A 114,423-nucleotide genomic window follows, 5' to 3' on the forward strand; every position below is an offset into this window, starting at 1 on the left:
TGTGCTGCTGGACGGCCGTCTGGACACCATGATTTCGTACTTCCAGGGCTTGTCGATCCGCGCGCTGTACCGGCCGAACATGAACCGCGCCAGCCTGGTCGAGGCCTTCCGCGTCGCCATGCGCGCGCTGCTGATGACCTGATTTGTCTCGTATTGTTTCCGCCCGCTGCACGTGGGCGGAGGCTGTTGTACCATGTCCGATCTGCCGTTTCAGCTGATCGGAGCATCATGACATCCTACGTAATTCCCGCCCACGACATCGTCGGCCTGCCGGTCGCCGGCACCGCCGATCTGTTCCCTGTACGCCGCGTCTACTGCGTCGGCCGCAACTACGCTGCGCATGCGCGCGAGATGGGCTTCGACCCCGATCGCGAGCCGCCGTTCTTCTTCTGCAAACCGAATGACGCGCAAGCGGTGATCGCCGTCGCACCTGGCCAGGTGCTGGACCTGCCGTATCCGCCGGCCACCGCCAACCTGCACTACGAGTGCGAGCTGGTGGTCGCCATCGGCAAGGGCGGCAGCAATATCGCGGTGGAAGACGCGCCCCGGCACATCTTCGGCTACGCCGTGGGATTGGACATGACGCGGCGCGACCTGCAGTTCAAGATGCGCGACGCCGGCCGTCCGTGGGAGATCGGCAAGGCCTTCGACTACTCGGCGCCGGTGGGCGTGATCCAGCGCGCGGCCGAAGCGGGCGACATCGGCCACGCGGCGATCCAGCTGGACGTGGATGGCGTGACCAGACAGTCGGCCACCATTGCGCATCTGATCTGGTCTGTCAGCGAGACGATCGCCAACTTGTCCACGCTGTTCGCGCTGGCGCCGGGGGATTTGATTTTCAGCGGCACGCCGGAAGGTGTGGGCGCGGTGGTGCGCGGCCAGACGCTGGTGGGCAAGATTGACGGTCTGCCGGGCATCGCCGTCAAATTGGTATAAACAGTTTAGCTGCAGGGTTGTAGCAGCTCCGCGATCCCGGCCAGGGCGGCGAGGGCGCCCATCGCCAGGCCGACATCGAGCGGGGTGGCGACATTCGGCTCACGCGGATTAATCCGTATCATGCGGCCGTTGTGGTGCATGACCACGCGCTGGCCGAAGTTGCGTACCGACGGTATCACCGAACCGGCGCCCAGTTCGATCACCAGCGGGCGCTCGGCTTTTTGCAGCACGGCTTGCAGGCGTGCTTCCTGCAGTACCGCACGGCGTTCATTCCATCCCCAATCGCCGAACATCAGGATGTTCGGCCGCGCCATGCCGCCGCAGTGCGGGCAGGTTGGCGGCGCGTTCAGCAGGCGGCAGGCTTCGGTGTCGACTTCGGGGATGAACTGGTCGGCGCTCCAGATATCGGGGCCGCAGGGTTGCATGCACTGCAGGTGGTGAATGGAGCCGTGACATTCGTAGATGCGCTGCGGGTCGAAGCCGGCGCGCTGGAAGTGGCCGTCGACGTTGCTGGTGAAGACGCCGTAGCCGGCATCCATCGCGTCGCCCCAGGCTTTGAGCAGGGCGAAGCCTGCGTGCGGCGGCGTGTCGCGGTAGAGCTGCAGGCGGTGGCCGTAGAAGCCCCAGGCCAGCGTGGGATCGGAACGGAAGGTGTAGGGTGTGGCGACGCTGGAAAACTCCATGCCTGCACGGCCGAGGGCGGGGTAGACCTTCCAGAAGCCGTCGTTGCCGCGGAAATCGGGCAGGCCGGAATCGACGCCCATGCCGGCGCCGGCGGCCACGATCAGGGCATCTGCCTGTTGGACGAGGTCGGCGGCTTGTTGGAGTGCGGCGAGGTCGGCGGGGGCGGGCATGCGGGTTTTCGATGGCGGGCGGAAAGGCTCATCTTACTCCTGCGGCGGGCGGGGGGCGGTTGCAACGCGGGTCAAAAGCAAACATGACAAATACTTAAAGCGGCTGCTATAATTCCAAATTCGTCGGGGCGTAGCGCAGCCTGGTAGCGTACTTGCATGGGGTGCAAGGGGTCGGAAGTTCGAATCTTCTCGCCCCGACCAAAGAATGTTTAATGAAATCAAGGGACTAGGAGGCGAAGCTTCTTGGTCCTTTTTTCTTTCCCGGGGTCCGTACACTAGCTGTACACTAGTTTGTGCTGCTGCCCTAAGATAAATTTTCTCCGCTATCTATCGAACCGGCTACACTGATTCACCTCAACCGCCTTCCTCTACCATGGCAACTTCACCATCCCCGACATTCGGTATGTCCAACTGCTTCGACATGTATGAGAAGCTGAAGACCGATCTTGAAACGCTTGAGGCGGTCAGTGGTGAGGATGAGCAAAGCCAGAAGCGACAGGACTACGCTGCTTTCAACTTCATTGTCACCGCTAGGCATCTTGCGCACGATTGGTTGCCCAAGAACAGTGGAAGACCAAAGCAATCGCTGAAGAAGCTAAAGCCTAAGCATCCGGGTATCACCGCTGCGCTCAATGCCGCAAAGGACATAGCGAACGGCAGCAAGCACTTCAAGATAACGATGTACACGCCGACTACCACTGTCGAAGATCGGGGGATTTTTGACTATGAAACTTGGGCCTTCGGTCCTCAGTATGGTGTTAGGGTAGGCAGCTACTACTTCAGCATGTTGGGTTTAGCTCGTATCCTGATGGCGTACTTCGATTGGGTCTTTGACGATACGGCGTCTGTGAATACGTTTTCGACTGTGCTAATGGAGCAGGTGGAATACTCGTGCATAGCACCCAAGAAGCCTGCAAGGGCATGAAAAAAGCCGCAGTCATTGCTGATTGCGGCTTCTAGGTCAGTGACGTACGGCTGACATGGTGTTGATGTAAGCATCTACCTCTGAAAGTTTCCATCGTGTCTGCTTCGCTGAAAGTTTGAACGGCTTCGGGAACTCCGGTGCGTCTTTGGCTTGCGCCCATACGTGGGACTTGCTCATGCACAGGATGCCTGCTACTTGTTCGACTTTGAGTAATTGATTGTGGTGCATTGATTCTCCTTCTGATGCGTGTTGGTCGGCTCCTTGAGAGTGTTAGGGGTGGTGCTGGCAGGCTGTTGCCTGTTCAGCGGGTGTCATCATAGCGGGGCGCTACAGGGCGCACAAGTCCGTTTAGATTTGTTACGGCGCTGGGGTGCAACAACTTCTTCTCGCACTCGATGAAATATTGGCGTGCTTCCCGGCCCTTGTCCGTACGCTCCACCATGGCAAGCTCTTTAGCCATGTCTAGCGAGATGTGGTAGTCGATGCTTGGACGACCTCCGAGGGTATTCGCCTGTTTTGGCGAAAACGTCGTGTAGTCCTTTCCATCTACGAAACCGTACTTGGCAACACGATCTTTGATCCAGTTCGAGAAGTCCTTACCGCTTTGCAGGAAGCTGTGCAGGCTACGTGCGTTTATGGTTTGGATAGTTGCACCGTCAACCACAGCCCCGGACTGGATGCCGATGTCTTGCACGGTGGTCAGGACCGTCACGAACTTGTTACTCAAATACGAGTAATCAATAAATAAAAGTAATTTGGAGTCAACTATACTTCTTGATTTGATGGGGTAGCCAGTGCCAACATGGCGTCATTCCACCACTTGAGGTAATCATGAAAACGTATTCGATGGACGAAGTACATGAGATTGTTGCCAGCCTGAACCATGAGCTTGCAGCCTTCAACGGCTATCAAGAAAAGGTCGCTATCCTTCGGTCAGTAGCCTATGAGCCGGGGCGGGCAGAGAACGAACGGGTTAGAGCGTATGCGGCAGAGGTGTTGACCCGCTACCCGCTGTAGGGGTAGCGTTGACATAGCTCACTTCAGCCAAGCGGCCCGGAATCAAACAGCGACACGCGAGTAACGTCAATGCCGTGAGACTTCAGCAGCGCATCGATTTTCGTCGTGATTGGTACACCGTCCTTTTCCGTAAGCATCGCTTCCAACTGTTCAGGGAAGCGATGCCGAGCATAAGCCAACTTAGCGTGTTCGATAGATGGTTCAGTGTCGGAGTGGTACGGGTAAGGCGGCTGACCGCCTCCCGACTCTGTAAAGTGAATGTTCCAGACTGGCATAATTGCTCCTTTCGATAGACTGGACAGAGTACACCGGATTCCGGCCGTACAGGTAACGCCATTCCAGCGGACGAAACCTAAAAAATAAAAATCAGACTCGCACCGGGTACGGGGCCAGGAATCGAAAGGTTGGAAAACTCCATCCATCCACCATGTTGCTTAATGGGCTGGGACACACCCAACTTTCGCCACAGCCGAAGACAAAATATCTTATGGGCCTCTCTTTCCCTTACCTTAAGGGGTAAGCCTACCCTGATAAACAAAGCGCTCTAAGGGCCGCTAATCGCTTCCTATGCTGCCTTGAGAATAGCGTACAGGGTAGCGCGACTGATGCCGTAATCCTCTGCCAGCTTGGCCTTGTTTGCACCGGCTACTGCTGCCTCCTTGCGCAGCTTCTCTTGCATGTCAGGGCTGAGCTTTGAACTGCGCCCCATGTGCTTGCCTGCTTCTCGTGCCTTGGCCTGTCCCTCTGCCCGACGTTCGTTAATCATCGCCAGTTCAAAGGCAGACACAGCGCCCAGCATGGTCAACAGCATCTTGTTCATCGGGTTCTCTTTGTCGCCTGTGAAGGTGAGTTGTTCCTTGTTGAACTTGATGGTTACGCCCTTGTCGGTCAACTGCTGCACCAGTGACAGCAGATCGGCAGTGTTACGGGCCAGTCGGCTAATCTCATGCACCACAACCGTATCACCCTCGCGGACGTGCGACAGCATCGCTTGCAGGGCAGGACGGTTGGTGTCGCCGCCACTGCACTTGTCCGTGAACACCTTGTCCAGTTCCACGCCGTCCAACTGACGCACGGTGTTCTGACCTACCGTGCTAACCCGTACATAACCTACCGTCTGTCCCTTGCTCATATCCTGCCCCATGTGTGAATGTGTGCGAGAAGTATAAAGGACTTCTTGGAATGTGTAAAGAAAGTGTTTGACACATACTTTCTGGACACGGTGTTATGCGGGTTAGCGGGGTGGTGGTAGTGGTGGCTGGAAAGTATGCCTTGTTGGACAGCCGGGTGTACACACACCGAACGACAGCGCAAGCACTCAGGCCCGTGCCGGTGGTCGGTGCTACGCGGCTGCTAAGGTTCCCCGAAGTGGTCGGTACTACCATTTGGCCCAGTTATCGGCTTGTACCGCGATGCGTTCGGGCCTATTGTCCGTCCGTCAACGCGGAAAACCCACCACAAGAAGCAATCGAACCGAAGCCTGACAATGGGTGCATCAACACTGATAGGGGCAACCGATGAAGCGTAAGCAGATGAAGGAACAAGAGGACCAGTGCAGCAAGTGGAAGCTGTGGGCGGCGAAGCTGGGCGTAGTGTACCAAGGGCTACGGATTGTCTTTCTGTTCTTCTAGCCGGGTCATTGACTTGTTTGCTGGCGCTGGCCTGCTATCGGAGGGTAGAAGCGACAAAGGCCGGGGCCAACCTGTGAAGGTCAGTTCCGGCCTGTGGCAGCATTCTGCGATGTGATCTAGATTCCGCTAAGCGAGAGCCACGGGTTGGAAGCGAGGTTTCGCCATCTCGCGGACAGCGATGACTTGGATGCCCATGGCGGTTTGCGCCGTGTCGTAATAAATCTGTGCGTCAGCCACTTCCTGTTCGGCGTCGTGATAGATGTCTGTCAGTTCGTTCAGCCGTGCCTTCGCTTGTCGCAGTTCTGCACATTCACTTCCAAAAGCACGGTGCAGCAGGAAGCCTGCCAAATCATTGATACGGATAATCTGATGGTGGATGCCGTCGCTATCCTTCACCTCAATGTCGCCAGCGTCGTCGGGAACAGCCACAACCATGTCCAAGTGGCTTGGATCAATGGCCTTGGCCTCAGCGACGGTGCTGCGATAGTGCAGCAGAATGCCAGTACTACTGTGGAAATGGCCCTCCCCGGATGGGTGAAAACCAAACTTCTTAAGTGCGTTGTTGAATTCGTCGGAATATTGTTTCATCGTTGATCTCCTTTTTAAGATTATGAGAAGGCGAAAAGCACTGGCTGGAAGCGTGGGATGGCGAGAGCCTTGAAGCTGTTGAATGCGGCCTCAGCCTCACTACGAGCCTTCTTGTATTTTTTACTTCCAATCGAGTGGGCATACATTGCTTCGGCGTGCTTCGCGGTTGCGGCAATGAGGCACTGTTTTTCCAAGCGTAGGCCGAAGAAGTCTGGACTGAAAGCACGCTGGACAAGAAATTGATCGAGAGCTTCCAATTTAATGACTTCGAGCGGAACATCATGGAAGCGCGCTAAGTTGGCTTCCGGCACATCGTTGTCCACAACCACGACTAATTTCAGCTTGTCGAGGTTAGCCTCGTACATTTCCTCAGTGATGCACGGTGAGTAAATGAACAAAGTATCCGAACCCGCATGGTGATAGCACTCCGCCGACACACCACTCACATCTTCGTAATGATGCGGTGAACAGCCGAGCGCTGAGAGAAATGCGAGAACTTCAGGTTTTGTTTGATTGGTCATGTTTAGTCCTTTCGATTGCGTTAAAAGTGTCCGTACAGGCGTGACAAGTCCCACAGTGGTCTGTGCAAGTTTCAGTTGTGTACGGAACGTGGGATAGGTACGGCGGTGCCGGGGAAGGAATGGCACGAGCAGGCAGGATGAAGCTGGGAGCTACAGGACTGGCAAGCGTCGAATACTGCGGTGTTGCTGCATCGATGAAGTCATTCTAAATGACAAGATTGCAGGCCGTCAAAGGTTTTTCAGAAAAACAGTTGACTCTCTTACTTACTTATGCTAAGTAAGACTCTTACTTAAGGCTATTTAGTGGCTGACTCGCCTAAAATCGCTTCCCCGACCACTAGATGTAGTGGTTTTACTTTAATTGGTGTGCCGGAGAAACGCGGGCCTATGAGACGTGGGTTAGAACGGCGCTCCGTCATCAAAATGCGGCTGGTACGCTTCAGCAGCCTTCTTGTCAGCCTCGACCCCGGCAGTGAAACGGACACGGGCGTTGGCTTCTGCCTGTTCCGGGGTGTCCATGCACGGCTCCGGCGTGATCGTGAAAGAGTAACCACGAGTCTTAAAGACGAATGGCACAATCCAGCCGTGCTGTGCAAGTTCGATGGTGTTCAACAAGTCGTACAGCGTAGCGACCGTACACCAGATCAGTCCGGCACGGTGGTAGCGAATGGCTTCCTTCTTGCTGGGATTCTTCTCGAACACGACCAAGTACCGCTGCCAGCCATGCTGTGCTTGGATCGGGGTCAGCTTGAATAGCGAGTGATTGAACCCGTGGTTGCGTGACGCCTGCTGCGCTAACCGATTCGGATGTCGGAACAGTGCGCCTGAAAGTTCGCTGTGCGACAAGCCGTCAGGGCAGCGACGTACAAAATGGCGGTACTCAGACGCAAGCTCGTCGTAACTACTCTTCAGCGTGTAATGGCCGTTCAGGACGCCTGCCTTCACCTCAATGAATATGTACTGTGTGCCGCGACGGATCAGGAAGTCGGGCTTCCCGGTAAGTTCAGCGCCGCTGTAGTCGTGGTAAGTGCGCGGTAGCAGTGGAGCGAAGTCGTCGCAGCGTTCACCGCCGAGGGTTTTGATGATGGGGGCTGCTGCGCGTTCCGCAGCGGAATCGAAGTGTTGTGTCATGTTGTCCTCTTTAGGAAGGGAGTGCGCATCTATCTAGTAAAGACTTGCATCTCCTGTGTGTTGTTCGTGTTTCCCTATGGCGGGGTCTGTGTTCTTGTGTGTGTTTCGTCTGTGTTTCGTCTGTGTCAGAACGCTGGCTGTTCGGCTTTTTCAGCTTCCGTCGCCGTCATCAAGGCTTCTGCGTCGCGCTTGCTCATGCTCACCGGGAACCACCAGCGGCCGCGTGTCGGTGTCGCCAAGATGTCCTTCTGGTAGCCGCAATGCACCAGCATGTCAGATATGTCGCCGTTACCTTGCTTACCCATCCCGGCCTTGATGAAGGCAACACCCAGTTCTTCCAGTTTGAAGACCTTGAGTGGGTGAAGTTCAAGCCAGTCAGCAGCAAACGCCTGCTCTGGTGTTTCCGACTTCGCCACCATGCGCTCAAAGCTCGCGGTGATCGGCACATCCTTCGGGTCAAAGCCGTCTAGCTGGTAGGTCTTAAAATAGTTGAACACCGCTTCCAGCGCGCCGGGTTCTTGCAGCCATTCGCTTAGTGCCTTGATGCGGCGTTGGCGGTCCTGCTGACCTGCTTTCTCCTTCAGTCCGTCGCAGTAGCCCAGCTTATGCGGAATCCACCAGCGACGGGTCTGGCCGTCTACCGGTGCTGGTACGTCTTCGTTACTCGCCAGCATGAGCCGGGTGAACACGTCGCGCATAGCCCCTTGCTTGCCTTTGTGCTCGATGTAGATGCGTTCCTCTGACATCAGCGACTTCATCTGTGTTTGCGTGCTTTCGCTGCCGGTCTTGCAGTCGTCCATCAATGTGAACATGCTCTGTTCAAAGATCGTCGCGCCAAACTGACCGGTCAGTGCCGAAAATGTCTTTACTGCGACCGTCTGACCGCTGAACAGAGGCGTGAGAATAGCGTTGAACAGAAAGCCTTTGCCCACCCCTTGCTCTGACGGAAGCATGATGTGCCATGAAGGGCGCTCTTCCGGTTGCTGGATCGCGTGAGCGATGTACTGGCAGAAGGTGTGTAGCTCTTCAGGCACAGGGAACAGGCGGCGCAGGAAGTCCAGGAACAGTGGTGACAGTTCGATTGCCGGATGTTCGGGTTCAAATCGCTTGTACGTGTTCATGTAGCAGTGGCGCGAACGGTTTGCACGCAGTAGGTCTGGGCCGTTGGGTACGAACTTGTATCCGGTAACGAGTCGCAGGCTGCTGCCCAAGTATTCAGCAGAGGGCGGGTTATCCTTAGGATAAATCAGACGGTGTTCGCGGCAGTATGCCTTGAAGTCGTCGCAAAGGAAGGCTAGAGGCAGCGGCATCGGGTCATCGCCGGACACGATCCGAGCAAACGGAGTGCTGGAGTCGTACTGTTTGAAGTACCGACCAGCATACAGTGCAGCCTTGTAACTCTGGAGGGATGCTTTCTCGGTGGGGCTGTACTCAGGGGTATCAGGCTTCGATGATTGTTTTGTCATGTGTCTCCTTGTTGTCGCCACGTTTGGCAGGGGTATTAGCGATGGCTACCAGTTCTTCGATAAGTTGGCTGTGAGAGCGGTGAGCCTTGATGCTGAGGCGCTGTAGTGCTGCCCACGATTCAGGCGGCATAAAGACGTAGGCGCGCTCTAGTACGGTGCCGTTGTTGGTGATAAGGCGTTGTCGCTTGCTGTTAGGCATGCGCTGTGGGTTCATGCTGTTTCCTTTCGTTTGCCCTGCGCGTAGGCGTGACGATTCGACCGGGTGAACGGACGACGACGGCAGGTGATGGTTGGTGGCTTGGGCTAGAGCAGCCCGGAGATGCTGGCGGTTTGCCGCTACAGCTATGGTGATGTCAAGTACCCGTGCGGGCGAGGTGCTAAAGCGGCTTAGTTTGCTGCTGCCAGCTTTGCAGTTAAACGCGCAATTTTCGCTTCAATGCGTGCTTTGTCAATGCGGTCAACGACTGCCGTTTGCCCAAGCTGGGCGTAGTAGCGTCGGGCGGAAGTGACGGCAGCGGACGAGGCTTCGTGCGTGATGTAATGGACTAGCTCTGCCTGCGATGCGTAGTAATAGCTGAAGTTGAAACTCATTCTTTCCTTTCATTGGTCTGGTAACAATGAAATTATAGCAAATTTCTTTAGAAAGTCAAGTAAGGCCCTTGACGCGCCGAAAGAAGTATGCTTATAAAGATCGAAGATTGCTGGTTTTGCTATACCGGGGAAAAGCGGGGGTATTTGCTTACTCAACGGCTGTTTTTCTGTCTTGCGGACAGAGAAAGCATCGCATCATGAGGGGTGTAGGAAGCGTACAGGGCCGTATGGCCCCGTAGCTGTATGGCGGGGTCAGGCTGGTACAACGTCGGTCGCTGGCGCTAAGTCGCTGCCGCAGTGACGGCACTTGATAGCAGCCTTGCGGATCGGTTCAGCGCAGTACGGGCAGTCCTTCAGGTCCGAAGCGTCAACCGTTTGAGTCGGTGTGGTTGTCGCCAGCGCTGGTCCGTCCATAGCTGCTTCGGGTGCATCCTCTGCCGCAGACTGCGACGAGAAGGCCCACACCAGCGCCCCAACCCAGCCCAGCAGGGTCCAGCCCAGTAGGACGTTTAGGACGGCGATAGCGGTCGTGTTGACGTGCTTCCTGTTCATGGCGACAATCAGGGGCAGCATGTAGAAAGCGATGAAGAATACGACGAGGAACGGTAACAGTGCGTCCATTTGATTTCCAAGGTTAAGGTTGAGTTGGTGGTGCGGTGAGTTCGGTCAGTAGTGCGCCCAGCTTGGCCCATGCTTTCCGCTGCTCTGCTGCGTAGTCGAATCGCTGGTAGATGCGCTGCATGCGGTTCTGTTCGGCGTGGTTGGCGATTCGTTCGATGACGTGCTGTTCCACGCCAAGGCTTTGCATGAGGGTTGCCCCAGTGCGGCGCAGATCGTGCGGTGTCCACTTCTCGCTGGATAGCACTAAGGAATCGCCGGCCTTGCTGCGGTTCTTGAGTGGCTTAGCGTCCCTGAGCGATGCCTGACGGTCGCCAATCTGCTTCGTCGGTGCCTTCGTGTTCAGGTGGTCGGTCCCGTCCTCGTTCGGGAAGCACCACTTGCTGTCGCCGGTGATGTCCTTGAGGGCCAGGAACTGACGCTTGGTGAAGTCGGACAGGTAGACCGTGTGTTCTGGTGCCTTGCCCTTGGTGTTCTCTGCGGGGATGAACCATTCCCCCTTGTCCAGATCGACGTGCTGCCACTCTGCCTTGACCGTTTCCCCAATCCGCGTGCAGCAGGACAGGGTGAGCCAGATTACAAGCTCCGTGGTCTTGACCAGTCGGGCAGCAGGCAGCTTGGCTACCAGTGCCTTGATTTCGTCCTGCGACAGCACGCGGTCACGCTCCACTTCTTCGTAATCGGGTTGGGTGATGTCTTCCGGCTTCAAGTTCAGCGTAGGATCGTCCACTAGCAGCTTCCATGGGCGACGGCCATTGGCCCACTTGAACATCTGCTTCAGGTTGTTCAGGATGACTACGGCCTTGCGGTTGGTGCCTGAGTCGGAGATGGGCTGTATCAGCGCCTTGATGTGGCCTTCTTCCACTTCGCGCAGTGGCTTGGTGCCGATAGCAGGTAGCACATCACGTCCGAAGGAGCGTTTCAGTTCAGCGCCTCCGTCCTTGCGTCGGGTGGTCGGGAACCATGCGTCATACAGGTCTTGCACCGTAGCGTTCTGCGCCTCCTGCTGGGCTGTCTGGGCTTCGGTGGCCTTGGCTTCCGCTTCAAGCTGCTGTTCGTAATTTATGCCCTGCTTGCCCAGCGCACGGAGTTCTGCGGTCTTGGCCCGTGCATCCATCAGGGATATGTGGGCGGCGTCGGTCTTGAGGCCGAATGGCTTGGGGATACGGTATTCAATCTGCTTACCGCTTACGGAGTAGCGAACGAAGAACACCTTCTCTCCGTCCGTCCCTACGCCGATCCACAGGCCGGTGCTGACCTTGTAGCGCTGGTACTTCGCTGCCGGTTGAAGCTTGACGATTGCTTGTACTGTTAGGTCTGTCATTTGGTTTCTGTACACTATCTGTACACTAGAAAAAGTTGGATTCAGGTATTTTCATCTGGACTGCTCTGGACGAATGCAATACCCAACTCCTTGATTCTACAGGAACTTTGGATTGGTGGGGACAGTGTTGGATGAATGGTGAATTATATGGGGTGCAAGGGGTCGGAAGTTCGAATCTTCTCGCCCCGACCAATAGAATCAACAGCTTAGGCCAGTCTTCGGACTGGCCTTTGTTGTTTTTACAAGTCTGTACCCCAACAAATACCCCAACAAACTTCTTTTAGCGGTCAAACCCCAGTCTCACGATTTTCTGCCGGTGTTGGGGTACAACTGCGGCTGGCATGGATACGGCTTTCTACCCAGGCCAGCACCTCTTCCCGAACCCATGCCGAAGCGTGCCTGGTTATCTTAACCCGCGCCGGGAATTCGCCGCGCTTGGTGTAGGCGTAGACGGTGCTGCGCGACAGGCCGCAGATCGCCATCACTTCCGGCAGGCGGATCATTCGTGTGGTGCGGGGCAGGGGTGATCGTTTCATGTCTTCCTCCATTGTCTAAGTGCTGCCAGCACTGTCCTCCGATTGCCGCGCAAGTGCGACCCGAAATGGGCCCCGTTTTTGGCGTCGATTCTTCGCTAGCTTCGTCGACAAATAAATCGATGAGAATTTTAGGTAGGTGATGCCGGCGCGATGCCAGGTGGAGGACAATATGCTTTTCGACGCGAAGGGATCGCCCTTCGCGCAACTTGGCATCGCGCCAGGCGTAGCGCTCGTCACGCGCCCTTAGTCTCCACATTTGTTTTTAGATTGGCTTCGCCTTTGAGCGAGCCCGCGATCAGCCTGGATAGGCTGCATCCTTATTGCGCATCCTTCCCTCGAGGGAGCTGCGCGTCACATCGCGCGCATTCACGCACCGTCACCACCTCACGCGGCGTTCTGCCGCCGCGTGCATGTCGATACGCCGCCATAGTCCGCGGCGCAAACCGCGCGTCGTTACTGGCGGCCTGCTGCCAGTGACGACGCGCTAGCAACCAAGCGCTATATGGGCTCCGGCGCTGTTTTCTCAGTGACGGCGGCCAGTGACAGCGGATCTACCGCTATCAGCGCAGCAGAACGCTGCTTGCCAACCTTGCCCCTCGTGGGCCGACAACGTGTGCGAGGCAGACCCTATGGACCCTGGGTAACTGGTCCCACCGCGATCAGGCTTCTACAAGGAGCGGATCGCGGCGCCATACGCGCATGCGGCGCGGGCAAGCAGTGAACATACCGCATACACGGGAGTGGTGTCCCGGGGCCTTTACAAACCGTCCTTGCTGCGGCAAGCACGGTGGCCAGAAACACTCACCTGACTCGATCACACCAGGTTTGATTTTAGGAGCACGCGATGCGCGACTTGAACTATCAACTCAAGCAGCTTTGCGATCGCAATCGCGATGGCAGCTATGCCACGCAGTCCGACCGCGCGCGGATACTCTCGCACGTGGCCAACCAGTTGCACGATCTCGGATATCGCCATATGAATGCTGACAGTCTGCGTCCCAAGCATGTGGACGCGCTGGTGCAGCAGTGGAAGGCCGATGGCGTCAGCGCCGGCACGATGAAGAACCGTATGAGCGCCATGCGATGGTGGGCGCAGAAGATCGGCAAGGACAACATCATCGCGCGCGATAACGGCAGCTACGATATCGACAAGCGCACCTTTGTCACCAACATCTCCAAGGCCAAGGTGCTTGACGATGCGCGCCTGGCGAAGATCACAGATGCTTACACGGCCATGTCTTTGCGATTGCAGTCCGCGTTTGGCTTGCGGCGGGAGGAGAGCATCAAGATCGTTCCCTCGTGGGCCGATGGCGGCGATCGACTGAAGCTCAAGGACGCATGGACCAAGGGCGGCAAGTATCGCGAGATCGCCATTCGCACGCCGGAACAACGCACCGTGCTCAATGATGCCAAGCGGCTTGTTGCTGTTGGGAGCCTTATTCCGTCTAACCTGCGATATCGCGATCAGCTTCAGCGCTTTCGAGCGCAATGCGACAAGGCAGGAATTCACGGTGTTCATGGGCTGCGTCATGCCTACGCGCAGGAACGGTACCGCCAGCTCACAGGTTGGCAATGCCCGGCGCGAGGCGGCCCCGATCATCTCAGCTAGGGCCGGAGCAAAGGCAACGTAATCTCTCAGCGCGCTTACTACTGTCGGAAGAAATGGGGCACGGTCGAGAGCAAATTACGGCGGTGTACTTGGGGCGTTAAACAGGACGTTATGCTCTCAGGTTTGCGTTAGTCAGACTGCTGTGACAAATTGTGAATTTTCCTTAGTGGCAAGAATGCTATGCTGGGCGCAGAATTAATATTCACCTGATAGGCCGCGTTTGGCCAGATGCTTTCCTTTGCTAACCCATCGAAACCATGATTTGATTGAGCATGCATATAAATTTGGATATATTTTTGAGGGCGAGTGCGGATTTCTAAAAAGCACTCGATTGAAGCGTAATTTATTCGAGTAAAAAATTGCGTTGAAGGAAAAGATAAATAAAAGGATTCTGGGCGCTACCGTGGTTCAGAAACGTGCCGCAGACCAAAAATAGGTGGGAAGTCGTGAAAATAAAAAAACTGATCGCTTGTAACTTCCGGGTATTTAAACGGGTTATTGTTGATATTCGCGAAGAGCTATCCCTTATTATTGGGAAAAACAATAGTGGAAAAACATCGCTGTTGATTCTATTTGAGCGTTTCTACCTTGATGGCAATAAATTTACTTATGATGATTTTCCAATTGACTGCAGGAAAATGCTATCAAAAATAGACGAAAAGCCTGCTTTAACAGACATTAGTATTCGTATGATGTTGGAAATAGGCTATTCCGATGATGATAATCTAAAGTATCTGTCAGAATTCATAACAGACCTCGATCCAAAGGCTGACTCGGTTAAGATTCTATTCGAATGTACGATCGATCAGGACAGCCTCGTTCGTGATCTTCCCCCTGCAGGGGAACGACGTGAGCGATTTTTACGGAAGAACATTCATCGATATCTAAAGCGAGATGTGTATGCTTATTCAAAGGAAAGCGATATTTTCGATCATCGTGAAAGATTGATAAAAAAAGATTTTAGTGCGGTTCGCAGCATCATCAATTTTCAATTTATACATGCGCGACGAGATGTTGCAAGTTCGGAGGGTGGTAAAAATGTGCTTTCTAAGTTAACTACCCAGTACTTCAATGCGAATAATCCAGAGAATAACGATTTTGGGCCAATTAATGACCTAATGCTAGAAATGGATCAGTCGCTTGAAAAAACTTATAAGACTTTCTTCTCGCCGTTTTTGGGTGCAGCAAAACAGTTCTTAGGCATAGACGACATAAAGGTAATTTCTAACCTTGAGTCGAAGGAAATACTGGAAGACGCATCTCAGGTAGTGTATGGAGGTGATCCAGGATACCTTCCGGAGACTTTCAACGGCCTTGGGCACATGAATATACTTTATGTCTTACTGGCTATCGAAATTAGAAAAGAGGAGTTTAAAAGAAACGTCCGACAGATCAATTTGCTTTTCATTGAGGAGCCAGAAGCTCATACACATCCTCAGATGCAATACGTTTTTGCTCGGGAGATCAAGAATTTATTAAAGGGAATCCCTAATCTCCAATCAGTCATAACCACTCATTCATCCCATATTGTATCCCAATGTGACTTCAAGGATATCCGGTATCTTCAGAATAATGCTGGAGTGGTTCAGGTCAAGAACCTTCACCAAGAATTGTCGGTAAAATATGCAGATGAAAAGGCTTCCTTCCAATTCGTAGAACAGTTTTTGACATTAGATACCTGCGAGCTATTTTTCGCGAATAAAGTAATCTTCATCGAGGGAACAACGGAATCTATACTCCTTCCTTACTTTATTTCTAAATATGATGAAGTGAGGATCGCAGAGAAGGATTATGTTCCTCTTTCATCACAAAACATAACTATTATCGAAGCGGGTGCTAACGCGAAAGCGTTTCGTCATTTATTAGATTTTCTTGAGATTGAGACTCTTGTCATCACAGATATTGATGCTACTCACGCGGTTATAAAGGACAAAAAAACTTCTTATGAGGCGTGTAGTGTTGCAATCGGTACCCATACTAGCAACGAAACGATTAAATATTTCTATTCTGCACCGAGTATTCATGCTGCGGAGCATGCAGACTGGATGTCGAAATTAAAAGCAGGGGAACTAAAGTCCATATCTGAAAATATCTTTGTCGCGTATCAGTTGCTCGAAGCAAAGAATCACGCAAGAAGTTTTGAAGATGCTTTTGTGCATCTAAATCGCGCTACGATTGGCGCGAATCTAGGGGCACTAAGTGGACTCAAGAATGTGGACCAGTTCGCGAAGATCAATGATGCCTACGACTTGGTTGACACTATTTTGTCCAAAAAATCCAATTTTGCAGCATCGCTGCTGTTTTTGGCGCTAACCAATAAAGAAATTGAGTGGGATATGCCCTTGTATATTCGGCAGGGATTAGATTGGATTTCAAAATGACGGCTCTAAATCAAATCAAAGAGTGTTTGGAAACTAAACGTCACTTTGTTCTACAGGGTGGGGCCGGTAGTGGGAAAACCGAGACTTTGAAAGAAGTCCTCGCACACATCTCTACAACCCAACCAGATAAGACTGTTGCTTGTATTACTTTAACCAATAAGGCTGCCGACGAAATTCGGAGCCGTGTTGGCGATAAGTATCATGTATCGACCATTCACTCGTTCCTCCACTCGCTCATAGATAGGTATAAAGAAAGTATCAAAAATGTGATAGGCGTAATATTTCTCCTGGAACCTTTGGCCTGTGCCATCGACTTGAACAACGAGATTGAGCACGACCTATACAAGAAACGATATAAAAAATATACCGCCATACTGTACAGATTTTGTAAAATAAAATCTGAAAAGTTGGTATTCAAAAAGATCTACGACAAAGATCGACGGAGTTACGTTCTGAAATTGTCTCAGGACATACTCGAATTAAATGAAAAAATATTTTTAGCTATCAAGCAATATGATTCTCAAAAAATAAAATATAGCGAGAGTTCGTTCGACAGCATTCGCACTTTCTCGTATAGCCACGACAGCCTATTAAAGATATCTGCCGAACTAATCAAGCGTTATCCCACCTTGCGGAGAATTTTAGGAGATAAGTTTGATTATATTTTCATTGACGAATATCAGGATACTTCACCGGATATCGTAAATGTATTTGTCGATGTTGTCGCTTCTGATGCCAAAACCACCATCGGATTTTTCGGCGACTCCATGCAAGGTATTTATGAAAATGGAGTGGGTGATGTTGAGGAGTTTGTAAAAAAAGGTGCGTTACTAAAGATAGAAAAAGAAGATAACTTTCGCTGTTCAAGGCAGGTTGTTGATTTTTTAAATACGCTGCGCTTGGATACGCTCAAACAGGAGGTGGCCTTAAAGAAAAAACCAGATGGCGTAATGGAAATACCAGTTGAGCGTGAAGGAACAGTAAATCTTTACTATTCTGTCGTGCCCGATGGCGCAAAAGAAGATAAACCTCTTTACTCTAGCAAACTGAAATCTTTGATTTCCAAGGTAAATATTTTTGGTGACACTAAATATTTAATGCTGACGAACAAATCGATCGCTGGAGAGGTGGGATTCTCGGATCTGTATGAGATTTTTTCAGATCGATACGGACAAGAGCGTGGCGATGAAATGGAACGTATCTTAACGATACTGCAGTTTGACGAAATAGCGCGGCTTTGTACGCTATTCAAGCGCGGTGATTTCAATGAAGTTATTAGTCTTGCAAAAAAAGGCGGCTTTGTTTTGAACTCAAGGAAAGATAAAATTAGATTGCATGATGAAATATCTTCTATCATTAGCTCAACAGCTTCTCCGATATCTGTGTTGAATACGGCACATTCTTGCGGTTTGTTATCAAAATCCGAGGCGTCTCTGGGATACATGGAGTACCGCGATGAGTTCCTGGAGGAGTTAAAGTCTGATAAGGTCTTTGCAACCTTCTTGGAAGACATGGGAAATGGAATAAATACGGCGATTAGAATGACTGGCGCGGGTCGTAATATGGACGAGTTTCTTTTTGAGGAGCTGAAAAATAAACTAAAAAAAATGACATTTTATGTGGATTTTTTTAGTGATAAATTAAGTTTTGCCGAGATTGCAAATTACTTTGATTATCTAAATGATGAGAAGCCCTATGTCACGATGCATAAGACGAAAGGTACGGGGATTATTAATGTGGTGGTGGTTCTCGATGAATACTATTGGAAGGATTTCGATTTTAGCAATATTTTGACTCAAGTTGATAGCGAGCAAATTGTTGATAGAAAACTGGTATATGTTGCGTGTTCTCGTGCAATTAAAAATCTGACTTGCGTACGATTAATTGCGCAACAAGAAGAGGACGCGTTGTTGAAAATTGACTTCTCCACGGTAACGAAGGTCGATTTTGCATTGTTGTAGAGATTCCTAAATTGGTCTTTTAGGCGCTTTCGACGCAAAGTGCCCTGTAAAGACACTAAGCGTAATATGGCGTGAGAAGCGTGTTTCGCGTTTCACTTTAGCGAAAGTAATCCTATGGCTCGAACCATTATGCACGATGTAATTGAACTCCGAAGTTGGCTTTGCGCCCCCCTGAGCTAGTAACATTAGTTCAGGTGATGCAGGATGCACTAAAGGATACCCTTCAGGCCTTTAGATTGCTGGCACGAGTTGTATTTTCCGTCTCTGTAGAACCTAGCTTGGGTTGGGGCCAGCTCGTCATATCAACGGCTCTTTATTTATCGGGCAAAACCACGCCATTTTCAGCATTAACGATCGTTTCTAATTGCTGTCCTAGCTTGTTCCATGCGTCCCGTTTTTCGCTAGCATAGTCGTAGTGCAGGTAGTGACGGCGAACCTTGCTTCCCGCCAGTACGTGGTTTTGGCAACGGTCGATGACGTCCAAGTTGACGCCGAGACTTTGCATCAGCGTGGCACCCGTCCTGCGCAAGTCATGCGCAGTCCACGCGCCGTGTTTCCCACTTTGCAGCACAAGACGATCGTCCTGGCGGCGATGCGTCATCTTGGAGCGAGGCCCGCCGTCGCGGCCATTCTTGAACATGGTCTGTCGGTCGCTGATTTGTTTGGTGATCGCTCGCGGGGAAATGTGGAGCGTGCCCATGTAGTTCGGGAAGCACCAGTCGGTGTCCCCGCTGCAATCGTACAAGCGGCGAAAATATCGCAGCGCGAAATCGGATAGCGAGATCGTCAGGCTGCTGATGCGGTCCTTCACGTTTTCCTTTGGTATAAACCATTCCGCTCGCTCGAAGCTAACGTGTTCCCAACGCGCCATGGTCAGCTCGCCGACCCGGCACAGGGTCGACAGCATGATCCAGATCGCGCATTCGGTTGTGATTTCGATGGGCTGCACGGCGATGCGCCGGTTTTCCGCCTGCGCATATTCGTTCCGCGCGCGGTCGAGGACAGTGTGCAATTCGTGAATCTCGGCAGGGGAGAGCACCCGCTCGCGCACGCCGCGCGGATCGAAGTCCGGACTGACGATACGGCCGATCTCGATCAGATCCATCGGGTTGCCCTCGACGAGAAGACGGCGCCACGGCTGACGCTTCTGTGCCCAGTTCAGCATCTGCTTCAGGTTGTTCCGCAGTGAGACGGCGCTGCGGTTGGCGCCACGCGCCACCATGGTACGCAGCACGTGACGCAGATCGTGCTCCGTCAGTGCGCGCACGGCGACGTCGCCAATCTTGGGCAAGACGTCGGCATTGAACTGTCGTTTCAATTCTGCGTTATCGTTCCTGCGTCGCACGCCGTCCAGCAGCCAGACGTCGAACATATCGCGCACCGTCAGGCCTGCCTCGCGTTGCGCTTCGACCTGGGCCAGCTTCGCTTCCAGCGCCTCCTGAACCTCGATCTTCTGCACCTTTTTTACCGTGGCAGGATCGGCTCCAGTGGCCGCGCGGTCGCGCGCGGCATCGCGGGCTTCCCTGATCTGCGCCAGGCTGTCATGCGGCCAGGAGCCGCATGAAATGTCGTGCAGCTTGTCGCCATGCCGGTAGCGGTAGTAGAACGGAATCGTGAGTTTGTTGTCGGCCTTCACGCGTACGCGCCCGAACAGTCCGCCATCATCCCGGACGACGAGTCCGACTTGTTTCGTCGTAATCGCCAACAATTCCTTCTGTGTGATCCTAGGCATCTTGTATTCCAGAACGTCAGCCCTGCAATGGGCCGGAGGTTTTTACAAGGGGTCGCAAGAGGAGCAAAAAATACCCCAACAAATACCCCAACAAGACGCTCGGCTAGGACTGGATGAGTACGGATGGGTATAGACGGATGGTAGCGCCAAGCCATTGATTATTAATGATGTTGCTCAATGGATGGACGTTCCCGGATGCTAAAGGAAGAGTTAACTCGGCCATGGGGTGCAAGGGGTCGGAAGTTCGAATCTTCTCGCCCCGACAATAGAATCAACAACAAAGGCCAGTCTTCGGACTGGCCTTTGTTGTTTTTGCAAGTCTGTACTCCAACAAATACCTCAGCAAACTTCTTAGCGGTCTCTATCGCTGTCGCGGGGCATTGTTGAACAGATCCATGACGCCTTTGATCTGGCTTTCCGTCTCCGGCGTCATATTGACGAACATGCAGCCGAGATGGATCTGCTCGCCCGCCAGGAAGGACCGGAAGGCGCGCGTGTAGCGGATTTCCAGTTCTGCGACGATGACGGTTTCCTCGTCCAATACCAGTTGCACATCCACCAGTTTGCGTCCCTTGAGCAAGCCCTTCGCCTGGCTCTTCGAGCAGTGCAGGCCGACCCCGCCCAGCGAGAAATCGTAGATCGACCACTCTTGTTCGATGCCGTGAAGCTCCAGCGCAGCCGTGAAACTGGTGCCCAGCGGCGTTTCCACGCGTTCCGACGAGCGCCGGTCCAGCACCGAGCAGGTTTCCGGGAAGACCATCGGAATCAGCTGCGGCTGGCCAGGGAGCGAATCCCAATCCGGCTTGGACAGGCGGAATTGCAATTTCGCCGTGCGCAGCACGGCGACAAAGGTGATCTTGCCGGGCGGCAGGCTTGCCCCTTCGTTTAATTCCATCACGAAATGCGGCTGCTCGGGGTCGACGGACAGTATGCGTCCGAGCACCGCTTCGCGGCTGCCGGACACGTACATCGAGATCGCGTCGCCGTGCGAAGCCAGGAGGGTTAGCGTGTCGCCGATCTCGTCTTCGCTCGCCATTTCATGGAAGCTGGCGGAGGCCGGGATCGGCGTGATGGCATCTTGTGGCCGTGGCGGTCCTTTACGGATCGGGACGGCTAGGGGTTCGTTGAGCATCATATCGTTTGCCTGATAAGTGCAACTACAGACGCGGTTTGGGTCTGTTTGTAAACTCATCATAGACCACTGATTGCCGAAAGGCAATTTATTTTGCGAGCTGGGAAATGGTGAGGAAGGAACAAGGAGATGGTCTCGCCGCCATCGTTTGTTGACATGTGAGTTAAAGCTAATATAATGCATGCACATGCATATAATTATCTCCCAACCTCACCTAAGGACATGTATGAACTGGATCTATCTTGGAATTGCCGTAATCTTTGAAATTGCGGTCGCTATCTCTGCGGGCAACGCGAAGGGCTTCACCCATTTCTGGTGGAGCGTCTCTACCCTCGTCACCGGAGCGATCGGCACCTACTTCCTCAGTCTCGCATTGCTCACCTTCCCGGTCGGCGTCGGCTACGCGATCTGGACCTCCGTCGCCGGAGTGGGGATCGTGGTCCTCGGCACGCTGTTCTTCGGGCAGCGGCTCAATGTGAAAAAAATCATCGGCATCGCGATGGTGATCGGGGGCGTGGTCGGCCTTCAACTCAGTGGCGCATAAGGAAGCAACCATCATGACTACAACTGACAATAAACGCGCATGGATCATGCTGCTGCTCGCCGGTGTCTTCGAGATCGGCTACGCCCTCAGCGTGGGCGGCAGCAAGGCCTTCACCTTGTGGAGCTGGTCGCTCTCCGCCGTCGTGTTTTTCCTGCTGACGCTGTATGCGCTGAGCGTGGCCTTGAAGACCATCGATGTCGGCATCGGCTACGCGGTGTGGGCGGGCATAGGCGCGGTCGGCGCGGCGGTTTTTGGCAGCGCTCTGTTCGGCCAATCGCTTGCGCCGAGCCAGATGTTTTGGCTGGCGCTGATCATCGCCGGCGTGGTCTGGCTGAAGCTGGCGGACAGCGAGAAACTCCAGGCGCGCAGGAGCCCCTGATGTAAAATAGTCCGGCAATTTCTTATTGGAAACTACGGACTGGTTTATGTTAAAGAGAAGCGATTCATGGCTCGATCTGACTCAAGTGGTCGCCAATGTCGAGTCCGCCCTTGCTTCGGTTCTTCAAGCTCGCCATGGCATCGGCTTGTCGGAATATCGCGCGTTGGAAGTGCTGGCCCGCTCGCCGAAAAGCGAGCTGCGCATGCAGGAGCTGGCCACGCATCTGCGTCTGAACCAGAGCTCGGTTTCGCGACTGGTCGAGCGTCTGGAGCGTGACGGCCTGACGATCCGCGATCTTTGCCCCGCCGACAAACGCGGGGTCTACACGGTGCTGACCAGGGAAGGGCGCGCGCGCCTCGAACGCGCGCAGCCCGATTACGACAGCGCGCTCGACGCGGCGCTGAGGGAGCATGGCGGCGAGCAGTTGCTGTCGGCGCAGCGGAGCGCCGCCGGCCGCGCCTAGTTGCTGATGAGCCAGCGGCGCGAACGGTAGTCGAGCGTGACGGTGCGTTCGTTCAAGTCGCGCAGGCCCAGCAGCCCCACCAGTTTCTGTCCCGGCTTGAACGCTTCCAGCGCGCAGTACGAGGCGCGCAAGTGGCCGACGTTGAGCATCTGGCCGATGCTGATTTGGCCGGGCGCGGCGGTCTCATAGCAGGGGATCTGCTTGCCCCAGCTGTTGACTTTGTACACGCTGACGGTCGCGCTGCCCTGCAGCGGGATGCCGCCGGTCAGTTCGCTCCACGCGGCTTCGCTCATCGCTGAAATGCCGAACGATGCGGCGCCGGTGTCCAGCATGGCGTAGGCCAGTTTGCCGTTCGGCATGCCGATTTCAACGACGATATGGCCGCCGTCGCCGCCCGACCACTGCGCGTAGTTGAACGGCTGGGCGGCGCGCTCGCCGGCCAGCGAGGCGGCGGTGGTGAAGGCCAGGCGGCTGCCTTTCAAGTCCAGCGTCAGGGTTCCGTCTTCGAAATACGCGTTGCCGATGCTGGCGATCACGTCGTCCGTGCACTTGCCGCCCTCCAGCGCGGCCAGTTGCGGTGCGCTTGCCTTGACGGTCAGGCTGCGGCCCGCCAGTTCCACCACCGTGTCCACCCCGGGAAGCGTCGCGTCGGCCTGCCGGTGCCAGATCACTTTGCCGGGCGCGCCCGTATCGAGCTGGGCGCGGCAGTCGACGCCATTGACCTTGATGGGCACATTGATGGCGGCCTTGACCTTGCCTGCGCCGGGGACGACTTCAGCCTGCGCCCAGTCGAACCGGCTCCAGGCATGCTCGCCGCCTTGCGCGGCCGACGTCAGGCCCAACAGGCAAAGCATGGGCAGAATACGGCGCATCGGATTCCTTTGATAAATAAGCAATCCCGCAATCGTTGCACGTTCGGCGGGGATGGTCAATGCGGGGCGGAACCACGCCGCCTAGCTGCCGGGCGCGACACGCTGCTGTATGGCTTCGATGGCTTTTTCAGCCCGCATCTGGCGCAGCACGCTCGACAGCCGGGGCACCAGCTCCTCGTGTTTCTTGTGCAGGTAGTGGTACACCGGGAACGAGGCCAGCGGGGGACTGAGCACATGCACCTCGTCCAGCTTCAGCATCTTGACCACCGCCATGCCGGACAGGCGGTTGCCGACCACGATGTCGGTCCGCCCCACCATCATTTTCTGGAAGGCTTGTGTCATCGTCGGCACCGCTTCGGTCCGCATGCCTATCGTATTTTCCTGGACGATCTTGATCCCGCGCACGTGGCCGATGGTGAACGGCCTCAGGCTCTCCCAGCCGTGGACGATGAAATTGGTGCCATGGGTGAACACGACGATTTCATAGGTCAGCAGCGGCACCGGCACGATCAGCAGATTGCCGTAGGCCTGGTCCATGCCCAGCTTGCGATACAGCTCGCCGTCCATGCGGCCTTCGTTGGCGTAGATCAGCGTGCGTTCGCCCGGCAGGCGGTGCACCGCCAGCTCATAGCCCAGCCGGTTGTAGGCTTCGCGCAGCACTTGTTCGGCGATCTCGGTGGCGGGGTCGGCGCCCAGCAGGGTGGAGACGTTGACCACCGGCTTCCCGGGCGCGGTGTAGGCGGCGGGGAACCAGGGCAGTAATGCCAGCCTGAGGAAGGTGCTGCGCCGCATGGTCAGGTAGTTTGTGCGTGGATGGGCATGGTGCTCAGCGCCAGCATATACGTTGCCCGCCGGATGCGCCATGGGATTCTGGACAGCGTCCGGAGCGGCCGCGCGCGGCGCGGTGGGTTTTTGCAGGAAAGCAACACTGTAGCTTGCCGGCATCGACAGGCGCGGGCGGCGAGGCGTAGGATCGAAGTGCTGGCAGCGGCGGCGATCCCGTCGCTGCGGCAGGCAGAGTCCATTCCATTCACCTCACCATAAGGAACACCCATGAAACGTCTCGCCATTGCTGCGCTCAGTTTGCTGTCGGCATCGCTGCCGGCCTTCGCCGCCGACAAGATGGCTACGCTCGACCCCAAGGTTCCCTGCGTGATCGAGTATCCCAAGGCCTCGCTGATGAATGAAGAAAAGGGCACGGTGGTACTGAGCCTGAAGCTGTCGGCCGACGGCAAGGTGCAGGAGTCCAAAGTCAGCAAGTCCAGCGGTTTCAAGAACCTGGACAAGGCCGCCTCCACCAGCATCACCAAATGCAAATTCCTGTCGCCCGGCGGCGACCAGTGGCAGTCCCTGGAGTACGTCTGGAAACTGGAGTAAGCGTTCAGGGGCATAGCGGACTGCCCGGCAGCAGGCCGAGCGACTCGGCCTTGGCGATCGTGGTCGCCACCGGCAGCGCGCCGGCCACGCTGAACAGCGGCACCATGGTCTGGTAGGCCACCGCGTCGCAGCCGCCGTTGCCGTTGGGCGTGCACACCCGTGCGCGCACGAAGCGGATGCAGCTGGCGCCGTTCGGGTCGGCGATGCAGTTCAGGCGGGCGCGCGCCACGCAGGCCGGCAGGCTGGCAGCCGGGATGGGCGTCAGCGTCAGGGTGCCGTTGCCGGCGCGCGTCAGCGCCAGGTAGTCGATCTGCACATGGGCGTCGCTCACCGGCTGCCCCATCGTCAGCGTGCCGGGGCCGGTGCGCAACAGCGCCGACTGGCGCACCTGGCTCATCACGCTCGCGCTGCTGAAGTCGCTCACGGCGGCCATCGCGGCGGCGCGGCGCGTCACCTCTTGCAGCGTGTTGAGCAGGTACATCGCGCGCGCCACTTCCATCACCACATACAGCAGCGTAAAAAACACCAGGGCGATCAGGCTGAACTCGACCGTGACGATGCCGCGCGTCTTCATGGCAGCAGCTCGATGGCGCCGCCCAGTTCCTGGTCCTGCACGGCGCCGGCGAATTCGGCGTGCAGGGCGGTGGCGGTGGCGGGCACGGTCATGAAGAACTTGCCTATCGCCAGCACGCTGGCGCTGACGGTGCCGCCGGCCGCCACCGGGCAGGCCAGCAGCGCCACGTTGAGCACGCGGCGCTGGCGCAGCCCCGGCTGGTTGGCGCTGGACGGCGCCAGGAAGTTGGCGCCCGCCAGCGCCTGATACGGCGGCAGCGCCGGGTAGCCGCCCGCCACCGGCACGCCGGGCGTGTACAGCTGTGCCCAGGTGGAGACGGCGTAGGGTGTGTAGCCGCCCGCCGGCTCGGGCGAACCGGGCGTGTAGGAACTGTAGGGCACGGCCTTAGCGTAGGACCACAGGGGGCCGTAGTCGGCGTTGACGGTGCCGGCCGGCGAGGGCAGGGGATCGGCCACGGTCCACAGCTTGTTGTGGGCGGCGTCGCTGTACGACTTGGCCGACTGCGTGGTGCGCGGGGTGCTCATCCACGTTATCGCCGCGTAGGTGTAGGCCTTGATGTTGATGTCGGGCGGGGCGCCGTTGGGGCTGCAGGCGCCGCCGACGTACTGGTCGAAGCGCGAGTTGAGCTGCGGGTAGAGCGTGGCCAGCGGGAAGCCGCGCTTGACCGTGATGGCGCCGCCCTGCAGGCGCGGCATCTGCAGCGTGCCGGTGCACACATAGGGGCCGGTCACGCTGTCGGCGGTGTTGGCGGCGCTGCCGGCGCTGCCGGGCGGCGACAGCGGATCGATGACGAAATGCTCCGCTGCCAGGCCGCCGGCGTTAAGCTGCATCAGGTCGTAGGCGACGCCGCGCCGGAAACCGTACTCCACCAGTTCGTTGCGGGCCGGCGGGCCGGGGTTGGCGCGCGCGGCGGCCGGCGTGGCCGACAGCGCGCACACCGCCAGCGGCGTGGCGGCGATGGTTTGCCGTCCGGCCACGGCGCGTGCCGACGTGGCCAGGTCGGCCAGCGTGCTCGACAGCGCGCGCATGAACACGGTCGCGACCCGGCCGTAGGCGGCGTTCAGCGCGCCGGTGTCGGCGCGCACGTACAGCAGGCCGTCCGGCGCGGACTGGGCGCTGGCGGCATCCTGCCATGGCCCGGCGGCGTCCGGCGTCGCGCTGAATTGCAGGGCGGCGCTGGACCAGGCGAAGGCCAGCAAGCCGTGCTGGTAGCGCAGCTCGCTGGCCGCCGTGGCCGCCTTGGTCAGCGCACTGGCGACGCCGGCCGCAGTCCCGTTGAGCTCGCGCGCGGCGGCCAGCGCGGTGGCGTCGGCCAGCAGCTGCAGCTCGGCCTTGCGGTTGTACAGCTGACCCAGGTCGAGCGCCATGCCGACGAACAGCAGCAGGCCGAGCAGGGCCAGGCCGAACATCATGGCAAACGCGCCGCGCTGCCGGCGCGGCTTGCGGCGGTGGGTGTCCATGCGCGGCCTCCTGTTGGTCGATACCGTACGATTCTATCCATCTGGAAATATCCACTTTTGATCGAAGGCAAGCGCCACGCTCCTGACAGAAACTGTCACAGCCTGCCCTTACCATGGTGTTCATGCGGTGCCGGAACAGAGCGCCGCGCTAACCCACCAGGAGAACATTCATGATCAGCCCTAACTATGTCTTGCTGTACGTCGACGATCCGGTCGCCAGCGCCGCCTTCTACGCCGACCTGCTGGGCCAGCAGCCGGTGGATACCGCGCCGACCTTCTCCTTGTTCGTGCTGGAGAACGGCCTGAAGCTGGGCCTGTGGTCGCGCCACACGGTGGAGCCGAAGGCGCTGGCCTCCGCCGGCGGCAGCGAGCTGTGCCTCAGCGTGGCCGACCGCACGGTGGTCAACGATATGCATGCCGACTGGTCGGCGCGCGGCGTCGCCATCGCCCAGCGCCCGGTGGCGATGGACTTCGGCTACACCTTCGTCGCCGTCGACCGCGACGGCCACCGCCTGCGCGTGTTTGTGCGCGAAGGCGAGTAAGCGCAGGGCGGGGCCGGGCCAGCCGTTCAGGCCCCGCCCCGGCTGGCGCCGCCATTTACGGTTGACACTTAAAAACAATGAATGCTATATTCGTCAACATGGATTGGTAACGTTTCCAATTCATGCGTTTCTTCCTGAAGCGCACCCCTCGTCTCTTCGTATCGAAGTTGCCGGCGCCCAGTGGCGCCGGATTTTTTACCCGGGCGGGGCGGGCAGCGGTCATGCATAATCAAGCGCCGGGAGACATCGGCGTTCAAGGAGACAGGATGAATAAGCAGGGTAGAGGCGGCCTGGCCGCCGGATGGCTGGCGGCATGGGCGCTGGCGGCAGGCGCCGCCCAGGCGGCCGCGCCGGCCGGCCCCAGGGCCGAGGTGATGCACTGGTGGACTTCCAGCAGCGAGTCGGCTGCCGTGCGCAAGTTTGCCGAGGCTTACCGCGCCGCCGGCGGCGTCTGGGTCGACACGGCCGTGGCCGGCGCCGACCAGGCCAAGGCCGTGGCGATCAACCGCATCGTCGGCGGCAATCCGCCCACCGCCGCCCAGTTCAACACCACCAAGCAATTCCGCGACCTGATCGACCAGGGCTCGCTCAACAACGTCGACGACATCGCCGCGCGCGACCACTGGGACCAGCTGATGCCGGGCCCCATGCTCGACGTCATCCGCGTCAACGGCCACTACTATGCGCTGCCGGTGGACATCCACATGTCAACCTGGATCTGGTATTCGAAGGCGGCGTTCAAGAAGGCCGGCATCGCCAAGGAACCCGCCACGCCCGACGAATTGTTCGCCGCGCTGGACCAGCTGAAGGCGGCCGGCGTGGTCGGCCTGGCCCACGGCGGCCAGCCGTGGCAGGAAAACATCCTGTTCCAGGCCATGCTGGCCAATGTCGGCGGCAAGCAGCTGTACCTGCAGGTGCTGCGCGACCGCGACCCCAAGGCGCTGAACTCGGAAGCCTTCAAGAAGGTGCTGGTGGCCTTCAAGCGCCTGCAAAGCTATGTCGACGCCGGCTCGCCCAACCGCAACTGGAACGACGCCACCGCCATGCTGATCAGCGGCAAGGCCGGCGTGCAGATCATGGGCGACTGGGCCAAGGGCGAGTTCGCCGCCGCCAAGCAGACCGCCGGCAAGGACTATGGCTGCATCGCCGGCCTCGGCCCGGCCGTGCCCTACCTGATCCAGGGCGACGCCTTCGTCTTCCCCAAGACCACCAACGCCGACGCCGTCAAGGCGCAGAAGCTGCTGGCCACGTCCATGCTGGCGCCGGCCGCGCAGCTGGAGTTCAGCAAGCTCAAAGGCTCGCTGCCGGTGCGCAGCGATATCGACGTGGCGTCGATGGACGCCTGCGCCCAGGCCGGCATGGCGATCATGAAGGACAAGTCGCGCCAGGTCGGCATGATCGAGGTGTTCCTGACGCCGGACCAGAACGGCGCGCTGCAGGATGTGCTGACGGCGTTCTGGAACACCAAGATGCCGGTCGAGAAGGCGCAGAAAAGCATCGCCGCCGCGCTGCGCGACTGAGGCCGCCGCGCTTGTCACCGCCGTATGCGATGGGGTATGCTTGCCGCCGCATAGACTGAACGGATAAGGGGACTTGTGGCAACCATCAAAGATGTGGCCCGCCTGGCGGGAGTAGGGTTGGGCACCGCGTCGCGCGTGATCAGCGGCAAGGGTTCGGTCTCGCAGGCGACGCTGGAAAAAGTGCGCGCGGCGATCGATGAACTGGAGTTCCGGCCCTCGCACGCGGCGCGCACGCTGCTGTCGGGCAGTTCGCAGATGATCGGGGTCTACATTCCCTATCTGAGCGGGACGTTTTACACGCCTATCCTGCAGTCGATCTACACCGCGCTGCGGGCCGCGGGCTTGAACATGGTGGTGGCCTTCGGCGTCGGCGAGGGCGATGCGCGGCAGCAGGCGATCGAGGGCGTGAACTTCCTGATCGAACGCGGCAGCGACGGCTTGATCGTGATGAGCAATGCGCTGGAGGATGAGGATTTTGTCGCGCTGGGGCCGTTCCAGCAGCGGGTGGTGGTGATCAACCACGCCTTCGCCGGCATCGAAGGGCAGTGCTTCACCGTCGACCACGAGGCCGGCGGCCGGCTGGCGGCGCGCACCTTGCTGGAGCAGGGCCATCGCCGCATCGCGGTGATCGCCGGCCGCGCCAGCGCGCCGGACAACCAGCAGCGCATCGCCGGTTTCATGGCGGAGCTGGCGGCGGCGGGCATAGACCCGGCCTCGGTGTGGATGGAGGATGGACAGTTTTCGCCGGAAGGCGGCTGGGCTTGCGCCGAGCAGCTGATGGCGTCGGGCTACGAATACACGGCGGTGTTTTGCGCCAATGACGAGATGGCGGTGGGCGCCTTGTCCTGCTTCCAGCAGGCCGGGGTGGCGGTGCCGGAGCAGGTGTCGGTGCTCGGCTACGACGATACGCACAGCGCGGAATTCACCGCGCCGCGCCTGACCAGCGTGCATATCCCGTGGAGCGAGATGACCTTGAACGGCTTGAATTACCTGCTCAACCACTGCTATGAGCTGGAGCGCCCGGTGCAGCGCGAGTACGCGCTGCATGTGACGCAGCGGGCCTCGCTGGGGCCGGCGCCGGACGGCGGTAAAAAGGCGTAAAGAATGAGGGTGTGCGCTGGTCGCACGCTCTTTTTTTGGTGTATATTGGAAACGATTCCACATACGGAGACGCTGGATGGCGACAACGAAATTGCTAGGCACCGCCTGGCTGGCGGCGGCCTTGCTGCGCTGCGCGGCGGCGTGGGCGCAAGCGCCCGCGCCCGCACTGCCGATGCTGCACACCGAGGGCACGCAGTGGCTGGCGGCCGACGGCAGCCGGCCGGCGCTGCGCGGCGTCAACCTGGGCAACTATCTGATCCAGGAATTCTGGATGATGGGGCAGGGCAGCGCCGGCATCGACGACCAGTGCAAGCTGGAGGCGGTGCTGGACCGCCGCTTCGGCTACGCCGAGCGCGAGCGCCTGTACGCGCTGTACCGCGACAACTGGATCACGCAGCGCGACTGGGACATGCTGCCCAAGATGAAGCTGAACCTGGTGCGCCTGCCCTTCATCTACAGCGTGGTGGAGGATGAAAAGAACCCGCGCCACCTGCGCGCCGACGCCTGGCGCTATCTGGACCAGGCCATCGCCGAAGCCGAGCAGCGCGGCATCTACGTCATCCTCGACCTGCACGGCGCTGTCGGCTCGCAGGGCTGGGAGCACCACAGCGGCTGCGCCGGCAAGAACAAGTACTGGGACACGCCGGACTACCAGGCCCGCACCATCTGGCTGTGGCAGCAGATCGCCGCGCGCTACAAGGACCGCGGCGCGGTGGCCGGCTACAGCATCCTCAACGAACCGTGGGGCACGACGCCGGAAAACCTGGCCGCGGTCATGGGCACGCTGTACCGCGAGATCCGCAAGGTCGATCCCAACCACGTCATCATCCTGCCCGGCCACAGCAAGGGCATAGACGCCTACGGCAAACCGTCCGAGCACGGCCAGGTCAACGTCGCCTTCGAGATGCATCCCTACCCGGGCCACTTCGGCTGGGGCAAGCCGGGCGCCGACGTCCACCGCGACTGGCTGCAATGCGGCCACGGCGCCGGCAAGAACAACGTCTGCGCATGGAAGGCGCAGCAGCAGCAACTGAACACCGCCTACTTCATCGGCGAGTTCCAGCCCTGGGCCTTCCTGGGGCCGGAGCTGGGCGGCCAGGTCACGCGCGCCACCTACGACACCTACGTCGCCAACGGCTGGGCCTCGACCGCCTGGGCGTACAAGCTGGTGAGCAACCAGGGCGGCCAGGGCAAAGACACCTGGGGCCTGGTGACAAACGCCCCCGGCGCGAAGATACCCAAGCTCGATTTCAACACCGCCTCGCTGGCCGAGATCGAAAACCTGTTCCGCCTGTTCGGCAGCGTGCCGTACGAGCCGCAGCAAACCGTCATCAAGTGGATGAACGCCAGCGTTCCGCCTACTCCCTTCGCTCCATCAATAAAAAAACCATGACCATGATTCTTACCGACCTGCCTACGGCGATCCAGCGTTCCGATTTCGCCAGCGACTTCCTGTGGGGCGTTTCGACCTCGGCCTACCAGATCGAGGGCGCCGCCGCCGAAGACGGCCGCGTGCCATCGATCTGGGACACCTTCAGCGAGACCCCGGGCAAGATCCGCGACGGCGCCACCGGCGCCGTGGCCTGCGACCACTATCACCGCTGGGAGGAAGACCTGGACCTGGCGCAGTCCATGGGCCTGAACTCCTACCGCTTCTCGATCTCCTGGCCGCGCATCTTCAACGGCGTGGACGCCGAGCCGAACGCCAAGGGCCTGGAGTTCTATTCGAAGCTGGTGGACGGCATGCTGGCGCGCGGCCTGCAACCGTGGTGCACGCTGTACCACTGGGATCTGCCGCAGTACCTGGAAGACCGTGGCGGCTGGGACGACCGCGCCACCGTCGACGCCTATCTGCACTACGTCGACGTGATGAGCAAGCACCTGGGCGGCCGCGTGCAGCACTGGATCACGCACAACGAGCCTTGGTGCACGGCCATGCACGGCAACTGGGACGGCATGCACGCGCCGGGTAACAAGAGCCTGCCGCTGGCGCTGCAGGTATGCCACAACGTGCTGGTGTCGCACGGCTTGGCCGTGCCGCTGATACGCGCCAACGTGCCGGGCGCGAAGGTGGGTATCGCCTTGAGCCTGCATCCGGTGCAGGCGGCCAGCGACAGCCTCGCCGACCAGCAGGCCGTGGTGCGCCACGACGTGCTGCGCAACCGCTGGTTCCTGGACGCGTTGTATGGCCGTGGCTATCCCGAACTGGCGCTGCAACTGGTCGGCCAGGATGCGCCGACGGTGCTGCCGGGCGACATGGAGGCCATCGCCGCGCCGATGGATTTCCTCGGCGTGAACTACTACTTCCCCGAAGTGGTGCGGCATGCGCCGGACCAGTATCCGCTGCGGACCTCCATCGTCTATCCGCAGGACCGCCAGCGCACCGACTTCGGTTGGGAAGTTTCGCCGCAAGGCTTGATCGATCTGCTGGAACGCGTGGCCCGCGACTACCCCACCGGCGATTTGTACGTGACCGAAAACGGTTCCTCGTACGACGATCACCTCACCGCCGACGGCGCCGTGAACGACACGGCGCGCCGCGACTACCTGATCCGCCACCTGGCCGCCATGCGCGACGCCATCGGCGCCGGCGGCAACATCAAGGGCTATTTCGCCTGGAGCCTGCTGGATAACTTCGAATGGGCGGAAGGCTATCTGCGCCGCTTCGGCCTGACTTACATCGACTATCCGACGCAGCGCCGCATCCTCAAGCAGAGCGGCCAGTGGTACAGCGCCTTCCTGCGCCAGGCATAAAAAACGATATCAACAACGGAGACAAGTACACGAATGAAGACCAATAACCACACTCTGCGCCGCGCCGTATTGGCCGCCGCGCTGGCACTGGGCGGAGCCGCCGCATCCACCGCCGCACCATTGACCGACTGGCCGCACATCACCAGCGCCGTCAAGCAGGACAAGGCCATGGAAGCGCGCATCGCCAAGATCGTCGCCGGCATGACGTTGGCGCAGAAGGTCGGCCAGATGACGCAGCCGGAAATCAAATTCAGTACGCCGGAAGACATCCGCAAATACTACATCGGCTCCGTGCTGAACGGCGGCGGCAGCTGGCCGGACGGGAACAAGCACGCCAGCGCGGCCGACTGGGTCAAGCTGGCCGACGCCTACTACGACGCCTCGATGGGTACCGACATGAAGGTGCAGATCCCTGTCATCTGGGGCATCGACGCCATGCACGGCAACAGCAATATGTACGGCGCCACGCTGTTCCCGCATAACATAGGCCTGGGCGCCGCGCGCGACGCGAAGCTGATCGGCGAGATGGCCAAATCGGTGGCCAAGGCGGTGCGCGCCACCGGCATCGACTGGGTGTTCGCGCCGACGCTGGCCGTGGTGCGCGACGACCGCTGGGGACGCACCTACGAATCCTTCTCCGAAGATCCGGTCATCGTCAAGGACTACGCCGGCGCCTACGTCAAGGGCCTGCAGGGCGATCTGAAATCGGACAACACCGTGGTCGCTACCGCCAAGCACTTCATCGGCGACGGCGGCACGGCCGAGGGCAAGGACCGTGGCGAGAACCAGTCCACCATGTCGGAGATGATCAACATCCACGCCCAGGGCTACTACCCGGCGCTGCAAGCGGGCGTGCAGACGGTGATGGCCTCCTTCAACAGCTGGAACGACGTCAAGGGCGGTTCGGATCACGGTAAGATGCACGGCAGTAAAGAGCTGCTGACCGACGCGCTGAAAACCAAGATGGGCTTCGACGGCCTGGTGGTCAGCGACTGGAACGCCATCGCCGAAGTCCCGGGCTGCGCCAACGACAGCTGCGCCGCCTCGATCAACGCCGGCGTCGACATGGTGATGGTGCCGGAACACTGGAAGGCCTTCATCGCCAACACCATCGCGCAGGTGGAGAAGGGCGAGATCCCGATGTCGCGTATCGACGACGCCGTCACCCGCATCGTGCGCGTGAAGCTGCGCGCCGGTCTGTTCGACGGCAAGAAGCCGTCGCAGAACATCTACGCCGGCAAGCAGGAGCTGCTGCAGGCGCGCGCGCTGGCCCGCCAGGCGGTGCGCGAATCGCTGGTGCTGCTGAAGAATAACGGCGGCGTACTGCCGCTGGCGCGCGGCAAAAAGATTCTGGTGGTCGGCAAGAGCGCCGACAATATGGCCAACCAGTCGGGCGGCTGGTCGCTGACCTGGCAGGGCACCGACAACAAGAATAGCGACTACCCGGTCAGCGACACCATCCTGGCCGGTATCCAGGACGCCGCAGGCAAGGACAACGTCACCTTCAGCGAAAACGCCGCCGGCGTCGATGTCGGCAAGTTCGACGCCGTCATCGCCGTCATCGGCGAGACGCCGTATGCGGAAGGCGACGGCGACATCGGTCCGTCCGGCACGTTGCGCCTGTCCGGCCGCCATCCCGAGGATCTGGCGGTACTGAAGGCCGTATCGGGCAAGGGCAAGCCGGTGGTGACGGTGCTGATGACAGGCCGTCCGCTGTTCGTCAACGACCTGCTCAATCTGTCGGACAGCTTCGTCTCGGCCTGGCTGCCCGGCACCGAAGGCAAGGGCGTGTCCGATGTGTTGTTCCGCAAGGCGGACGGCAAGGTCAATGCCGACTTCCACGGCAAGCTGTCGTTCTCGTGGCCGAAGTCGGCCTGCCAGTCGCCGCTCAACGTCGGCGATGCGGCTTACGATCCGCTGTTCAAGTACGGCTACGGCTTGACGTATGCAAGCAAGGGCGCCTTGCCGCTGCTGGACGCAAGCTATCCGGCCGGCGGCTGCGGCAAGGCCACCTCGGTGCCGGTGTACGCGCCGGCGGACCGCTCGACCTACGCGCTGTACGTCCACAGCGGCGGCAAGCGCGTAGCCCTGGGCGCGGACCTGAACGCCGTCTTCAACCTGCCGACCGTCAAAGTCGAAACCGCGCAGATCAACACCCAGCAGGACGCCAAGCGCCTGACCTGGACCGGCCCGGCCAAGCTGGAGGCGCAGGCGGCACAGGCGCACAAGCTGCCGGCCTTCGCATCGACCGACGGCGCGCTGCAATTTGATGCTATCGTGTCGGCTGCGCCGCAGGGCAAGGTCGGCGTCGGCATCGAAACCGTGGAGCTGGACGCCAGCGCCGTGTTCCAGCGTTTGGCGGGCAAGGGCAAGCAGACGGTTAAAATCCCGCTGGCCTGCTTCAGCGCCAAGGGCTTGTCGATGGCGGCACTGAGCACGCCGTTCAGCGTGTCCGCCGATGCGCCGTTCGCGGCGACGTTCGCCAACATCCAGATCGTTGGCGGCGCCGCCAAAGACAAGGATGCGCTGGCGTGCGGCGACTTTAAATAAAACATCAGGAGACTCTTAAAGCATGGAACACTATTCGCAAGCCGTCCCGATGCAGGGCGGCCAGACGCAGACCGGCGGCAATACCGGTCCGCTGATTATCGTCACCATCCTGTTCTTCATGTGGGGTCTGCTGACCTCCCTGAACGACGTGCTGATTCCGCACCTGAAGGCGGTCTATACGCTGACCTATGTGCAGGCGATGCTGGTGCAGTTCTGCTTCTTCGGCGCCTACTTCATCGTCTCGCTGCCGGCCGGGATGCTCATTAAAAAGATCGGCTACCAGAACGGCGCCGTCGCCGGCCTGACCATCGCGGCCGCCGGCTGCGCGCTGTTCTACCCGGCGGCCACCAGCGGCTACACGCTGTTCCTGATCGCCTTCTTCGTGCTGGCGGGCGGCATCACCATTTTGCAGGTGGCGGCCAATCCCTACGTGACGGTGCTGGGCGATCCGCAGACGGCGTCGAGCCGCCTGACCCTGACCCAGGCCTTCAACTCGCTGGGCACCACGGTGGCGCCTGCGCTGGGCGGCATGCTGATCCTGGCCGGCGGCGTGATGAGTTCCTCCGACCTGGCCAAGCTGACCACCGAGCAGCTGTCGGCCTACCACGCGACCCAGGCGGCCAGCGTGCAGGGCCCATACCTGGTGCTGGCGGCGGCCTTGCTGGCATTGGCGGTACTGTTCGCGCTGGCGCGTCTGCCGAAGATCGCCGACGCCGAACAGGCCGACGGCGAGAGCGCCGGCTGGTCGGCCGTGCTGCAGCATCGCCATCTGGTGCTGGGCGCGCTGGCGATCTTCCTGTACGTGGGCGGCGAAGTCAGTATCGGCAGCTTCCTGATCAACTTCATGGGCGACCCTAAAGTGGCGGGCCTGTCGGCCGCCGACGCGGCGCCGTTCGTCAGCTACTATTGGGGCGGCGCGATGGTGGGCCGCTTCATCGGCTTCGCCGCGATGCGCTACGTCAGCCCGGGCAAGGCGCTGGCCTTCAACTCGGCGGCAGTGATCGTGCTGGTGCTGACCGCGATCTTCAGCGGCGGCCATGTGGCGATGTGGGCGATGCTGGCCGTCGGCCTGTTCAACTCCATCATGTTCCCGACCATCTTCTCGATGGCGCTCAACAAGCTGGGGCCATTGACCGGCCAGGGTTCGGGCGTACTGTGCATGGCCATCGTCGGCGGCGCGCTGGTGCCGTTCGCACAAGGCCTGCTGGCCGACACCGTCAGCCTGCAGATGTCCTTCCTGGTGCCTGCGGTCTGCTACACCTTCATCCTGTACTTCGGCGTGAAGTACGCCGGCATGTATTCGGACAAGTAACTTGCCGCGGGTATACACACCATGGGTGTACCCGCGTTCTCCTTATAGCAAACCTACTGAATTTTTTACTGAATTCTACTGAATTGAACTTCGCCGTACTCTGCGTGTCTAACTCAGTACCCGCAAGCAGAATTCAGTAGGTTTCAGTAAGGAGAACAGTATGGTTGCTACAATGAGCGTGATTGTCTCCCCCTCCACCTTGTTCGCGCTGATGGAACGGCTACGTGAAACCGGCGCCGCCATCGACCCAGCCGAGGCCGTCGACGCGGCGATCCAGCATTGGCTTGTCACGACATGCACGGCGCAGCCGGCCGCACCGCGCGGCTATCAATGGAAAACGCTGTTTCTGCCTGAAGGCACATGGCTGCGCATGGCCTACCGCAACGATCACGAATATGCGATCGTCGAAGGCGACCATATCATGTACAAGGGCCGCGCCGTCTCGCCCAATCAATTTGCCAGCGGCTATGCCGACAGCGTGCGTAACGCATGGCAGGATATATCGATCCGCATGCCGGGTGAAAAACATTGGAAGATCGCCGACCTACGGCGCCGCGAATTGGCCCGTGCCGCAGTCGCTGTGCCTGCCATGGCTGCTGCTGCGGGTTTGTCGGGTGCGCCACTGCCTGCTGCTGTCGCCATGCCTTCTGACCCTTCGACCGCTCCCGCGCCATCCGTGCCGCGCAACGTCACCCCCGGCCAAGGCTGGACGGAGCCGGAGCGCCGAAAATTCCGCTTCCGCCTTGAAGACGTCGCCTTCGACTGATGGCCGCAGTACAAGCCCGCTTAGCAGTTATATTTTTTGGATTTTTGATCTAGCGCATGGAAGTAGTGCTTTAGCGTAACGTACGGCATTTTTGACAACACATACAGCACTATCATGGCAACTTACCACCAAGAAAAGGGCAATGCCATGAGCAACTCCATCAAAGCATATCTGGTCGGCAGCGGCATCGGCTCGCTGTCGGCAGCGGCCTTCATGATACGCGACGCCGGCGTCGACGGCCGCAACATCACCATCTTCGAAGCCATGCCGCTGGCCGGCGGCAGCCTCGATGGCGGCGGTGACGCCGACAACGGCTACACGCTGCGTGGCGGCCGCATGCTCACCACCGACAACTACGAGTGCACCTGGGACCTGTTCAAGTCCATTCCCTCGCTGGAGCACGCGGGCCAGAGCGTCTACGACGAAACCGCCGCCTTCAACGAGATGCACAAGTCGCACTCGCAGGCGCGGCTGATCGACCGCAACCGCTTCCGCGTCAACGTCACGTCGATGGGCTTCACCATGCAGGACCGCACCGAGCTGCTGGCCCTGGCCGAGGCGGACGAGGAAAAACTGGGCAACAGCGCCATCACCGACTGGCTGTCGCCCGAATTCTTCGACACCAAATTCTGGTACATGTGGGCCACCACCTTCGCCTTCCAGCCGTGGCACAGCGCGGTGGAATTCAAGCGCTACCTGCACCGCTTCATGATGGAGTTCTCGCGCATCGAAACGCTGGCCGGCGTCAAGCGCACCGTCTACAACCAGTACGATTCGCTGGTGCGCCCGCTGCAGCACTGGCTGCAACAGCAGGGCGTACAGGTGGTCTACGACTGCAAGGTCGACGACATCGAAATGATGGAGGAGGGCGGTGTGCTGACCGCGACCGCGCTGCGCTGCACCCGCAACGGCGAGGCCACGACCATCGCCGTCGGCCCGCAGGACTTGGTGTTCTTCCAGAACGGCTCGATGACCGACGCCTCCAGCCACGGCAGCATGCACAGCGCGCCGCCCAAGCTGGACAAGCGCGACAGCCAGGGCTGGGCGCTGTGGGAAAAGCTGGCGGTGGACCGTCCGCAGTTCGGCAATCCGGCCGCCTTCAATTCCAGCATTCCGGAATCGTGGTGGGAGTCGTTCACCGTCACGCTGAAAGACCCGGCGTTCTTCGACAGGATGGAACAGTTCAGCGGCAATGTCGCCGGCACTGGCGGCCTGGTCACGTTCAAGGATTCGAACTGGCTGATGTCGATCGTGCTGGCGCACCAGCCGCACTTTGCCGGCCAGCCGGAAGGCGTGCAGGTGTTCTGGGGCTATGCGCTGCACCCGGACCGCATCGGCAACTTCGTCGCCAAGCCCATGGCCGATTGCAGCGGCGAAGAGATCCTGCGCGAGCTGTGCGGGCACCTGAACTTCGACATGGAGATCATGGCCAAGGCCAACTGCATCCCTTGCCGCATGCCCTACATCACCAGCATGTTCATGCCGCGCTTTAAAAGCGACCGTCCGCTGCCGGTGCCGCCCAACTCGCGCAACCTGGCCTTCGTCAGCCAGTTCGTCGAGGTGCCGGAGGACGTGGTGTTCACCGTCGAATACTCGGTGCGGGCGGCGCAGATGGCGGTGTACCAGCTGCTCGACGTCAAGCGCGAAATTCCGCCGGTCAGCCACCACGACCAGTCGCTGAAGGTCAAGCTGGACGCCCTCGTGAAAGCTTTCAAATAGAAGGTTATACTCCCCATGTTCACCACATGGGGAGTGCTTATGTTTGCCGGCATCGGAAGAAAACACTGGTTCGCACTGATTGTTTTGCTGGCCATGTCGGCGCACTATTTCTACTTCCGCGTTCCCTTCTTCGCCAACGGCTACGGCCGCGACATGGCCGACTGGCCCTTGCTGGGCGATCTGCTGGTGACGTTCCCGCTGCTGTACTACTTCATGTTTCGCCCGTCGTTGAAGGCTTTCCTGCTTAAATGGATGGTGTTCGCGATGGCGGGATGCGCCGTCGGCAGCATGATCATCCCCAACGGCAGCAAAGACCTGTGGCTCGGCATCGAGCGCCTGTGGCCCTTGCTGGCGCTGGTGCAGGGCGCGCTGGAGCTTTACCTCCTGATATGGATGGTGCGTCGCATGATGGCGCTGGTGCGCCTGGACGGCAACGCCGACGAGGCGATGGCGAGCGCCATCAAGGGCCGCTTCGCCGGCAGCGGGTTTGCGCCGTTCGCCTTGTTCGAGGCGCGCATCTGGTACTACGGCCTGTTCATGCGGCGCGGCGAGCGTTTGCGCTACACGGGCCAGCAGCACTTCAGCTACGACAAGAACGACGGCAACGTCTCCAACCAGTTCGCGCTGATCATGGTGATGCTGTTCGAGATGCCGCTGTCGCACTTCATGCTGCATCTGGTGGCGGTGAAGCCGGTGTACGCGTGGATCGTCGATGTGCTCAGCGTATGGTCGGTGCTGTATCTGGTGGCGGAGTACCGCGCCAGCCAGTGGCGGCCGGTGTCGCTGGACGCGGAGGCGCTCTTGATACGCTATGGCGTGTTCGCGGCCGACCGCACTGTCTCCTACGACATGATCGAATCGGTGGCCCGCTGCGGCGGCGACATCCGCCGCCAGCGCGGCCTGCTGCGCTATCGGCAGTTCGGCAGCATGAACGTGGAAATCCGCCTGAAGGCCGGCAGCAAATTGATGAACGGCTTCGGCCGCGCGCAAGCCGTCTCGCGCATCTGCATCGGCCTCGACAAGCCCGACGCCTTCATCGACGCCGTGCGAGTACGGCTGGCCGCCCTAGGCTAGCACGCCCATCAGCTTTTGCATCGGGCTTAGCGCTATCAGCGAATCAGGTTCATCGATTTCCATGACGACATCGTTATATGCTACGGCGCGCAGCGGCTCCACTTCGATGGTATCGGAAAGGCGCGCTTCGTCCAGCATCTGTTGCAGCGCTGGCGCATCCAGCACGTTGAGCTTTGCCAGCAGGGCGCCATATTTGCGCACGTCGGCATCGTTGGCCGCGATTTTGTCGGCCGGCCGTAGTGCCAGATTGAGGCTGCTGAACAGCGCAAACACGCCAAGCAGCCAAGCGGACGGTATCAGCATTTGGGCAGCCAGCGCCGCGACCGCACTGCTGCCTGCCAGCAGACTGATGAAAGTTAGCATGGTCTGTATCCGACGATAAAAGCGAGCCGTACGCTGGCACAGCCGCTGCGCGTAGCGTAAGTTGAACTGCAATTCTTCCTTTATCTCATCCATGGCTATTTCCCTTTCTTCAAAGGTCCCTGCGCTGGCGGCTTGGCTGGCGCGGGCTTGCGACGCCTGCGTTTGCGCTTTGGGGCCGGAAGCAGCGGCGTATGGGATTTGGGTTCGAGCAGTTTCATTGTATGCCTTGCCGCGCCGCGATGACGGGCGCACGACATCAATCATGCGAGGCTTTTGAAGGTACACGCTGCGGTATGTCAAACGTGCAGGGCAGCGGAGGGCACTGCCGAACTGAGCATTCAGTACGCGCGGCGGCGTATGAGTGTTACCATGGCCGCTCACCAGGAGTCCTATGCCTACCGAACTCCGCGCCAGCGACTATGGCCTGCATCAACCGACGCTCGATGGACTGGCCTTGCATGGCTGGTCGCAGCAGAATCTTTTTCTATCCGATGAATTGACGCAGGCCCTGGCCGCAGAGTGCCGCGCCGGCGCGGCTGCTGGCTCGCTGGCCTTGGCCGCCATTGGGCGCGGAATGGCGCAGGCGGTGCGTGGCGACATACGTGGTGATCGCATACTGTGGCTGGAAGCCGGCCAGTCCGCCGCCTGCGACCGCTATCTGGTCGTGATGGAAGCCTTGCGCCTGGCGCTGAACCGCGAATTTTTCCTGGGCCTGGACAGCTACGAAAGCCACTACGCGCTCTACACGCCCGGCGCCGCCTACAGCAAACACCTGGACCGCTTTCGCGACGACGATCTGCGCACCGTATCGGTGGTGATCTATTTGAATCCCGATTGGCAATTGGAGCAGGGCGGCGCGCTGCGCCTGCATCCGCTGGATGCGCCCAGCAGCGACATCGCGCCCATGGGCAGCCGGCTGGTGCTGTTCCTGTCGGCCGACATGCCGCATGAAGTGCTGCCGGCCACGCACGACCGGCTGTCGCTGGCCGGCTGGTTCCGCCGCCGGCCGCACTGAGATACGCGCTTACAGGAAGCGGTCGAGGATTTTCTTGCTGTGCTTATCCAGTTCGCGCACGTCGCGGATCAGATAATGGATGCCGTGGATATCAGAGATCAGCAGCGTGTCCACCGTCAGGCGGCGGATGTCTTCCTCTCCACGCAGCACAAACTCCGTGTCGCCGCGATCGGTCGCCACCGACCAGGTGCACGGCGTGGCGAAGCTGGTCACGCTGTTGATGCGCGCGATCTCCGGCATGAACTCGCGTCCCTCCAGCTCCTCGCGCACCAGCTGCCCCACGGCCGCCGGCAAATCCTCGATGCGGTCGATCCAGCCCACTTCCTTGCCGTCGGTGCTCACCAGCGCGATGCCGTCGTCCGGCGCCTGCACCGGGAAGGCGCGCACCGGCGCCACGCTCTCGTGGACATCGCCTTCGGCCGTGGTCAGTACCAGGCGGCCGAAGGCGTTGCGTGTCAAATCAAAATTCGTCGTCATATTCTTGTTCTCTTATTCTTTGCTGGCGCTGTCGTCGAGATCCGTATCGACGTTGCGGGCTTGCGCCTGATACAGGCGGTAGTAGGCGCCTTCGCGCGACATCAAGTCGTCGTGTGCGCCTTCTTCCACCACCACGCCGCGATCCAGCACCACCAGGCGGTCCGCCTTCTGCAGCGTGGACAGGCGGTGCGCGATGGCGATCGTGGTGCGGCCTTGCACCAGGTTCTCCAGCGCGCGCTGGATTTCCTTCTCCGTCTCCGAGTCGACCGAGGACGTGGCCTCGTCGAGGATCAGGATCTTCGGATCGATCAGCAGCGCGCGCGCAATCGAGATGCGCTGACGCTCGCCGCCGGACAGGCCTTGACCGCGCTCGCCCACCATCGAATCGTAACCCTGCGGCAGACGCAGGATGAACTCGTGCGCATGCGCGGCGCGCGCGGCGGCGATGATCTCGGCGCGCGTCGCTTCCGGCTTGCCGTAGGCCAGGTTCTCGGCGATGGTGCCGAAGAACAGGAACGGCTCCTGCAACACCAGGCCGATATTGCGGCGGTAGTCCGACACCGCGAACGAGCGGATGTCCACGCCGTCGAGCATGATCGCGCCTTCCGACACATCGTAGAAGCGGCAGATCAGGTTGACCAGCGTCGACTTGCCCGAGCCCGAATGGCCCACCAGGCCGATCATCTCGCCGGCCTTGATGTCGATGGAGATGCCGCGGTTGACGGCGCGGTTCCCGTAGCGGAAGCCCACTTCGCGCAAGGTGATGTTGCCTTCCACCTTGGACAGCCTGACCGGATTCGAGGGTTCGGGCACCGACGACACGTGGTCGAGAATGTCGAAGATGCGCTTGGCGGCTGACGCGGATTTCTGCGTCACCGAGACGATGCGGCTCATCGAATCCAGGCGGCCGTAGAAGCGGCTGGAGTAGGCGATGAAGGCCGACAGCACACCGACCGTGATATGGCCCTTGGACACCTGGTAAATACCGAACACCCAGATCACCAGCAGTCCCAGCTCCGTCAGGAAGGACACGGTAGGCGAGAACAGCGACCAGATTTTATTGAGCTTGTCGTTGACGGCCAGATTGTGCTTGTTGGCGGTGCGGAAGCGCGACGCTTCACGCGACTCCTGCGCGAACGCCTTCACCACGCGGATGCCGGGGATGGTGTCGGCCAGCACGTTGGTCACTTCTCCCCACACGCGGTCGATCTTCTCGAAGCCGGTGCGCAGGCGGTCGCGCACCACGTGGATCAGCCACGCGATGAACGGCAGCGGCAGCAGCGTGAACAAGGCCAGCCACGGATCGATGGAGAACAGGATCACGCCGGTCATGATGATCATCAGGCAGTCCGACGCGAAGTCCAGCAAGTGCAGCGACAGGAACACGCAAATGCGGTCGCTCTCGCTGCCGATGCGCGACATCAAATCGCCGGTGCGCTTGCCGCCGAAGTATTCCAGCGACAACCGCAGCAGGTGGTCATAAGTCTCGGTGCGCAGGTCGGCGCCGATGCGCTCCGACACCAGCGCCAGCACATAGGTCTTGCCCCAGCCCAGCACCCACGCCAGCACCGCCGACGCCACCAGGCCCGACATGTACAGCGCCACCAGCGAGGTGTCGACCGGCTGGCCGTTCTGGTAGGGGATCAGCACCTTGTCCATCAGCGGGATGGTCAGGTAGGGCGGGATCATGTGCGCGCCGGTCGACAGCAGCATCAGCGCGAAGCCGAAGCCCAGCTGCAGCTTGTAAGGCCCGGCGAAGCGCCACAGGCGGAACAGCGTCCAGGTCGACGGCGGCGTGTAGACCACCTTGGTGCAGATCGGACACTCCTCCTGGTCCGGCTCCAGCGGCGCCTTGCAGCTCGGGCACACGCTTTTTTCCTCGCGCACCACCGGCACGCCCAGCGCGTGGCTGTCGCGGTGGGCGTCGAATTGCTCGACCAGGCGGATCGCGTGCAGGTTCTGGCCCAGCGTGAAGCGCCAGGCGCCCAGGCGGCCGCCGTGGTTGACCAGCTCCAGGTGGCCGACGCCGGCGTGGTCGTGGTGCTTGAGCGCCAGATCCTTGGCGAACGCCCAGCTTTGCCAGTCGCTGCGGCCCGGTGCGCGCGCCAGTACGCGCTGGTCCGTGACCAGAATTATCCCCTTGGAAAAACGAAGTTGTTCATCCAAGTCAACCTCCAAGGCACTTGCAACGTTTTCCCCTTGGGAAAGTTGTGCCTGTATCTCGGAACGCCAGCGCTCGGGAAGCTCGCTCTGGCTGGAGTCGGAGGAAAGTTGTTCTGTTGTCATCGTGCAGCGTACTCCAGTGGCGAAAAGGTGGAACAAAGGTGGAACTAGTAGGTGTTGTGGCTGATAAAAGCGCTGTATTTACGGTATTCTGTCAGGTGATACATCCTTGACAGAAATCAAGAAAAATCAGTGTTTTGTTGGCGGCAAGTATAACGCACGCGCAGGGTGGGCCAAATGCAATTTGGCGGCCAGCGGTGGTACAGAGGTTAAAATACGGCGCGGGCTGGCCACGGCTGATAACAAAGATACAAGAATAGAAACATGACCAAGAAGAAAGACATAGAAGTTCTCCGCGTCACCCATTTGCGCGGACCCAATATCTGGACCTATCGCCCGGTGATCGAGGCATGGCTGGACATTGGCGAGCTGGAGAATTTCCCCTCGAATTTGTTGCCTGGCTTGTATGAGCGCCTGACCGCCATCCTGCCCGGTTTGATCATCCACCGCTGCGGCGTGGGCGAGCACGGCGGCTTCCTGGAGCGCCTGCGCGACGGCACTTATGCCGGCCACATCCTCGAACACGTGGTGCTGGAACTGCAAAACCTGGCCGGCATGAAAACCGGCTTCGGCAAGACGCGCCAGATCGGCGAGAACACCGGCCTGTACAAGATGGCCTTCCGCACCCGCCAGGAACAGGTCGGCCGCGCCGCCCTGGCCGCCGGCCGCGACCTGCTGATGGCGATGATCGAAGACCGTCCCTACGACCTGGCCGCCACCGTCATCGACCTGACCGACCTGGTCGAGTCCGTATGCCTGGGCCCGAGCACCGCCAACATCGTCGACGCCGCCACCGTGCGCAAGATCCCGTCGATCCGCCTGACCGACGGCAACCTGGTGCAGCTGGGCCATGGCGCCCGCCAGCGCCGCATCTGGACCGCCGAAACCGAACACACCAGCGCCATCGCCGAAGGCATCGCCAGCGACAAGGACTTGACCAAGTCGCTGCTGGCCTCCTGCGGCGTGCCCGTGCCCGAAGGCGAGCTCGTCACCAGCGCCGAAGCGGCCTGGGAAGCGGCGCAGGACATCGGCGTGCCGGTCGTGGTCAAGCCGTACGACGGCAACCATGGCCGCGGCGTCTCGCTCAACCTGATGACCGAAGCCGACGTCACCGCCGCTTACGCGCTGGCTGCGCGCAAGGGCGACAGCAAGAGCGTGATCGTCGAGCGCTTCATCGCCGGCAACGAACACCGCCTGCTGGTGGTGGGCAAGCGCCTGATCGCGGCCGCCGCCGGCGAATCGCTGTGGGTCACTGGCAACGGCAAATCCAACATCATCGAGCTGGTCGACGACCAGATCAACACCGATCCGCGCCGCGGCACCACGGAAGACTCGCCGCTGAACGCGCTGGCGCCTGAACATGGCGCCGAGATCATCCTGGAGCTGGAGCGCCAGGGCATGACCGCCTACTCGGTGCCGCAGGACGGCCAGAAAGTGCTGATCCAGCCGAACGGCAACGTCGCCTTCGACGTCACCGACAAGGTGCACCCGCAGGTGGCCGCGATGGCCACGCTGGCCGCGCGCGTGGTCGGCCTGGACATCGCCGGCATCGACGTGGTGGCCGCCGACATCTCGCGCCCATTGGAAGAGCAGGGCGGCGCCATCATCGAAGTCAACGCCAGCCCGGGCCTGCTGGCCCACCTGAAGCCGGCCAGCGGCGAGCCGCGCAACGTCGGCGAAGCCATCGTCGACCACCTGTTCGCGCAGGATGAAAGCGGCCGCATGCCCATCGTCGGCATCACCGGCAAGCACGGCGCCACCATGGCCTCGCGCCTGATCGCCTGGCTGCTGCAAATCAGCGGCAAGAAGGTCGGCCTGAGCTGCGCCGACGGCCTGTTCGTCAACGGCCGCCTGCTGCCGCGCGACGGCTTCACCGACTGGGAAAGCGGCGAGCGGCTGCTGCTGAATAAAAACGTCGAAGCCGGCGTGTTCGAAGCCAGCGCCCGCATGATCCTGACCGAAGGCCTGGCCTACGACAAGTGCGCGGTCGGCGTGGTGACGGACGTCAGCGATTTCGAGGACGTGGCCGAGTTCCACATCGCCAGCCTCGACAAGCTGTACGGCGTGCTGCGCACCCAGGTCGACGTGATCCTGCCGAGCGGCGTGGCGGTGCTCAACGCCGCCGACGCGCAAGTGGTCGACATGGCCGACCTGTGCGACGGCGAAGTGATCTTCTACGGCGTCGACGAGCACCTGGCCGCCATCGCCCAGCATCGCCAGGACGGCAAGCGCGTGGTGTTCCAGCGTGCGGACAAGGACATGAGCCGCATCGTGCTGGCCCAGGGCTACGACGATGCCGCCAGCCTGCCGCTGTCGCCGCTGGTGCCGCCGGAAGCCGTGCTGGCAGCGATCGCCGCCGGCTGGGCGCTGGGCCTGACGCCGGAGCTGATCGGCGCCGGCCTGCGCACCTTCGATGCGAACCCAAAGCGAACTCATCACTGATACATCACTGAAAGAACAAGCAGATTTATGGAAGTCATCCGCACCCGCGCCCTTCGCGGCCCGAATCTTTGGAGCCACCACACGGCGGTGGAAGTGATCGTATCGTGCCCGCCCGAGGAGCAGTCGATCGCCACGCTGCCCGGCTTCGAGCAGCGCCTGCACGCACGCTTCCCCGCCATCGGCGCCCTGCACACCAGCGGCCACACCGACGCCGTGCCGCTGGCGCGCGTGCTGGAAGTGGCGGCACTGAGCCTGCAAGCGCAGGCCGGCTGCCCCGTCACCTTCAGCCGCACCACGGCCACGCTGGAAGACGGCATTTATCAAACCGTGGTCGAGTACACCGAGGAAGCCGTCGGCCGCCTGGCGATGACGCTGGCGCACAATCTGATCAACGCCGCCCTGGCCGACACCCCGTTCGACCTGACCGGCGCCTTGAACGAACTGCGCGACCTCGATGAAGACGTGCGCCTGGGCCCGAGCACCGGCGCCATCGTCAGCGCCGCCATCGCGCGCGACATCCCGATCCGCCGCCTGACCGAAGGCAGCATGGTGATGTTCGGCTGGGGCTCGCGCCAGCGCCGCATCCAGGCCGCCGAAATGGACAGCACCAGCGCCATCGGCGAATCGATCGCGCAGGACAAGGAACTGACCAAGAAGCTGCTGCACGCGGCCGGCGTGCCGGTGCCTATCGGCCGTTCGGTCGAAGACGTGGAAGACGCCTGGGCCGCGGCGCAGGAAATCGGCCTGCCGGTGGTGGTCAAGCCGAAGGACGGCAACCAGGGCAAGGGCGTCACGGTCAACGTGATGTCGAAGGAGCACCTGGAGAAGGCCTTCAACACCGCCAAGGAATTCCGCGACAACATCATGGTCGAGCGCTATCTGCCGGGCCACGATTACCGCCTGCTCGTCATCGGCAACAAGCTGGTGGCCGCCGCGCGCCGCGATCCGCCGCAAGTGGTGGGTGATGGCGTGCACACCGTGCGCGAGCTGGTCAGCATCGTCAATTCCGATCCGCGTCGTGGCAGCGGCCATTCGACCTCGCTGACCAAGATCCGCTTCGACGACATCGCCCTGGCGCGCCTGGCGCTGCAAGACCTGGAGGCCGATTCGATTCCGGCCAAGGGCCAGCGCGTCATTCTGCGCAACAACGCCAACCTGTCGACCGGCGGCACCGCCACCGACGTCACCGACGACGTGCATCCTGAGGTGGCCGCACGCGCTGTCGAAGCGGCGCAGATGATCGGCCTCGATATCTGCGGCGTCGACGTGGTCTGCGACGGCGTGCTGCAACCGATCGAGAACCAGCGCGGCGGCGTGGTGGAAGTCAACGCCGCCCCGGGCCTGCGCATGCACATCGCGCCATCGTTCGGCAAGGGCCGCGCGGTGGGTGAGGCCATCGTCAACACCATGTTCGCGCCGGGCGAGAACGGCCGCATTCCCGTGGTCGCCGTCACCGGCACCAACGGCAAGACCACCACCGTGCGCCTGATCGCCCACCTGCTCACCGCCAGCGGCCTGCGCACCGGCATGACCAACACCGACGGCGTCTACATCGAAGGCCGGCAAGTCGACAGCGGCGATTGCAGCGGTCCGCGCAGCGCCCGCAACGTGCTGCTGCATCCGGACGTCGATGCCGCCGTGTTCGAAACGGCGCGCGGCGGCGTGCTGCGCGAAGGCCTGGCCTTCGACCGCTGCCAGGTTGCCGTCGTCACCAACATCGGCAGCGGCGACCACCTTGGCCTGAACTACATCACCACGGTGGAAGACCTGGCCGTGCTGAAGCGCGTGATCGTGCAGAACGTCTCCGAGAGCGGCTTCGCCGTGCTGAACGCGGTCGATCCTATCGTCGCCGGCATGGCTGCGACCTGCCGTGGCAAGGTGATCTTCTTCGGCGCCGAGCGTGGCCATCCGGTGATCGCCACCCACCTGGCGCAGGGCTGCCGCACCGTGTACGTGGAAGACGGCCATGTGGTCGCCGCCGAAGGCAAGGACATCCACCGCATTGCGCTGTCGGAAGTGCCGATCACCCGCAACGGCGCCATCGGCTTCCAGGTCGAGAACGTGATGGCCTCGGTGGCCGCCGCGTGGGGCGTGGGCATCAGCTGGGACGCGATCCGCCTCGGCCTGAAAACCTTCGCCAACGATTCCGACAATGCGCCGGGCCGCTTCAACGTGTTCGACTACAAGGGCGCGACGCTGATCGCCGACTACGGCCACAATCCGGACGCCATCCTGGCGCTGGTGCAGGCGGTGGAGACCATGCCGGCCAAGCGCCGCTCGGTGGTCATCAGCGGCGCCGGCGACCGTCGCGACCAGGACATCACACAGCAGACCGAAATCCTCGGCCGCGCCTTCGACGACGTGATCCTGTACGAAGACCAGTGCCAGCGCGGCCGCACCGACGGCGAAGTGGTGGCCTTGCTGCGTTCGGGCCTGAACGGCGCCCCGCGCACCTCGCACATCCAGGAGATCTACGGCGAGTTCCTCGCCATCGACACCGCCCTGGGCCGCCTGAAAGAGGGCGATCTGTGCCTGATCCTGGTCGACCAGGTGGAAGAGGCGCTGGCCCACATCGCCAAGCGCATCGCCGAAGCCTGACCCCGGATTTGCCTGAAAACCGGCCTGTTGGCCGGTTTTTTTTCGTCCCAACGCCGGTGATATTTCGTGACATTGCAATCGGGCGCGTGATTCCTGCGGTCAATGGGATAATGCTAAATCAGCAATTCTATTTATACCGATTGAGCATGCAAATGACCGAAGTGCCGGAGCAGCTGCGCGCGTCGCTGGCGGGCTTCTCAAGCGAACGCCGCCTCTACGCGCTGACCGTGGACGGCGCCAACCCCGACGACCTGATGGTGGAAGCCTTCTTTGCCGACGACCCCTTGCAGGGCGTGGGCGAGCGGGACATCATCGCGCTCTCGCCCAGCGCGCACCTCGACCTGGCGAGCCTGCTGGGCAAGCGCGCCGTGCTGGAAGTGAGCCTGGCCGACGGCAGCCGCGCGCGCTTCAGCGGCCATGTCAGCCAGGCGGGCATGCTGGGCAGCGAAGGCGGCCTGGCGCGCTACCGCCTGCGCCTGACGCCATGGCTGTCGCGCCTGCGGCACGTGCGCAACAGCCGCGTATGGCAGGACAGCAGCGTCGTCGACATCGTCGACGCGGTCCTGGGCGGCTACGCGCCGGACGCGCTGTGGCGCTGGAGCGGCGACGTCGCCGCCTTCATGGAACAGGTGACGCCGCGCAGCTACTGCTGCCAGTACCGCGAATCCGATCACGACTTCATGCTGCGCCTGCTGACCGAGGAAGGTCTGGGCTGGCGCTTCGAGGACACGCCGGACGGCGCATGCATGGTGCTGTTCGCCGACAGCACGCAGCACAGCGCCGTGCCGGAGGACGCCAGCAGCGCGGCCGCCGGCGGCCTGCGCTACCACGCCGCGCGCGTCGGCGAAAGCCAGGACACGATCCAGTCGCTGCGCGCCAACCGCCGCCTGCACGCCAGCCTGGTATCGGTGCTCAGCTACGACTACAAAGCCAAGAAATCGACCGCCGCCAGCGCGCCGACCCGCTTGCCGGCCGGCGGCGCCAAGGCGCCCATGGTCGAAAGCTACGACCACCCAGGCCAGTATTTCTACACCGACGCCGCGCAGGCGGAGCGCTACGCCGGCCTGCAGATGCAGGCGCACGAAGCGGACGGCCGCCTGTGGCAGGCCCGCTCGACCGTGCGCACGCTGCGCGCCGGCACCCGCTTCACGCTGACGCAAGGCCCGCTGGCAGGCGGCGACAGCCCGTCCTACGTGGTGCTGCGCGTGTTCAGCGTCGGCATCAACAACTTGCCGGCGCCGGCGCGGCAAGGCTTGGCCGAGCTGTTCGGCCCGATTCCCGAATTGCTGGAGGAAGTCGCAGTCGAACGCGCTGCGCAGTTGCCGGACGAGTTCGCGCTGGCGTTGCAGCAGGCGCGCGACAGCGGCTACGCCAACTGCTTCGAAGCGCTGCCGGCCGAGCTGCCATGGCGGCCCATGGTTGACGCCGACGGCCGCTGCGCGCGCCACCACGCCAAACCGACCGCGCGCGGCAGCCAGAGCGCCATCGTGGTCGGCGCCGACGGCGGCGACCAGCCCAGCGGCGCCGACGAACTGTATTGCGATGCGCTCGGCCGCGTGCGCATCCGCTACCACTGGCAGGACGACGCCAACGCCACCTGCTGGGTGCGGGTGGCGCAGCGCTCGGCCGGCGGCGGCATGGGCAGCCAGTTCCTGCCGCGCATAGGCCAGGAAGTGCTGGTGCAGTTTATCGAGAACGACATCGACCGCCCCATCATCATCGGCGCACTGTACAACGGCCGGGGCGAGGGCGGCGTGCCGCACACGCCCGGCGGCGAACCCGGCGCGGACAGCGCCGGCGTGTTCGATCCGGCGCACGACCACGGCGTATCGGCCCAGGGCAATCTGGCCGGCGGCAACAGCCCGCCATGGCACGGCGCCTCGGGCGACAGCGCCGGCCACCGCAACGGCGCGGCCCAGTGGGGCATGCGCAGCAAGGAGTTCGGCGGCGCGGGCTACAACCAGCTGCTGTTCGACGACACCGACGCGCAGGGACGCGTGCAGCTGCGCTCCACGCACGCCGCCAGCGAGCTGACGCTGGGCCACCTGATCCACAGCGCCGACAACTATCGCGGCAGCCTGCGCGGGCAGGGCGCCGAACTGCGCACCGATGCCTATGGCGTGGTGCGCGGCGGCGCGGGCCTGCTGGTCACGAGCTACCAGGTCGGCCACAACGCCGGCGAGCGCGAAGCGATGGGCGACAACACGGCCGGCATCGCGCTGATGAAGCAGGCCGTCAAGCTTGGCGAGACCTTCAGCGACGCGGCCAAGACGCATGAAACCGTGGCCTACGCCGGCCACCTCGGCGGCGGCAAGGCCGATGCCAGCGTACTCGATGGGAAGTCGGCGCCGCTGAAGGCGATGCTGGAGGCGGTGTCCGGCATGGTCGGCGACGCCAGCCTGGATGCGGCGCAGGCCGACGCGGCGGGCAAGGACAGCAGCCCCGGCGACGGCAAGCTGCCGCACAGCAGTTCGGCCATCATCGCCATCTCCGCCAGGAACGGCCTGGGCGTGACGGCCGGGCAGGGCCTGCAATTGGCCAACGGCGAAACGCTGACGCTGATGAGCGGCGGCGACAGCCAGTACAGCTCCGGCGGCCAGCTCCGCCTGCACAGCGGCCAGGCCATCGGCGTGCTGGGCGGCGCGGTCAAGGCTGGCGAGCAGGGCGTCGGCGTGCAGCTGATCGCGGCCAAGGGCGCCGTCGACATCCAGGCGCAGGCCGACATATTGAAGGTGCAGGCGCGCGACGACATCAACATGGTCAGCGCCAGCGCTTTCGTGGACTGGGCTGCGGCCAAGAGCATCACCTTGTCGACGGCGGGCGGGGCCAACATCACCATCGACGGCGGCAATATCACGGTGCAGTGTCCGGGCAAGATTACCATCCGTGCCGGGACCAAGAACTTTGCCGGGCCGGATAAGCTAGGCTATGCGCTGCCGCCGCTGCCGCGTTCGATCTGCAAGAAATGCAAGCGCAACGCCGCCAAGTCTGGCTCGCCGTTTTCGCTGGTGGAAGGTTGAGGACGCCATGCTGATCAATCGTCATCCCGCCGGCTGGAAAGACGCGCTGCACGCCAGCCTGCAAGACTGCGAAGAAAATGTCTATGCATTGGTGGACGGCGTCCACAACGAATTGTTTTATCCAAAACTGAAGAGGGCGGAAGGCTTCCGCTATCTGTCGCTGTACGCCACGGCCCCAGCCGCCGACGAGGAAACGTTGGGTCTGTCGCCGATACTGGTGCAGTACAGCAGCGAGCATCGCAAGCAGTGGGATGCGTTGATCGAGCTCACCGACAGCAAGCCGGCGCTCAGCATCATCGTCACGCCGGAATCGATCGAGCAATTGGCGGCGCGGTTGATCCCGTGGTGCGTGGTCGATGCCGATGGGTACACGCTGGCGCTGTCGTTCGCCGACACGCGTACCCTGCCTGCATTGGTGGACGCGCTAACGCCGCAGCAGCGCAGTCAGCTCCTTGGCCCGACGCTGCAGTGGCGTTATACGGGCCGTGATGCCGGCTGGCAGGAACTGCCGCTGCCTGCACCGATCCCGTTGGATCAGGCAGCGCCACCTGCGGCCAAAGTGCAGTTGTCGGCGCAGCAGGTGGCGGCGCTGATGGCCGCGTCCGAAGCCGACAGTATCGCCTTCCAGTTCGCGCAGTACATCAGCAAACCGCTGGCAGCGTACACGGCCCATGATGCGCATGCGATGATCCGGCAGTGGTTGCAGGTGGCGGACCGAGTCCAGATCGAAGGCAATCAGGATCGCTTTGCGCTGTGCGAATTTGGTATTGAACGGCCCGAACTGCTGAAAGACCAACGGTATCTGGCTTTATTAGAGCACGGCTCGAGCCCCCGCACATTGGATGAAACCCGCACGTTGCTGTCATAGCTGATGGAATCGAATACAAAATCATGAATCTGAAAACCACCTTCCGACTTGTTCTCCTGTTCGCAGGAGTGTCCACGCTGCTTGCAGGCTGCGCGCATGCACAACCTGCGCCACCAAAAAATCTGGGTGTTGCCGTTCGCTCGATCAATTACTCCGGCAAGGAGGTCGTGCTGATGGTGATCGATCCGAAGGATAAGAAAAATGGCGGTGGTGGCGACGCGTTGAATCCCTACAGCACGGGCGGAACAATTTGTTGTTACTCCATTCCAGCGGAATGGCATCCGGGCTTGCAAGTGATTGTGAAGTACAACCTCTATCCCGACCCGACATGGCATGAGCAATTGGTCGATATACCGCCTTATCCAGAAGGCATTGCCGGCGAGATTTGGCTCGCCATGCACGAGGATGGCCGTGCCGAGGCGGTCGTCTCGCATTTCGATCCGTCCCGGCCAGAGTGGCCGGGACGAGTGAAGGGCCGTCCTGTTCAGTCAGAGTCATATGCGTTAAAGCTTAAAAACGACCGGCTAGATAATCAAAAGGGCATGCTGGCCGCAATGGAGGCCGGGTTGAAGTACGACACGGGAAGAATGACTGCTCAGGAAATTGAAGAATTGAAAGAGGCGATTGAAAATACAAGAAAAAGAATTCAACGAATGGAGGAGCAAAGACCATGAGCGCGAAGCTATGTGGGCCTGTTGCGCCGAGCGCTAGCGATCCGGCCAATGTTAACGATTTTTTTGATCGCGCAAAAGAATTGAAAATCATTGACAAGTTTACCGAACAGCGAGAGTGTCCTGAGATCGGGGTAAACCCGCCAGCCTGCTCTGTTAACCTGGCGTTTGCTTTCTTTTTTGATGGGACAAATAACAATTTACAAAGGGATCTGCCTACTTTCAATCAAAGTAACGTAGCAAGGTTGTACTTGGCCTTTCCGGGCAGTGAAGGAGTGGAGCCGTGGCCGCAGGCCAAGGCAAGTTATCCTCATTACTTCCGCACCTACGTCGCGGGCGTCGGGACGAAGTTTGAGCCGGTTGCCGATACCGGCGAAGGCGATATGAAGAAGGATGGACTTGCTTTTGCCAAACGCGGACAGAACCGGATTATCTGGGCGCTGGTGGCTGCCATCAACAACGTTCACAAATATTACCTTGGTGGTGAGCTGGTCAGCGCAAGCACATTTTTAGCAGAATACAATTCCCTGGACCTCCCCAGCTTCGGCGCCACCAAAGGCGGCTGGTTTAATTTCAGTCGCGGCGAGGTGGATAAATTGACGGCCGCTTTCACCAAGACCCTGAGTGAGCTGCATAAAAAACTCGCGGTCTATCTGCCGATCGGCGAAGGCCAGAAGAAGGACAAGGGAGTGGTCGAGCATCTCTACTATTCGATCTTCGGCTTCTCGCGCGGCGCGGCGGAAGCGCGCGTGTTCGCCAACTGGTTTCTTTGGCTATGCAGGCTCGACGCCAAGCTGACGAAAAAGCCAGGGCCGACGCTGGGTTCTATCCCGGTCACGTTCGATTTCATGGGACTGTTCGACACGGTCGCCTCGGTCGGCCTTGCATCGTCCGCACCGGTGTTCGGCGCCCACGGCCACTACGGTTGGGCGGACGCCACGGATTCGTTGAAGGTGCCCGAGGTACCTCCCACCACATGCCTGCATCTGGTGTCGGCACACGAGATTCGCCGTTCGTTCCCGCTCGACTCCATCATGAGCGAGAACACGTCTCCGGCGAACTGCACCGAGATCGTGATGCCGGGCGTGCACTCGGATGTGGGTGGCGGCTATTTCCCCAAAGAGCAGGGCCGTGGCAAGGAGCCGCAAGGAGAGGATATGCTGTCGCGTGTCTCCCTGTCGATGATGTACCGCGCCGCACGCTTGGCCGGCGTGCCGTTGAAGCTGGAAGACGCGCCGGAAACGGTCAAGCGCGGGTTCCGCGTCAGCCCTAAGCTGATCGAGACTTTCAACGCTTTCGTGACTGCCAGCGCGGGAGCTGCCAAAGACAACAAGCCCCAGCCGCTGCACGAGATCATGGCCAAGCAGCACCAACTGTACATCCAGTGGCGCAAGAAAATGATCGGCAATATGAAGGCCTTGCAGAGCGTGATCGACAGCGACAGCTGCGACCGCGAGGACATCCTCGCCGCCGACAAGGAACTGGCCGAGGAAGTGGAGAAGTTCGATTATTGGCGCGCCTGGAAGCGCGGCATGACCACCGACAGCCAGACGCAAACGCCATTCAGCTACCCCGAGTGGGCGACCATCGAAACCTACTGGGATCAGCCCGCGCCGCCGGCCGCCATCACGGATTTGTTCGACAACTATGTGCACGATTCGCGCGCCTGGTTCAAACCGTTCGGCACGAACTCGGAGGATGTGCTGGAAGGAATGGAGCAGTTGGCTATGCACGAAGAGAAAGTCCTGGAGTGGCAGCGCAATCCGGTGGGGCCCAAGCCGGAGCCGTTGACCAAGGCCGAGTTTGACGCGGTCACTAAATACAAGCCCTATCGCAAGACCGCACAAGCCTGTGCGGCGGCTGGCTTCGTTTCTAAAGGCCGCGAGGGCGTCGGCTTGAGCGGAGGATTCTTACGCTATCGAAAAATCTACATGGGCGACGATCGATTCAAACCTGAAGGCGCCGTGTACGCGCAGGTCACGCCGGCGACCAGCAATTCTCCTGCTGCCAGGGTCGATGCGGACGTCGCCGCCCAACACGCATAAGGGCTCAGCCTGTCCAACAGAGCTACCGGGAAGAGATAGGCTACCGCACCAGCGCCTTGCGGGATGCCAAGCTCGGCAAGTGAAATCTTGGTGATAGCGCGAGGCTATTGATTCAATAAAATTAATTGACTTTGTGTTTGTGCTTGGGCTCCTTAGAATGATTTCACTATCAATTTTCAAGGAGTCATAGCAATGAGCCAGCCACCGATCACCACCGCCTCGGGCATCCCGGTCGCCGACAACCAGAACTCCGCCAGCGCCGGCCCGCGCGGCCCGCTGCTGCTGCAAGACTTCCACCTGATCGAGAAACTCCAGCACTTCAACCGCGAGCGCATTCCCGAGCGCGTGGTCCACGCCAAGGGTTCGGGCGCCTACGGCACCTTCACCGTCACCCACGACATCACCAAGTACACCAAGGCCAAGCTGTTCTCCGCGATCGGCAAGAAGACCGACACCTTCGTGCGCTTCTCCACCGTCGGCGGCGAGAAGGGCAGCGCCGACACCGAACGCGATCCACGCGGCTTCGCCATGCGCTTCTACACCGAGGAAGGCAACTGGGACCTGGTCGGCAACAACACGCCGATGTTCTTCATCAAGGACGGCATCAAGTTCCCCGACTTCATCCACACCCAGAAGCGCGACCCGCAGACCAACCTGAAATCGCCGACGATGATGTTCGACTTCTGGAGCAAGACCCCGGAAAGCCTGCACCAGGTAACGATGCTGTTCTCCGACCGCGGCACGCCGGACGGCTACCGCCACATGGACGGTTTCGGCAGCCACACCTTCAGCCTGATCAACGACGCCGGCGAGCGCGTCTACGTCAAATGGCACTTGAAGACCAAGCAAGGCATCAAGAACCTGCCCTCCGCCGTAGCCACCCGGATTGCCGGCACCGATCCGGACTACGCGCAGCGCGACCTGTTCGGCGCCATCGCGGCCGGCGACTTCCCGCAGTGGGACGTCAAGCTGCAAGTGGCGACGGAGGCCGAACTGGCCGCGTGGGAAGCGCGCACCGGCTGGAATCCGTTCGACCTGACCAAGGTCTGGCCGCACAAGGACTTCCCGCTGATCCCGGTCGGCGTGTTCGAGCTGAACCGCAATCCGCTCAACTACCACGCCGAAGTGGAGCAGGCCGCGCTGTCGCCATCGAACGTGGTGCCGGGCATGGGCTACTCGCCGGACAAGATGCTGCAGGCGCGCCTGTTCGCCTACCACGACGCCCAGCTGTACCGCGTCGGCACCAACCACCAGCATCTGCCGGTGAACGCGCCGCGCTGCCCCTTCCACAACCAGCAGCGCGACGGCGCGATGGCCATCGCCAACGGCGGCGCGGCGCAGAACTACGCGGCCACCGAAGCCGCCGGCAGCAATCCGCAAGGCCTCGGCCACGGCGAGCCGGCGCTGGCGCTGCAAGGCGGCGCGGCCCGCTACGACGGCCGCGGCCAGGAAGACGATTACACGCAAGCCGGTAATCTGTTCCGCCTGATGCCGGCGCAGGAGCAGCAGAACCTGTTCGACAACATCGCCGGTCCGTTGAGCCAGGTGAGCGCCGAGATCATCGCGCGCCAGCTGGGCCACTTCGACAAGGCCGACCCGGCCTACGGCGCCGGCGTGCGCGCCGCGCTGGCCGCGCGCGGAGTGGTGGCCTAAACAGAAGCTGCGGACTACGCGCAATTGCACTACAATCGGATGGTGCAGTGCAGCGTAGTCCGTATCCTTTCGGAGGTAACACTTGAATCGCAAACCCGCTCCACTCGCGTCGCCTTCGATGCCGGGACAAGTCGTGCTGGCGCTGCAAGGCGGCGGCGCGTTGGGCGCCTACCAGGTGGGCGTCTACCAGGCCATGCACGAAGCCGGCGTCGAGCCGGACTGGGTGATCGGCACTTCCATCGGCGCCATCAACGGCGCCATCATCGCCGGCAACGAGCCGCGCTACCGCATGGACCGGCTGCGCCAGTTCTGGCACCGCATGGAGCAGAACGCGCTGGGCTTTTCCGCCATGCCGCGCGCGCTGGCCAACGCCGTCACGGTGGGGCAGGGCATACCGGCCTTCTTCGAACCCAATCTCTCTTCATGGTGGAATCCCGATGCGCGCGTCGGCGTCGAACACGCGTCCTTCTACCAGACCACGCCGCTGCGCACCACGCTCGATACGCTGGTCGATTTCGACTACATCAACGACCGCCACACGCGCCTGACGGTGGGCGCGGTCAACGCCCGCAATGGCGACATGCGCTACTTCGACAGCCGCAAGGAAGCGCTGAACGCTTCCCACGTGATGGCCTCCGGCGCGCTGCCGCCAGCCTTTCCCGCCGTGCGCATCGACGGCCAGCCTTACTGGGACGGCGGCATCTACTCCAACACGCCGATCGAGGCGGTGCTCGATGATGAACCGCGCCGCAGCTCTGTGATCTTCTCGGTGCAGGTGTGGAACCCCGACGGCAGCGAACCGCAAAGCATGTTGCAGGTGCTGGATAAGTACAAGGAAATCCAATACGCCAGCCGCGCCAGCAACATCGAGCAGCAGCGCAAGCTGCACCGGCTGCGCCATGTGATCCGCCAGTTGACGCTGCACCTGTCGGACGAAGCGGCGATGTCGCCGGAAGTGCGCGAGCTGGCCGCATGGGGCTGCGGCACCACCATGCACGTGCTGTCGCTGAAGGCGCCGCGTGTCGGCAACGAGGACCACACCAAGGACATCGATTTCAGCGCCGCCGGCATCCGCGCCCGCTGGCACGCGGGCTATGAAGACACCAAGCGCTTCATCGCGATGCGGCCGTGGGACCGCGAGATCGATCCCATCGAAGGCATCGCCATCCACGAACTGCCGGCGCTTTAGTCGGGCAGCACGTCCTCGCACACAGCCAGCCATGCGCGGGCGGCGTGCGACAGATAGCCGCCGCGCCACACATGCCCGGCCTGCCATTGCAGTTCCGGTTCCACCAGCCGTACCGCATCGAGGCGGTGGCCTATCGCCAGCCGGTGCACGAACGGTTCCGGCAGCAGCGCCACACCCATGCCGGCCGAGGCCATCGCCACCAGCCAATCCCACTGGCCGCTCTGCGCGGCGATCTGCGGTTCGAAGCCGGCCGCGCTGAAGGCGTGGCGCAGGCTGCGGGTCAGCGCGAAATCATCTTTCAGCAGCACCAGCGGCATGCCCGCCAGGGCCTTCAGCTTGAGCGTGGTGCGGTGCTTCTGGAAGGTGCCGCGCGCGGCCAGCGCCCAGATCGGATAGCTGGCGATGGGGGCGGTCTGCAACGCCAGCTGCGGGTCGGCCGGCAGCACCGTCATGCCGATTTCCAGTTCCCCCGTCGCCACCTGGCGTTCGAGCGCCTGGCCGGCATCCTCGCGCAGGGTCAGCGCGATGTCCGGGTGGCGCTGGCGGAAGGCCTTGAGCACGGGCGTGAACAGCAGGTTGATCATAGGCGGTATGCCGATGGTCAGCTGGCCGCGCCGGGCTTCCTGCGTGTCGCGCACTTCCACCGTCAGCTGCTGCATGGCGGCCAGCATCTGCTCGCCGCGCTGGTAGACCACGCTGCCGGTATCGGTCAGCGTCAGCGTGCGGCCTTCGCGCAGCAGCAACTGCGTGCCGACTTCCTGCTCCAGCTGCCGCACCATCTTGCTGATGGTCGACTGGGTGACGTGCAGCGACTCCGCCGCCTGCGTGAAGCTGTTCAGGCGGACGGTTTCGACGAAGTAGCGCAGCGATCGCAGGTCCATGAGGAAAACGACTGGATATCAGGAATTTAAGTCATACAGCGACTGATCTTCGAATTCTATACTGAATCAAGGAATGAGGAGATCGCCATGCATGAAGACCGTATCCGCCGCCCGGCGCTGATGGAAAAGATTATGAGCGCCGCGCAGGCCGCGCAGCTGTTCAAGACCGGCATGACCGTCGGCATGAGCGGCTTCACCCGCGCCGGCGACGCCAAGGCGCTGCCGTTGGCGCTGGTGGAGCGCTCCCGCCGCGAGCCGCTGAACCTGACGCTGCTGACCGGCGCCTCGCTGGGCAACGACAGCGATGGCCTGATGGCCGGCGCCGGCGTGGTCGCGCGCCGCATGCCCTTCCAGGCCGACGCCGCGCTGCGCCGCAAGATCAACGCCGGCGAGGTAATGTTCATCGACCAGCACCTGTCGGAGACGGCCGAGCAGCTGCGCTCCGGCGACCTGAAACGGGTCGACATCGCCGTCATCGAAGCGGTGGCGATCACGCCCGACGGCGGCATCATTCCCACCATGTCGGTCGGGAACTCGGCCAACTTCGTCCAGCAGGCGGACAAGGTGATCGTCGAGATCAATCTCAGCGCGCCGCTGGCGCTGGAAGGCTTCCATGACATCTACGTGCCCGGCGCGCGCCCGCACCGTGGTGCGATTCCCCTGCTGGCGCCGTGGCAGCGCATGGGCTGGACCTCGATCCCGGTGCATCCCGACCGCATCGCCGCCATCGTCATCACCGACAGTCCGGACAGCCCGTCGAACGCGCTGCCGCCCGACGCCGAAACGGACGCCATCGCCCGCCACGTGATCGCCTTCCTCGAAGGCGAGGTGAAGGCGGGGCGCATGGGGCCGGAGCTGCGGCCGCTGCAGGCCGGCATAGGCACCATCGCCAACGCCGTGCTGCATGGCCTGATCGATTCGCCGTTCCGCAACCTGACCATGTACTCGGAAGTGCTGCAGGACAGCGCCATCGAACTGCTCGATTCCGGCCAGCTGTCGATGGCGTCGGCGTCGTCGATCACGCTGTCGGCGGCCGTGCATGAAAAGTTCGTCCGCGACATCGAGCAGTACCGCGAGCGCATCGTGCTGCGCCCGCAGGAGATCAGCAACCATCCCGAGGTGGTGCGGCGGCTGGGCATCATCGCGCTGAACACGGCGCTGGAGTTCGACATCTACGGCAACGTCAACTCCACCCACGTCGGCGGCACGCACATGATGAACGGCATCGGCGGCTCGGGCGACTTCGCCCGCAACGGCCAGCTGTCGCTGTTCGTCAGCAAATCGGTGGCCAAGGACGGCGCGATATCGAGCGTGGTGCCGTTCGCCGCCCACGTCGACCACACCGAGCATGACGTCGATGTGCTGGTGACGGAATGGGGCCTGGCCGACCTGCGCGGCCTGGCGCCGCGCGAGCGCGCGCCGCTGATCATCGAGCATTGCGCCCACCCCGACTACCGCCCGCAGCTGCGCGCCTACTTCGCCGAGGCGCTGAAAGGCGGCGGCCAGACCCCGCACGATCTGGAGCTGGCCTTGTCCTGGCATGCCCGCTACAAGCGGGAAGGGAGCATGCTGGTAAAATAGCGTCATCGGTATTCACTTAATATTGGATCAACATGACCATCAAAATCAGCCAAAACTTCGACTCCGGCGCCATCGAGGTGCTGCGCGCGGACAGCGCGGCGGAGATCGAACTGAATCTGCGCAAGGACTCGCACGCCGACATCCACCAGTGGTTCCACTTCCGCCTGCAGGGCGCGCGCGGCCAGCAGGTGCGCATGCGCTTCCTGAACGCCGGCCAGGCCACCTACGCCAAGGGCTATGAGGACTACCAGGCCGTCGCCAGCTACGACACCGAAACCTGGTTCCGCGTGCCGACGGCCTTCGACGGCGAAGTCATGACGATCAAGCACACGCCGGAGACAGACAGCGTTTACTACGCCTACTTCGAGCCGTATTCGTTCGAGCGCCACCTGCGCCTGCTGGGCGAAGTGGCCGAGCATCCGCTGGCCCGCGTGCACGACCTGGGCAACACCATCGACGGCCGCGACATGAACCTGGTCGTCATCGGCCAGCCGGAAGCGGAAAAGAAAATCTGGATCATCGCGCGCCAGCACCCGGGCGAGTCGATGGCCGAATGGTTCGTCGAAGGCCTGATCGATTCGCTGCTGGACGACGCCAATCCTATCGCCCGCAAGCTGCTGCAGCGCTGCGTGTTCTACATCGTGCCGAACATGAACCCGGACGGCTCGGTGCGCGGAAACCTGCGCACCAACGCCTCGGGCGCCAACCTGAATCGCGAGTGGATGACGCCATCCGTCGAGCGCAGCCCGGAAGTGCTGTACGTGAAGCAGAAGATGCACGAAACCGGCATCGACATGTTCTTCGACATCCACGGCGACGAAGCGCTGCCGTACAACTTCGTGGCCGGCAACGAGATGCTGGAGAACTTCAGCGAAGAGCGCCGCGTCAAGCAGCAGGCCTTCATCGACCGCTACAAGAACGCCAGCCCGGACTTCCAGGACAAGTACGGCTACGCCGCCAGCAAGTACAAGGAAGACATGCTGACCCTGGCGTCGAAATACGTCGGCCACCACTTCGGCTGCCTGGCGCTGACGCTGGAGATGCCGTTCAAGGACAACGCCGACCTGCCGGACCCGCACGTGGGCTGGAACGGCGCCCGCAGCGCGGCGCTGGGCGCGGCCATGCTGCAACCTATCCTGCTGTCGCTGGACGCCTGAGATGGGCGTTGAAATCGAGCGCAAGTTCCTCTTGCGCGGCGATGCGTGGAAGAGCCTTGGCGAGCCGGTGTTTTTTCGCCAGGGCTATCTGTCGTCGCACAAGGATCGCGTGGTGCGCGTGCGCATCGAGGGCGACCGGGCGGTGATGACGATCAAGGGCCGCAACGTCGGCGCCACGCGCGGCGAGTGGGAATATCCGATCCCGATGGCCGATGCGGTGGAACTGCTGGACCGGCTGTGCGAACAGCCGCTGATCGAGAAGTACCGCCGCCGTATCGATTACACCGGCAATGTGTGGGAAGTCGATGAGTTCCTCGGCGCGAACGCCGGGCTGGTCGTGGCCGAGATCGAACTGGGCTCGGAAGACCAGGCGTTCGACAAGCCGGAGTGGGTAGGGGAGGAAGTCACCGACGACCTGCGCTACCTGAACTCCAGCCTGATCAAGCATCCCTATTCAGCCTGGTGAAAAAAAAGCCCCGGATGGGGCTTTTTTGTTAGTGGAAGTGCTCGGTGCCGGTAGGCGCATCCTCGGGCATTTCCGCGTGCGCCAGTTCGCCCACCGGGTCGGCAAACAGCGGCGCGCCGCAGTCGTCGCAGAACTCCGCCACGAAGCGCTCGCTGTGCTTCTTGATCTGCGTGACGCCGGCGTCGTTCAGGTGGCTGACGATCTCTTCCACCGGCGTAATCGGCTTCTGCAGGATGCCGCCCGGGCCGCCTTGCAGCGGACCTTCAGGCGGCGTGCCTTCCTCGTCTTCCTGCCCGTACAGCGGCCACACCACGCCGTAGATCACGTCCGGCGTCGAGCGCTGGGTGAAGGCCACGCGGTACTCGTCGATCTGGCCGTCGGCGCTTTCCTCGCCGAAGCCGGCGATCACCGCGCGCAGTTCCGACGGCTCGATCGCCAGCGTGTGCGTCAGGTAGTGCACGGCGGCGCGGATCGACACCGGACGGATCAGCTTGTCCGCCTCGCGGCAGGCCATGTAGTAAGCCTCCGGCAGCAGCAGCTCGACGCCGCAGCCAGGCAGCAGGCGGTTGATGGTCGGCGTGACCTGCGCGCGCCACTGTTCCAGCGCGTTGGTGCGTTCGGTGACGAAGTTGGCCTGGTTGGCCGGCATCTGCCAGCGGAACAGCGGGCCGCCCGCCGGCGCCACCACGGCCACCAGCAGGTAGCGCGTGTCGGCCAGGAAGGGCGCCGTCTCCGGCACCTTGGTGTCGGCCTTCAGCACCGTGCCCTTGAGCGCGGCCTGGGCCAGCTTGTGCACCTTGGCGTAGGTTTCGACATGGCTGCGCGGCAGCTGGTCGATCGAGAACAGCGTCGGCGACATCGCCATGTGCGTGCCGTCGGCCAGCAGGTGGGCCGAGAAGTGCGCCGACAGCGTGGTCAGGATATCGGCCGGGATCGCGCCCGAGGCGATGGCGAAGCGGGTCCACGCCAGGATGGGCGCGGCCACCAGCAGCACGTCGTACTGCTTGGCGACGCCGTCGGTTTCGACGGTGATGGAGCTCGACTCGCTGACCGCCTCCACGCCATCCATCAACACGTCGTACGCGTTCAGGTCTTCCTTGAACAGGCTGTTCAAGGTGGAATCGATGGTGTCCTGGTGGCCGGTCTTGAGGAGTTTGTGGAGCTGCGCATCGAGGCTGTGTTCCCAGGAGCGTTCTTCGATACGGCTGGCCGCCTGCCCGACTGCGAGGGCATAGGTGACGAGGCGTTGGCTCTCGGCAGACAACTTATGGGATGAATCTTTATTTGGACGACGCATAGCGCAATAAGAGTCTCATAAAAGTGGATAAAGCGGATCAGTCATGCAGATGATAACCCTTATGAACCGTATTGTAGTTGATTCGGCAAACGTGCATAAAAAAACGCCGGACTAGCCGGCGTTCTCTGTGAAACAACTAACTTTTTACGCGGCCAGCAGCTGACGCAGCACGAACGGCAGGATGCCGCCATGCTTGTAGTAGTCGACTTCGATCGGGGTGTCGATACGCAGCAGCACTTTCACTTCCTGTGCCGGCTTGCCTTCGCGGTGGATGACCAGGGTAGCCAGTTGCTGTGGCTTGATCTCGCCTTCCAGACCCTTCAGGTCGTAGACTTCCTTGCCGGTGATGCCCAGCGATTCGACGCTGTCGTTGCCGATGAATTGCAGCGGCAGCACGCCCATGCCGACCAGGTTGGAGCGGTGGATACGTTCGAACGAACGCACGATCACGGCTTTCACGCCCAGCAGCTGGGTGCCCTTGGCTGCCCAGTCGCGCGACGAGCCGGTGCCGTACTCTTCGCCGCCGAACACCATGGTCGGCGTGCCTTCGGCAACATACTTCATCGCTGCGTCGTAGATCGACAGCTGTTCGCCGCTAGGCTGGTGAATCGTGATGCCGCCTTCAACCGCCGAACCGTCCGCCTTGGCAGGGATCATCTTGTTCTTGATGCGCACGTTGGCGAAGGTGCCGCGCATCATGATCTCGTGGTTGCCGCGACGCGAGCCGTAGGAGTTGAAGTCCGCCTTCATCACGCCGTTGGCCAGCAGCCATTTGCCCGCCGGGCCGTCTTCCTTGATGGAGCCGGCAGGGGAGATGTGGTCGGTGGTGATCGAATCGCCGAACACGCCCAGTGCGCGCGCGCCGGTGATGCCGGTGGCGGCCGCTTTCGGGGTCATCTCGAAGCCGTCGAAGAATGGCGGCTCGGCGATGTAGGTCGATGCCGGCCAGTTGTAGACGTTGCCTTCGGTCGACGACACGTGTTCCCACAGCTTGCCCGGGTTGCCCTTGACGTCGGCGTAGTTCGACTTGAACACTTTCGAGTTCATCGCGAACTTCATCAGCTTGGCGATCTCTTTCGAGGTCGGCCAGATGTCGCCCAGGTACACGTCCTTGCCGTCCTTGCCCTTGCCAACTGGCTGGGTCATCAGGTCGACGGTCATGTTGCCGGCGATGGCGTAGGCCACGACCAGCGGTGGCGATGCCAGGAAGTTCGAGCGGATGTTCGGGTGGATCCGCGCTTCGAAGTTGCGGTTGCCCGACAGCACAGCCGAAGCGACGATGTCGTTGCTGCTGATGGCGGCGTTCAGTTCCGGGGTCAGGTCGCCGGCGTTGCCGATGCAGGTGGTGCAACCGTAGGCGGTCACGCCGAAGCCCAGTTGCTCCAGGTATGGCAGCAGGCCGGCGGCGGTCAGGTACTCGGTGACGACGCGCGAGCCAGGGGCCAGCGAGGTCTTGATGTGCGGAGCGACGGTCAGGCCGGCTTCGACGGCTTTCTTCGCCAGCAGGCCGGCGGCCAGCAGCACGCTCGGGTTCGAGGTGTTGGTGCACGAGGTGATCGCAGCGATCAGCACGTCGCCGTTTTTCACGTTCACGCCGTTGGTGGTGGTGTAGGTCTTGTTCAGGTCTTCGGTTTTTTTGTTGAAGCCGTTGTCGGTGGTCGGTTTCGAGAACAGTTCGGTGAAGTTGTTCTTCACGTTGCCGATTTCGATACGGTCCTGTGGACGCTTAGGACCGGCCAGCGACGGAGTCACGGAGGTCAGGTTCAGTTCCACCACGCGGGTGTAGTCGATGTCGCCGGCTTTCGGCACGCCGTACAGGCCCTGGGCCTTGAAGTAGGCGGCGAATGCTGCGATTTCGTCCTTGGTGCGGCCGGTGCCTTCGAAGTATTCGACGGTGGCGTCGTCCACCGGGAAGAAGCCCATGGTCGCGCCGTATTCAGGCGCCATGTTGGCGATGGTGGCGCGGTCGGTCAGCGACAGCGTCTCGGTGCCTTCGCCGAAGAATTCGACGAACTTGCCGACGACTTTTTCTTTGCGCAGCAGTTCGGTGATGGTCAGCACCAGGTCGGTCGCGGTGCAGCCTTCGCGCAGCACGCCGGTCAGGTTCACGCCGATCACGTCCGGGGTCAGGAAGTAGACTGGCTGGCCCAGCATGCCGGCTTCCGCCTCGATGCCGCCCACGCCCCAGCCGACCACGCCGATGCCGTTGATCATGGTGGTGTGCGAGTCGGTGCCGACCAGGGTGTCCGGGTAGTACACGCCGTCAGCGGTCTTGTGCACGCCGCGCGCCAGGTATTCCAGGTTGACCTGGTGGACGATGCCGAAGCCCGGAGGCACGACGCCGAAGGTGTCGAAGGCTTGCATGCCCCATTTCATGAACTGGTAGCGCTCGTTGTTGCGCGAGAATTCCAGCTTCATGTTCAGGTCCAGCGCGCCTTTTTCGCGGAAGTGGTCGATGGTGACGGAGTGGTCGACCACCAGGTCCACTGGCACCAGCGGTTCGATTTTCTTGGCGTTGATGCCCATCTTGTAGGCGACGTTGCGCATCGCGGCCAGGTCGGCCAGCAGCGGCACGCCGGTGAAGTCCTGCAGCACGACGCGGGCGACCACGAACGGGATCTCGTCGGTACGGTCGGCGGTCGCGCCCCAGTTGGCCAGCTGCTTGACGTGTTCTTCGGTGACTTTCTTGCCGTCGCAGTTACGCAGGACGGATTCCAGCACAACACGGATCGATACCGGCAGGCGGGAGATTTTGGCGCCCAGGCTCTTTTCCAGGGCTGGCAGGGAGTAGAACTTGCCCTTTTTGCCGGAAATGTTGAAATCCTTAAGCGTGTTCAGAGTGTTGCGGGACATGACCTCTCCTTCGTGGGTATCGTCTATTATTGAAGTTAAAACCGTGTTGCTGGCGCCCGTGCCGGCGCGCCCCTTTGGAACTTATTTGGAACTAAATCAGTGGAACGTCATCTTGGTGCTGGTCGGCTCCGACGCATTGGCGGCGACCGGTTTCAGTTGCTCGGCGTTGCGGCATTCGTTGGCCAGCTGGCGGTTCTGCTTGGAGTCCAGCAGCATGCCCTTGGCCGGGATGCCGATCCAGATCAGGCCGTACAACTTGTTTTCGAAGCGCTGCGCGCCGGTGGTGGTGCCCACGCGGGTCAGGCGGTGCAGGCGCTTCTTCCAGCGCAGCGCGATGTGCGCTTCGTCGCCGGCGTTCTCGTAGATGGTGATCTTGTTGCCCAACTCGCAGTCGAACTCGGTGACGGCCGAATCGACCACGGCCGGTTCGTCGGCGTCTTCATCCGGGGTCTTGGTTTCGGCCGGCTTGGCGGCGGCGGCTTTGGACTTGCCTGCCTTCTTGACGGATTTTTTTGCCGATGCGTTGGCCGGCGCGCTGGTCTGCGCGTGGGCGCCGGCGGCCAGGGTCATGGAGGCCAGCGCAAAGCTGCAGGCCAGGAGTAGTTTGGAGAGGGACATCAGTGTGCTTCCAGGGTTGGTTCGGTGGGGCTGCCGTTGATCAGCGCGGCGGCGGACTCGGGCAAACTCAGCCCGGCCAGCTTGGCGCGCTGCAAAACGGTCCAATAGTATCTGTAGCTCGCACGGTCGTGCAAGCGCCCGTTTTGGGAAATTGGCCCCCATTGCTTCGCCTCTGCTTCAAGCAGGATGGCGGCCGCCTCGCTGACCTCGGACAGGCGCGGCGTGAAGGTCTTGATAATCGGTTTGATCTGGTTCGGATGGATGCTCCACATGCGCGTGTAGCCGAATTCGGCGGCGGCGCGCTGGGCATCGTTGGCGGCGACCGCCGTGTCCTTGATCTCGGTGGTCACGTTGTGCGACGGCACCTTGCCGTGCGCGTGGCAGGCGGCGGCGATCTCCAGCTTGGCGCGCACCACCAGCGGGTGCGTGAACTGGCCCGGCGTGCGCATCGCGGCGGCCGGTATCGCGCCGTAGTGCGAGGAGACGAAATCCATGATGCCGAACGACAGGCACTGCACCTGGGGCAGGGCGGCGATGTCGTAGGCCTCGCGCAGCGCGCCGTGGGTTTCGATCAGCACATGCACCGGCAAGTCCTTGCGGCCGGCCTTGGCGGCGTGGACGTTGATGATCTTGATCGCGGCCGCCACCTCCTTGGCGCTGTGCACCTTGGGCAGCGCGATGTAGGCCAGCGGCTGGGCGGCGGCGCAGATGATCTCCACGTCCTGCGTGAAGAACGGGCTGTGGACATCGTGCACGCGGGCGCCGATGCGCTTGAATTTGTTCTGGTCCGACAGCAGCAGCTCCGCCACCAGGCGGGCGTGGGCTTCCTCGTTGCCGGCGCTGGCGCCGTCTTCGCAATCGAGGGTGATGTCGAACAGGGGGCCAAGTTCTTGTTGCAGGGCGATCGACTTGCGCATCAGCTTTTCGGAGCCGGCGTAATGGTCGCAGGCCGGCAGCAGCAGCGGCTGGCGATTGCCCTGGAATAAAACCTCGGATGGGTGCATGCGGGTATGGTCAGTAGATACAGACGCCGCGCTGCTCTCGGCAGCGCGGCGGGTGCGGCGGATCGGTGGTTTAACCGGTTCCACTTGCGGGTGGTGTCAGAACTTAGGCCGGCAGCAGGTGCTTGACGCCTTCGCGCTCTTCGGTCAGTTCTTTCAGGGTGATGTTGATGCGCTCTTGCGAGAAGGCGTCGATTTCCAGGCCCTGGACGATTTTGTATTCGCCGTTTTCGGTGGTCACTGGGAAGCCGAACATGGTGCCTTCAGGGATGCCGTACGAACCATCCGAAGGAACGCCCATGGTGGTCCACTTGCCGCCGGTGCCGACGTGCCAGTCGTGCATGTGGTCGATGGCGGCGTTGGCTGCCGATGCCGCCGACGACAGGCCGCGCGCTTCGATGATCGCTGCGCCGCGTTTGCCGACGGTAGGCAGGAAGGTGTTGGCGTTCCATTCCTGGTCGTTGATCAGGTCCTTGACGTTCTTGCCGTTGACGGTAGCGAAGCGGTAGTCGGCGTACATGGTTGGCGAGTGGTTGCCCCATACGCACAGCTTTTCGATGTCCTTGACGGCGGTGCCGGTCTTGGCGGCCACTTGCGACAGCGCGCGGTTGTGGTCCAGGCGCAGCATGGCGGTGAAGTTCTTGGCCGGCAGCGATGGCGCCGATTTCATGGCGATGTAGGCGTTGGTGTTGGCCGGGTTGCCGACCACCAGTACTTTGACGTTGCGCGATGCGACGGCATCGAGCGCCTTGCCTTGTACGGTGAAGATCTGGGCATTGGCTTCCAGCAGGTCTTTACGCTCCATGCCTGGGCCGCGTGGACGGGCGCCAACCAGCACGGCGTAGTCGACATCCTTGAAGGCGGTCATCGGGTCGGAGTGGGCGGTCATCTCGGTCAGCAGCGGGAAGGCGCAGTCGTCGATTTCCATCATCACGCCTTTGAGCGCTTTCTGGGCTTTTTCGTCGGCGATTTCCAGCAGTTGCAGAATGACTGGTTGGTCCTTGCCCAGCATGTCGCCGTTGGCGATGCGGAACAGCAGAGCGTAACCGATTTGACCGGCGGCGCCGGTTACAGCAACACGCATTGGGGTTTTAGCCATGATGAATCTCCAAAGTGGGAATTAAAACGTTCTCGAAGCTGGACCGGAGCCGGTCCGGGAAAACCGTAATCATACTGCAAATTGAGCGCTTAGAATCTATGCGGAAGCGTCGGCTATAGCGTCTCGCCGGGGAGTGTAGGCCTGTGGCAGGCATCTGTCAATCCTATCTTATGTCTTATATAAGACAGATAAGTTATTGCCGGTTTTTCTGGACGGCAGGGGCCATTTGTGGTGAAATCTTGGTCTATGAATTCCGTCCCGCCCAATCCGAACAGCAATTCCACCGCCGTCAACGCCGGCGGAGCGGCCGGATCGTCGGCGGGCGCCGCGGCCAATCCGTCGCCGACCTTCTCCCCACTGTACCAGCAAATCAAGGCCCTGATCACGCAAAGCCTGCAATCGGGCGAGTGGAAGCCGGGCGAGTTGATCCCCAGCGAAGTGGAACTGGCCAACCGATTCAAGGTCAGCCAGGGCACCGTACGCAAGGCCATCGACGAACTCGCCGCGGAAAACCTGGTGATGCGCAAGCAGGGCAAGGGCACCTTCGTGTCCACCCACCACGAGGCGCGCGCCCACTTCCGCTTCCTGCGCCTGATGCCCGACGAGGGCGTGCCGCACTACCCCGAAAGCAAGTTCATCGAAGTCAAGCGCATGCGCGCGCCGGCCGACGTGGCCCGCCTGCTGGACCTGAAGTCCGGCGACGCCGTCATCTTCATCAAGCGCGTGCAGTCGTTCGACGGCGTGCCGACCATCGTCGAGGAACTGTGGCTGCCGGGCGTCACCTTCAAGGGGCTGACCGCCGAGCGCCTGGTCGAATACAAGGGGCCGATGTACGGCCTGTTCGAGTCCGAGTTCGGCACCCGCATGATACGGGCGACCGAAAAGATCCGCGCCGTCTGCGCCGGCGCCGACGATGCGGCCCTGCTGCATATCGACGCCAACACGCCGCTGCTGGCGTCCGAGCGCGTGTCCTTCACCTATGGCGACAAGCCGGTGGAACTGCGCCGCGGCCTGTACTCCACGGAGCACCATCACTATCACAACGAGCTGAGTTAATAAAACTGAGGCCGGGAATTCAGGAGACACTGGGGCAGGTGAAAAGCCGCTCCAGGCAGCAAAAACAGGGCGCCGTCACACCCCGGTAGCATTGTTGCGCTGATAATACGTTGAGCTACGGAAAGTAGCCGTCGCATAGTGTTGCCAAACACTATTTTGGTTATATGTAACAATAGATATTGGTTATGAGTGCGAAAATCGGCGAAAATCGCAGTCTCGATATTTTTGTTTATGCTTAGGAGGTCTTGTTATGTCAGAAGCCGTAAGGGAAGCCCCAAAAAAAGAACGGCCGGAGTTCCGTAACATCCACGTTACCGAATTGTCCAACTACCGCATGCCTTTGGCAGCCATCGTCTCCATCCTGCACCGCATCAGCGGCTTCATGATGTTTGCACTGCTGCCTTTCGTGCTTTATCTGCTGGAGCAGAGCTTGCGCTCCGAGATCTCCTTCGCCTACTACCAGGGGATTGTTTCCTATCCGCTGGTCAAGATCATCATCCTGGCCCTGGTCTGGGGTTATATGCATCACTTCTGCGCCGGCGTGCGCCACCTGGTGATGGATGCCCACATCGGCCTGGACAAGGATTCCGCCCGCAAATCGTCGGCCACCGTGCTGGTCGTCAGCCTGGCGCTGACCGCCGTGGTCGCGCTCAAACTGTTTGGAGTGTTCTGAGATGGCAAACAACAATGTTGGACCTAAACGCCTGGTAGTCGGCGCCGGCTACGGCATGCGCGACTGGCTGGCACAACGCGTGACCGCCATCATGATGGTGCTGTACACCGCCATCCTGCTGGTTTCCTTCCTGACCGGCCAGAACTTCACGTATGAAGGCTGGGCCGGCCTGTTCGCCCAGCAGTGGTTCAAGCTGATCAGCGCCGTGACCCTGTTCGGCCTGTTCTTCCATGCCTGGATCGGCGTGCGCGACATCTGGATGGACTATGTCAAAGCCGTCGGCCTTCGCCTGACCCTGCAAATCGCCACCATCCTGTGGTTGGTCGCTTGTGCCGTTTGGTCGGTACAGATACTCTGGAGTGTGTAATCGTGGCAGCTATTAAATCTGCAATCCCTACCCGCCGCTTTGACGCGGTAATCGTCGGCGCCGGCGGCTCCGGCATGCGCGCATCCCTGCAACTGGCGGAAGCCGGTCTGAACGTGGCGGTGCTGTCGAAAGTCTTCCCGACCCGTTCGCACACCGTGGCGGCACAGGGCGGCATCGGCGCATCGCTGGGCAATATGGCCGAAGACAACTGGTTCTGGCATATGTTCGACACCGTCAAGGGTGGCGACTACCTGGGCGACCAGGATGCGATCGAATTCATGTGCCGCGAAGCACCGAAGGTCGTCTACGAGCTGGAACACTTCGGCATGCCGTTCGACCGCAATCCTGACGGCACCATTTATCAGCGTCCGTTCGGCGGCCACACCGCCAACTTCGGCGAGAAAGCCGTGCAGCGCGCCTGCGCCGCGGCCGACCGTACCGGCCACGCGCTGCTGCACACCCTGTACCAGCGCAACGTGCGCGCCCGCACCCACTTCTTCGTCGAGTGGATGGCGCTGGACGTGATCCGCGACGCCGAAGGCGACGTGGTCGGCGTGGTGGCCCTGGAAATGGAAACCGGCGAATGCATGATCCTGGAAGCGAAGACCACCATCTTCGCCACCGGCGGCGCAGGCCGCATCTTCGCCGCATCGACCAACGCCTTCATCAACACCGGCGACGGCATGGGCATGGCGGCACGCGCCGGCCTGCCGCTGCAGGACATGGAGTTCTGGCAGTTCCACCCGACCGGCGTGGCCGGCGCCGGCGTCCTCATCACCGAGGGTGTGCGCGGCGAGGGCGGTATCCTGATCAACTCCGAAGGCGAGCGCTTCATGGAGCGTTACGCGCCGACGCTGAAGGATCTGGCGCCGCGCGACTTCGTGTCCCGCTCGATGGACCAGGAGATCAAGGAAGGTCGCGGCTGCGGTCCTAACAAGGATCACGTCATGCTGGACCTGCGCCACATCGGCGCCGACACCATCGCCAAGCGCCTGCCGTCGATTCTGGAAATCGGCCACAAGTTCGCCAACGTCGATGCGACCAAGGAACCGATCCCGGTCGTGCCGACCATCCACTACCAGATGGGCGGTATTCCAACCAACATCCACGGCCAGGTCGTCACGCCGAACGGCGACGGCACGCAGCGCGTGGTCAACGGCCTGTACGCGATCGGCGAATGCGCCTGCGTCTCGGTGCACGGCGCCAACCGCCTGGGCACCAACTCGCTGCTGGACCTGGTGGTCTTCGGCCGCGCAGCCGGCAACCACGTGGTCGCGCAAAACCTGAAGCAGAAAGAGAACAAGCCTCTGCCTAAGGACGCCGCCGACTTCGCCATGGGCCGCCTGAACAAGCTGGAAACCTCGACCGGTTCGGAAAAAGTGCAGGGCGTCGCCAACGACATCCGCGCCACGATGCAGAAGTACTGCGGCGTGTTCCGTACCGACGAGCTGCTGACCCAGGGCGCCAAGGAAATCATGGTGCTCGACGAGCGCCGCAAGCACGTGTCGTTCAAGGACAAATCCAAGGTGTTCAACACCGCGCGCGTCGAAGCGCTGGAACTGGACAACCTGATCGAAACCGCGAAAGCGACGATCACGTCGGCTGTCGCCCGCAAGGAATCGCGCGGCGCCCACGCCCACAGCGATTTCCCGAACCGCGACGACGACAACTGGATGAAGCACACCCTGTGGTATTCGGAAGGCAACCGACTGGAATACAAAGCGGTCGTTACCAAGCCATTGACGGTTGATACCTTCAAACCGAAACCACGTACTTTCTAAGGGCTAGAACATGGCACGCACTCTCAAACTGAAAATTTATCGTTACGATCCGGACCAGGACGCCAAGCCGTACATGCAGGACGTGACGGTCGAGCTGAAAGACACCGACAAGATGCTGCTCGACGCACTGCAGCGCATCAAGTCCGACGTCGACGATTCGCTGGCCCTGCGCCGCTCGTGCCGCGAAGGCGTGTGCGGTTCGGACGCGATGAACATCAACGGTAAAAACGGCCTGGCCTGCACCACCAACCTGAACGAGCTGACCGAGCCTATCGTGCTGCGTCCGCTGCCAGGCTTGCCGGTGATCCGCGACCTGATCGTCGACATGACCCAGTTCTTCAAGCAGTACGATTCGATCAAGCCTTACCTGATCAACGATTCGATCCGTCCTGAAAAAGAACGCCTGCAAACCCCGACCGAGCGCGAAGAGCTCGACGGCCTGTACGAGTGCATCCTGTGCGCGTGCTGCTCGACGTCGTGCCCGTCGTTCTGGTGGAATCCGGACAAGTTCGTCGGCCCGGCCGGCCTGCTGCAAGCCTACCGCTTCATCGCCGACTCGCGCGACGAAGCCACCGGCGCGCGTCTGGACAACCTGGAAGACCCGTACCGCCTGTTCCGCTGCCACTCGATCATGAACTGCGTCGACGTTTGCCCTAAGGGTTTGAACCCGAACAAGGCGATCGGCAAGATCAAGGAATTGATGGTACGCCGCGCGATCTAAGCTGCATTTCACGGGCGGCGGCCTCGTCGCCCGTTTTCGTATAAAGTAGCACATCCATATGACTGAACCGAACAGCTCAGCGCATCAGGCCGACCCCGCCAACCGAGCGCGCCTGCGGTGGCGTTCCCGCCGGGGCCTGTTGGAAAACGATATTATCCTGACCCGTTTTCTCGATGCGCATGAAACCGAATTGACCGACGAAGAAGTGGACGCATTCACGCGGCTCCTCGATTTGTCGGACAATGCCCTGATGGATCTGGTACTGGCCCGCAAGGAGCCGGAAGGCGAGGTCGATCTGCCGCACGTGCACGCACTGCTGCAGCGGCTGCGTCTCGCGTAAAGACACACCCAGAAAAATTTCGTTTTTTTTATTTGTCGCATCTCTCCAAGAAGGAAGAGTCCATGAACACCTCTGATAACAAAGCCACCCTATCGTTTTCCGATGGCAGCCCATCGGTAGAATTCCCGATCTACAAAGGCACCGTCGGTCCTGACGTGATCGACATCCGCAAACTGTACGCCGGCACCGGCAAGTTCACCTACGATCCAGGCTTCATGTCGACCGCGGCATGCAACTCGTCGATCACCTACATCGACGGCGACAAGGGCGAGCTGCTGTACCGCGGCTACCCGATCGAGCAACTGGCCGTGAACGCCGATTTCATGGAATCGTGCTACCTGCTGCTGAACGGCGAACTGCCGAACAAGGTCGAAAAAGAGAAGTTCGTCGAAACCGTGACCAAGCACACCATGGTCCACGAGCAGATGCAATTCTTCTTCCGCGGCTTCCGTCGCGACGCGCACCCGATGTCGGTGCTGGTCGGCACCGTCGGCGCGCTGGCGTCGTTCTACCACGATTCGCTGGACATCAACGATGCCAAGCACCGTGAAGTATCGGCCATCCGCCTGATCGCCAAGATGCCTACCCTGGTGGCGATGGCTTACAAATACTCGATCGGCCAGCCGTTCGTGTACCCACGCAACGACCTGTCGTACAGCGCCAACTTCATGCGCATGATGTTCGGCAATCCATGCGAAGAATACAAGGTCAACGACGTGCTGGTGCGCGCCCTGGACCGTATCCTGATCCTGCACGCGGACCACGAGCAGAATGCATCGACCTCGACCGTGCGTCTGGCCGGTTCGTCGGGTGCGAATCCGTTCGCCTGTATCGCTGCCGGTATCGCCTGCCTGTGGGGCCCTGCCCACGGCGGCGCCAACGAAGCGGCACTGAACATGCTGAAGGAAATCGGCACCGTCGAGAACATTCCTGCCTTCATCGCTCAGGTGAAAGACAAGAACTCGGGCGTCAAGCTGATGGGCTTCGGCCACCGCGTGTACAAGAACTTCGACCCGCGTGCAAAACTGATGCGCGAAACCTGCTACGAAGTGCTGAACGAACTGGGCCTGCAAGACGACCCGCTGTTCAAGCTGGCGATGGAACTGGAAAAGATCGCACTGAACGACGAATACTTCGTGTCGCGCAAACTGTACCCGAACGTCGACTTCTACTCGGGTATCGTGCAGTCCGCACTGGGCATCCCGGTTTCGCTGTTCACCGGTATCTTCGCCATGGCCCGCACCATCGGCTGGATCGCCCAATGGAACGAAATGATCGCCGATCCGGAACAGAAAATCGGCCGTCCACGCCAGCTGTTCGTCGGTTCGACGACCCGCGAAGTCAAGCCGCTGGACCAGCGTTAATCGCCGGTCCCACGCAGCAGAGAAAAAGCCCGCCGGTACTGAATGCGCTCTTGAGCGCGTTCAGGCCGGCGGGCTTTTTTTCGCCTGTCGCTTACGGCAGGTAGGTCTGGATCACCGTGTTTTGCACGCGGCCGTACAGCATCGGTTTCGCATAGGCGATGCTGGACAGGGCCGGCGTGCCCCACGCCAGTTGCGGCGTGGACAGCGTGCCGTTCGGCGCGATCTTGCGCACCGCGCCGCTGCCGCTGACGTACAGATTGCCTTGCTCGTCCATCGCCAGCGCGCTGGCGGCGGTCAGGTTCAGGCTGCCCACGCCGGCGGCGCCATCGGCCGCGCCACGCACGCCCGGGATGCCGGCGAACACGGTCGACGCGCCCTGCGGCACCAGTTTGTAGATGACCGAGTTGCCGCTGTCGGCGATATACAGCACGCTGTCCGTCTCATTGCCGTAGACGACCGAGGCGGGCGCGTAGTTGGCGGCGCTGCCTTGCGTGCCGGCCAGCAGGCTCGCCACCTCGGCGCGCGTGATGATCGAGGTGCCGAACTTGGGATTGAGGCGCATGACGCTGGCGCCGCCCTGGTCGACCGCCGCCAGTTCCTCGTAAGCCGAGGCGGCGATCCAGTTGTAGCGCACGCCCGCCAGCTTGGTCGTATTGGGATTGACGACGCCATCCAGCCCGACGAGGCGGAAGCGGTAGGAAGCGTCGTCCGCCTGGTCGATCACGCGCAGCAGGCCGCTGCGGCTGATGCCCACCGCGTTCGGCGCGGTGAACGGCGCGCCGGCCGCGCCGCCCGCGTGCAGCGTCAGCACGCCGCTCGGCGACAGCTTGCGGATGGCGTTCTGGCCCGTGTCCGCCAGGTAGACGTTGCCCTGGTAATCGGCCGCGAACTGCGGGGCGGGCGTGAAGGGCAGCGTGGCCAGCAGCACCGGCGCGCACTTGACGGCGGTGTTGCTCACCGCCGCGCTGCCGACCGTGCCGCTGCCGTTTTCCAGCTTGCAGGTGGCGCTGGCGCTCTGCGTTTTGATGACGGCGGCATAGGCCGTGCCTGCCGGGACGGCGATCGGGAAAGTGAAGTTGCCGCTGGCCGGGACATCGACACTGTCGCCGCCGTTGGTCAAGGTCAGCGCGGCGCCGACGGGTAGGCCGGCGACGGTGCCGCCTATCGCGTATTTGGCGGCCACGGGCGGCGGCGGGGTGCTGTCGCCGCCGGAGCCGCCGCAGCCGCCGAGGGCGCAAAGCGTGGCGATGGACAAGGGGACTAAGGGCAGCTTGCTGTACATGACGGGCTCCTGATGATCGGTGTGCTGTCTTTATAGCATGCTTATTTAAAAGGCCATTCCTCATATTGTTACTTGGAGTAACAAGAGAAAGATTGTAGGATTGGCATTCTAAAAAACTTTCCTCATACCATATGAAACGCACACTGCGTGTATCGCTGCTTGCCGCCCTGGTGGCGTCCGCCTTCAATCCTGCCGGCGCCGCGCCGGCCGCCGCGCCCAAGGCTGCGGTGGTCGACCTGAAACCGTACACCATCCCCTACCAGAAATTCACGCTGCAAAACGGCCTGACGCTGATCGTCCATGAAGACCACAGCGTGCCGCTGGTCAGCGTCAACGTCTGGTACCACGTCGGATCGCGCAACGAGAAGCGCGGCAAGACCGGCTTCGCCCACCTGTTCGAACACTTCTTCTTCAACGGCTCGGAAAACTATCCGCACGGCTTCCGCGAAGCGATGGACGACCTGGGCGCCAGCAGCCGCAACGGCACCACCAGCAACGACCGCACCAACTTCTATGAGGACGTGCCGGTCTCCGCGCTGGACCGCACGCTGTACCTGGAGGCCGACCGCATGGGCTTCCTCGCCAACTACATCAACAAGGAGATGCTGGAGCGCGAGCGCGGCGTGGTGCAGAACGAGAAGCGCCAGGGCGAGAACCAGCCCTACGGCCGCGTGCACATCGAAGAAGCGCAGCGCATGTATCCTGCGTCGCATCCGTATTCCTGGCCGGTGATCGGCTACATGGAAGACCTGAACGCCGCCAGCCTGGACGACATCAAGGAGTGGTACCGCACCTACTACGGTCCGAACAACGCGGTACTGGTGCTGGCCGGCGACATCAAGCCGGAGCAGGCGCTGGCCACGGTGAAGAAATACTTCGACGGCATCCCGCCCGGCCCGCCGCTGGTGCGCACCAACAGCTGGATCCCCACGCTGGACCGCGACATCCGCGACGAGATGGAAGACCAGGTGGCGCAGGTGCGCATCCAGCGCAGCTATCACGCGCCGGTGTGGGGCGATCCGGAAACGCTGCGCCTGTCCATCCTGGCCGAGGTGCTGACCGGCTCCAAGAGCGCGCGCCTGACCAAGCGCCTGGTGTACGACAAGGCCCTGGCCACCAGCGTCAGCGCCCGCGCCGACGGCAACGAACTGGCAGGCACCTTCGCCATCCGCGCCACGCTGAAGCAGGGTGTCGATGTCGCCGTGGTCGAGCGGGAGATCGACGCGGTGGTTGATGAACTGCTGGCGCAGGGGCCGACCGCCGAGGAACTGGCGCGCGTGCGCACCAAGTTCTTTGCCGATGCCGCACGGCAGATCGAACGCCTGGGCGGCGGCGGTGGCCGCAGCGGCCTGCTGGCCGAGAACATGATGTTCGGCGGCTCGCCGGACGCTTACCTGAACGACCTGCGCGCGCTGGCAGCGGCCCAGCCGGCCGACGTCAAGGCGACCTCCAACAAATGGCTGCACGGCGCGCATCACTACACGATGGTGGTCAAGCCTTTCCCCAAACTGGCCGCGGGCAAGACCGCGATCGACCGCAAGGTGCTGCCGCCGCTGGGCGAGGCGCCTGCGGTCAGCTTCCCGGCCATGCAGCGCGCGCGCCTGGCCAATGGCCTGAACGTGGTGCTGATCGAACGCCATGGCGCGCCCATCGTCAACGCGGCCTTGTCGGTCGATGCGGGCGCGGCCAGCGACAGCGCGGCCAAGTCCGGCCTGGCCTCGCTGGCGCTGGAGCTGCTGGACAAGGGCACCAAAACCCGCGACGCCTTCCAGCTGTCGAACGCGCTGGAAACGCAGGGTGCGCAACTGGGCACCACCACGCAGGCCGACCGCACGCTGGTGCGCCTGCAATCGACCGCGGCCAACTTCGGTGCTTCGCTGGATCTGATGGCGGACGCGGTGCTTAACGCCAGCTTCCCGGCCGAGCAGTTCAAGCTGCAGAAGCAGCGCCGCATCGCCCAGATCGCGCAGGAGAAATCCTCGCCGGCCGGCAGCGCGCAGCGCGTGATGGGCGGCCTGTTGTACGGCGCCGACAACGCCTACGGCAAACCGGTCAGCGGCGACGACAAGACCGTCGAAGCGCTGACCCGCGACGATCTGGTGAACTGGCATCGCGACTGGTTCAAGCCGGGCAGCTCGACGCTGGTCGTCACCGGCGACACCACCATGGCCAAGCTGATGCCGATGCTGGAAGCGTCGTTCGGCAAATGGGCGGCCGGCAGCGCGCCGGTCAAGCCGTCGGCGGCGGCGCCCGCTACGCAAGGCAAGCGCGTGTACCTGATCGACCGTCCCGACGCGCCGCAATCGATGATCGTGGCGGCACACGTGTCGCTGCCGCACGGCCAGCCTGAGGATCTGGCGATGGAGCCGGTGATGCAGAACTTCGGCGGCATGAGCACCTCGCGCCTGAACCGCAATCTGCGCCTGGACAAGCACTGGAGTTACGGCACCACGGCGGGCCTGACCAATGTGCGTGGCCAGCGCGCCTTCACGGTGATGGCGCCGGTGCAGACCGATAAGACCAAGGAGGCGATGCTGGAAGTGGCGAAGGAGATCAAGGGCGTGGCGGGCGAGCGTCCGCTGGCAGGCGAGGAATACGCCAGCATCATGCGCAATATGACGTCGCGCCTGCCGGCCCGCTTCGAGTCCATCGACGCGCTGGAGAACGCGGCCTTGCAGAGCGTGAACCTGCGCCTGCCGGACGACTACTGGACCAACTACGCCAGCCGCATCAGCGCGCTGACGCAGGCGCAGCTGGCCGACGCGGCGCCGAAGTACATCCATCCGGAGCAGGTGGTGTGGCTGGTGGTGGGCGACGTGCGCAAGATCGAGGCGGGCGTGCGCGAGCTGGGCTGGGGCGAAGTCATCAAGCTCGATGCCAACGGCCAGCCTTTGAAGTGATGTAGTGGTTGCGGCCGGCGGCGCGCTGTCAGTCCGATTCGGGCTGGGGGTTGCGCCGGTCGGGCCGCACCACCAGCAGCCACCAGGCGATCACGCCCAGCGTGGCTTGCGGCAGGTTGAACAGGAACTTGCCGATGACGACAGGCTGGCGCTGCGGCCAGGGCAGGTTGGCGGTTTCCGCGAGGATGTTGGTGTGATACAGGCACACGCCCAGCAACAGCACCATGGCGATCGCCCAGATCGACAGCAGGCTGGTGACGCGGCGCCGCAGCAGCGCCGCAACCGGATAGGCCAGGATGCAGCAAGCAAAGTAAGCAAACAGATTGGCCATCAAATCCTGCGCGCGGAAATGCGGCAGCAGGATGGGCACCGCGCAAATCGCCAACGCGAGCATGACGGCGATAACGGGGTGAGGGCGCTCGGGCCAGTGATTGAGGCGGCTGATCATAGATAAGGCTCTGATGAATGGGGCCTCATTGTAGATCAGGAGGGGTCAAGTCTGACATTTGGACACGGCCTCAACCTCAGCGCGGTGATTCCGGTCGAGCCTGTGTCCAAATGTCAGACTTGACCCCAGCCTTTATTTTTCCTGATCCAGCAGCGCCTGGATTTCCTCGCGCTCCTTCTTGCTGACGTGGCCGCCGCGCAGCGCGGCCAGCACCAGCGCCTTGCCGGAGCCGGAGAAGGCTTTCTGGATCAGCTCTTTCAGCAGATTGGTCTGCAGCGAGTCCTGCTCCTGCGCCGGCGCGTAGATGTGGGCGCGTTGGCTTTCGTCGCGCGTCAGCAGGCCTTTGGTGTGCATCACTTGCAGCAGCCGCAGCACCGTCGCGTAGTTCATGTCGGGACGCGCTTCCACCGCCGCCTGGTGCACCTGCTTGGCGGTCGCCGGTCCACTTTGCCATAACAGGCGCAGCATTTCGAGTTCGGACGGGGTGGGCTTCGGTGGGGCAGTGGTCATGATGGCGATGGAGTGCGGGACAATGCATCTAGAATAAAATATCTAGATGCATTTGTCTAGTTCTAACGCAGCAACCGCATTACCACTTCATTTCGCCCTTGGCGACTTTGGCGCTGGTTTCCAGGGCGCCGTTCAGGCCTGCGTTCGGATACAGCTCCTTCATGCGGGCGATCAGGGCCGCCGAGTTGGCTGCCTTGGCCGTTTCAGCTTCGAAGCGCACCAGGTAGTCGCGGGTGAAGCCGATGCTGTCCGGCGTCAGCGCCGTGCCTTGCTTGAAGTGGCCCGGCACGATGGTGGCAGGCTTCAGTGCGGCTACGCCGTCCAGCGCCGCCAGCCATTGCTTGCGCGATTCGGCGGTCTGCGTATCGGCGGTCCACACGTGCAGGTCGTTGAACAGCACTACGCCGCCCACGACAGCCTTGATCGATGGAATCCACACATAGCTGCGCTCAGGCGTCGGGCCTTTTAAGCCTTCGATCTTCAGCGACTGGCCTTCCAGCTTGATCGTATCGCCCTGCAGCGGCTGCGGCACGATGATGCTCTTCGGCGCGTTGTCTTTCAGGATAGGGCCCCAGAACGCGACCTTGGCATCCTTCTTCTTCTCGATGCCGGCAATCGTCTGCGGCGTGGCGACGATCTTCGCGTCCGGGAAGGCGGCGTGGATCACGTCCAGGCCGAAGTAGAAGTCAGGATCGCTGTGGCTGACGTACACGGTGGTCAGGTGCTTGCCGCCGGCGCGGATCTGTTCGACCAGCTTGAGCGCTTCGCCGCGCGAGAACTGGGCGTCGATCAGCACCGCATCCCTGGCGCCGCTGACGATCACCGAGGCAACCGGGAAGATGGCCGCTTCGCCCGGATTGAACACTTCCAGCTTCAGCGGGGCGGCGGTGGCGCCGGCTACGGTGGCGGCGAGGGCGGCGGACAACAGGGTTTGCTTGATCATGATGGTCTTTCGTGTGGAGTTGGAATGACGCCATCATAAATTTCTTTATCCGATAGAAAAATAGGGTAATCTGCACCTGTTAATTGCATAAATCGGACGAATCGATGGACAGGATCACGGCGGCACAGGTTTTCGTCAGCATCGCCGAGCGCGGCAGCATGATCGCGGCGGCCGAGGCGCTGGACATGTCGCGCGCGATGGTGACGCGCTATCTGGCGGAGATGGAGGAGTGGGCCGGCGCCCGCCTGCTGCACCGGAGCACGCGCCGCCTGAGCCTGACCGACGCCGGCGACCTGACGCTGGCGCGCTGCCGCCGCATGCTGGAACTGGCCGACGCCATGGAGGTGGCGGGCGGCGCCGATGCCGACACGCCGCAAGGCCTGCTGCGCATCACCTGTTCGCAGTCGCTGGCGCAGGCCGCGTTGTCGGTCGCCGTCACGGCGTTTTTGAAGCGCTACCCGCGCACGGCGGTAGACCTGCAGATGAACAACCGCGCCGTCAACCTGGTCGAGCAGCGCATCGACCTGGCGTTGCGCATCACCAACGCGCTGGAACCGAACCTGATCGCGCGCCAGCTGGCGCAGTGCGATTCGGTGGTGTGCGCCGCGCCGTCCTACCTGGCCGAACGCGGTACGCCGTCGCGGGCCGAAGACCTGGCCGCGCACAACTGCCTGACCTACACGTATTTCGGCAAGAGCCTGTGGCAGTTCACGGACCGCGACGGCGAGGCGGTCTCGGTGCCAGTCAGCGGCAATCTGTCGGCCAATGAGGATTTGATTTTGCTGAAGGCGGCGGCGGAGGGCGCCGGCATCGCGCTGCAACCGTTGTACAGCGCCGCGCCCCTGATCGCCGAGGGCAAGCTGGCGGCGCTGCTGCCGGACTACGCGCCGCAGCAGATGGGCATCTACGGCATCTACACCTCGCGCCAGCACATGTCGCCGGCGTTGCGGGCGATGCTGGACTTCTTGCTGGAATGGTTCGCCCGCGATCCGGCCTGGCTGGCGCACACGCCGCCGCGCTGAGGGCGCCGGCGCTTAAGCCCGCAGCGAGGCGATCCGCTGCTCGGCCTCCGCAAGCGACGGCCGGGCGCCGACATCGGCCGACACGCATTGCGCCTGCAAGGCCGCCAGCGACGCTTGCGTGGCGGCTGGCAGGTCGCAGCGTTCCATCAATTCCTCCAGCAGCAGGCCGAAGGCGCGCACTTCCAGCCGTTGCAGCGCCGCCGCGTGCGGCCCGTCCGGCGCGTACAGCGAGGCCGCGCCGAAGTCGCCGAGCAGGCTGCGCCCCCGGCCGCAGTGCAGGATGTTGTGTCCGTACAGGTCGCCGTGCATGATGCCGCGCTGGTGCAAATGCCGCGCCGCCGAGGCGATGCCGCCCGCGATGCCGAACAATTCCTCGACGCTGAAGCGCTTGCCGGCCGGGTAGGTGTCGCGGGTGCAGCTCTCCAGGCTGGGCGGGCCTGCCAGGTTGCCGAAGCCGGGATCGATCAGCGGCATCACGCAGCCGTGCACGCCGTCGGGGTGGTGCAGCACCTCGCCTAGCACCGGGATCAGGTTGGGATGGTCGCCGGAGTTGACGAAGGCCGTCATCTCGCAGCGCGGCAGGCCGTCGCTGGTGACGGCGCCCTTGAACAGCTTGACCGCCACGTCCTGCTCGCCATCCGTCTGTTGCAGCGCCGCTTGATGGATCACGCCGGACGCGCCTTCGCCCAGCTTCTGCCCGATCTGCAAGCGCTCCCACGCGATGCCGGCGATGCTGGTGGCGGCGTCGGCCGCCTGCTCATCCGCCTCGCTGAAGGGATTGCCCGCGTAGGCCAGCCACGACAGGCGCGGCATGCCGAGCAGCCAGCTTGGCAGCTCTTCCAGCCGGTTGGCGGCGATGCGCAGCAGCTCCAGCCGCGTGCAGGCGGCCAGTTGCGGCGGCAGCGCGCGCAGGCGGTTCCCCGCCAGCATCAGCTTTTGCAGCTGCGTGCAGGCGCCGATCTCGGCGGGCAGTTCTTCGACCCGATTGTCGGTCAGGATCAGCCAGCGCAGCTGCGGCGGCAGCGATGCTGCAGGCACTTCGCGGATCTGGTTGCTCTTGAAGCCCACCATCGTCAGGCCAGGGCAGGCGCCCAGCACCGCCGGCAGCACCGTGAAGCGGTTGGCCGAGCAGAAGATCACGCGCAGCTTGCCCAGGCGCGGCAGGTCGTCCGGCAGCGTGGAGAGCGCGTTATTGGACAGGTCGAGAATCTCCAGCGTGTCGGCCAGGTCGAAAATCTCAGGAGGGAACTCGGTAAGACCGCAGGACAATTGCAAGCGCTGGATACCAGCCAGTTGTCCGGCGCGTAACTGCGCTAGGGTGTGCATGAAGACGGGGAGGGGATCGAAAGCGCTATTCTACAACCTCCATGACCAGCCCCAAAAGCCGTTAAAAATATGGAAACATTGCCCGCCGACCGCGCAGCCATGCGGCTTAAATGAAAATTAATATCGAAACATTTGTTACGCTTTTTGTCGTACAAATGGTTGTTGGGATACAATACCGGTGCTATCCTGAATGACCGATTTTTGTAGTACTGAAGAACTATAGCCCTTCCCCACAACTTGATGTGCAATCCGCTAACCGGTCAGGCCGTGTCGCGGAAGGTTAGATTAACCCGCTAATTCCTCGCGAAGCGCGAAGAAAGGTGAGCAATATGATGCAACAATATACGTCCAACTCCTACCTGTTTGGTGGGAACGCCCCGTACGTTGAAGAACTGTACGAAGCGTATCTCAACAATCCAGGTTCCGTGCCAGACAACTGGCGTGCCTATTTCGACGCCATGCAGCACGTGCCGGCCGTCGACGGTACCAACAAGCCCGACGTCGCTCACGCTTCCGTCATCGCCTCCTTCGCCGAACGCGCGAAAGCCGGCCCTATCCGCACCGTGGTTGCCTCCGCCGACGCCGAAATGGGCCGCAAGCGTGTCGCCGCAACCCAGCTGATCGCCGCTTACCGCTATCTGGGCTCCCGTTGGGCCAACCTGGACCCGCTGCAGCGCCAGGAACGTCCGTCGATCCCTGAGCTGGAGCCGAGCTTCTACGGTTTCTCCGATGCGGACATGGACACCGTATTCAACATCAGCAACACCTACTTCGGCCCAGAGACCGCGACCCTGCGCGACCTGCTGAACTACCTGCGCGACACCTACACCCGTTCGATCGGCGCAGAGTACATGTACATCTCCGACCCGGCTGAAAAGCGCTGGTTGCAGGAGCGCCTGGAATCGATCCGTTCGACCCCGAACTTCACGCCCGAGAAGAAAAAGCACATCCTGGAGCGCCTGACCGCAGCTGAAGGCCTGGAACGCTACCTCCACACCAAGTATGTGGGTCAAAAACGATTTTCGCTGGAAGGCGGCGAAACGTTCATTGCCTCGATCGACGAAATCATCCAGCGCGCCGGCGAAAAAGGCGTGCAGGAGATCGTTATCGGCATGGCCCACCGCGGCCGCCTGAACGTACTGGTCAACACCCTGGGCAAATCGCCTAAAGACCTGTTCGAAGAATTCGAAGGCAAGCACGGCGACGACCTGCCGGCCGGCGACGTCAAATACCACCAAGGCTTCTCGTCGGACATCTCGACCGCCGGCGGTCCTGTCCACCTGTCGCTGGCGTTCAACCCGTCGCACCTGGAAATCGTCAACCCTGTGGTTGAAGGTTCGGTCAAGGCGCGCATGGACCGTCGCGGCGACACCCTGGGCAAGCAAGTGCTGCCTATCCTGGTGCACGGCGATGCGGCATTCGCAGGCCAGGGCGTTGTGATGGAAACCCTGAACCTGGCCCAGACCCGCGGCTACGGCACGGGCGGTACGGTGCACATCGTCATCAACAACCAGATCGGTTTCACCACGTCCGACCCGCGCGATGCGCGTTCGACCATCTACTGCTCGGACGTCGTCAAGATGATCGAAGCACCGGTGCTGCACGTGAACGCCGACGATCCTGAAGCCGTGGTACTGGCTTCGCAGATCGCCATGGATTACCGTCTGCAGTTCCAGAAAGATATCGTTGTCGACATCATCTGCTACCGCAAACTGGGCCACAACGAACAAGACACCCCAGCGCTGACCCAGCCGCTGATGTACAAGAAAATCGGCCAGCACCCAGGCACCCGCAAGCTGTACGCGGACAAGCTGGTTGCCCAGACCGTGATCGCAGCCGACGGCGGCGAACAGATGCAAGCCGCCTTCCGCGATGCGATGGACGCCGGCAAGCACACCGTCGATCCTGTGATCTCGAACTTCAAGAACAAGTACGCAGTCGACTGGCTGCCGTTCCTGAACCGCAAATGGACCGACTCGGCCGATACCGCCGTGCCGATGACCGAACTGAAGCGTCTGGCCGGCCGTATCACCACCGTGCCTGAAGGCTTCAAAGTGCACTCGCTGGTCGAGAAGGTACTGGGCGACCGCGCCAACATGGGCAAGGGCGAACTGAACCTGGACTGGGGCATGGGCGAACACCTGGCCTACGCATCGCTGGTCGCTTCGGGCTACGCAGTGCGCCTGACCGGTCAGGATGCCGGCCGTGGCACCTTCGTACACCGTCACGCCGTGCTGCACGACCAGAACCGCGAGCGTTGGGATGCAGGCACCTACGTGCCGCTGCAAAACATCGCCGAAGGCCAGGCGCCGTTCACCGTGATCGACTCCGTGCTGTCCGAAGAGGCGGTACTGGGCTTCGAATACGGCTACTCGACCGCAGAACCCAACACGCTGACGATCTGGGAAGCCCAGTTCGGCGACTTCGTCAACGGCGCGCAAGTCGTTATCGACCAGTTCATCAGCTCCGGCGAAGTGAAGTGGGGCCGCGCTTCGGGCCTGGTCATGATGCTGCCGCACGGTTACGAAGGCCAGGGTCCAGAGCACTCGTCGGCACGTCCGGAACGCTTCCTGCAACTGTGCGCTGACAACAATATGCAAGTGGTTCAGCCGACCACCGCGTCGCAGATCTTCCACGTGCTGCGTCGCCAGATGGTGCGTCAGTTCCGTAAGCCGCTGGTGATCCTGACGCCTAAATCGCTGCTGCGTAACAAGGATGCAGGTTCCTCGCTGAACGAGCTGGCCAAAGGCGCGTTCCAGACCGTGATCGGCGAAGTCGACGAGAAAATCGACGCCAAGAAAGTCAAGCGCGTGGTCGCCTGCTCGGGCAAGGTCTACTACGACCTGGTCAACGCACGCAAGACCCGTGGCCAGACCGACACCGCCATCATCCGTGTTGAACAGCTGTATCCGTTCCCGCACAAATCGTTCGCTGCCGAACTGAAGAAGTTCCCGAACCTGGCGGAAGTGGTGTGGGCGCAGGACGAGCCGCAGAATCAGGGCCCATGGTTCCAGATTCAGCACAACATCTTCGAGAGCATGGACGCAGGTCAGCGCCTGGCATACGCCGGCCGCCCAGCGTCGGCATCGCCGGCTGTCGGCTACTACGACAAGCACTACGCCCAGCAAAAAGACCTGCTGGAAACGGCGTTCTCGAAGCTCAAAGGCTTCATTCTGACCAAATAATCACTTAATGACGGAGCGCCCTGCTGCTACGCGGCGGGGCGCCGCAACAATAAAATATACGGAGTTTTACAATGGCACAAATCGAAGTCAAAGTCCCCCAGCTGTCGGAATCGGTAGCAGAAGCAACCATGCTGACCTGGCATAAAAAAGTCGGCGACGCAGTCGCTCGCGACGAAAACCTGATTGACATCGAAACCGATAAAGTCGTTCTGGAACTGCCGGCTCCAGCCGCAGGCGTTCTGGTCAAGATCATCAAGGGCGACGGCAGCACCGTGGTTGCCGACGAACTGATCGCTATCATCGACACCGATGCAGCCGCAGCAGCAGCCGCTCCAGTAGCCGCAGCCGCGCCAGCCGCCGCAGCACCAGCAGCCGCTCCAGCAGCAGCCGCTGCCGCAACCGGCGGTTCGAAAGGCGACGTGGCCATGCCTGCCGCCGCCAAGATCCTGTCGGAAAAAGGCCTGAGCGCTGGCGATGTCGCCGGTTCGGGCAAAGATGGCCGCGTCACCAAGGGCGACGCCCTGGCCGCCGGCGCCAAGGCACCAGCCGTAGCCCCACTGGCTCCAGCCGCTGCCAAGCCAGCACTGCAACAAGTTGCCGCTCCATCGGTCGCCAGCCTGGGCGAGCGTCCGGAAGAGCGCGTGCCTATGAGCCGCCTGCGCGCACGTATCGCCGAGCGTCTGATCCAGTCGCAATCGACCAACGCCATCCTGACCACGTTCAATGAAGTGAACATGGCGCCGGTCATGGAACTGCGCAACAAGTACAAAGACAAGTTCGAAAAAGAGCACGGCGTCAAGCTGGGCTTCATGTCCTTCTTCGTCAAGGCTGCTGTTGCCGCGCTGAAGAAATACCCGATCATCAACGCATCGGTCGATGGCAACGACATCGTCTACCACGGCTACTTCGACATCGGTATCGCTGTCGGTTCGCCACGCGGCCTGGTCGTGCCTATCCTGCGCAATGCAGACCAGATGTCGATCGCCGACATCGAGAAGAAAATCGGCGAATTCGGCGCCAAAGCCAAGGACGGCAAGCTGACCCTGGACGACCTGACCGGCGGCACCTTCTCGATCTCGAACGGCGGCACCTTCGGCTCCATGCTGTCGACCCCGATCATCAACCCGCCACAATCGGCCATCCTGGGCGTGCACGCGACCAAGGACCGCGCCGTGGTTGAAAACGGCCAGATCGTGATCCGTCCGATGAACTACCTGGCGATGTCCTACGACCACCGCATCATCGACGGCCGCGAAGCCGTACTGGGCCTGGTCGCGATGAAAGAAGCGCTGGAAGATCCAGCACGTCTGCTGCTGGACCTGTAATCGCCGGGCTGTCATTGCCACATCCTCCGGCCCGTCCGGGCCGGGGGAATTCTCAGAGGGTCATCAATGAGCGTATCTGAAGAAATCAAACGTTTGCACGAATTGCACCAGGCTGGCGCGCTGTCGGACGAAGAGTTCGCCGCTGCCAAAGCCCGGTTGCTGGACAAGGAAGCACCTTCCGGCCTCTCCAACGACATCACCCGACTACGCCGCTCGCAAAGCGATCGCTGGCTGGGTGGCGTGTGCGGCGGCCTGGGACAGATCACCGGCGTCGAAGCCTGGATCTGGCGTTTGCTGTTCGTATTGTTCGTGCTGACCTTTGGCTTCGGACTCGCCATCTACATTCTGCTATGGATTTTCGTACCAGAAGAGAACTGATAGGAAAATAAAAAAATGAGTAAACAATTTGACGTAGTAGTCATCGGCGCCGGTCCTGGCGGTTACATCGCGGCGATCCGCGCAGCGCAACTGGGTTTCTCGGTCGCTTGCGTCGACGCATGGGAAAATGAAAAGGGCGGCCCGGCCCCAGGCGGCACGTGCACCAACGTAGGTTGCATCCCGTCGAAAGCGCTGCTGCAGTCGTCCGAGCACTTCGAGCACGCCGGCCACGCGTTCAAGGACCACGGCATCGATGTCGCCGGCCTGTCGCTGAACCTGCCGCAAATGCTGAAGCGCAAGAACACCGTTGTGAAGCAAAACAACGACGGCATCCTGTTCCTGTTCAAGAAAAACAAAGTCACCTTCTTCCACGGCCGCGCAGCGTTCGCCGGCGCCGCCACGGCTGACGGCTACCCGCTGACGATCTCCGCGCCTGCCAACGAGACCATCAACGCCAAGCAAGTCATCATCGCCACCGGCTCCAACGCCCGTGCCCTGCCAGGCGCAGAGTTCGATGAAAAACTGATCCTGTCGAACACCGGCGCACTGGCCATCGAAGGCGTGCCTGCCAAGCTGGGCGTGATCGGCGCCGGCGTGATCGGCCTGGAAATGGGTTCCGTATGGCGCCGCCTGGGTTCCGAAGTCACCGTGCTGGAAGGCCTGCCTGTGTTCCTGGGCGCGGTCGATGAGCAGATCGCCAAGGAAGCCGGCAAGCTGTTCGCCAAACAAGGCCTGAACATCAACCTGGGCTGCAAGATCGGCACCATCACCAAGGGCGCCGACAACGTCACCGTGGCCTACGAAAACGCCAAGGGCGAAGCGCAGACCGCCGTGTTCGACAAGCTGATCATTTCGATCGGCCGCACCCCGAACACCGACGGCCTGGCCGCCGACAAAGTGGGCCTGAAGCTGGACGAGCGTGGTTTCGTGGCCGTCGACGACGACTGCAAAACCAACCTGCCAGGCGTATGGGCAGTGGGCGACGTGGTACGCGGCCCGATGCTGGCGCACAAGGCGGAAGAAGAAGGCGTTGCTGTTGCAGAGCGCATGGCTGGCCAGCACGGCCACACCAACTTCAACACCATTCCTTGGGTCATCTACACCTCGCCGGAAATCGCGTGGGTAGGCCGCACCGAGCAGCAACTGAAGGCCGACGGCGTCGCCTACAAGGCAGGCACCTTCCCATTCCTGGCGAACGGCCGCGCACGCGCGCTGGGCGACACCTCGGGCATGGTCAAGTTCCTGGCCGATGCCACGACCGACGAAATCCTGGGCGTGCACATCATCGGACCTATGGCGTCCGAGCTGATCGCCGAAGCTGTTGTCGCGATGGAGTTCAAGGCTTCGGCTGAAGACATCGCGCGCATCTGCCACGCCCACCCGTCGCTGTCGGAAGCAACCAAGGAAGCTGCGCTGGCAATCGACAAGCGCACGCTGAACTTCTAAGCAGCACCCCTGAGCGGACTGCGGGCGGACTGCGGTCCGCCCGTTTTTATTTGCGCGCCGCCACTAAGAATCGAACACATGAACGTCGAAGAGTTTTACCAGCATGCGCTGCAAGAGCGCAATTTCAAGGCCGATGCCGCCCAGCGTCGCGCGGTCGACCGCCTGCAGCTCTGCTACGACGAGTGGGTGGCCTACAAGGGCCAGCGTTCCAGCACCTTCAAGCGCCTGATCAACCGTCCCGACGTGCCGAAGGGCGTGTACATGTGGGGCGGGGTAGGGCGCGGCAAGTCCTTCCTGATGGACAGCTTCTATTCGGTGGTGCCGCTGGTGCGCAAGACGCGCTTGCACTTCCACGAGTTCATGCGCGGCGTGCACCGCCAGCTCGACGAGCTGACCGGCGTCGCCAATCCGCTGGATGAAGTGGCCAAGCGCATCGCCAAGAAATACCGCCTGATCTGCTTCGACGAATTCCATATCTCCGACGTGGCCGACGCCATGATCATGTACAACCTGTTGAGCGCATTGTTCGACAACGGCGTGTCCTTCATCATGACGTCGAACTACGATCCGAAACTGCTGTATCCGGACGGCCTGCACCGCGACCGCATCCTGCCCACCATCCAGCTGCTGTACGACAAGCTGGACGTGATGAACATCGACGCCGGCGTCGACTATCGCGGCCGCGCGCTGGAGCAGGTCGATTCCTACCTGACGCCGCTCAACGCCAACACCGACCGCAAACTGCGCGAGGCCTACGCCAGCATCGCCGAGAGCGCCGACGAGGATCCGGTGGTGCGCATCGAGGCGCGCGAGATCCGCGCGCTGCGCCGCGCCGGCACCATCATCTGGTTCGACTTCAACACCCTGTGCGGCGGCCCCCGCTCGCAGAACGATTACCTGGAAATCGCCAGCCGCTTCCATACCGTGATATTGTCCGGGATCCCGATGATGTCGGCCGCGATGTCGTCGGAGGCGCGCCGCTTCACCTGGCTGATCGACGTGTTCTACGACCAGGGCGTCAAGCTGTTGATGTCGGCCGAGGTCGAGCCGGAGGAGCTGTACACCAACGGCACGCTGGCCAACGAATTTCACCGCACGGTATCGCGCATCGTCGAGATGCAATCGCGCGAGTACATGGATAAAGAGCAGCGCGCCGCAGCCGGGGCGCTGGCTTGAAGCAACAGGATAAAAATATGAGACCAAGTTTGAAACCGCTGGGCGATATGATCGCCGTCGCAGCGCTGGCCGCCCTGGCGGCGCTGGCGGCGCCGGTCCAGGCCGAGAGCAATGTGCAGCCCGTGCCGCCTACGCGCTCGGTCGAGCAGGCCAACGCCACGCTGGCCAAGGTGGCCAAGGACCGCGCCGTGGTGCATGAGGAATTCGCCGCCAGCGAGAGCGTGTGCTACACCAAGTTCTTCGTCAATCACTGCCTCGACCAGGCCAAGGAAAAGCGCCGTGTGGCGCTGTCCAGACTGCGCGCCACCGAGGTGGAAGCCGAGCACTTCAAGCGTGCCGATTCGGTCGAGAAGCGCGACGCCGACCTGGCCGAGCGCGCCCGCAAGGATGCAGAGGAAGAGAGTTACCGCGCCACCCTGCCGCCGAAGGAAGCGAAGGTGGTGGATGACACGCCGCGTCCGGCGCCGAAGGGTGGCAAGATAGTCGACCGCGAGGCCGAGCATGCGGCCAAGGTGCAGCGCCAGCAAGCGCAGGATGCGGCCGATGCCGGCAAGCGCGCCGCCGCTGTCGCAGCGTTCGAGAAGAAGCAGGTCGATGCGCAAAAACGCCAGGAAAAAGTGGCGAAGAAAAAGGCTGAAAGCGACGCCAAGCGCGCCGCGCATGAAGAGTCGGAGAAGAAGAAGGCTGCCGCTGCTGAAGCGGCCGCTGCCGCCGCTGCGGCTTCGGCCGCCAAGAAGCAGTAAGCGGCCGGTGCGCGGCCTCTCAGACCGCGCGCCGCATTTTCTGTACGGTGTAGTTGGCCGCTTCCTTGGGCGGCTCCACCAGCTTGATGATCGCCATCGAGCAGTTGTCCCCCTTGCCCTGTGCGCGCTCGCCGGCCTTGGCGATCAGGCGTTCGGCCGCCTGGCGCGGCGTGTTGCGCTGTACCGCCGCCGCCAGTTCCGTATCCTTGAATAATTGCCACAGGCCGTCCGAGCACAGCAGGAAGGCATCGCCCGCGGCCAGTCCTTCATGCACGCCGAGCGTGACGTAGGGCGACTTGAAACTATTGCCCAGCGCATTGCTGAGCAGCTTGGAACTGCGGTGCTTCTTTGCCGCGTCCAGCGGCAGCTTGTCCTCGTTGACCAAGTGCTCGACATAGGCGCTGTCATTGGTGCGCATGGCGCAGGTCTCGCCGGTGAAACGGTAGATCCGCGCATCGCCGACATGGGCCCAGACCGCCTGGCCGGCCGGTGTCAGCACCATCAGCGCCAGCGCGCTTTGCGGCTCGACGGTCTGGGCGATCGGATTCATCTTGATGACCTGGTGCGCCTCCTCGGCGATGGCGCGCATCAATTCCTGCAGGCGGGGCAGGCTGGGCGTGTCGCCGACCCGCAATTCATCGAATAAATGCTTGCTGGTCAACAGCACCTGGTCCGAACCGATGGGGCTGTGATTGCCGTCCGCCAGCACCGCCATCACATAGCCGGGCGCCTGGGCGGCCGTGTACAGGGCCACCCTGTCGTTCTGCTGCGACCTGTTTCCGATGTGCTGGGCTGTGCCGGCTTCTATTTTGTATGCGCTCATATATCTGACACTGTATCCTACTGTGCGGGCGAGCCATCATAATGTTGGCGGCGCGGGCTGCCGTAGATTAAACTATGCACCGTGTCGCAGTTTGTTTGCAATACGCCTGTTGTTCCAGTGAAACTATCTGTGTGAGTAAAGACTGAGAATTATGACTGATGTACAAGATATCCAGCGTCGTCTGATTGAACTCGACGTCGAACACCGCGATTTGGACGCGGTCATCGACCTGCTCACACTGGACGGTCATCACGACCAGCTGCAATTGCGGCGCTTGAAAAAGCGCAAGCTGCAATTGAAAGACCACATCACTCTGCTGAAAATGCAACTAGTGCCCGACGTTCCGGCCTGAGTCCGGCTGCCCCAACTAAGTTTATTTTGACCGAACACCTTCCCACGCCCGCCGACACCACTCCCGCCGTAGTCGGCGCCACGCCCGAGCAGCCCCCCGGAAAACACGATGCCGAGGTCGAGCGCCTGTTCGGCGCCGGCGGGCCGTTGGGTCCGGCTGTGGGCGAGTACCGTCCGCGCCGCTCGCAGACGGAGATGGCCAAGGCCGTGGCCGACGCCATCGCCAACCAGACCACCTTGATCGCCGAGGCCGGCACGGGCACGGGCAAGACCTTCGCCTACCTGGTGCCGGCGCTGCTGTGGGGCGGCAAGACCATCGTTTCCACCGGCACCAAGAACTTGCAGGATCAACTGTTCCTGCGCGACATCCCGACCGTGCGCACCGCCTTGCAGGCGCCGGTGTCGGTGGCCTTGCTGAAGGGGCGCTCGAACTACGTCTGCCACTATCACCTGGAGCGCACGCTGCAGAACGGCCGCATGACCTCGCGCGACGACGTCGGCCACCTGCGCGAAATCTCGCGTTTCCTGAAAATGACCAGCTCCGGCGACAAGGCCGAGCTGGCCCGCGTCCCGGAAAACGCGTTGATCTGGAACCTGGTGACATCGACCCGCGACAATTGCATGGGCGCGGAATGCCAGTATTACCAGGATTGCTTCGTCATGAAGGCGCGCAAGGAGGCGCAGCAGGCCGATGTGGTGGTGGTCAACCACCACCTGTTCTTCGCCGACGTTGCGCTGAAGGATTCCGGCATCGCCGAGCTGCTGCCGTCGGCCAATACCGTGATCTTCGATGAGGCCCACCAGCTGCCGGATACCGCCACCTTGTTCTTCGGCGACACGTTTTCGACCTCGCAAGTGCTGGAATTGTGCCGTGATGTGCTGGCCGAAGGCTTGTCCAACGCCCGCGACGGCGCCGACTGGGGCAAGGTTGTCACGGTGGTGGAGAAGGCGGCGCGCGACCTGCGCCTGACTTTCCCGCAGGATATCGTGCGCCTGTCGCTGCCGCAAATCGCGCCGTCGAGCGACTTCTTCCCGGCTTTGCAGACGCTGAAAGACGAACTGGACGGCATGCTGGCGGTGCTGGAAACCCAGGCGGCCCGCGCGGAGACGCTGGAACAATGCCGCCAGCGCGGCCTGGAACTTGCGCAAAAATTGTCGGATTGGAAATTCGACCCGAAAGCGCGAGTGGAGAAGGGCGCCGAGGCGGTGTTCTGGGTGGAGGCTTATGCATCCTCCCTGCAGCTGCACAAGACGCCTTTGTCGATCGCGCCCATCTTCAACGGCCAGCGCGAAGGCGTGCCGCGCAGCTGGATTTTCACCTCTGCGACCTTGGCGGTGAAGAATGATTTCACCCATTTCTCCGAGCAAATGGGGCTGGAGGGCGAGCCGTCGAAGACCTGGCCGAGCCCGTTTAACTACGAGCAGCAGGGGATTTTGTACGTCCCGCAAGGCTTGCCGGACCCGAATTCCATGGGTTATACCGACGCCGTGCTGGATCATGCGCTGCCGATTATCGAAGCGGCGGGCGGGAAAACTTTCCTTTTGTGCACGACTTTGCGCGCCGTCAAGCGCGCCGCCGAGCGTTTGCGCGACGAGTTCGAGAAGCGCGGCTTGCCGTATCCGCTGTTTGTCCAGGGCGATAAGGGCCGTACCGAGCTCTTGGACCAGTTCCGCAAGGCGGGAAATGGCGTGCTGATCGGCTCGCAAAGCTTCTGGGAAGGCGTCGACGTGCGCGGCGATGCGCTGTCTTTAGTTATTATCGACAAGCTTCCATTCGCTCCGCCGGATGATCCGGTGCTGGCCGCGCGCATCGAGGTGATGGAAAAACAGGGCAAAAACGGCTTCATGCACCACACTTTGCCCGAAGCGATTATTAACCTGAAGCAAGGTGCCGGCCGTCTGATCCGCGACGAGGGCGACCGTGGTGTGCTGATGTTGTGCGATCCGCGCGTGATTTCCAAGCCCTACGGCAAGCGGATTTGGCAGAGTTTGCCGTCCTTCAAACGCACCCGCGAGCAGGCCGAAGTCATCGAATTCTTCAAAAACAAGAATTCAGATCAGTAACTATTGGTATCGATAAATGCTGCCGCCGCGCCGCCGACGGCAGCTTCGCACAGACGCCGGCGGTGCGCTCCACTTATCAGCCAGGCAATATCACCACCTTGCCCGTGACCTTCCTGGCCGCCATGTCCATCAGCGCCTGGGCCGTCTCTTCCAGTTTGTACCGGCCCGAAATATGCGGCTTGATCTTTCCCTCTTGCAACCATCCTATCAACTGCCGCATGCCGGCCAGGTTGGCCTTGGGCTCGCGTTTGACGAACTCACCCCAAAACACGCCGACCAGCGATGCGCCTTTGAGTAGCGTCAAATTGAGCGGCAGTTTCGGGATCTCGCCGTTGGCGAATCCGACCACCAGATAGCGCCCGCGCCAGGCTATCGAGCGGAAAGCCGGCTCCGAGTATTCCCCGCCGACCGGGTCGTAAATCACGTCCGGACCCTTGCCGCCGGTCGCCGCCTTGATCGCCTCGCGCAAATCTTCCTTGCTGTAGTTGATCAGCACGTCGGCGCCATGCGCCTTGCACACTTCCAGCTTCTCATCGGTCGAAGCGCAAGCAATGATGCGGGCTCCAAGGGCTTTGCCTATCTCTATCGCAGCCAGCCCCACACCGCCTGCCGCGCCAAGTACTAGCATGATTTCGCCAGCTTTTAGCGCGGCTCGGTCCACTACCGCGTGATGCGAGGTGCCGTAGGTCAAAGTGATGGCCGCCGCCGTCTCGAAATCCATGCCTGGCGGCATGGGAGCCAGTGCTTGCACAGGCGCTAAAAGTTGTTGCCCGAAACCACCGGTGGAAGTGAAGGCGATGACGCGGTCGCCGGCTTTGAAAGTTGTCACATCATCAGCAACCGAGCGCACCACGCCAGCCACTTCGCTACCCGGAACGAAGGGCAGTTCCGGCTTGAATTGATACTTGCCTTGAATGATGAGCACGTCCGGAAAATTGACGCCGGCTGCTTTGACATCGATCACGACCTGTCCCGGACCGGCTTGCGGATCGGGTAAATCCTGGACGGTCAGGGTGTCCGGCAACCCCCAGTTCTGGCATACGACAGCTTTCATCATGGTCTCCTTGTTTTAAAAATAGAACGGTCGTTAGATTTTTATGATACCTGAAACCGCCACCCGTTTGCGCAAAGTTCGGCCTGCCGCACGTTTGCGCTCGCGCAAAGTGTCTGCGGAACGGCTTGTTAGAGTTGGTTAAACGCTGCCCCTCTGTCGGAGCGGCATCGGAGGATGTCATGACTATCCGTCACGGCTGCTTTTTCAGTTACGCGCACGGCCAGCACGCTTACATGAGCAAGTTTAAAAACGATCTGGTGGATGCGCTCAAATGCTACCTGGAGCCGCACTTCGACAACGAGAACGAACTCTTTGTTGATAGCGAGCAACTCGGCGGCGGAGACGACATCGACCAGAAGCTGGCGCGCGCCATGTGTGAGAGCGCTTGCATGATTGTTATTTATACACCGAAGTACGAAGCCCATGCGTACACCCGCCGTGAGTTTGCAGCAATGCAACTTATTGAAAATGAGCGCAAGCATTGGTATCCGCTGCCCAGCCACCTGATCATCCCCATCATCATGACCCCGCACCCGGACGGCTTGCCGCCCCAAATTTCCGGGCCGGGCATGTATGTCGATTTTTCGCGTTACACGCTGGCCAGCGCCGATTTGAAAACCAATCCGGAATTCATTCCCGACATCAAGAAAGTCGTCGCGCGCATAGCCGAGCATTACCACTACCTAAAACGATGCACGCCGCCGGAGCATGACTGTGGCCGTTTTGTTATGCCGGACATTCCGGCGGAATGGCGTGCCATTCCTCCTCCACACTTCCCACGCTAAAAGGTTTGCCATGGAAACCACTGTCTTGTCGCTGCCGCCGCTGACCGGAACCGGCGAAGTCATCACTTTCTATTCTTACAAGGGCGGAACGGGGCGCACCATGGCCTTGTCCAATATCGCGGTGCTGCTGGCCCGCCAGCAGAACGCCACCTCGCCCGTGTTGATGATCGATTGGGACCTGGAGGCGCCCGGCCTGCACCATTATTTCGACCACCACGAGGAGCGGCCCGGGGTGCTGGAACTGTTCGAGGCTTGCCGTGAGCAGCTGATGCGCCGGGGCAAGGGCGCAGCCCTGCTGGACGAGGAGGCGTTGGCGCGCGAGGTGCTGGCCGCCGTCGGCTGGGAGCAATACGTCAGCCGGGTCGACCAGGGCAGCCAGCTGTACCTGATGCGCGCCGGCCGCTTCGACGACAGCTATGGCGAACGGCTGGCGGCGATGCACTGGGATCAGCTGTTCGACAGCTGCCCGGCGCTGTTCCGTTGCTTCGCCGACAATCTCGCGCGCCATTTCCGCCACGTGCTGGTTGATTCCCGCACCGGCCGCACCGACAGCGCCGGCATCTGCACGACCTTGCTGCCGCGCAAGCTGGTGGTGGTGTTCACGCCCAACCGCCAGAGCCTCGAAGGCGTGCAGGCGATGATCACGCGCGCGACCGCCTACCGCCGCAGCCATGAGGACGAACAGCGGCCATTACTGGTCTATCCTCTGCCATCGCGCATCGAAATGGGCGACAGCGTGCAGCGCGCCCAGTGGCGGCGCGGCGACCCGGCGCGCCGCATCACCGGCTACCAGCCCATCTTCGAGCAGTTGCTGAGCAGCAGTTACGCCATGCCGAACATCTCGCTGGACAGCTATTTCGACGAAGTCCAGCTGCAGCAAACCCGCACCTTCGCCTACGGCGAGCAGCTGGCGGTGTGCATGGACCGGGGCGGCGACCGTTTTTCGCTGACACGCACGTTCGACGCCTTCCTCGACTGGCTGGCCGGCGGCTATTTCCCGTGGCAGTCCAGCCGCGAAATCCGCCTGATGGACACGATTGCGGACGCGCGCCGGGTGCTGGCGGCAGGCGGTGCGCGCGCGCTGTCGCAGCCGCTGGCGCTCGGCCTCAACCAGTTGGGCGAGCTCTACCGTAGCGAGGGCAAGTTGCGGCAGGCGTCGGCTTGTTTCGAGGAAAGCATGGCGCTGCGCCAGCGCGGCTTGGGCGAAGACCATCCCGACACACTGGTCAGCAAGAGCAATCTGGCGGTTGTGCTGCGTTCGCAAGGCCAGCTGGACGATGCGCAGTTCCTTGAGGAGTGCATCGTCGAAGCGCGCGAGCGCATGCTGGGGGCGGAGCATCTCGATACGCTGGCGGCGCGCGCCAATCTGGCCGCCACGCTGGCGGGGCAGGGGCGGCTGGCCGAAGCGCTGGCCATGCAGGATGCGGTGCTGGAAGCCTACGTGCGCATGCTCGGCGCGGAACACCTGCTGACGCTGGCCTGCAAGGCCGGCCGGGCCGACATGCTGTTCCTGCGCGGCGACACCGAACACGCCCGCATCGCGCAGGAGCAGGTGCTGGCCGCACGCAAACGGCTGCTGGGCGCCGAGCATGCCGACACACTGCGCAGCAAGGCCGCGCTGGCCACCACGCTGTTGCGGATGCAGGAGCTGGACGCCGCCGGCAGTCTGTTCGATGCCGTGCTGCAGGCGCAGGTCAGGCGTCTGGGCCCGGATCACCCGGAAACCCGCAAGGTGCGCGAGCAGCTGGCTGATGTGCAAATGCAGCTGGGCGGCCCGATGGGGGCGCGCATCGGCGAGCAGGCGCTGGTGCCGGAACTACATCAGGATGGGGCCATGGACGACTATGGCGACGCCCTGTCGCGGCCGTTGCGCCCGCGCGGCGTGCCCAGCCAGAGCGGGCTATGGACACGCGCCGGCGACGAATTGCTCGCGCTGGACGGCCATCTGTCCGCTGCCAGGCCGCCGTCGCGCTAGCGCAAATTTATCTGGTGTGGAGCCCGCCGGCACGCGCAGTCCGGCCATTGCTTCAGGTAAAATCATTGTATGAGAATCCTGATCAGTAATGACGACGGCTACCTGGCGCCGGGCATCAACGCGCTGGCCGAGGCCCTTGCACCCATCGCCGACATCGTGGTCGTCGCGCCCGACAGCAACCGCTCCGGCGCCTCCAATTCGCTGTCGCTGGACCGGCCGCTGTCGGTGCAGCGGGCCGCCAACGGTTTCTATTTTGTTAACGGCACGCCGACCGACTGCGTCCACGTCGCGCTGACCGGCATGCTGGACTACCGGCCCGACCTGGTGGTGTCCGGCATCAACAACGGCCCCAATATGGGCGACGACACGCTGTATTCGGGCACCGTCGCCGCCGCCACCGAGGGCTATCTGTTCGGCATACCCGCCATCGCCTTCTCGCAGGGCGCCTACGGCTGGGAGCACATCGAAGACGCCGCCCGTCATGCGCGCGACATCATCCAGCGCTATTATGAAACGTTGCCGGCGCCGTATCTGCTGAACGTCAACATCCCCAACCGCCCCTACGAGCAGCTGACCACCCCGGTCGCCACGCGGCTGGGCCGGCGTCACCAGGCCGAGCCTGTGATACGGGCCAAGGATCCGCGCGGCAGGGAAATTTTCTGGATCGGCCCGCCGGGTGCGACCAAGGACGCGGGCGAGGGCACGGATTTCCATGCCTGCGCCCAGGGACAGACCTCGATCACGCCGCTGCAGATCGACCTGACCCACCAAACTCAACGCGATGCATTGGCAAAGGCCCTGGCATGAACGAGAAGAACCGTAGCTTTCCCCTCCCGCTATCCTCGGTAGTCGACAAGGGGGCCAAGAAGGCGACGGTGTTCGCGCCGGTGGCCACGCCGCAGACGGCGACCCAGAACGCGGCCCGCCACGTGCCGCCGCAGCACGGTTATTCCAACGCGCGGCCGGTGGCGGCGCCGTCCAAGTCGCACAGCTACGCGATGGAGCGGGCGCAGCCGGCGGTGGCCCAGGCGCCGCGCGGCAATCCGCTGGTGTCCGACGCGGTGCGCCGCGCCATGGTGCAGCGCATTGCCAGGCAGGGCGTCAAGGATGCGGTGGTGCTGGGCGCGATGGAGAACGTGCCGCGCCACATGTTCATGGACGAGGCGCTGGCCTCGCAAGCCTATATCGACGCGTCGCTGCCGATCGGCCACCACCAGACCATCTCCCAGCCCTACATCGTCGCCCGCATGATCGAGGTGATGCGCAACGGCGGCCCCTTGCAGCGCGTGCTGGAAATCGGCACCGGTTGCGGCTACCAGGCGGCGGTGCTGTCCTGCGTGGCGCAGGAGGTGTATTCGATCGAGCGCATCAAGCCGCTGCACGAGCTGGCCAAGGCCAATCTGCGGCCGCTGCGCGTGCCGAACCTGCGTTTGCACTACGGAGATGGTATGCTAGGCCTGCCGCAAGCGGCCCCGTTCGACGGTATCATCCTGGCCGCCGCCGGTCTGGAAGTGCCGCAAGCACTGCTGGAGCAGCTGACCATGGGCGGTCGGCTGGTGGCGCCGGTGGGCGCGCGCGCGCAGCACCTGGAATTAATTACACGCATCGGCAAGGCGGAGTGGACCAGACTAACGCTGGAAGACTGCCATTTCGTCCCGCTGCGTCCGGGCACAATATGATGTGCCCGTACCATTAGATTAAGATGAGAATGACAAATAAAAGCAACCTGCTCGCATTGAGCTTTGCGCTCGCTTTCTTGAGCGCCTGTAGCACCACCCCGAATCAGGCACCGGTCGTCGACCGCACCGTGCCACCGCCAGTCAAACCCGCCACCCCCAGCGAAACGGCGCAGATCGCCCGCGACGAGCGTGGCCTGTACACGGTCAAGAAGGGCGACACGCTGATCCGCATCGCGCTGGAATACGGCCAGAACTACCGCGACCTGGTGACGTGGAATAACCTCGCCAACCCGAACGATATCAAGGTCGACCAGGTGCTGCGCGTGCTGCCGCCGGACAGCGCGGCCGGCAATGGCGTGCAGACCGGCGCCATCGTCATGCCGCCGCCGGACAAGACGCCGCCACCGCCGCCTGTGGTCAAGAAAACCGAGCCGAAAGGCGAGAAAAAAGCCTACTCGGAAAGCGCGCTGGCCGAGCTGCAGCGCCCCGAGGGCAGCGGCAAGAGCGAGGGCAACGGCGGCAGCATCAAACCGTCGCCGGCCGTCGTCGCCGCGCCGCCGGTCGCGGCGGCGGCCGCATCGTCCGCCGCCAGTGCCGAAGATGAAAAACTGAGCTGGATGTGGCCGTCCGACGGCCGCGTCATCGCCACCTTCGATGAAGGCAAGAACAAGGGCGTCGATATCGCCGGCAAGGCGGGCCAGCAAGTCGTGGCTGCCGGGGCCGGAAAAGTGATGTATGCCGGCAGCGGCATCCGCGGATATGGTAATCTCGTTATTGTGAAACACAGTAATAGCTTGTTGTCGGCCTACGCCCACAATCGCACGATAGTGGTCAAGGAAGGCCAGAGCGTGAGCAAGGGACAAATGATTGCGGAAATGGGCGATTCCGACGCCGACTCCGTCAAACTGCACTTTGAAATCAGGCAGCAGGGCAAACCGGTGGACCCGTCCAGATTCCTGCCTAACCGCTAGACTAGCCATGACACAGACGCCGCACGACCCGATGGATGACGACTCGGCCCCGGACGAATTCCCGGACGAGAGCAATGATGATGTCGCCATCGAATCGGCGGACGGCGAAGCCGAAGTCGCCGAACCCGCTGCGGTGCTGGAAAGCGTCGATGAATTGAAGAAAGTGCTGGCGGCCGAGCTGTCGACCGACACCACCCAGCACTACCTGAACCAGATCGGCACCCGGCCGCTGCTGACGGCGCCGCAGGAAGTACACTACGCCACGCTGGCCAAGGCCGGCGATTTCAGCGCCCGCCAGACCATGATCGAACACAATCTGCGTCTGGTGGTGTCCATCGCCAAGCACTACATCAACCGCGGCGTGGTCCTGCTCGACATGATCGAGGAGGGCAACATCGGCCTGATGCGCGCCATCGACAAGTTCGAGCCGGAGCGCGGCTTCCGCTTCTCCACCTACGCCACCTGGTGGATACGCCAGAGCATAGAGCGCGCGATCATGAACCAGGCCCGCACGGTGCGCCTGCCGGTGCACATGGTGCGCGAGCTGAACCAGATCCTGCGCGGCAAATACCACCTCGAAGCCCAGCACCACAACGGCAAGGACGCCACCGCCGAGGACATCGCCGAGCTGGTCGGCCGCCCGGTGGAGGAGGTGCAGGACATCCTGGCGCTGTCCGAGCACGCCACTTCGCTCGACGCGCCGCTGGACAACGATCCGCAATCGTCGCTGATGGACATGCTGCCCGGCGACGCCGAGGACAGCCCCGACGCCCGCGCCGAGCACCACGAGATGACGCTGCTGGTGCGCGACTGGCTGACCAAGCTGCCGGACAAGCAGCGCATCGTCATCATGCGCCGCTTCGGCCTCGACAACGACGACCCGGCCACGCTGGAAACCCTGGCCGAGGAAATGGGCGTCACCCGCGAGCGCGTGCGCCAGATCCAGCAGGAAGCGCTGGTCAAGCTGAAACGGGCCATGGCCGCGCGCGGCGTGGTGCGCGATTCCCTGCTGTAGTCCCTTCCCATTCTGCTATCATATCGGCCCCGGCAACTGCTTGCCGGCGCTAGCCATTCCCAATCCAATATTGAACGTTATGCAAGAAAATACAATCTTCATCAAGTCGCTCGACATGGACGCCCGCGGCGTCGGCCATCTGCAAAATGAAGACGGCTCCCAAGGTAAAGTGGTGTTTGTCGAAGGCGCCTTGCCCGGCGAGACGGTGAAATTCACCACGTTCAAGAAGAAGAAAAACTGGGAAATGGCGCGCATGGACGAGCTGCTGCACGAATCCCATATGCGCGTGCAGCCGAAGTGCGTGCACTTTGAAATGTGCGGCGGCTGCTCGATGCAGCACCTGGAGCCGACCGCGCAGGTGGCGATCAAGCAGCGCGTGCTGGAAGACAATCTGCAGCACATCGGCAAGGTGCGTCCGCTGTCGGTGATGCGCCCGATGTATGGCCCGACCTGGGGCTACCGCTACCGCGCGCGCCTGTCGGTGCGCCACGTGGCCAAGAAGAACACGGTGCTGGTCGGCTTCAAGGAAAAGAAAACCATCTTCGTGGCCGACATCCAGAGCTGCCAGATCCTGCCCAAGCATGTGTCGGACCTGCTGCTGCCGCTGCGCGCGCTGATCGGCTCGATGACCTTGTTCGACCAGATCCCGCAGATCGAAGTCGCCATCGGCGAAGGCGTGACCGCGCTGGTGCTGCGCATCATGGCGCCGCTGGGCAACGGCGACGACGCCAAGCTGAAGGCCTTCGCCGACCAGCACAACATCCAGTTCTGGCTGCAGACCAAGGGCCCGGAAACGGCCGCGCCGTACTATCCGCTGGACCAGGAGCTGTACTACCTGCTGCCGGAATTCGGTATCAAGATGCCATTCAAGCCGGTCGATTTCACGCAGGTGAACCACTACATCAACCGGGTGCTGGTGGCCAAGGCCTTGCGCCTGCTGGAGGTGCAGCCTGAAGACCGCGTGGCCGACCTGTTCTGCGGCCTGGGCAACTTCACGCTGCCGCTGGCGACGCAGGCGCGCGAAGTGGTGGGCATCGAAGGCGCGACCTCGCTGACCGAGCGCGCGCTGGACAACGCCAAGGCCAACGGCCTGTCCGACAAGACGACCTTCTACACCCGCAACCTGTTTGAAGTGACGGCCGATCACCTGGTCGAGCTGGGTAAGTTCGACCGCATGCTGATCGACCCGCCGCGCGACGGCGCCATGGCGCTCAGCGAAGCGCTGGTGGCGTTGAGCCAGACCCGCGCCGATCTGCTGCCCAAGCGTATCGTCTACGTGTCGTGCAGCCCGTCCACGCTGGCGCGGGACGCCGGCATCCTGGTCAATGCCGGCTATGTGCTCGACAAGGCAGGCGTGGTCAATATGTTCCCGCACACTTCGCACGTGGAGTCGATGGGTGTGTTCAACCTCGCCTGATGTATTTCCGGTAATGTTGTTGACTTTGCCCGGGGCGTTTGCAACACTGGTCTGATTCTTCATCAGCACCGGAGTTGGCATGCGCCTCCTGTCCCGCTTTATCGGCATGGCTGCCCTGTGCAGCCTGCCGCTGGCCGTTCTGGCCCAAACCACCGTCACCTCCTTTTCTCCCAGCGGCGTCGTCAAAGGCGTGCGCCAGGTCACGGCGCGCTTCAGCGGCCAGATGGTCCCTTTGGGCGACATGCGCCTGGGCGATCCCTTCACTGTCGACTGTCCGGAAGAGGGCAAGGGCCGTTGGATAGACGGCAAAAACTGGAGCTACGATTTCGTCCGCGACTTGCCGGCCGGCGTGGCATGCAGCTTCACGCTGAAGAGCGACGCCCAAGACCTGGCGGGCAAGCCGATCGCCGGCGAACGCCGTTTCGCCTTTAACACCGGCGGTCCCGCGATTGTTCAATCGGTGCCGCGCGAGGGCGCGTCGGACATCGACGAACAGCAGATCTTCATCCTCGGCCTCGATGCGCCGGCCGGCGACGACACCGTCGCCGCCAACGCCTGGTGCCGCGCCGAAGGCGTCAACGAGAAGATCGGCGTGCGCGTGCTGAAAGGCGCGGAGCGCGAGCAGATACTGGAGCAGCGCAAATCCTTCACCGACCGCTATCTCACGCTGTACTTCAAGGCACGCGGCGTGGTGTGGGGCGCCACCACCAAGGTGCGCAGCAAGCGCCTGGAACAGCTGCCGCTGACGGTCCTGCAATGCAAGCGCCGCCTGCCGGCGAATGCGGACGTGTCGCTGGTCTGGGGCGCGGGCATCACCGCCGACAGCGGCATCGTCACCACGCACGACCAGACCTGGTCGTACAAGACCCGGCGCGAATTCACCGCCAGTTTCAGCTGCGACCGATTGAAGGTTGATGGCGGCTGCATTCCCTTCCTGCCGATGCGTGTGCAGTTCACCGCGCCTATCCGCATGGCCGACGCGCTGGCCATCAAGCTGACCGGCCCTGGCGGCAAAACCTTCAAGGCCGGCGTCGACAAGGAGGAGGCCAAGGCCGAATATGTCAGCTGGCTGACCATCAACGGACCGTTCCCCGAGAAGTCCAAACTGACGCTGTCGCTGCCGGCCGGCTTGAAGGACGACGCCAACCGGGCCTTATTGAATCAGGCGCGCTTCCCGATGACGGTGCAGACCGACGCACAGCCGCCGCTGGTCAAATTCCCTGCGCGCTTCGGCATCATCGAGGCCAGGGGCGACCGCCTGCTGCCGGTCACGGTGCGCAATATCGAGGGTAGCCTGGCAGGCCGTACGTCGCGGGTCGACGGCGCCGCCTTGCGCGTCAACGATAGCGCGGTCGCACAGGATGAACAGGACAAGCAGATCATGGCCTGGCTGCGCCGCATGTCCGGCTACGGCTGGGAGCCGCAGGAGCTGTACGGCGACGCGCTGTACAAGCCGCTGCTGGGCGACAGCAAGCGCGCGCCGGCCGCCGCGGTCGAGCGCTTCACCATGCCCAAGCCGGGCGGCAAGCAGGCGTTCGAAGTGGTCGGCATCCCGCTGCGCAAGCCTGGCTTCTACGTGGTCGAACTGGCCAGCCCCAAGCTGGGCGCGGCGCTGAACGACAAGCCTTCCATCGCCTACGTCAGCTCGGCGGCGCTGGTGACGAACATGGTGGCGCACTTCAAGCGCGGCGCGCAATCGTCGCTGGTGTGGGTCACGTCGCTGGACAAGGGCAAGCCCGTGCCGCAGGCGCAGGTGACGGTGCGCGATTGCGCCGGCAAGCAGGTGTGGCAGGGCGCCACCGACGGCATGGGCGTGGCCCGTATCGCGCAGGAGCTGGTGGAAGGCCGCTGCGACAATACCAGCGGCTACTTCATCAGCGCGCGCAGCGGCGCCGACATGACCTTTACGCTGTCCAGCTGGACGCGCGGCATCGAGAGCTGGCGCTTCAACCTGCCGACGGAAGACAGCAGCGCCGACACCGTCATCGCCGCCACCGTCTTCGACCGCACGCTGCTGCGCGCCGGCGAGACGGTGCACATGAAGCACTTCCTGCGCCGCCATGTGCAGCAGGGCATTGCGCTGGTCGGCGCGGGCGACGCGCAGCGCAAGGCGCAGCCGGGCAGCATGTTCCTCATGCATGAAGGCAGCGAGCAGAAATACGAACTGCCGATCAGCTGGAGCGCCAACGGCAGCGCGGAAAATCAATGGGTGATCCCGGCCGACGCGAAGCAGGGATGGTACCAGGTCATGCTGGGTGGCCGCACTGCGGGACGCTTCCGCGTCGAGCAGTTCCGCGTGCCGACCATGAAAGCCGTCCTGCAAGGACCGAAGACGCCTGCCATCCAGGCGCCGTCGGTGGATCTGGATGTGCAGCTCAGCTACCTGTCCGGCGGCGCGGGCGGCGCTCCAGTGCAGCTGCGCACCGTGGTGCAGGACAAGGCGGTCAGCTTTGAAGACTATGCGGACTTCACCTTCAGTACCGGCGATGTCAAGGTCGGCGTCGAGCGCGGCAACGGCGCTTTCGATGAAGACGAAGGCATGTTCGACGAGGGGGAAACCGATGCTGGCACAGGTAATGGCGCGGTCAGCGGCCCCGCCGGCATCAAGACCCGCAGCCTGGCGCTGGACAAGGCCGGCGGCGCCCGCATCACGCTCGATCAACTGCCGGTGGTGCAGACCCCGCGCGACCTGACCGCCGAAATGTCCTACCAGGATGCCAACGGCGAAACACTGTCCGTCTCCACGCGCATCCCATTGTGGCCGTCCAGTTATGTGATCGGCATACAGCCGGACGGCTGGGTGCTGAGCAAGGATGCGCTGAAGTTCCAGGTGGTGGTGCTCGACCTGCAAGGCAAGCCTGTGGCGGATGCTCCTGTGTCTGTGGACTTCTTCCAGCGGCAGTCGTACTCGCATCGACGCCGTCTCATCGGCGGCTTCTACGCCTACGAGAACAACAGCGAGGTCAAGGCCTTGGGCGCCGCCTGCGAAGGCAAGACCGACAACAAGGGCCTGCTGATCTGCCAGGTCAAGGCGCCCGCATCGGGCAACCTGATCCTGCGCGCCAAAACGCAGGATGCGCAGCAGCGCGTGACGATGACCAACCGCGAAACCTGGGTGGCCGACGGCGCCGACTGGTGGTTCAACGCCACCGACAACGACCGCATCGACCTGCTGCCGGAGAAGAAGCGTTACGAGCCGGGCGAAACGGCCAGCTTCCAGGTGCGCATGCCGTTCCGTGAAGCGACCGCGCTGATCACGGTGGAGCGCGAAGGCGTCATCGATACCTATGTGCGGCCGTTGTCGGGCAGCGCGCCGGTGTTCACCATCCCGGTCAAGAACAGCTATGCGCCGAATGTGTACGTGTCGGCGCTGGTGGTGCGCGGCCGCGTGGCCAGCGTGCAGCCGACCGCGCTGGTCGACCTGGGCAAGCCCGCCTACAAACTGGGGATCACGCCGCTGCGCGTGGGCTGGTCGGCCAATGAGCTGAAGGTTCAGGTGACGGCGGACAAGCCGGTCTACAACATCCGCGACAAGGCCACGGTGGCGGTCAAGGTCACACGTGCGGACGGCTCTGCGCCGCCCGCCGGTGCGGAGGTGGCGCTGGCGGCGGTCGATGTCGGCCTGCTGGAGCTGATGCCCAACACCAGCTGGGATCTGCTGGAAGCGATGATGCAGCAGCGCAGCCTGCAGGTGCAGACGGCGACCGCGCAGATGCAGGTGGTCGGCAAGCGCCACTTCGGCCGCAAGGCCGTGCCGCACGGCGGTGGCGGCGGCAAGGGCGCGGGGCGTGAGCTGTTCGACACGCTGCTGTTCTGGAAGGGGCGCGTCGCGCTGGACGCCAACGGCGAAGCCACGGTGCAGGTGCCGATCAACGATTCGTTGACGGCGTTCCGCATCGTCGCCATCGCCAGCGCCAACGCAGACTTGTTCGGCACCGGCCGCACCGAGGTGCGCAGCTCGCAGGATTTGATACTGCTGTCAGGCCTGCCCGCGCTGGTGCGCGAGGGCGACCGCTTCCGCGCCGGCTTCACGCTGCGTAACACCACCGACGCCGCCGTCAAGGTCGCGCTGACCGCCAACGCGGGCGGCAAGGCGCTGGCGCCGCAGCAGTTGTCGCTGGAGGCGGGACAGGCCCAGGATATCGGCTGGGATTATCAGGTGCCGCTGAATGTCAGTTCGCTGGCGTGGGACGTGAGCGCCAGCATCGTGGCCGCAGGCGAGGGCGGTCCTGCGTCGCGGGACCGCTTGAAGGTCAAGCAGAAAGTGGTGGCCGCCGTGCCGGTGCGGACCACGCAAGCCACGCTGCTGCAACTGGACGGCAAACAGACGATGAAGGTCCGCCTGCCGGACGATGCGCTGCCGGGACGCGGCGGCGTGCAGGCACAGTTCAGCGCCCGCCTGGGCAGCGATCTGCCGGGCGTGCGCGATTACATGAGCGCTTACCCGTATCGTTGCTTCGAGCAGGTCAGCTCGCGCGCCATCGCGCTGCATGACAAGGCGATGTGGCAGTCGGCGGTCGATACGCTGCCGGCGCACTTGGATGCCGATGGCCTGGTCAAGTACTTCGCCAGCATGCAGCAGGGCTCCGACTCGCTGACCGCCTATGTGCTGTCGGCCTCGCAGGAAGCCGGTTACGACATCCCTGCGGAACTGAAGGGCCGCATGGAGACGGGCCTGATGGGTTTCGTGCAGGGCAAAGTGGTGCGCTACTCGTCGCTGCCGACCGCCGACCTGGCGATCCGCAAGGTGGCTGCGCTGGAGGCGCTGTCGCGCTCCAACGGCATCCTGCCGGAAGCGCTGGAGTCCTTCACCGCCGAGCCTAACCTGTGGCCGACGTCCGCCGTCATCGACTGGTACCTGGTGCTCAAGCGCTCGCCGAAGCTGCCGATGCGCGCGCAGCGGCTGGCGCAGGCCGACCAGATCCTGCGTTCGCGCCTGAACCTGCAAGGCACGACGATGGGCTTCTCGACCGAGCGCACCGACGACTGGTGGTGGCTGATGGCGTCCGCCGACACCAACGCCAACCGCCTGCTGCTGGCGATGGCGGACAACCCGGCCTGGAAGGACGACATGGGCCGCCTGGCGCGCGGCGCGCTGGGACGCCAGAAGAAAGGTCGTTGGGGCACGACGGTGGCCAACGCCTGGGGCACGCTGGCGATCGACCGCTTCTCGCAGAAGTTCGAGAGCGTGGCCGTCATCGGCACCAGCAGCGCCACGCTGGCGCAGGCCAGCAAGAGCATCGCTTTCGGCGGCACGTCCCAGGGCGGCAATGCGATGCTGCCTTGGCCGCGCGGTACCGGCGAGCTGGAACTGAACCACGCCGGCACTGGCAAGCCGTGGGTGACGGTGCAGACGCTGGCCGCGTTGCCGTTGAAGGCGCCGGTATCGAGCGGCTACAAGATCGCCAAGACCATCACGCCGGTGGAGCAGAAGAAGGCCGGTGTCTGGTCGCGTGGCGATGTCTATCGCGTGCACCTGGACCTGGAGGCGCAGTCGGACATGACCTGGGTCGTGGTGGACGATCCGATTCCGGCCAGCGCCACGGTGCTCGGTTCCGGGCTGGGACGCGATTCGCAGCTGCTCAGCGCGGGCAACAAGAGCACCGGCTGGACCTGGCCGGTGTTCGAGGAGCGCACCTTCGAGGGCTATCACGCGTTCTACCAGTTCGTCCCGAAAGGTAAGTGGAGCGTGGAGTACACTGTGCGTTTGAATAATCCGGGCCAGTTCAACCTGCCGACTACGCGTGTCGAAGCGATGTACAGCCCGGAGATGTTTGGCGAAGCGCCGAATGCACCGATGAGCGTGAAATGAAACTGATCGCAGCAAGCTTGCTGGCGCTGGCCGGCGCCGCACATGGCGCCGCGCCGAATGCCGATGCGTTGAGCGTTCCGACGCCGGAGCAGGTGCGCGCCGGCTACCGCTCCTCGGAGGCCGAACTGCTGGACCGCAACGGCCAGCCGGTGCAGTCGCTGCGCATCGACATGAAGGTACGCCGCCTGCCGTGGGTGGCGCTGGCCGACATCTCGCCCAGCCTGCCGGCCGCCGTGCTGCAAGCCGAAGACCAGCGCTTCTACGAACACGGAGGCGTGGACTGGAGCGCGGCCACCAAGGCCGCCTGGGATAACCTGTTCCGCAACCGTCCGCGTGGCGCCTCCACCATCACCATGCAGCTGGCTGCGCAGCTGGACCCGCATCTGCAAGCCTCCGCCAAGGGGCGCAGCTGGGGGCAGAAGTGGGACCAGATCAAGGCCGCCCGCGAGATCGACGCCAGCTGGACCAAGCCGCAGATCATGGAAGCCTATCTGAACCTGGTGTCCTTCCGCGGCGAGCTGCAAGGCGTGGGCGCGGCGGCGCGGGGTTTGTTCGGCAAGGCGCCATCGGGACTGAACCTGACCGAATCGATGATCCTGGCCAGTCTGCTGCGCGGACCGGGCGCGGCGCCCAAGGTGGTGTGGCAGCGCGCCTGTGCGCTGTCGCGCGAGCTCAAGGCGCCGGCCACCTGTAGCGAGATCGAACTGCGGACCATGATCGCGATGAGCCGCCCGCTGCTGGCGGCCGATCTGCCGCCGGCGCCGCAGGTGGCGCAGCAGTTGCTGACCAGCGGCGGACAGTCGGTGCGCAGCACGCTCGACGCCGACCTGCAGCGCTACGCGCAGACGGCCTTGCGCCAGCAGCTGATGTCGCTGAGAACGCGCAACGTCAACGACGGCGCGGTGGTGGTGCTCGATAACGCCAGCGGCGAGATCCTGGCTTACGTCGGCAATGCCGGCACCGGCGAGGTCGATGGCGTGGCGGCGCTGCGGCAGGCCGGGTCCACGCTCAAGCCCTTTCTGTACGAGCTGGCGCTGGAGCGCAGGCTGATCACGGCGGCGTCGGTGATGGACGATACGGCGATCGATATCTCCACGCCGACCGGCCTGTATATCCCGCAGAACTACGACAAGGAATTCAAGGGCCACGTCAGCGTGCGCACCAGCCTCGCCAGCTCGCTCAACGTGCCGGCGGTGCGTACGCTGGTGATGACGGGCCTGGACCGTTTCTATGAGCGCCTGCACGACGTCGGCTTGAACAGCCTGACCGAATCGCCGGACTACTACGGCTATTCGCTGGCGCTGGGATCGGCCGAGGTCACGCTGCTGGAGCTGAGTAACGCTTATCGCACGCTGGCCAACGGCGGCGTGTATGGTCCGGTGACGCTGGCGCCGCGCGCGGCCGCGCAGCCGGCGTCGCGCCGGGTGCTCGATGCCAGGGCCGCCTTCATCATCGGCGACATCCTGTCCGACCGCGCGGCGCGCAGCCTGACCTTCGGCCTCAAGAACGAGCTGGCCACGACCTTCTGGAGCGCGGTCAAGACCGGCACCAGCAAGGACATGCGCGACAACTGGTGCATGGGCTACACGGACCGGTACACGGTGGGCGTCTGGGTCGGCAACTTCGACGGACAGTCGATGTGGGATGTCTCCGGCGTCAGCGGCGCGGCGCCGGTGTGGCGCGACGTGATGGACTACCTGCATCGCGGCCAGCCCGGCAGGGCGCCGCAGCCGCCGGCTGGTGTGGTGCGCCAGCAGATCGTCTACCAGCCGGCACTGGAATCGGCGCGGGGCGAATGGTTCATCGCCGGCACCGAAAGCCCGGTCATCGCGCTGGTGCAGGAGACGCAGCGCGCGCCGAAGATCCTGTACCCGGGCGAAGCGAGCATCATCGCCATCGATCCCGATATCCCGGATGCGATCCAGCGCGTGTTTTTCCAGGCGCAGGGCGGGAAGGGCTTGTCGTGGCGCCTGGACGGGGCCGACCTCGGCCAGGCCAGCGCCGACTACGCCTGGCGCCCCGTCCCCGGCCCGCACCAGCTGGCCTTGATCGACGCCAGCGCCCAAGTCGTCGCCACCACCCGCTTCCACGTCCGCTAACCCTGGGGTCAAGTCTGACATTTGGACACGGCCTCTGCCGTAGCAACGGTTACGGCAGAGGCCGTGTCCAAATGTCAGACTTGACCCCACCATAAAAAAAGCCGGCGCTGGGCCGGCTTTCGAGGGTGCTGCGGTGTCGCTTAGTCGCGGTTGCCGCCGAAGATGCCCAGCAGCGACAGCAGGTTGACGAAGATGTTGTACACGTCCAGGTAGATGTTCAGCGTGGCGCGGATGTAGTTGGTCTCGCCGCCGTTGATGATCTGCTGCACGTCATACAGGATGTAGGCCGAGAAGATCGCGATCGCCACCACCGAAATCACGATCGCCAGCGCCGGGATGCCCAGGAAGATGTTGGCGACCGATGCCAGCAGGATCACCACCACGCCCGCGAACAGCCAGTTGGCCATGCCCGAGAAGTCGCGCTTCGATACCGTGGCGATGGTCGCCAGCACCGCGAACACCGACGCCGTGCCGCCAAACGCGGCCATGATCAGGAAGCCGCCGTTGGAGAAGCCCAGGATGCGCGACAGCAGCGGCGTCAGCCACAAGCCCATGAAGAAGGTGAAGCCCAGCAGCAGGGCCACGCCCAGGCCCGAATCCTTGTTCTTCTCAATGCCCCAGATGAAGCCGAAGGCGATCCCCAGGAACAGCAGCGCCATCAGCCCGCCGCCCAGCGGCAGGTGCAGCGAGACGCCCAGCACCGCGCCAAAAATGGTCGGTACCATCGACAGCGCCAGCAGCCAGTAGGTGTTGCGCAGCACTTTGTGCTGCACCGACTGGCGGCTTCCCGCCAGGTCGTAGGTGTTTTGCATGTTGTTCATAGAGAACCTCCTTCATAGTGATTCGAATACCGCTTGCCAAAAGCATAGCACGTCGGGGTAAAAATGCGCAAAATTGCCCCGAAAACCTGCTTAAAGATGGCTTAATACGGCCATACGCCTGATTTTTCCTCGCAAAACAGCCTCCCATGGCCTATCTTGCAAGCTTATCTACTGCCGTTTCTCGGTATATGGGGTGTTCTATGGTAAAATCAAAGGTTGATTGAGTTATCAATTTTGTTTTAAACCTTTCTTTTTATTGGAGTTTTTTAAATGGCAATCGAACGCACCCTGTCGATCATCAAACCAGACGCAGTTGCAAAAAACGTAATCGGCCAAATCTACAGCCGCTTCGAAGGCGCTGGCCTGAAGATCGTTGCTGCTCAAATGAAGCAACTGTCGCGTGAAGAAGCTGAAGGCTTCTACGCTGCACACAAAGAGCGTGGTTTCTTCAAGGATCTGGTTGACTTCATGGTCTCCGGTCCAGTCATGATCCAAGCTCTGGAAGGCGAAAACGCAGTCCTGAAAAACCGCGAACTGATGGGCGCTACCGATCCTAAGAAGGCTGACAAGGGCACCATCCGCGCCGACTTCGCCGATTCGATCGACGCCAACGCTGTTCACGGTTCCGACGCTGTCGAAGCTGCCGCAGTTGAAATCGCTTACTTCTTCGGTAAGTAATTTTTAGTAGATCCGTTTCCGCGCCGCGGTGCGGAAACGGAATAAATGATTAGTACTGTTTTGAACCTCGAAATGAGCACGACCTTGAACGCACCTCTGACCAACTTGCTGGACTTCGATCCCGCGCAGCTCATCGCCTATTGCGCCGAGTTGGGAGAGAAGCCGTTCCGCGCCAAGCAACTGCAGCGCTGGATCCACCAATTCGGCGCGTCGGATTTCGACAGCATGACCGATCTGGCCAAGTCGCTGCGCGACAAACTGAAGACCCGCGCCCACGTCACGGCGCCGGCCATCATCAGCGACCACACGTCCACCGACGGCACGCGCAAATGGCTGGTCGACGTCGGTAACGGCAA

Annotated in this window: 97 protein-coding genes, 1 tRNA gene and 1 pseudogene (2 of these 99 cut by a window edge); 62 read left to right on the top strand and 37 right to left on the bottom strand. The window is 62.0% G+C overall.

Translation table 11 applies throughout. From position 1 onward, the window contains the following. Both DUGA2_RS07795 and DUGA2_RS07800 read left to right on the top strand, forming a co-directional pair. Positions 1-142 carry the 3' portion of a TetR/AcrR family transcriptional regulator gene (locus DUGA2_RS07795; RefSeq protein WP_070268482.1) on the top strand. 476 nt of this gene lie to the left of the window's left edge, so the window shows 142 of its 618 coding nt (coding positions 477-618); its start codon lies beyond the left edge, outside the window; its stop codon occupies positions 140-142. 86 nt (positions 143-228) lie between these two features. After that, positions 229-936, top strand: a complete 708-nt coding sequence (locus DUGA2_RS07800; RefSeq protein ID WP_070268483.1) for a fumarylacetoacetate hydrolase family protein — start codon at positions 229-231, stop codon at positions 934-936. A gap of 5 nt (positions 937-941) precedes the next feature. Here DUGA2_RS07800 and DUGA2_RS07805 read toward each other — a convergent pair whose 3' ends face one another. Continuing rightward, positions 942-1,790, bottom strand: coding sequence for a Sir2 family NAD-dependent protein deacetylase (locus DUGA2_RS07805; RefSeq protein ID WP_070268484.1), 849 nt, complete (start codon positions 1,788-1,790; stop codon positions 942-944). 124 nt (positions 1,791-1,914) lie between these two features. Here DUGA2_RS07805 and DUGA2_RS07810 point away from each other — a divergent pair. Together DUGA2_RS07810 and DUGA2_RS07815 are read left to right on the top strand one after the other, a co-directional pair. Beyond that, positions 1,915-1,991: transfer RNA gene (locus tag DUGA2_RS07810), tRNA-Pro, on the top strand. 202 nt (positions 1,992-2,193) lie between these two features. Continuing rightward, a complete protein-coding gene (locus DUGA2_RS07815) occupies positions 2,194-2,715 on the top strand; it encodes a hypothetical protein (protein WP_070268486.1) in 522 nt (173 codons plus the stop codon). A gap of 36 nt (positions 2,716-2,751) precedes the next feature. On the opposite strand, the gene DUGA2_RS32550 is transcribed toward DUGA2_RS07815, so the two are convergent. Both DUGA2_RS32550 and DUGA2_RS07820 read right to left on the bottom strand, forming a co-directional pair. Beyond that, entirely contained in the window at positions 2,752-2,943 is a 192-nt protein-coding gene (locus tag DUGA2_RS32550) for an AlpA family transcriptional regulator (RefSeq protein ID WP_071658882.1), read from the bottom strand. A 73-nt stretch (positions 2,944-3,016) separates the two neighbouring features. After that, positions 3,017-3,427, bottom strand: a complete 411-nt coding sequence (locus DUGA2_RS07820; RefSeq protein WP_210402539.1) for an antA/AntB antirepressor family protein — start codon at positions 3,425-3,427, stop codon at positions 3,017-3,019. Positions 3,428-3,546: 119 nt separating this feature from the next. Here DUGA2_RS07820 and DUGA2_RS07825 point away from each other — a divergent pair, with 119 nt between their 5' ends. Next, a complete protein-coding gene (locus DUGA2_RS07825) occupies positions 3,547-3,732 on the top strand; it encodes a hypothetical protein (RefSeq protein ID WP_070268489.1) in 186 nt (61 codons plus the stop codon). 23 nt (positions 3,733-3,755) lie between these two features. Here DUGA2_RS07825 and DUGA2_RS07830 read toward each other — a convergent pair whose 3' ends face one another. From DUGA2_RS07830 to DUGA2_RS32555, 11 genes are all read right to left on the bottom strand, one after another. After that, on the bottom strand, positions 3,756-4,007 hold the full coding sequence (locus tag DUGA2_RS07830) for a hypothetical protein (protein ID WP_070268490.1): 252 nt from the start codon (positions 4,005-4,007) through the stop codon (positions 3,756-3,758). A 290-nt stretch (positions 4,008-4,297) separates the two neighbouring features. Next, positions 4,298-4,864: a recombinase family protein gene (locus DUGA2_RS07835; RefSeq protein WP_070269073.1), complete on the bottom strand. Its 567-nt coding sequence runs from the start codon at positions 4,862-4,864 to the stop codon at positions 4,298-4,300. 625 nt (positions 4,865-5,489) lie between these two features. Continuing rightward, on the bottom strand, positions 5,490-5,951 hold the full coding sequence (locus tag DUGA2_RS07840) for a hypothetical protein (protein WP_070268492.1): 462 nt from the start codon (positions 5,949-5,951) through the stop codon (positions 5,490-5,492). Between the two features lie 20 nt (positions 5,952-5,971). Continuing rightward, positions 5,972-6,472: a hypothetical protein gene (locus DUGA2_RS07845; protein ID WP_141753213.1), complete on the bottom strand. Its 501-nt coding sequence runs from the start codon at positions 6,470-6,472 to the stop codon at positions 5,972-5,974. Positions 6,473-6,871: 399 nt separating this feature from the next. Next, positions 6,872-7,603 carry a hypothetical protein gene (locus DUGA2_RS07850; RefSeq protein WP_070268494.1) on the bottom strand — a complete coding sequence of 244 codons (732 nt, stop codon included), beginning with the start codon at positions 7,601-7,603 and terminating at the stop codon, positions 6,872-6,874. A gap of 125 nt (positions 7,604-7,728) precedes the next feature. Beyond that, positions 7,729-9,069 (bottom strand): primase-helicase family protein, encoded by a 1,341-nt coding sequence (locus DUGA2_RS07855; protein ID WP_070268496.1) that lies wholly within the window; start codon positions 9,067-9,069, stop codon positions 7,729-7,731. Then, complete coding sequence (locus DUGA2_RS33360; RefSeq protein ID WP_141753214.1) at positions 9,044-9,283, bottom strand: hypothetical protein; 240 nt, start codon at positions 9,281-9,283, stop codon at positions 9,044-9,046. Before DUGA2_RS33360 ends, DUGA2_RS07855 begins: the two co-directional genes overlap by 26 nt. 173 nt (positions 9,284-9,456) lie before the next feature. Beyond that, positions 9,457-9,660 carry a hypothetical protein gene (locus tag DUGA2_RS33365; RefSeq protein WP_141753215.1) on the bottom strand — a complete coding sequence of 68 codons (204 nt, stop codon included), beginning with the start codon at positions 9,658-9,660 and terminating at the stop codon, positions 9,457-9,459. Positions 9,661-9,912: 252 nt separating this feature from the next. After that, complete coding sequence (locus DUGA2_RS34165) at positions 9,913-10,281, bottom strand: superinfection immunity protein (RefSeq protein WP_070268497.1); 369 nt, start codon at positions 10,279-10,281, stop codon at positions 9,913-9,915. A gap of 13 nt (positions 10,282-10,294) precedes the next feature. Further along, the gene (locus DUGA2_RS07865) at positions 10,295-11,602 is read right to left on the bottom strand and encodes a site-specific integrase (protein WP_070268498.1); all 1,308 of its coding nucleotides are present in this window, start codon (positions 11,600-11,602) and stop codon (positions 10,295-10,297) included. Between the two features lie 287 nt (positions 11,603-11,889). Next, entirely contained in the window at positions 11,890-12,138 is a 249-nt protein-coding gene (locus tag DUGA2_RS32555; protein ID WP_229213381.1) for an AlpA family transcriptional regulator, read from the bottom strand. 844 nt (positions 12,139-12,982) lie between these two features. Here DUGA2_RS32555 and DUGA2_RS07870 point away from each other — a divergent pair. The 3 genes and pseudogenes from DUGA2_RS07870 to DUGA2_RS07880 all read left to right on the top strand — a co-directional run bounded on the left by DUGA2_RS07870 (position 12,983) and on the right by DUGA2_RS07880 (position 18,089). Beyond that, positions 12,983-13,848: pseudogene (locus tag DUGA2_RS07870) on the top strand (phage integrase N-terminal domain-containing protein). Positions 13,849-14,163: 315 nt separating this feature from the next. Then, positions 14,164-16,128 carry an ATP-dependent endonuclease gene (locus DUGA2_RS07875; protein ID WP_210402540.1) on the top strand — a complete coding sequence of 655 codons (1,965 nt, stop codon included), beginning with the start codon at positions 14,164-14,166 and terminating at the stop codon, positions 16,126-16,128. After that, positions 16,125-18,089 carry a UvrD-helicase domain-containing protein gene (locus DUGA2_RS07880; protein WP_083296250.1) on the top strand — a complete coding sequence of 655 codons (1,965 nt, stop codon included), beginning with the start codon at positions 16,125-16,127 and terminating at the stop codon, positions 18,087-18,089. Before DUGA2_RS07875 ends, DUGA2_RS07880 begins: the two co-directional genes overlap by 4 nt. A gap of 313 nt (positions 18,090-18,402) precedes the next feature. Here DUGA2_RS07880 and DUGA2_RS07885 read toward each other — a convergent pair whose 3' ends face one another. Further along, positions 18,403-19,794: a site-specific integrase gene (locus tag DUGA2_RS07885; RefSeq protein WP_229214631.1), complete on the bottom strand. Its 1,392-nt coding sequence runs from the start codon at positions 19,792-19,794 to the stop codon at positions 18,403-18,405. A 388-nt stretch (positions 19,795-20,182) separates the two neighbouring features. Further along, the gene (locus tag DUGA2_RS07890; protein ID WP_083296251.1) at positions 20,183-20,956 is read right to left on the bottom strand and encodes a flagellar brake protein; all 774 of its coding nucleotides are present in this window, start codon (positions 20,954-20,956) and stop codon (positions 20,183-20,185) included. 223 nt (positions 20,957-21,179) lie between these two features. Here DUGA2_RS07890 and DUGA2_RS07895 point away from each other — a divergent pair, with 223 nt between their 5' ends. From DUGA2_RS07895 to DUGA2_RS07905, 3 genes are read left to right on the top strand one after another with little or no spacing between them, the layout of a single operon-like run. Continuing rightward, a complete protein-coding gene (locus tag DUGA2_RS07895) occupies positions 21,180-21,497 on the top strand; it encodes a multidrug efflux SMR transporter (protein WP_008450754.1) in 318 nt (105 codons plus the stop codon). 13 nt (positions 21,498-21,510) lie between these two features. Next, positions 21,511-21,876 (top strand): multidrug efflux SMR transporter, encoded by a 366-nt coding sequence (locus DUGA2_RS07900; RefSeq protein ID WP_070268507.1) that lies wholly within the window; start codon positions 21,511-21,513, stop codon positions 21,874-21,876. A 46-nt stretch (positions 21,877-21,922) separates the two neighbouring features. Further along, the gene (locus DUGA2_RS07905) at positions 21,923-22,339 is read left to right on the top strand and encodes a MarR family winged helix-turn-helix transcriptional regulator (RefSeq protein WP_070268508.1); all 417 of its coding nucleotides are present in this window, start codon (positions 21,923-21,925) and stop codon (positions 22,337-22,339) included. Here DUGA2_RS07905 and DUGA2_RS07910 read toward each other — a convergent pair. Both DUGA2_RS07910 and DUGA2_RS07915 read right to left on the bottom strand, forming a co-directional pair. Next, positions 22,336-23,211, bottom strand: a complete 876-nt coding sequence (locus DUGA2_RS07910; protein ID WP_141753216.1) for a hypothetical protein — start codon at positions 23,209-23,211, stop codon at positions 22,336-22,338. The two genes, DUGA2_RS07905 and DUGA2_RS07910, sit on opposite strands and share 4 nt — an antisense overlap. An 81-nt stretch (positions 23,212-23,292) precedes the next feature. Then, positions 23,293-24,003 (bottom strand): ABC transporter substrate-binding protein, encoded by a 711-nt coding sequence (locus tag DUGA2_RS07915; protein WP_070269074.1) that lies wholly within the window; start codon positions 24,001-24,003, stop codon positions 23,293-23,295. Positions 24,004-24,264: 261 nt separating this feature from the next. On the opposite strand from DUGA2_RS07915, the gene DUGA2_RS07920 reads away from it, so the two are divergent. After that, positions 24,265-24,588: an energy transducer TonB gene (locus tag DUGA2_RS07920; protein ID WP_070268510.1), complete on the top strand. Its 324-nt coding sequence runs from the start codon at positions 24,265-24,267 to the stop codon at positions 24,586-24,588. 4 nt (positions 24,589-24,592) lie between these two features. Here the strand turns inward: DUGA2_RS07920 and DUGA2_RS07925 are convergent, their stop codons facing one another. Beyond that, positions 24,593-25,162, bottom strand: coding sequence for a TadE family protein (locus DUGA2_RS07925; RefSeq protein WP_070268512.1), 570 nt, complete (start codon positions 25,160-25,162; stop codon positions 24,593-24,595). After that, complete coding sequence (locus tag DUGA2_RS07930; protein ID WP_070268514.1) at positions 25,159-26,622, bottom strand: pilus assembly protein TadG-related protein; 1,464 nt, start codon at positions 26,620-26,622, stop codon at positions 25,159-25,161. Before DUGA2_RS07930 ends, DUGA2_RS07925 begins: the two co-directional genes overlap by 4 nt. A 170-nt stretch (positions 26,623-26,792) precedes the next feature. Between DUGA2_RS07930 and DUGA2_RS07935 the strand changes: the two genes are divergently transcribed. The 10 genes from DUGA2_RS07935 (at position 26,793) to DUGA2_RS07980 (ending at position 39,960) form a co-directional block, all read left to right on the top strand. Further along, positions 26,793-27,164: a VOC family protein gene (locus DUGA2_RS07935; RefSeq protein WP_070268523.1), complete on the top strand. Its 372-nt coding sequence runs from the start codon at positions 26,793-26,795 to the stop codon at positions 27,162-27,164. A gap of 266 nt (positions 27,165-27,430) precedes the next feature. Beyond that, on the top strand, positions 27,431-28,684 hold the full coding sequence (locus DUGA2_RS07940; RefSeq protein ID WP_070268526.1) for an ABC transporter substrate-binding protein: 1,254 nt from the start codon (positions 27,431-27,433) through the stop codon (positions 28,682-28,684). Positions 28,685-28,759: 75 nt separating this feature from the next. Further along, a complete protein-coding gene (locus tag DUGA2_RS07945; protein WP_070268527.1) occupies positions 28,760-29,785 on the top strand; it encodes a LacI family DNA-binding transcriptional regulator in 1,026 nt (341 codons plus the stop codon). 76 nt (positions 29,786-29,861) lie between these two features. After that, a complete protein-coding gene (locus DUGA2_RS07950; RefSeq protein ID WP_070268528.1) occupies positions 29,862-31,178 on the top strand; it encodes a glycoside hydrolase family 5 protein in 1,317 nt (438 codons plus the stop codon). Next, positions 31,175-32,539, top strand: coding sequence for a GH1 family beta-glucosidase (locus DUGA2_RS07955; RefSeq protein WP_070268529.1), 1,365 nt, complete (start codon positions 31,175-31,177; stop codon positions 32,537-32,539). Before DUGA2_RS07950 ends, DUGA2_RS07955 begins: the two co-directional genes overlap by 4 nt. A 33-nt stretch (positions 32,540-32,572) precedes the next feature. Beyond that, on the top strand, positions 32,573-35,089 hold the full coding sequence (locus DUGA2_RS07960) for a glycoside hydrolase family 3 protein (RefSeq protein ID WP_070268530.1): 2,517 nt from the start codon (positions 32,573-32,575) through the stop codon (positions 35,087-35,089). 22 nt (positions 35,090-35,111) lie between these two features. Further along, positions 35,112-36,401, top strand: a complete 1,290-nt coding sequence (gene fucP / locus DUGA2_RS07965) for an L-fucose:H+ symporter permease (protein WP_070268532.1) — start codon at positions 35,112-35,114, stop codon at positions 36,399-36,401. A gap of 160 nt (positions 36,402-36,561) precedes the next feature. Then, entirely contained in the window at positions 36,562-37,167 is a 606-nt protein-coding gene (locus tag DUGA2_RS07970; protein WP_070268533.1) for a hypothetical protein, read from the top strand. Positions 37,168-37,314: 147 nt separating this feature from the next. Then, a complete protein-coding gene (locus tag DUGA2_RS07975) occupies positions 37,315-38,886 on the top strand; it encodes an oleate hydratase (protein WP_070268534.1) in 1,572 nt (523 codons plus the stop codon). Between the two features lie 39 nt (positions 38,887-38,925). Continuing rightward, a complete protein-coding gene (locus tag DUGA2_RS07980) occupies positions 38,926-39,960 on the top strand; it encodes a hypothetical protein (protein ID WP_070268535.1) in 1,035 nt (344 codons plus the stop codon). On the opposite strand, the gene DUGA2_RS07985 is transcribed toward DUGA2_RS07980, so the two are convergent. Continuing rightward, complete coding sequence (locus tag DUGA2_RS07985; protein WP_141753217.1) at positions 39,952-40,587, bottom strand: hypothetical protein; 636 nt, start codon at positions 40,585-40,587, stop codon at positions 39,952-39,954. The two genes, DUGA2_RS07980 and DUGA2_RS07985, sit on opposite strands and share 9 nt — an antisense overlap. 127 nt (positions 40,588-40,714) lie before the next feature. Between DUGA2_RS07985 and DUGA2_RS07990 the strand changes: the two genes are divergently transcribed. Further along, positions 40,715-41,338, top strand: coding sequence for a 2OG-Fe(II) oxygenase (locus DUGA2_RS07990; protein WP_070268538.1), 624 nt, complete (start codon positions 40,715-40,717; stop codon positions 41,336-41,338). Between the two features lie 9 nt (positions 41,339-41,347). Here the strand turns inward: DUGA2_RS07990 and DUGA2_RS07995 are convergent, their stop codons facing one another. Both DUGA2_RS07995 and DUGA2_RS08000 read right to left on the bottom strand, forming a co-directional pair. Continuing rightward, complete coding sequence (locus DUGA2_RS07995; protein ID WP_070268539.1) at positions 41,348-41,815, bottom strand: DUF1854 domain-containing protein; 468 nt, start codon at positions 41,813-41,815, stop codon at positions 41,348-41,350. 12 nt (positions 41,816-41,827) lie between these two features. Next, positions 41,828-44,101: an ABC transporter ATP-binding protein gene (locus DUGA2_RS08000; protein WP_083296252.1), complete on the bottom strand. Its 2,274-nt coding sequence runs from the start codon at positions 44,099-44,101 to the stop codon at positions 41,828-41,830. 261 nt (positions 44,102-44,362) lie between these two features. Here DUGA2_RS08000 and cphA (DUGA2_RS08005) point away from each other — a divergent pair, with 261 nt between their 5' ends. From cphA (DUGA2_RS08005) to DUGA2_RS08040, 8 genes are all read left to right on the top strand, one after another. Further along, entirely contained in the window at positions 44,363-46,540 is a 2,178-nt protein-coding gene (gene cphA, locus DUGA2_RS08005) for a cyanophycin synthetase (protein WP_070268540.1), read from the top strand. A 27-nt stretch (positions 46,541-46,567) separates the two neighbouring features. Then, positions 46,568-49,138 carry a cyanophycin synthetase gene (gene cphA / locus DUGA2_RS08010; RefSeq protein WP_070268542.1) on the top strand — a complete coding sequence of 857 codons (2,571 nt, stop codon included), beginning with the start codon at positions 46,568-46,570 and terminating at the stop codon, positions 49,136-49,138. Between the two features lie 152 nt (positions 49,139-49,290). Next, on the top strand, positions 49,291-52,158 hold the full coding sequence (locus tag DUGA2_RS08015) for a type VI secretion system Vgr family protein (RefSeq protein WP_070268543.1): 2,868 nt from the start codon (positions 49,291-49,293) through the stop codon (positions 52,156-52,158). 7 nt (positions 52,159-52,165) lie between these two features. Next, the gene (locus DUGA2_RS08020) at positions 52,166-53,026 is read left to right on the top strand and encodes a DUF4123 domain-containing protein (RefSeq protein ID WP_070268544.1); all 861 of its coding nucleotides are present in this window, start codon (positions 52,166-52,168) and stop codon (positions 53,024-53,026) included. A 23-nt stretch (positions 53,027-53,049) separates the two neighbouring features. Further along, positions 53,050-53,700, top strand: coding sequence for a DUF3304 domain-containing protein (locus tag DUGA2_RS32560; protein ID WP_071658885.1), 651 nt, complete (start codon positions 53,050-53,052; stop codon positions 53,698-53,700). Then, positions 53,697-55,742, top strand: coding sequence for a DUF2235 domain-containing protein (locus DUGA2_RS08030; RefSeq protein WP_083296254.1), 2,046 nt, complete (start codon positions 53,697-53,699; stop codon positions 55,740-55,742). Before DUGA2_RS32560 ends, DUGA2_RS08030 begins: the two co-directional genes overlap by 4 nt. 192 nt (positions 55,743-55,934) lie before the next feature. After that, the gene (locus tag DUGA2_RS08035; RefSeq protein WP_070268547.1) at positions 55,935-57,395 is read left to right on the top strand and encodes a catalase; all 1,461 of its coding nucleotides are present in this window, start codon (positions 55,935-55,937) and stop codon (positions 57,393-57,395) included. 118 nt (positions 57,396-57,513) lie between these two features. Then, positions 57,514-58,584: a patatin-like phospholipase family protein gene (locus DUGA2_RS08040; RefSeq protein WP_070268549.1), complete on the top strand. Its 1,071-nt coding sequence runs from the start codon at positions 57,514-57,516 to the stop codon at positions 58,582-58,584. Here the strand turns inward: DUGA2_RS08040 and DUGA2_RS08045 are convergent. Then, complete coding sequence (locus DUGA2_RS08045; protein WP_070268551.1) at positions 58,581-59,465, bottom strand: LysR family transcriptional regulator; 885 nt, start codon at positions 59,463-59,465, stop codon at positions 58,581-58,583. The two genes, DUGA2_RS08040 and DUGA2_RS08045, sit on opposite strands and share 4 nt — an antisense overlap. A gap of 87 nt (positions 59,466-59,552) precedes the next feature. Between DUGA2_RS08045 and DUGA2_RS08050 the strand changes: the two genes are divergently transcribed. The 3 genes from DUGA2_RS08050 to DUGA2_RS08060 are packed head-to-tail and all read left to right on the top strand — an operon-like array spanning position 59,553 to position 62,669. Then, on the top strand, positions 59,553-61,046 hold the full coding sequence (locus DUGA2_RS08050) for an acetyl-CoA hydrolase/transferase family protein (protein WP_070268552.1): 1,494 nt from the start codon (positions 59,553-59,555) through the stop codon (positions 61,044-61,046). Between the two features lie 32 nt (positions 61,047-61,078). Then, positions 61,079-62,203 carry a M14-type cytosolic carboxypeptidase gene (locus DUGA2_RS08055; RefSeq protein WP_070268554.1) on the top strand — a complete coding sequence of 375 codons (1,125 nt, stop codon included), beginning with the start codon at positions 61,079-61,081 and terminating at the stop codon, positions 62,201-62,203. Between the two features lies 1 nt (position 62,204). Continuing rightward, positions 62,205-62,669 carry a CYTH domain-containing protein gene (locus tag DUGA2_RS08060; protein WP_070268556.1) on the top strand — a complete coding sequence of 155 codons (465 nt, stop codon included), beginning with the start codon at positions 62,205-62,207 and terminating at the stop codon, positions 62,667-62,669. Positions 62,670-62,697: 28 nt separating this feature from the next. Here DUGA2_RS08060 and DUGA2_RS08065 read toward each other — a convergent pair whose 3' ends face one another. The 5 genes from DUGA2_RS08065 to DUGA2_RS08085 form a co-directional block, all read right to left on the bottom strand. Beyond that, positions 62,698-63,966 carry a DUF2863 family protein gene (locus tag DUGA2_RS08065; protein WP_070268558.1) on the bottom strand — a complete coding sequence of 423 codons (1,269 nt, stop codon included), beginning with the start codon at positions 63,964-63,966 and terminating at the stop codon, positions 62,698-62,700. A gap of 144 nt (positions 63,967-64,110) precedes the next feature. Continuing rightward, the gene (acnA, locus tag DUGA2_RS08070) at positions 64,111-66,819 is read right to left on the bottom strand and encodes an aconitate hydratase AcnA (protein WP_070268560.1); all 2,709 of its coding nucleotides are present in this window, start codon (positions 66,817-66,819) and stop codon (positions 64,111-64,113) included. Between the two features lie 96 nt (positions 66,820-66,915). Continuing rightward, positions 66,916-67,437: a hypothetical protein gene (locus tag DUGA2_RS08075; protein WP_070268564.1), complete on the bottom strand. Its 522-nt coding sequence runs from the start codon at positions 67,435-67,437 to the stop codon at positions 66,916-66,918. After that, the gene (locus tag DUGA2_RS08080; RefSeq protein ID WP_070268568.1) at positions 67,437-68,441 is read right to left on the bottom strand and encodes a CoA ester lyase; all 1,005 of its coding nucleotides are present in this window, start codon (positions 68,439-68,441) and stop codon (positions 67,437-67,439) included. The genes DUGA2_RS08075 and DUGA2_RS08080 overlap by 1 nt, the downstream gene beginning before the upstream one ends. A gap of 103 nt (positions 68,442-68,544) precedes the next feature. Beyond that, positions 68,545-69,537 carry a malate dehydrogenase gene (locus DUGA2_RS08085; protein ID WP_070268572.1) on the bottom strand — a complete coding sequence of 331 codons (993 nt, stop codon included), beginning with the start codon at positions 69,535-69,537 and terminating at the stop codon, positions 68,545-68,547. A 246-nt stretch (positions 69,538-69,783) separates the two neighbouring features. Here DUGA2_RS08085 and DUGA2_RS08090 point away from each other — a divergent pair, with 246 nt between their 5' ends. From DUGA2_RS08090 to gltA, 7 genes are all read left to right on the top strand, one after another. Beyond that, complete coding sequence (locus DUGA2_RS08090; RefSeq protein WP_070268575.1) at positions 69,784-70,593, top strand: GntR family transcriptional regulator; 810 nt, start codon at positions 69,784-69,786, stop codon at positions 70,591-70,593. Positions 70,594-70,843: 250 nt separating this feature from the next. Further along, positions 70,844-71,266: a succinate dehydrogenase, cytochrome b556 subunit gene (gene sdhC / locus DUGA2_RS08095; RefSeq protein ID WP_070268577.1), complete on the top strand. Its 423-nt coding sequence runs from the start codon at positions 70,844-70,846 to the stop codon at positions 71,264-71,266. A 1-nt stretch (position 71,267) separates the two neighbouring features. Further along, complete coding sequence (sdhD, locus tag DUGA2_RS08100) at positions 71,268-71,633, top strand: succinate dehydrogenase, hydrophobic membrane anchor protein (protein ID WP_008450686.1); 366 nt, start codon at positions 71,268-71,270, stop codon at positions 71,631-71,633. A 2-nt stretch (positions 71,634-71,635) separates the two neighbouring features. Beyond that, on the top strand, positions 71,636-73,414 hold the full coding sequence (gene sdhA / locus DUGA2_RS08105; protein WP_008450685.1) for a succinate dehydrogenase flavoprotein subunit: 1,779 nt from the start codon (positions 71,636-71,638) through the stop codon (positions 73,412-73,414). A gap of 10 nt (positions 73,415-73,424) precedes the next feature. Beyond that, entirely contained in the window at positions 73,425-74,135 is a 711-nt protein-coding gene (locus DUGA2_RS08110; RefSeq protein ID WP_008450684.1) for a succinate dehydrogenase iron-sulfur subunit, read from the top strand. 58 nt (positions 74,136-74,193) lie between these two features. Further along, positions 74,194-74,475, top strand: a complete 282-nt coding sequence (locus DUGA2_RS08115; RefSeq protein ID WP_070268579.1) for a succinate dehydrogenase assembly factor 2 — start codon at positions 74,194-74,196, stop codon at positions 74,473-74,475. 62 nt (positions 74,476-74,537) lie between these two features. Beyond that, positions 74,538-75,839 (top strand): citrate synthase, encoded by a 1,302-nt coding sequence (gltA, locus tag DUGA2_RS08120; RefSeq protein ID WP_070268581.1) that lies wholly within the window; start codon positions 74,538-74,540, stop codon positions 75,837-75,839. 91 nt (positions 75,840-75,930) lie between these two features. Here the strand turns inward: gltA and DUGA2_RS08125 are convergent, their stop codons facing one another. After that, positions 75,931-77,121 carry a hypothetical protein gene (locus DUGA2_RS08125; protein WP_070268583.1) on the bottom strand — a complete coding sequence of 397 codons (1,191 nt, stop codon included), beginning with the start codon at positions 77,119-77,121 and terminating at the stop codon, positions 75,931-75,933. A gap of 131 nt (positions 77,122-77,252) precedes the next feature. Between DUGA2_RS08125 and DUGA2_RS08130 the strand changes: the two genes are divergently transcribed. After that, a complete protein-coding gene (locus DUGA2_RS08130; RefSeq protein ID WP_070268585.1) occupies positions 77,253-80,021 on the top strand; it encodes a pitrilysin family protein in 2,769 nt (922 codons plus the stop codon). Between the two features lie 28 nt (positions 80,022-80,049). Here the strand turns inward: DUGA2_RS08130 and DUGA2_RS08135 are convergent, their stop codons facing one another. The 3 genes from DUGA2_RS08135 to DUGA2_RS08145 form a co-directional block, all read right to left on the bottom strand. Then, a complete protein-coding gene (locus DUGA2_RS08135; RefSeq protein ID WP_070268587.1) occupies positions 80,050-80,469 on the bottom strand; it encodes a hypothetical protein in 420 nt (139 codons plus the stop codon). Between the two features lie 132 nt (positions 80,470-80,601). Next, positions 80,602-80,979, bottom strand: coding sequence for a BlaI/MecI/CopY family transcriptional regulator (locus tag DUGA2_RS08140; RefSeq protein ID WP_070268588.1), 378 nt, complete (start codon positions 80,977-80,979; stop codon positions 80,602-80,604). Positions 80,980-81,058: 79 nt separating this feature from the next. Next, positions 81,059-81,922 carry an MBL fold metallo-hydrolase gene (locus tag DUGA2_RS08145; protein ID WP_070268590.1) on the bottom strand — a complete coding sequence of 288 codons (864 nt, stop codon included), beginning with the start codon at positions 81,920-81,922 and terminating at the stop codon, positions 81,059-81,061. A 104-nt stretch (positions 81,923-82,026) separates the two neighbouring features. Between DUGA2_RS08145 and DUGA2_RS08150 the strand changes: the two genes are divergently transcribed. Next, the gene (locus tag DUGA2_RS08150) at positions 82,027-82,944 is read left to right on the top strand and encodes a LysR family transcriptional regulator (protein WP_070269076.1); all 918 of its coding nucleotides are present in this window, start codon (positions 82,027-82,029) and stop codon (positions 82,942-82,944) included. A 12-nt stretch (positions 82,945-82,956) separates the two neighbouring features. Here the strand turns inward: DUGA2_RS08150 and DUGA2_RS08155 are convergent, their stop codons facing one another. Further along, positions 82,957-84,270: a leucine-rich repeat-containing protein kinase family protein gene (locus DUGA2_RS08155; protein ID WP_070268592.1), complete on the bottom strand. Its 1,314-nt coding sequence runs from the start codon at positions 84,268-84,270 to the stop codon at positions 82,957-82,959. 329 nt (positions 84,271-84,599) lie between these two features. Here DUGA2_RS08155 and DUGA2_RS08160 point away from each other — a divergent pair, with 329 nt between their 5' ends. From DUGA2_RS08160 to DUGA2_RS08185, 6 genes are all read left to right on the top strand, one after another. Further along, on the top strand, positions 84,600-87,455 hold the full coding sequence (locus DUGA2_RS08160; RefSeq protein ID WP_070268594.1) for a 2-oxoglutarate dehydrogenase E1 component: 2,856 nt from the start codon (positions 84,600-84,602) through the stop codon (positions 87,453-87,455). 71 nt (positions 87,456-87,526) lie between these two features. Next, positions 87,527-88,780: a 2-oxoglutarate dehydrogenase complex dihydrolipoyllysine-residue succinyltransferase gene (gene odhB, locus DUGA2_RS08165; protein ID WP_070268597.1), complete on the top strand. Its 1,254-nt coding sequence runs from the start codon at positions 87,527-87,529 to the stop codon at positions 88,778-88,780. Between the two features lie 66 nt (positions 88,781-88,846). Further along, positions 88,847-89,158, top strand: coding sequence for a PspC domain-containing protein (locus DUGA2_RS08170; protein WP_070268599.1), 312 nt, complete (start codon positions 88,847-88,849; stop codon positions 89,156-89,158). Between the two features lie 15 nt (positions 89,159-89,173). Continuing rightward, the gene (lpdA, locus tag DUGA2_RS08175; protein WP_008450664.1) at positions 89,174-90,604 is read left to right on the top strand and encodes a dihydrolipoyl dehydrogenase; all 1,431 of its coding nucleotides are present in this window, start codon (positions 89,174-89,176) and stop codon (positions 90,602-90,604) included. Positions 90,605-90,682: 78 nt separating this feature from the next. Beyond that, positions 90,683-91,780, top strand: coding sequence for a cell division protein ZapE (gene zapE / locus DUGA2_RS08180; RefSeq protein ID WP_070268601.1), 1,098 nt, complete (start codon positions 90,683-90,685; stop codon positions 91,778-91,780). A gap of 17 nt (positions 91,781-91,797) precedes the next feature. Continuing rightward, positions 91,798-92,523, top strand: coding sequence for a hypothetical protein (locus DUGA2_RS08185; RefSeq protein WP_229214632.1), 726 nt, complete (start codon positions 91,798-91,800; stop codon positions 92,521-92,523). A gap of 19 nt (positions 92,524-92,542) precedes the next feature. Here the strand turns inward: DUGA2_RS08185 and DUGA2_RS08190 are convergent, their stop codons facing one another. Next, the gene (locus DUGA2_RS08190) at positions 92,543-93,346 is read right to left on the bottom strand and encodes a PP2C family serine/threonine-protein phosphatase (RefSeq protein ID WP_070268603.1); all 804 of its coding nucleotides are present in this window, start codon (positions 93,344-93,346) and stop codon (positions 92,543-92,545) included. A gap of 151 nt (positions 93,347-93,497) precedes the next feature. Here DUGA2_RS08190 and DUGA2_RS08195 point away from each other — a divergent pair, with 151 nt between their 5' ends. After that, positions 93,498-93,698: a YdcH family protein gene (locus tag DUGA2_RS08195; protein WP_026334267.1), complete on the top strand. Its 201-nt coding sequence runs from the start codon at positions 93,498-93,500 to the stop codon at positions 93,696-93,698. A 26-nt stretch (positions 93,699-93,724) separates the two neighbouring features. Further along, entirely contained in the window at positions 93,725-95,761 is a 2,037-nt protein-coding gene (locus DUGA2_RS08200; protein WP_070268606.1) for an ATP-dependent DNA helicase, read from the top strand. Positions 95,762-95,837: 76 nt separating this feature from the next. Here DUGA2_RS08200 and DUGA2_RS08205 read toward each other — a convergent pair whose 3' ends face one another. Then, positions 95,838-96,815: an NADPH:quinone oxidoreductase family protein gene (locus tag DUGA2_RS08205; protein ID WP_070269081.1), complete on the bottom strand. Its 978-nt coding sequence runs from the start codon at positions 96,813-96,815 to the stop codon at positions 95,838-95,840. Positions 96,816-96,994: 179 nt separating this feature from the next. Here DUGA2_RS08205 and DUGA2_RS08210 point away from each other — a divergent pair, with 179 nt between their 5' ends. The 9 genes from DUGA2_RS08210 (at position 96,995) to pbpC (ending at position 112,568) form a co-directional block, all read left to right on the top strand. Further along, positions 96,995-97,600, top strand: a complete 606-nt coding sequence (locus DUGA2_RS08210; protein WP_070268607.1) for a toll/interleukin-1 receptor domain-containing protein — start codon at positions 96,995-96,997, stop codon at positions 97,598-97,600. Positions 97,601-97,610: 10 nt separating this feature from the next. Further along, a complete protein-coding gene (locus DUGA2_RS08215) occupies positions 97,611-99,575 on the top strand; it encodes a KGGVGR-motif variant AAA ATPase (protein WP_070268609.1) in 1,965 nt (654 codons plus the stop codon). Positions 99,576-99,644: 69 nt separating this feature from the next. Then, positions 99,645-100,382, top strand: a complete 738-nt coding sequence (gene surE, locus DUGA2_RS08220; RefSeq protein WP_070268610.1) for a 5'/3'-nucleotidase SurE — start codon at positions 99,645-99,647, stop codon at positions 100,380-100,382. Then, the gene (locus tag DUGA2_RS08225; protein ID WP_070268612.1) at positions 100,379-101,254 is read left to right on the top strand and encodes a protein-L-isoaspartate(D-aspartate) O-methyltransferase; all 876 of its coding nucleotides are present in this window, start codon (positions 100,379-100,381) and stop codon (positions 101,252-101,254) included. Before surE ends, DUGA2_RS08225 begins: the two co-directional genes overlap by 4 nt. A gap of 29 nt (positions 101,255-101,283) precedes the next feature. Continuing rightward, a complete protein-coding gene (locus DUGA2_RS08230) occupies positions 101,284-102,225 on the top strand; it encodes a peptidoglycan DD-metalloendopeptidase family protein (protein ID WP_070268614.1) in 942 nt (313 codons plus the stop codon). 7 nt (positions 102,226-102,232) lie between these two features. Continuing rightward, positions 102,233-103,240, top strand: a complete 1,008-nt coding sequence (gene rpoS, locus DUGA2_RS08235) for an RNA polymerase sigma factor RpoS (protein ID WP_070268616.1) — start codon at positions 102,233-102,235, stop codon at positions 103,238-103,240. 79 nt (positions 103,241-103,319) lie between these two features. After that, complete coding sequence (gene rlmD / locus DUGA2_RS08240; protein ID WP_070268617.1) at positions 103,320-104,657, top strand: 23S rRNA (uracil(1939)-C(5))-methyltransferase RlmD; 1,338 nt, start codon at positions 103,320-103,322, stop codon at positions 104,655-104,657. Between the two features lie 79 nt (positions 104,658-104,736). Further along, a complete protein-coding gene (locus tag DUGA2_RS08245; RefSeq protein ID WP_070268619.1) occupies positions 104,737-110,469 on the top strand; it encodes an alpha-2-macroglobulin in 5,733 nt (1,910 codons plus the stop codon). Beyond that, entirely contained in the window at positions 110,466-112,568 is a 2,103-nt protein-coding gene (pbpC, locus tag DUGA2_RS08250; RefSeq protein ID WP_070268621.1) for a penicillin-binding protein 1C, read from the top strand. The genes DUGA2_RS08245 and pbpC overlap by 4 nt, the downstream gene beginning before the upstream one ends. Positions 112,569-112,708: 140 nt before the next feature. Here pbpC and DUGA2_RS08255 read toward each other — a convergent pair whose 3' ends face one another. Continuing rightward, positions 112,709-113,389, bottom strand: coding sequence for a Bax inhibitor-1/YccA family protein (locus DUGA2_RS08255; RefSeq protein ID WP_070268623.1), 681 nt, complete (start codon positions 113,387-113,389; stop codon positions 112,709-112,711). A 270-nt stretch (positions 113,390-113,659) separates the two neighbouring features. Here DUGA2_RS08255 and ndk point away from each other — a divergent pair, with 270 nt between their 5' ends. Together ndk and rlmN are read left to right on the top strand one after the other, a co-directional pair. Next, complete coding sequence (gene ndk, locus DUGA2_RS08260; RefSeq protein WP_070268627.1) at positions 113,660-114,067, top strand: nucleoside-diphosphate kinase; 408 nt, start codon at positions 113,660-113,662, stop codon at positions 114,065-114,067. A gap of 72 nt (positions 114,068-114,139) precedes the next feature. Beyond that, positions 114,140-114,423, top strand: the 5' portion of a protein-coding gene (rlmN, locus tag DUGA2_RS08265) for a 23S rRNA (adenine(2503)-C(2))-methyltransferase RlmN (RefSeq protein WP_070268632.1). The gene runs 901 nt beyond the window's last position; the window shows 284 of its 1,185 coding nt (coding positions 1-284); it begins with the start codon at positions 114,140-114,142; the stop codon falls past the right edge of the window.

The organism is Duganella sp. HH101 (assembly GCF_001758795.1).
Lineage (GTDB): Bacteria > Pseudomonadota > Gammaproteobacteria > Burkholderiales > Burkholderiaceae_D > Rugamonas > Rugamonas rivuli.

What these genes read in the sequence shown, in the direction of transcription:
- DUGA2_RS32560 (WP_071658885.1), top strand. Translation starts at nt 53,050, where the DNA reads ATGAATCTGAAAACCACCTTCCGACTTGTTCTCCTGTTCGCAGGAGTG.
- DUGA2_RS08000 (WP_083296252.1), bottom strand. Translation starts at nt 44,101, where the DNA reads ATGACAACAGAACAACTTTCCTCCGACTCCAGCCAGAGCGAGCTTCCC.
- DUGA2_RS08040 (WP_070268549.1), top strand. Translation starts at nt 57,514, where the DNA reads ATGCCGGGACAAGTCGTGCTGGCGCTGCAAGGCGGCGGCGCGTTGGGC.
- gltA (WP_070268581.1), top strand. Translation starts at nt 74,538, where the DNA reads ATGAACACCTCTGATAACAAAGCCACCCTATCGTTTTCCGATGGCAGC.
- DUGA2_RS08190 (WP_070268603.1), bottom strand. Translation starts at nt 93,346, where the DNA reads ATGAGCGCATACAAAATAGAAGCCGGCACAGCCCAGCACATCGGAAAC.
- DUGA2_RS08115 (WP_070268579.1), top strand. Translation starts at nt 74,194, where the DNA reads ATGACTGAACCGAACAGCTCAGCGCATCAGGCCGACCCCGCCAACCGA.
- DUGA2_RS08035 (WP_070268547.1), top strand. Translation starts at nt 55,935, where the DNA reads ATGAGCCAGCCACCGATCACCACCGCCTCGGGCATCCCGGTCGCCGAC.
- DUGA2_RS07825 (WP_070268489.1), top strand. Translation starts at nt 3,547, where the DNA reads ATGAAAACGTATTCGATGGACGAAGTACATGAGATTGTTGCCAGCCTG.
- zapE (WP_070268601.1), top strand. Translation starts at nt 90,683, where the DNA reads ATGAACGTCGAAGAGTTTTACCAGCATGCGCTGCAAGAGCGCAATTTC.
- DUGA2_RS08150 (WP_070269076.1), top strand. Translation starts at nt 82,027, where the DNA reads ATGGACAGGATCACGGCGGCACAGGTTTTCGTCAGCATCGCCGAGCGC.
- DUGA2_RS08110 (WP_008450684.1), top strand. Translation starts at nt 73,425, where the DNA reads ATGGCACGCACTCTCAAACTGAAAATTTATCGTTACGATCCGGACCAG.
- DUGA2_RS08080 (WP_070268568.1), bottom strand. Translation starts at nt 68,441, where the DNA reads ATGCACCCATCCGAGGTTTTATTCCAGGGCAATCGCCAGCCGCTGCTG.
- fucP (WP_070268532.1), top strand. Translation starts at nt 35,112, where the DNA reads ATGGAACACTATTCGCAAGCCGTCCCGATGCAGGGCGGCCAGACGCAG.
- DUGA2_RS08050 (WP_070268552.1), top strand. Translation starts at nt 59,553, where the DNA reads ATGCATGAAGACCGTATCCGCCGCCCGGCGCTGATGGAAAAGATTATG.
- DUGA2_RS34165 (WP_070268497.1), bottom strand. Translation starts at nt 10,281, where the DNA reads ATGGACGCACTGTTACCGTTCCTCGTCGTATTCTTCATCGCTTTCTAC.
- DUGA2_RS33365 (WP_141753215.1), bottom strand. Translation starts at nt 9,660, where the DNA reads ATGAGTTTCAACTTCAGCTATTACTACGCATCGCAGGCAGAGCTAGTC.
- DUGA2_RS08210 (WP_070268607.1), top strand. Translation starts at nt 96,995, where the DNA reads ATGACTATCCGTCACGGCTGCTTTTTCAGTTACGCGCACGGCCAGCAC.
- DUGA2_RS07830 (WP_070268490.1), bottom strand. Translation starts at nt 4,007, where the DNA reads ATGCCAGTCTGGAACATTCACTTTACAGAGTCGGGAGGCGGTCAGCCG.
- DUGA2_RS33360 (WP_141753214.1), bottom strand. Translation starts at nt 9,283, where the DNA reads ATGAACCCACAGCGCATGCCTAACAGCAAGCGACAACGCCTTATCACC.
- DUGA2_RS08090 (WP_070268575.1), top strand. Translation starts at nt 69,784, where the DNA reads ATGAATTCCGTCCCGCCCAATCCGAACAGCAATTCCACCGCCGTCAAC.
- DUGA2_RS07805 (WP_070268484.1), bottom strand. Translation starts at nt 1,790, where the DNA reads ATGCCCGCCCCCGCCGACCTCGCCGCACTCCAACAAGCCGCCGACCTC.
- lpdA (WP_008450664.1), top strand. Translation starts at nt 89,174, where the DNA reads ATGAGTAAACAATTTGACGTAGTAGTCATCGGCGCCGGTCCTGGCGGT.
- DUGA2_RS07920 (WP_070268510.1), top strand. Translation starts at nt 24,265, where the DNA reads ATGAAACGTCTCGCCATTGCTGCGCTCAGTTTGCTGTCGGCATCGCTG.
- DUGA2_RS07855 (WP_070268496.1), bottom strand. Translation starts at nt 9,069, where the DNA reads ATGACAAAACAATCATCGAAGCCTGATACCCCTGAGTACAGCCCCACC.
- DUGA2_RS08055 (WP_070268554.1), top strand. Translation starts at nt 61,079, where the DNA reads ATGACCATCAAAATCAGCCAAAACTTCGACTCCGGCGCCATCGAGGTG.
- DUGA2_RS08075 (WP_070268564.1), bottom strand. Translation starts at nt 67,437, where the DNA reads ATGTCCCTCTCCAAACTACTCCTGGCCTGCAGCTTTGCGCTGGCCTCC.
- DUGA2_RS08230 (WP_070268614.1), top strand. Translation starts at nt 101,284, where the DNA reads ATGACAAATAAAAGCAACCTGCTCGCATTGAGCTTTGCGCTCGCTTTC.
- sdhD (WP_008450686.1), top strand. Translation starts at nt 71,268, where the DNA reads ATGGCAAACAACAATGTTGGACCTAAACGCCTGGTAGTCGGCGCCGGC.
- DUGA2_RS07940 (WP_070268526.1), top strand. Translation starts at nt 27,431, where the DNA reads ATGAATAAGCAGGGTAGAGGCGGCCTGGCCGCCGGATGGCTGGCGGCA.
- DUGA2_RS07865 (WP_070268498.1), bottom strand. Translation starts at nt 11,602, where the DNA reads ATGACAGACCTAACAGTACAAGCAATCGTCAAGCTTCAACCGGCAGCG.
- DUGA2_RS08185 (WP_229214632.1), top strand. Translation starts at nt 91,798, where the DNA reads ATGAGACCAAGTTTGAAACCGCTGGGCGATATGATCGCCGTCGCAGCG.
- DUGA2_RS07990 (WP_070268538.1), top strand. Translation starts at nt 40,715, where the DNA reads ATGCCTACCGAACTCCGCGCCAGCGACTATGGCCTGCATCAACCGACG.
- DUGA2_RS08215 (WP_070268609.1), top strand. Translation starts at nt 97,611, where the DNA reads ATGGAAACCACTGTCTTGTCGCTGCCGCCGCTGACCGGAACCGGCGAA.
- DUGA2_RS07955 (WP_070268529.1), top strand. Translation starts at nt 31,175, where the DNA reads ATGACCATGATTCTTACCGACCTGCCTACGGCGATCCAGCGTTCCGAT.
- DUGA2_RS07835 (WP_070269073.1), bottom strand. Translation starts at nt 4,864, where the DNA reads ATGAGCAAGGGACAGACGGTAGGTTATGTACGGGTTAGCACGGTAGGT.
- DUGA2_RS07960 (WP_070268530.1), top strand. Translation starts at nt 32,573, where the DNA reads ATGAAGACCAATAACCACACTCTGCGCCGCGCCGTATTGGCCGCCGCG.
- DUGA2_RS07800 (WP_070268483.1), top strand. Translation starts at nt 229, where the DNA reads ATGACATCCTACGTAATTCCCGCCCACGACATCGTCGGCCTGCCGGTC.
- DUGA2_RS08195 (WP_026334267.1), top strand. Translation starts at nt 93,498, where the DNA reads ATGACTGATGTACAAGATATCCAGCGTCGTCTGATTGAACTCGACGTC.
- DUGA2_RS08130 (WP_070268585.1), top strand. Translation starts at nt 77,253, where the DNA reads ATGAAACGCACACTGCGTGTATCGCTGCTTGCCGCCCTGGTGGCGTCC.
- DUGA2_RS08160 (WP_070268594.1), top strand. Translation starts at nt 84,600, where the DNA reads ATGATGCAACAATATACGTCCAACTCCTACCTGTTTGGTGGGAACGCC.
- DUGA2_RS07910 (WP_141753216.1), bottom strand. Translation starts at nt 23,211, where the DNA reads ATGCGCCGTATTCTGCCCATGCTTTGCCTGTTGGGCCTGACGTCGGCC.
- DUGA2_RS07840 (WP_070268492.1), bottom strand. Translation starts at nt 5,951, where the DNA reads ATGAAACAATATTCCGACGAATTCAACAACGCACTTAAGAAGTTTGGT.
- ndk (WP_070268627.1), top strand. Translation starts at nt 113,660, where the DNA reads ATGGCAATCGAACGCACCCTGTCGATCATCAAACCAGACGCAGTTGCA.
- DUGA2_RS08015 (WP_070268543.1), top strand. Translation starts at nt 49,291, where the DNA reads ATGACCGAAGTGCCGGAGCAGCTGCGCGCGTCGCTGGCGGGCTTCTCA.
- odhB (WP_070268597.1), top strand. Translation starts at nt 87,527, where the DNA reads ATGGCACAAATCGAAGTCAAAGTCCCCCAGCTGTCGGAATCGGTAGCA.
- DUGA2_RS07985 (WP_141753217.1), bottom strand. Translation starts at nt 40,587, where the DNA reads ATGATTGATGTCGTGCGCCCGTCATCGCGGCGCGGCAAGGCATACAAT.
- DUGA2_RS08225 (WP_070268612.1), top strand. Translation starts at nt 100,379, where the DNA reads ATGAACGAGAAGAACCGTAGCTTTCCCCTCCCGCTATCCTCGGTAGTC.
- DUGA2_RS07995 (WP_070268539.1), bottom strand. Translation starts at nt 41,815, where the DNA reads ATGACGACGAATTTTGATTTGACACGCAACGCCTTCGGCCGCCTGGTA.
- DUGA2_RS08065 (WP_070268558.1), bottom strand. Translation starts at nt 63,966, where the DNA reads ATGCGTCGTCCAAATAAAGATTCATCCCATAAGTTGTCTGCCGAGAGC.
- cphA (WP_070268540.1), top strand. Translation starts at nt 44,363, where the DNA reads ATGACCAAGAAGAAAGACATAGAAGTTCTCCGCGTCACCCATTTGCGC.
- DUGA2_RS08140 (WP_070268588.1), bottom strand. Translation starts at nt 80,979, where the DNA reads ATGACCACTGCCCCACCGAAGCCCACCCCGTCCGAACTCGAAATGCTG.
- DUGA2_RS07880 (WP_083296250.1), top strand. Translation starts at nt 16,125, where the DNA reads ATGACGGCTCTAAATCAAATCAAAGAGTGTTTGGAAACTAAACGTCAC.
- rlmD (WP_070268617.1), top strand. Translation starts at nt 103,320, where the DNA reads ATGCAAGAAAATACAATCTTCATCAAGTCGCTCGACATGGACGCCCGC.
- DUGA2_RS08135 (WP_070268587.1), bottom strand. Translation starts at nt 80,469, where the DNA reads ATGATCAGCCGCCTCAATCACTGGCCCGAGCGCCCTCACCCCGTTATC.
- DUGA2_RS08020 (WP_070268544.1), top strand. Translation starts at nt 52,166, where the DNA reads ATGCTGATCAATCGTCATCCCGCCGGCTGGAAAGACGCGCTGCACGCC.
- pbpC (WP_070268621.1), top strand. Translation starts at nt 110,466, where the DNA reads ATGAAACTGATCGCAGCAAGCTTGCTGGCGCTGGCCGGCGCCGCACAT.
- DUGA2_RS08255 (WP_070268623.1), bottom strand. Translation starts at nt 113,389, where the DNA reads ATGAACAACATGCAAAACACCTACGACCTGGCGGGAAGCCGCCAGTCG.
- DUGA2_RS08245 (WP_070268619.1), top strand. Translation starts at nt 104,737, where the DNA reads ATGCGCCTCCTGTCCCGCTTTATCGGCATGGCTGCCCTGTGCAGCCTG.
- DUGA2_RS32555 (WP_229213381.1), bottom strand. Translation starts at nt 12,138, where the DNA reads ATGAAACGATCACCCCTGCCCCGCACCACACGAATGATCCGCCTGCCG.
- DUGA2_RS08145 (WP_070268590.1), bottom strand. Translation starts at nt 81,922, where the DNA reads ATGATCAAGCAAACCCTGTTGTCCGCCGCCCTCGCCGCCACCGTAGCC.
- sdhC (WP_070268577.1), top strand. Translation starts at nt 70,844, where the DNA reads ATGTCAGAAGCCGTAAGGGAAGCCCCAAAAAAAGAACGGCCGGAGTTC.
- DUGA2_RS07900 (WP_070268507.1), top strand. Translation starts at nt 21,511, where the DNA reads ATGACTACAACTGACAATAAACGCGCATGGATCATGCTGCTGCTCGCC.
- DUGA2_RS07895 (WP_008450754.1), top strand. Translation starts at nt 21,180, where the DNA reads ATGAACTGGATCTATCTTGGAATTGCCGTAATCTTTGAAATTGCGGTC.
- acnA (WP_070268560.1), bottom strand. Translation starts at nt 66,819, where the DNA reads ATGTCCCGCAACACTCTGAACACGCTTAAGGATTTCAACATTTCCGGC.
- DUGA2_RS32550 (WP_071658882.1), bottom strand. Translation starts at nt 2,943, where the DNA reads ATGCACCACAATCAATTACTCAAAGTCGAACAAGTAGCAGGCATCCTG.
- DUGA2_RS08125 (WP_070268583.1), bottom strand. Translation starts at nt 77,121, where the DNA reads ATGTACAGCAAGCTGCCCTTAGTCCCCTTGTCCATCGCCACGCTTTGC.
- DUGA2_RS07950 (WP_070268528.1), top strand. Translation starts at nt 29,862, where the DNA reads ATGGCGACAACGAAATTGCTAGGCACCGCCTGGCTGGCGGCGGCCTTG.
- DUGA2_RS07925 (WP_070268512.1), bottom strand. Translation starts at nt 25,162, where the DNA reads ATGAAGACGCGCGGCATCGTCACGGTCGAGTTCAGCCTGATCGCCCTG.
- DUGA2_RS08045 (WP_070268551.1), bottom strand. Translation starts at nt 59,465, where the DNA reads ATGGACCTGCGATCGCTGCGCTACTTCGTCGAAACCGTCCGCCTGAAC.
- DUGA2_RS07935 (WP_070268523.1), top strand. Translation starts at nt 26,793, where the DNA reads ATGATCAGCCCTAACTATGTCTTGCTGTACGTCGACGATCCGGTCGCC.
- DUGA2_RS08170 (WP_070268599.1), top strand. Translation starts at nt 88,847, where the DNA reads ATGAGCGTATCTGAAGAAATCAAACGTTTGCACGAATTGCACCAGGCT.
- DUGA2_RS08030 (WP_083296254.1), top strand. Translation starts at nt 53,697, where the DNA reads ATGAGCGCGAAGCTATGTGGGCCTGTTGCGCCGAGCGCTAGCGATCCG.
- DUGA2_RS07850 (WP_070268494.1), bottom strand. Translation starts at nt 7,603, where the DNA reads ATGACACAACACTTCGATTCCGCTGCGGAACGCGCAGCAGCCCCCATC.
- cphA (WP_070268542.1), top strand. Translation starts at nt 46,568, where the DNA reads ATGGAAGTCATCCGCACCCGCGCCCTTCGCGGCCCGAATCTTTGGAGC.
- DUGA2_RS07975 (WP_070268534.1), top strand. Translation starts at nt 37,315, where the DNA reads ATGAGCAACTCCATCAAAGCATATCTGGTCGGCAGCGGCATCGGCTCG.
- DUGA2_RS07905 (WP_070268508.1), top strand. Translation starts at nt 21,923, where the DNA reads ATGTTAAAGAGAAGCGATTCATGGCTCGATCTGACTCAAGTGGTCGCC.
- DUGA2_RS08060 (WP_070268556.1), top strand. Translation starts at nt 62,205, where the DNA reads ATGGGCGTTGAAATCGAGCGCAAGTTCCTCTTGCGCGGCGATGCGTGG.
- DUGA2_RS07815 (WP_070268486.1), top strand. Translation starts at nt 2,194, where the DNA reads ATGTCCAACTGCTTCGACATGTATGAGAAGCTGAAGACCGATCTTGAA.
- DUGA2_RS08155 (WP_070268592.1), bottom strand. Translation starts at nt 84,270, where the DNA reads ATGCACACCCTAGCGCAGTTACGCGCCGGACAACTGGCTGGTATCCAG.
- surE (WP_070268610.1), top strand. Translation starts at nt 99,645, where the DNA reads ATGAGAATCCTGATCAGTAATGACGACGGCTACCTGGCGCCGGGCATC.
- DUGA2_RS07970 (WP_070268533.1), top strand. Translation starts at nt 36,562, where the DNA reads ATGGTTGCTACAATGAGCGTGATTGTCTCCCCCTCCACCTTGTTCGCG.
- DUGA2_RS08085 (WP_070268572.1), bottom strand. Translation starts at nt 69,537, where the DNA reads ATGGCTAAAACCCCAATGCGTGTTGCTGTAACCGGCGCCGCCGGTCAA.
- DUGA2_RS07930 (WP_070268514.1), bottom strand. Translation starts at nt 26,622, where the DNA reads ATGGACACCCACCGCCGCAAGCCGCGCCGGCAGCGCGGCGCGTTTGCC.
- rpoS (WP_070268616.1), top strand. Translation starts at nt 102,233, where the DNA reads ATGACACAGACGCCGCACGACCCGATGGATGACGACTCGGCCCCGGAC.
- DUGA2_RS07845 (WP_141753213.1), bottom strand. Translation starts at nt 6,472, where the DNA reads ATGACCAATCAAACAAAACCTGAAGTTCTCGCATTTCTCTCAGCGCTC.
- DUGA2_RS08205 (WP_070269081.1), bottom strand. Translation starts at nt 96,815, where the DNA reads ATGAAAGCTGTCGTATGCCAGAACTGGGGGTTGCCGGACACCCTGACC.
- DUGA2_RS07980 (WP_070268535.1), top strand. Translation starts at nt 38,926, where the DNA reads ATGTTTGCCGGCATCGGAAGAAAACACTGGTTCGCACTGATTGTTTTG.
- DUGA2_RS07915 (WP_070269074.1), bottom strand. Translation starts at nt 24,003, where the DNA reads ATGCGGCGCAGCACCTTCCTCAGGCTGGCATTACTGCCCTGGTTCCCC.
- DUGA2_RS07890 (WP_083296251.1), bottom strand. Translation starts at nt 20,956, where the DNA reads ATGATGCTCAACGAACCCCTAGCCGTCCCGATCCGTAAAGGACCGCCA.